The 115,343-nt window shown below is 54.4% G+C and carries 98 protein-coding genes (2 of these 98 only partly in view); 44 read left to right on the top strand and 54 right to left on the bottom strand.

The genetic code is table 11. The features are described from left to right. From ACKWMY_RS11060 to tsgA, 5 genes are all read left to right on the top strand, one after another. Positions 1–270, top strand: the final stretch of a protein-coding gene (locus ACKWMY_RS11060; protein ID WP_024527557.1) for a PTS sugar transporter subunit IIC. 1,056 nt of this gene lie to the left of the window's left edge; the window shows 270 of its 1,326 coding nt (coding positions 1,057–1,326); its start codon lies beyond the left edge, outside the window; it ends in the stop codon at positions 268–270. 25 nt (positions 271–295) lie between these two features. Further along, positions 296–634 (top strand): PTS lactose/cellobiose transporter subunit IIA, encoded by a 339-nt coding sequence (locus tag ACKWMY_RS11055; RefSeq protein ID WP_029710868.1) that lies wholly within the window; start codon positions 296–298, stop codon positions 632–634. After that, the gene (locus ACKWMY_RS11050; RefSeq protein ID WP_074030295.1) at positions 631–1,941 is read left to right on the top strand and encodes a 6-phospho-beta-glucosidase; all 1,311 of its coding nucleotides are present in this window, start codon (positions 631–633) and stop codon (positions 1,939–1,941) included. The genes ACKWMY_RS11055 and ACKWMY_RS11050 overlap by 4 nt, the downstream gene beginning before the upstream one ends. An 89-nt stretch (positions 1,942–2,030) precedes the next feature. After that, positions 2,031–3,026, top strand: coding sequence for a LacI family DNA-binding transcriptional regulator (locus tag ACKWMY_RS11045; RefSeq protein WP_211135822.1), 996 nt, complete (start codon positions 2,031–2,033; stop codon positions 3,024–3,026). Between the two features lie 217 nt (positions 3,027–3,243). Then, entirely contained in the window at positions 3,244–4,428 is a 1,185-nt protein-coding gene (gene tsgA / locus ACKWMY_RS11040; protein WP_024482728.1) for an MFS transporter TsgA, read from the top strand. 54 nt (positions 4,429–4,482) lie between these two features. Here the strand turns inward: tsgA and ACKWMY_RS11035 are convergent, their stop codons facing one another. Continuing rightward, positions 4,483–5,766: a cytosine deaminase gene (locus ACKWMY_RS11035; protein WP_409486293.1), complete on the bottom strand. Its 1,284-nt coding sequence runs from the start codon at positions 5,764–5,766 to the stop codon at positions 4,483–4,485. A 288-nt stretch (positions 5,767–6,054) separates the two neighbouring features. Here ACKWMY_RS11035 and nirB point away from each other — a divergent pair, with 288 nt between their 5' ends. The 4 genes from nirB (at position 6,055) to cysG (ending at position 11,438) form a co-directional block, all read left to right on the top strand. After that, positions 6,055–8,604 (top strand): nitrite reductase large subunit NirB, encoded by a 2,550-nt coding sequence (gene nirB / locus ACKWMY_RS11030; protein WP_409486292.1) that lies wholly within the window; start codon positions 6,055–6,057, stop codon positions 8,602–8,604. Further along, positions 8,601–8,930, top strand: coding sequence for a nitrite reductase small subunit NirD (nirD, locus tag ACKWMY_RS11025; protein WP_024482730.1), 330 nt, complete (start codon positions 8,601–8,603; stop codon positions 8,928–8,930). Before nirB ends, nirD begins: the two co-directional genes overlap by 4 nt. A gap of 250 nt (positions 8,931–9,180) precedes the next feature. Further along, complete coding sequence (gene nirC, locus ACKWMY_RS11020) at positions 9,181–9,981, top strand: nitrite transporter NirC (protein WP_024527563.1); 801 nt, start codon at positions 9,181–9,183, stop codon at positions 9,979–9,981. 53 nt (positions 9,982–10,034) lie between these two features. After that, positions 10,035–11,438: a siroheme synthase CysG gene (cysG, locus tag ACKWMY_RS11015; protein WP_409486291.1), complete on the top strand. Its 1,404-nt coding sequence runs from the start codon at positions 10,035–10,037 to the stop codon at positions 11,436–11,438. A gap of 127 nt (positions 11,439–11,565) precedes the next feature. Here cysG and trpS read toward each other — a convergent pair whose 3' ends face one another. From trpS to pilM, 12 genes are all read right to left on the bottom strand, one after another. Continuing rightward, the gene (gene trpS / locus ACKWMY_RS11010) at positions 11,566–12,570 is read right to left on the bottom strand and encodes a tryptophan--tRNA ligase (RefSeq protein ID WP_021181695.1); all 1,005 of its coding nucleotides are present in this window, start codon (positions 12,568–12,570) and stop codon (positions 11,566–11,568) included. A gap of 2 nt (positions 12,571–12,572) precedes the next feature. Further along, complete coding sequence (locus ACKWMY_RS11005; protein ID WP_024527565.1) at positions 12,573–13,271, bottom strand: phosphoglycolate phosphatase; 699 nt, start codon at positions 13,269–13,271, stop codon at positions 12,573–12,575. Next, a complete protein-coding gene (gene rpe / locus ACKWMY_RS11000; RefSeq protein ID WP_024482734.1) occupies positions 13,264–13,941 on the bottom strand; it encodes a ribulose-phosphate 3-epimerase in 678 nt (225 codons plus the stop codon). The genes ACKWMY_RS11005 and rpe overlap by 8 nt, the downstream gene beginning before the upstream one ends. A 26-nt stretch (positions 13,942–13,967) precedes the next feature. Further along, a complete protein-coding gene (gene dam, locus ACKWMY_RS10995) occupies positions 13,968–14,789 on the bottom strand; it encodes an adenine-specific DNA-methyltransferase (protein WP_024527566.1) in 822 nt (273 codons plus the stop codon). Between the two features lie 84 nt (positions 14,790–14,873). Further along, entirely contained in the window at positions 14,874–15,869 is a 996-nt protein-coding gene (locus ACKWMY_RS10990; protein WP_024527567.1) for an SPOR domain-containing protein, read from the bottom strand. Positions 15,870–16,150: 281 nt separating this feature from the next. Beyond that, positions 16,151–17,248 (bottom strand): 3-dehydroquinate synthase, encoded by a 1,098-nt coding sequence (aroB, locus tag ACKWMY_RS10985; RefSeq protein ID WP_024527568.1) that lies wholly within the window; start codon positions 17,246–17,248, stop codon positions 16,151–16,153. A 94-nt stretch (positions 17,249–17,342) separates the two neighbouring features. Beyond that, on the bottom strand, positions 17,343–17,864 hold the full coding sequence (gene aroK / locus ACKWMY_RS10980; RefSeq protein ID WP_005271698.1) for a shikimate kinase AroK: 522 nt from the start codon (positions 17,862–17,864) through the stop codon (positions 17,343–17,345). A 552-nt stretch (positions 17,865–18,416) separates the two neighbouring features. Next, positions 18,417–19,664, bottom strand: coding sequence for a DNA uptake porin HofQ (gene hofQ, locus ACKWMY_RS10975; protein ID WP_409486290.1), 1,248 nt, complete (start codon positions 19,662–19,664; stop codon positions 18,417–18,419). 9 nt (positions 19,665–19,673) lie between these two features. Beyond that, positions 19,674–20,021 (bottom strand): DNA utilization family protein, encoded by a 348-nt coding sequence (locus ACKWMY_RS10970; RefSeq protein ID WP_024527570.1) that lies wholly within the window; start codon positions 20,019–20,021, stop codon positions 19,674–19,676. Next, the gene (locus ACKWMY_RS10965) at positions 20,014–20,523 is read right to left on the bottom strand and encodes a hypothetical protein (RefSeq protein WP_308872120.1); all 510 of its coding nucleotides are present in this window, start codon (positions 20,521–20,523) and stop codon (positions 20,014–20,016) included. The genes ACKWMY_RS10970 and ACKWMY_RS10965 overlap by 8 nt, the downstream gene beginning before the upstream one ends. Continuing rightward, a complete protein-coding gene (locus tag ACKWMY_RS10960) occupies positions 20,516–21,052 on the bottom strand; it encodes a PilN domain-containing protein (RefSeq protein ID WP_211135828.1) in 537 nt (178 codons plus the stop codon). The genes ACKWMY_RS10965 and ACKWMY_RS10960 overlap by 8 nt, the downstream gene beginning before the upstream one ends. After that, positions 21,052–21,894, bottom strand: a complete 843-nt coding sequence (pilM, locus tag ACKWMY_RS10955) for a type IV pilus biogenesis protein PilM (protein ID WP_409486289.1) — start codon at positions 21,892–21,894, stop codon at positions 21,052–21,054. Before pilM ends, ACKWMY_RS10960 begins: the two co-directional genes overlap by 1 nt. A gap of 121 nt (positions 21,895–22,015) precedes the next feature. Between pilM and mrcA the strand changes: the two genes are divergently transcribed. After that, on the top strand, positions 22,016–24,574 hold the full coding sequence (gene mrcA / locus ACKWMY_RS10950; RefSeq protein ID WP_024527574.1) for a peptidoglycan glycosyltransferase/peptidoglycan DD-transpeptidase MrcA: 2,559 nt from the start codon (positions 22,016–22,018) through the stop codon (positions 24,572–24,574). Between the two features lie 105 nt (positions 24,575–24,679). Here mrcA and nudE read toward each other — a convergent pair whose 3' ends face one another. Continuing rightward, the gene (nudE, locus tag ACKWMY_RS10945) at positions 24,680–25,234 is read right to left on the bottom strand and encodes an ADP compounds hydrolase NudE (protein WP_021807462.1); all 555 of its coding nucleotides are present in this window, start codon (positions 25,232–25,234) and stop codon (positions 24,680–24,682) included. A 449-nt stretch (positions 25,235–25,683) separates the two neighbouring features. Here nudE and ACKWMY_RS10940 point away from each other — a divergent pair, with 449 nt between their 5' ends. The 5 genes from ACKWMY_RS10940 to pckA all read left to right on the top strand — a co-directional run bounded on the left by ACKWMY_RS10940 (position 25,684) and on the right by pckA (position 31,709). Beyond that, a complete protein-coding gene (locus ACKWMY_RS10940; protein ID WP_409486288.1) occupies positions 25,684–27,816 on the top strand; it encodes an intracellular growth attenuator family protein in 2,133 nt (710 codons plus the stop codon). 84 nt (positions 27,817–27,900) lie between these two features. Further along, on the top strand, positions 27,901–28,581 hold the full coding sequence (yrfG, locus tag ACKWMY_RS10935; RefSeq protein WP_024527576.1) for a GMP/IMP nucleotidase: 681 nt from the start codon (positions 27,901–27,903) through the stop codon (positions 28,579–28,581). Further along, positions 28,578–28,985: a ribosome-associated heat shock protein Hsp15 gene (gene hslR / locus ACKWMY_RS10930; RefSeq protein WP_409486287.1), complete on the top strand. Its 408-nt coding sequence runs from the start codon at positions 28,578–28,580 to the stop codon at positions 28,983–28,985. The genes yrfG and hslR overlap by 4 nt, the downstream gene beginning before the upstream one ends. A gap of 25 nt (positions 28,986–29,010) precedes the next feature. Beyond that, complete coding sequence (hslO, locus tag ACKWMY_RS10925) at positions 29,011–29,889, top strand: Hsp33 family molecular chaperone HslO (protein ID WP_409486286.1); 879 nt, start codon at positions 29,011–29,013, stop codon at positions 29,887–29,889. Between the two features lie 200 nt (positions 29,890–30,089). Then, positions 30,090–31,709, top strand: coding sequence for a phosphoenolpyruvate carboxykinase (ATP) (gene pckA, locus ACKWMY_RS10920; protein ID WP_021807458.1), 1,620 nt, complete (start codon positions 30,090–30,092; stop codon positions 31,707–31,709). A 182-nt stretch (positions 31,710–31,891) separates the two neighbouring features. On the opposite strand, the gene envZ is transcribed toward pckA, so the two are convergent. Both envZ and ompR read right to left on the bottom strand, forming a co-directional pair. Beyond that, positions 31,892–33,262, bottom strand: coding sequence for a two-component system sensor histidine kinase EnvZ (envZ, locus tag ACKWMY_RS10915; protein WP_024527579.1), 1,371 nt, complete (start codon positions 33,260–33,262; stop codon positions 31,892–31,894). Next, complete coding sequence (gene ompR, locus ACKWMY_RS10910) at positions 33,259–33,978, bottom strand: two-component system response regulator OmpR (protein ID WP_004709363.1); 720 nt, start codon at positions 33,976–33,978, stop codon at positions 33,259–33,261. The genes envZ and ompR overlap by 4 nt, the downstream gene beginning before the upstream one ends. A 377-nt stretch (positions 33,979–34,355) precedes the next feature. On the opposite strand from ompR, the gene greB reads away from it, so the two are divergent. The 6 genes from greB to ACKWMY_RS10880 all read left to right on the top strand — a co-directional run bounded on the left by greB (position 34,356) and on the right by ACKWMY_RS10880 (position 41,543). Next, positions 34,356–34,838: a transcription elongation factor GreB gene (gene greB / locus ACKWMY_RS10905; protein ID WP_024527581.1), complete on the top strand. Its 483-nt coding sequence runs from the start codon at positions 34,356–34,358 to the stop codon at positions 34,836–34,838. Between the two features lie 125 nt (positions 34,839–34,963). After that, positions 34,964–37,294: a Tex family protein gene (locus ACKWMY_RS10900; protein ID WP_024527582.1), complete on the top strand. Its 2,331-nt coding sequence runs from the start codon at positions 34,964–34,966 to the stop codon at positions 37,292–37,294. 264 nt (positions 37,295–37,558) lie between these two features. Beyond that, the gene (locus tag ACKWMY_RS10895) at positions 37,559–38,101 is read left to right on the top strand and encodes an RNA 2'-phosphotransferase (RefSeq protein ID WP_211135832.1); all 543 of its coding nucleotides are present in this window, start codon (positions 37,559–37,561) and stop codon (positions 38,099–38,101) included. Between the two features lie 590 nt (positions 38,102–38,691). Continuing rightward, positions 38,692–38,916: a ferrous iron transporter A gene (gene feoA, locus ACKWMY_RS10890; RefSeq protein WP_024527584.1), complete on the top strand. Its 225-nt coding sequence runs from the start codon at positions 38,692–38,694 to the stop codon at positions 38,914–38,916. A gap of 75 nt (positions 38,917–38,991) precedes the next feature. Further along, on the top strand, positions 38,992–41,304 hold the full coding sequence (gene feoB / locus ACKWMY_RS10885) for a Fe(2+) transporter permease subunit FeoB (protein WP_024527585.1): 2,313 nt from the start codon (positions 38,992–38,994) through the stop codon (positions 41,302–41,304). After that, positions 41,304–41,543, top strand: a complete 240-nt coding sequence (locus tag ACKWMY_RS10880; protein ID WP_024527586.1) for a FeoC-like transcriptional regulator — start codon at positions 41,304–41,306, stop codon at positions 41,541–41,543. The genes feoB and ACKWMY_RS10880 overlap by 1 nt, the downstream gene beginning before the upstream one ends. A gap of 41 nt (positions 41,544–41,584) precedes the next feature. Here the strand turns inward: ACKWMY_RS10880 and ACKWMY_RS10875 are convergent, their stop codons facing one another. After that, the gene (locus tag ACKWMY_RS10875) at positions 41,585–41,869 is read right to left on the bottom strand and encodes a YdgH/BhsA/McbA-like domain containing protein (protein ID WP_024527587.1); all 285 of its coding nucleotides are present in this window, start codon (positions 41,867–41,869) and stop codon (positions 41,585–41,587) included. Positions 41,870–42,168: 299 nt separating this feature from the next. Then, complete coding sequence (bioH, locus tag ACKWMY_RS10870) at positions 42,169–42,939, bottom strand: pimeloyl-ACP methyl ester esterase BioH (protein ID WP_409486285.1); 771 nt, start codon at positions 42,937–42,939, stop codon at positions 42,169–42,171. Between the two features lie 87 nt (positions 42,940–43,026). Here bioH and gntX point away from each other — a divergent pair, with 87 nt between their 5' ends. Together gntX and nfuA are read left to right on the top strand one after the other, a co-directional pair. Then, positions 43,027–43,710, top strand: coding sequence for a DNA utilization protein GntX (gene gntX / locus ACKWMY_RS10865; protein ID WP_074030273.1), 684 nt, complete (start codon positions 43,027–43,029; stop codon positions 43,708–43,710). A 58-nt stretch (positions 43,711–43,768) separates the two neighbouring features. After that, complete coding sequence (gene nfuA, locus ACKWMY_RS10860; protein ID WP_065684007.1) at positions 43,769–44,344, top strand: Fe-S biogenesis protein NfuA; 576 nt, start codon at positions 43,769–43,771, stop codon at positions 44,342–44,344. Positions 44,345–44,418: 74 nt separating this feature from the next. On the opposite strand, the gene malQ is transcribed toward nfuA, so the two are convergent. Both malQ and malP read right to left on the bottom strand, forming a co-directional pair. Continuing rightward, on the bottom strand, positions 44,419–46,500 hold the full coding sequence (malQ, locus tag ACKWMY_RS10855; protein ID WP_074030271.1) for a 4-alpha-glucanotransferase: 2,082 nt from the start codon (positions 46,498–46,500) through the stop codon (positions 44,419–44,421). A gap of 9 nt (positions 46,501–46,509) precedes the next feature. Then, a complete protein-coding gene (gene malP / locus ACKWMY_RS10850) occupies positions 46,510–48,915 on the bottom strand; it encodes a maltodextrin phosphorylase (protein ID WP_074030270.1) in 2,406 nt (801 codons plus the stop codon). 593 nt (positions 48,916–49,508) lie between these two features. Between malP and malT the strand changes: the two genes are divergently transcribed. After that, positions 49,509–52,223 carry an HTH-type transcriptional regulator MalT gene (malT, locus tag ACKWMY_RS10845; protein ID WP_024527593.1) on the top strand — a complete coding sequence of 905 codons (2,715 nt, stop codon included), beginning with the start codon at positions 49,509–49,511 and terminating at the stop codon, positions 52,221–52,223. 897 nt (positions 52,224–53,120) lie between these two features. Here the strand turns inward: malT and ACKWMY_RS10840 are convergent. The 4 genes from ACKWMY_RS10840 to ulaA are packed head-to-tail and all read right to left on the bottom strand — an operon-like array spanning position 53,121 to position 55,993. Continuing rightward, positions 53,121–53,777, bottom strand: coding sequence for a 3-keto-L-gulonate-6-phosphate decarboxylase UlaD (locus ACKWMY_RS10840; protein WP_029710879.1), 657 nt, complete (start codon positions 53,775–53,777; stop codon positions 53,121–53,123). A 14-nt stretch (positions 53,778–53,791) separates the two neighbouring features. Then, positions 53,792–54,265 carry a PTS ascorbate transporter subunit IIA gene (gene ulaC / locus ACKWMY_RS10835; protein ID WP_074030268.1) on the bottom strand — a complete coding sequence of 158 codons (474 nt, stop codon included), beginning with the start codon at positions 54,263–54,265 and terminating at the stop codon, positions 53,792–53,794. A gap of 10 nt (positions 54,266–54,275) precedes the next feature. Continuing rightward, a complete protein-coding gene (gene ulaB / locus ACKWMY_RS10830) occupies positions 54,276–54,581 on the bottom strand; it encodes a PTS ascorbate transporter subunit IIB (protein ID WP_024527596.1) in 306 nt (101 codons plus the stop codon). Between the two features lie 14 nt (positions 54,582–54,595). Continuing rightward, positions 54,596–55,993, bottom strand: coding sequence for a PTS ascorbate transporter subunit IIC (ulaA, locus tag ACKWMY_RS10825; protein WP_409486313.1), 1,398 nt, complete (start codon positions 55,991–55,993; stop codon positions 54,596–54,598). 410 nt (positions 55,994–56,403) lie between these two features. On the opposite strand from ulaA, the gene ulaG reads away from it, so the two are divergent. From ulaG to ACKWMY_RS10795, 6 genes are all read left to right on the top strand, one after another. Further along, a complete protein-coding gene (gene ulaG / locus ACKWMY_RS10820; protein WP_409486284.1) occupies positions 56,404–57,468 on the top strand; it encodes an L-ascorbate 6-phosphate lactonase in 1,065 nt (354 codons plus the stop codon). Positions 57,469–57,611: 143 nt separating this feature from the next. After that, positions 57,612–58,367 carry an HTH-type transcriptional regulator UlaR gene (ulaR, locus tag ACKWMY_RS10815; protein ID WP_024527599.1) on the top strand — a complete coding sequence of 252 codons (756 nt, stop codon included), beginning with the start codon at positions 57,612–57,614 and terminating at the stop codon, positions 58,365–58,367. Between the two features lie 240 nt (positions 58,368–58,607). Continuing rightward, on the top strand, positions 58,608–59,597 hold the full coding sequence (locus ACKWMY_RS10810) for an autotransporter outer membrane beta-barrel domain-containing protein (RefSeq protein WP_161629477.1): 990 nt from the start codon (positions 58,608–58,610) through the stop codon (positions 59,595–59,597). A gap of 114 nt (positions 59,598–59,711) precedes the next feature. Then, positions 59,712–60,038 (top strand): thiosulfate sulfurtransferase GlpE, encoded by a 327-nt coding sequence (gene glpE, locus ACKWMY_RS10805; protein WP_024527601.1) that lies wholly within the window; start codon positions 59,712–59,714, stop codon positions 60,036–60,038. A gap of 158 nt (positions 60,039–60,196) precedes the next feature. Further along, entirely contained in the window at positions 60,197–61,033 is an 837-nt protein-coding gene (gene glpG / locus ACKWMY_RS10800; protein ID WP_024527602.1) for a rhomboid family intramembrane serine protease GlpG, read from the top strand. A gap of 33 nt (positions 61,034–61,066) precedes the next feature. Next, a complete protein-coding gene (locus ACKWMY_RS10795; protein WP_021181740.1) occupies positions 61,067–61,825 on the top strand; it encodes a DeoR/GlpR family transcriptional regulator in 759 nt (252 codons plus the stop codon). Between the two features lie 53 nt (positions 61,826–61,878). Here ACKWMY_RS10795 and ACKWMY_RS10790 read toward each other — a convergent pair whose 3' ends face one another. Together ACKWMY_RS10790 and ACKWMY_RS10785 are read right to left on the bottom strand one after the other, a co-directional pair. Continuing rightward, positions 61,879–62,265: a tautomerase family protein gene (locus tag ACKWMY_RS10790; protein ID WP_074030263.1), complete on the bottom strand. Its 387-nt coding sequence runs from the start codon at positions 62,263–62,265 to the stop codon at positions 61,879–61,881. Continuing rightward, positions 62,265–62,573 carry a carboxymuconolactone decarboxylase family protein gene (locus tag ACKWMY_RS10785; protein WP_024527604.1) on the bottom strand — a complete coding sequence of 103 codons (309 nt, stop codon included), beginning with the start codon at positions 62,571–62,573 and terminating at the stop codon, positions 62,265–62,267. Before ACKWMY_RS10785 ends, ACKWMY_RS10790 begins: the two co-directional genes overlap by 1 nt. Before the next feature lie 88 nt (positions 62,574–62,661). Here ACKWMY_RS10785 and ACKWMY_RS10780 point away from each other — a divergent pair, with 88 nt between their 5' ends. Continuing rightward, positions 62,662–63,558, top strand: a complete 897-nt coding sequence (locus ACKWMY_RS10780; RefSeq protein ID WP_308871888.1) for a LysR substrate-binding domain-containing protein — start codon at positions 62,662–62,664, stop codon at positions 63,556–63,558. Positions 63,559–63,848: 290 nt separating this feature from the next. Beyond that, a complete protein-coding gene (glpD, locus tag ACKWMY_RS10775; RefSeq protein ID WP_024527606.1) occupies positions 63,849–65,357 on the top strand; it encodes a glycerol-3-phosphate dehydrogenase in 1,509 nt (502 codons plus the stop codon). 96 nt (positions 65,358–65,453) lie between these two features. On the opposite strand, the gene glgP is transcribed toward glpD, so the two are convergent. From glgP to asd, 6 genes are all read right to left on the bottom strand, one after another. Next, positions 65,454–67,901, bottom strand: a complete 2,448-nt coding sequence (glgP, locus tag ACKWMY_RS10770) for a glycogen phosphorylase (RefSeq protein ID WP_074030258.1) — start codon at positions 67,899–67,901, stop codon at positions 65,454–65,456. Between the two features lie 24 nt (positions 67,902–67,925). Next, on the bottom strand, positions 67,926–69,359 hold the full coding sequence (gene glgA, locus ACKWMY_RS10765) for a glycogen synthase GlgA (protein WP_024527608.1): 1,434 nt from the start codon (positions 69,357–69,359) through the stop codon (positions 67,926–67,928). A gap of 82 nt (positions 69,360–69,441) precedes the next feature. Then, positions 69,442–70,719 carry a glucose-1-phosphate adenylyltransferase gene (glgC, locus tag ACKWMY_RS10760; RefSeq protein WP_409486283.1) on the bottom strand — a complete coding sequence of 426 codons (1,278 nt, stop codon included), beginning with the start codon at positions 70,717–70,719 and terminating at the stop codon, positions 69,442–69,444. 12 nt (positions 70,720–70,731) lie between these two features. Beyond that, a complete protein-coding gene (glgX, locus tag ACKWMY_RS10755; protein WP_074030256.1) occupies positions 70,732–72,717 on the bottom strand; it encodes a glycogen debranching protein GlgX in 1,986 nt (661 codons plus the stop codon). Further along, the gene (gene glgB, locus ACKWMY_RS10750) at positions 72,717–74,900 is read right to left on the bottom strand and encodes a 1,4-alpha-glucan branching protein GlgB (RefSeq protein ID WP_409486282.1); all 2,184 of its coding nucleotides are present in this window, start codon (positions 74,898–74,900) and stop codon (positions 72,717–72,719) included. The genes glgX and glgB overlap by 1 nt, the downstream gene beginning before the upstream one ends. A gap of 438 nt (positions 74,901–75,338) precedes the next feature. Beyond that, on the bottom strand, positions 75,339–76,445 hold the full coding sequence (asd, locus tag ACKWMY_RS10745; protein WP_065683993.1) for an aspartate-semialdehyde dehydrogenase: 1,107 nt from the start codon (positions 76,443–76,445) through the stop codon (positions 75,339–75,341). 202 nt (positions 76,446–76,647) lie between these two features. Here asd and ACKWMY_RS10740 point away from each other — a divergent pair, with 202 nt between their 5' ends. Continuing rightward, positions 76,648–77,241 carry a YhgN family NAAT transporter gene (locus ACKWMY_RS10740; RefSeq protein ID WP_021181749.1) on the top strand — a complete coding sequence of 198 codons (594 nt, stop codon included), beginning with the start codon at positions 76,648–76,650 and terminating at the stop codon, positions 77,239–77,241. 43 nt (positions 77,242–77,284) lie between these two features. Here ACKWMY_RS10740 and gntT read toward each other — a convergent pair whose 3' ends face one another. Then, entirely contained in the window at positions 77,285–78,601 is a 1,317-nt protein-coding gene (gene gntT / locus ACKWMY_RS10735) for a gluconate transporter (RefSeq protein ID WP_024527613.1), read from the bottom strand. A 306-nt stretch (positions 78,602–78,907) separates the two neighbouring features. On the opposite strand from gntT, the gene ACKWMY_RS10730 reads away from it, so the two are divergent. Beyond that, complete coding sequence (locus ACKWMY_RS10730) at positions 78,908–79,414, top strand: gluconokinase (RefSeq protein WP_021807427.1); 507 nt, start codon at positions 78,908–78,910, stop codon at positions 79,412–79,414. Positions 79,415–79,450: 36 nt separating this feature from the next. On the opposite strand, the gene gntR is transcribed toward ACKWMY_RS10730, so the two are convergent. Then, positions 79,451–80,446: a gluconate operon transcriptional repressor GntR gene (gene gntR, locus ACKWMY_RS10725; RefSeq protein WP_261161039.1), complete on the bottom strand. Its 996-nt coding sequence runs from the start codon at positions 80,444–80,446 to the stop codon at positions 79,451–79,453. A gap of 134 nt (positions 80,447–80,580) precedes the next feature. After that, complete coding sequence (locus tag ACKWMY_RS10720) at positions 80,581–81,276, bottom strand: pirin family protein (RefSeq protein WP_024527615.1); 696 nt, start codon at positions 81,274–81,276, stop codon at positions 80,581–80,583. A gap of 387 nt (positions 81,277–81,663) precedes the next feature. Between ACKWMY_RS10720 and ACKWMY_RS10715 the strand changes: the two genes are divergently transcribed. Further along, positions 81,664–82,161: a GNAT family N-acetyltransferase gene (locus ACKWMY_RS10715; protein ID WP_409486281.1), complete on the top strand. Its 498-nt coding sequence runs from the start codon at positions 81,664–81,666 to the stop codon at positions 82,159–82,161. A gap of 72 nt (positions 82,162–82,233) precedes the next feature. Here ACKWMY_RS10715 and iolE read toward each other — a convergent pair whose 3' ends face one another. From iolE to iolD, 4 genes are all read right to left on the bottom strand, one after another. Next, positions 82,234–83,130: a myo-inosose-2 dehydratase gene (gene iolE / locus ACKWMY_RS10710; protein WP_024527617.1), complete on the bottom strand. Its 897-nt coding sequence runs from the start codon at positions 83,128–83,130 to the stop codon at positions 82,234–82,236. 61 nt (positions 83,131–83,191) lie between these two features. Next, on the bottom strand, positions 83,192–84,076 hold the full coding sequence (locus tag ACKWMY_RS10705) for a sugar phosphate isomerase/epimerase family protein (protein ID WP_409486280.1): 885 nt from the start codon (positions 84,074–84,076) through the stop codon (positions 83,192–83,194). 38 nt (positions 84,077–84,114) lie between these two features. Beyond that, complete coding sequence (locus ACKWMY_RS10700; RefSeq protein ID WP_024527619.1) at positions 84,115–85,128, bottom strand: Gfo/Idh/MocA family protein; 1,014 nt, start codon at positions 85,126–85,128, stop codon at positions 84,115–84,117. 113 nt (positions 85,129–85,241) lie between these two features. Next, positions 85,242–87,182 (bottom strand): 3D-(3,5/4)-trihydroxycyclohexane-1,2-dione acylhydrolase (decyclizing), encoded by a 1,941-nt coding sequence (gene iolD, locus ACKWMY_RS10695; RefSeq protein ID WP_409486279.1) that lies wholly within the window; start codon positions 87,180–87,182, stop codon positions 85,242–85,244. Positions 87,183–87,776: 594 nt separating this feature from the next. Between iolD and iolC the strand changes: the two genes are divergently transcribed. Next, positions 87,777–89,717: a 5-dehydro-2-deoxygluconokinase gene (gene iolC / locus ACKWMY_RS10690; protein ID WP_409486278.1), complete on the top strand. Its 1,941-nt coding sequence runs from the start codon at positions 87,777–87,779 to the stop codon at positions 89,715–89,717. Positions 89,718–89,925: 208 nt separating this feature from the next. Continuing rightward, positions 89,926–90,762: a MurR/RpiR family transcriptional regulator gene (locus tag ACKWMY_RS10685; protein WP_261161044.1), complete on the top strand. Its 837-nt coding sequence runs from the start codon at positions 89,926–89,928 to the stop codon at positions 90,760–90,762. A gap of 50 nt (positions 90,763–90,812) precedes the next feature. On the opposite strand, the gene iolB is transcribed toward ACKWMY_RS10685, so the two are convergent. Together iolB and ACKWMY_RS10675 are read right to left on the bottom strand one after the other, a co-directional pair. Then, positions 90,813–91,622, bottom strand: a complete 810-nt coding sequence (gene iolB / locus ACKWMY_RS10680; RefSeq protein ID WP_199062642.1) for a 5-deoxy-glucuronate isomerase — start codon at positions 91,620–91,622, stop codon at positions 90,813–90,815. Between the two features lie 110 nt (positions 91,623–91,732). Next, a complete protein-coding gene (locus ACKWMY_RS10675) occupies positions 91,733–93,238 on the bottom strand; it encodes a CoA-acylating methylmalonate-semialdehyde dehydrogenase (RefSeq protein WP_024527623.1) in 1,506 nt (501 codons plus the stop codon). Between the two features lie 561 nt (positions 93,239–93,799). Between ACKWMY_RS10675 and ACKWMY_RS10670 the strand changes: the two genes are divergently transcribed. Further along, positions 93,800–95,236 (top strand): sugar porter family MFS transporter, encoded by a 1,437-nt coding sequence (locus ACKWMY_RS10670; protein ID WP_261161046.1) that lies wholly within the window; start codon positions 93,800–93,802, stop codon positions 95,234–95,236. A gap of 34 nt (positions 95,237–95,270) precedes the next feature. Beyond that, on the top strand, positions 95,271–96,107 hold the full coding sequence (locus ACKWMY_RS10665) for a TIM barrel protein (protein WP_024527625.1): 837 nt from the start codon (positions 95,271–95,273) through the stop codon (positions 96,105–96,107). 65 nt (positions 96,108–96,172) lie between these two features. Here the strand turns inward: ACKWMY_RS10665 and fetB are convergent, their stop codons facing one another. The 5 genes from fetB to ACKWMY_RS10640 all read right to left on the bottom strand — a co-directional run bounded on the left by fetB (position 96,173) and on the right by ACKWMY_RS10640 (position 101,163). Then, a complete protein-coding gene (fetB, locus tag ACKWMY_RS10660; protein WP_024527626.1) occupies positions 96,173–96,946 on the bottom strand; it encodes an iron efflux ABC transporter permease subunit FetB in 774 nt (257 codons plus the stop codon). After that, positions 96,933–97,610, bottom strand: coding sequence for an iron efflux ABC transporter ATP-binding subunit FetA (fetA, locus tag ACKWMY_RS10655; protein ID WP_024527627.1), 678 nt, complete (start codon positions 97,608–97,610; stop codon positions 96,933–96,935). The genes fetB and fetA overlap by 14 nt, the downstream gene beginning before the upstream one ends. A gap of 497 nt (positions 97,611–98,107) precedes the next feature. Continuing rightward, positions 98,108–98,410 (bottom strand): hypothetical protein, encoded by a 303-nt coding sequence (locus ACKWMY_RS10650; RefSeq protein ID WP_021181767.1) that lies wholly within the window; start codon positions 98,408–98,410, stop codon positions 98,108–98,110. A 620-nt stretch (positions 98,411–99,030) separates the two neighbouring features. Beyond that, positions 99,031–99,771, bottom strand: a complete 741-nt coding sequence (locus ACKWMY_RS10645) for a hypothetical protein (RefSeq protein WP_074030242.1) — start codon at positions 99,769–99,771, stop codon at positions 99,031–99,033. A gap of 192 nt (positions 99,772–99,963) precedes the next feature. Next, positions 99,964–101,163, bottom strand: coding sequence for an NAD(P)/FAD-dependent oxidoreductase (locus tag ACKWMY_RS10640; RefSeq protein WP_409486277.1), 1,200 nt, complete (start codon positions 101,161–101,163; stop codon positions 99,964–99,966). Positions 101,164–101,455: 292 nt separating this feature from the next. On the opposite strand from ACKWMY_RS10640, the gene pitA reads away from it, so the two are divergent. Next, on the top strand, positions 101,456–102,961 hold the full coding sequence (gene pitA, locus ACKWMY_RS10635) for an inorganic phosphate transporter PitA (RefSeq protein ID WP_024527629.1): 1,506 nt from the start codon (positions 101,456–101,458) through the stop codon (positions 102,959–102,961). A gap of 64 nt (positions 102,962–103,025) precedes the next feature. On the opposite strand, the gene uspB is transcribed toward pitA, so the two are convergent. After that, positions 103,026–103,361 (bottom strand): universal stress protein UspB, encoded by a 336-nt coding sequence (gene uspB, locus ACKWMY_RS10630; protein ID WP_024527630.1) that lies wholly within the window; start codon positions 103,359–103,361, stop codon positions 103,026–103,028. A 553-nt stretch (positions 103,362–103,914) separates the two neighbouring features. Here uspB and uspA point away from each other — a divergent pair. Both uspA and gdhA read left to right on the top strand, forming a co-directional pair. Then, on the top strand, positions 103,915–104,349 hold the full coding sequence (gene uspA / locus ACKWMY_RS10625) for a universal stress protein UspA (RefSeq protein WP_021181773.1): 435 nt from the start codon (positions 103,915–103,917) through the stop codon (positions 104,347–104,349). A 182-nt stretch (positions 104,350–104,531) separates the two neighbouring features. Then, positions 104,532–105,875: an NADP-specific glutamate dehydrogenase gene (gene gdhA / locus ACKWMY_RS10620; RefSeq protein WP_024527631.1), complete on the top strand. Its 1,344-nt coding sequence runs from the start codon at positions 104,532–104,534 to the stop codon at positions 105,873–105,875. Positions 105,876–105,944: 69 nt separating this feature from the next. Here the strand turns inward: gdhA and ACKWMY_RS10615 are convergent, their stop codons facing one another. The 3 genes from ACKWMY_RS10615 to prlC all read right to left on the bottom strand — a co-directional run bounded on the left by ACKWMY_RS10615 (position 105,945) and on the right by prlC (position 111,035). Next, positions 105,945–107,837 carry a bifunctional metallophosphatase/5'-nucleotidase gene (locus tag ACKWMY_RS10615; protein ID WP_409486312.1) on the bottom strand — a complete coding sequence of 631 codons (1,893 nt, stop codon included), beginning with the start codon at positions 107,835–107,837 and terminating at the stop codon, positions 105,945–105,947. Positions 107,838–108,237: 400 nt separating this feature from the next. After that, entirely contained in the window at positions 108,238–108,984 is a 747-nt protein-coding gene (gene rsmJ / locus ACKWMY_RS10610) for a 16S rRNA (guanine(1516)-N(2))-methyltransferase RsmJ (RefSeq protein ID WP_024527633.1), read from the bottom strand. Positions 108,985–108,992: 8 nt separating this feature from the next. Then, the gene (gene prlC, locus ACKWMY_RS10605; RefSeq protein ID WP_024527634.1) at positions 108,993–111,035 is read right to left on the bottom strand and encodes an oligopeptidase A; all 2,043 of its coding nucleotides are present in this window, start codon (positions 111,033–111,035) and stop codon (positions 108,993–108,995) included. Positions 111,036–111,457: 422 nt separating this feature from the next. On the opposite strand from prlC, the gene ACKWMY_RS10600 reads away from it, so the two are divergent. Next, the gene (locus ACKWMY_RS10600; protein ID WP_065684042.1) at positions 111,458–111,937 is read left to right on the top strand and encodes an Hcp family type VI secretion system effector; all 480 of its coding nucleotides are present in this window, start codon (positions 111,458–111,460) and stop codon (positions 111,935–111,937) included. A 31-nt stretch (positions 111,938–111,968) separates the two neighbouring features. Here the strand turns inward: ACKWMY_RS10600 and ACKWMY_RS10595 are convergent, their stop codons facing one another. The 4 genes from ACKWMY_RS10595 to ACKWMY_RS10580 all read right to left on the bottom strand — a co-directional run bounded on the left by ACKWMY_RS10595 (position 111,969) and on the right by ACKWMY_RS10580 (position 114,458). Continuing rightward, positions 111,969–112,451, bottom strand: a complete 483-nt coding sequence (locus ACKWMY_RS10595) for a DUF1240 domain-containing protein (protein WP_186580121.1) — start codon at positions 112,449–112,451, stop codon at positions 111,969–111,971. Positions 112,452–112,599: 148 nt separating this feature from the next. Further along, the gene (locus ACKWMY_RS10590; RefSeq protein ID WP_409486276.1) at positions 112,600–113,070 is read right to left on the bottom strand and encodes a DUF1240 domain-containing protein; all 471 of its coding nucleotides are present in this window, start codon (positions 113,068–113,070) and stop codon (positions 112,600–112,602) included. Positions 113,071–113,100: 30 nt separating this feature from the next. Continuing rightward, positions 113,101–113,586: a DUF1240 domain-containing protein gene (locus ACKWMY_RS10585; protein ID WP_409486275.1), complete on the bottom strand. Its 486-nt coding sequence runs from the start codon at positions 113,584–113,586 to the stop codon at positions 113,101–113,103. Continuing rightward, a complete protein-coding gene (locus tag ACKWMY_RS10580) occupies positions 113,583–114,458 on the bottom strand; it encodes a hypothetical protein (protein WP_409486274.1) in 876 nt (291 codons plus the stop codon). The genes ACKWMY_RS10585 and ACKWMY_RS10580 overlap by 4 nt, the downstream gene beginning before the upstream one ends. A 302-nt stretch (positions 114,459–114,760) precedes the next feature. Between ACKWMY_RS10580 and ACKWMY_RS10575 the strand changes: the two genes are divergently transcribed. After that, on the top strand, positions 114,761–115,343 hold the 5' portion of the coding sequence (locus ACKWMY_RS10575; RefSeq protein WP_409486273.1) for a 23S rRNA (adenine(2030)-N(6))-methyltransferase RlmJ. 260 nt of this gene lie beyond the right edge of the window; only the first 583 of its 843 coding nucleotides appear in the window; the start codon lies at positions 114,761–114,763; its stop codon lies beyond the right edge, outside the window.

Raw genomic sequence — 115,343 nt, 5'->3', positions numbered from 1 at the left:
GTTAACGCCACTCTGGCTTATTTCGCCTTGCACTGGGACATGGTGGAGAAAATGGTGGCGATGGCCCCCTGGACCGCTCCGGCACCGCTGGGAGCGATGATCTCCGCCTCCTGGGATATCCGTGCCGCCATATTGGTGCTGGTGCTGATGGTGATAGACCTGGCGATCTGGCTGCCGTTCTTCAAGGTGTATGAAAAACAACTATTGGCGCAGGAACACGAGCAGGCCGAGGCTGAACGTGAAGCCAGCAACGCCGCCGCCGCGCAGTAACAGGAGAGATAACGTGACTGAACTGATGGCTGAAGTCAGCCAGGATTTTGAAAGCACCATTATGGAGCTGCTGGTATTTGCCGGTAGCGCCCGCAGTAGCGCGCTGATGGCTTTGCAACAGGCCCGTGCCGGTGATTTCACCGGCTCCGCCGAACATATGGCCGAATCCAAGCAGGCGGTGAAGCAGGCCCACCGTATTCAGACCCAACTGATCGGCATGGACGAAGGCTGCGGCAAACTGGCCATCACCCTGATCACCGTACACGCGCAGGATCACTTGATGAACGCCATGGTCATTCAGGATCTGGCCGATGACATGATCGAACTTTATCGCCGTCAGGCACTGCAGGAGGCCCGCTCATGAGTTCATTAAAAATCGCCATTATTGGCGGCGGCAGCAGCTACACGCCGGAGCTGGTGGAAGGCCTGATCCTGCGAATTGAAGAGTTGCCGGTGACCGAGCTGGCGTTGGTGGACGTTGAGCCTGGCCGGGAGAAGGTCGAGATCATTGCCGCATTAACCCAGCGAATGTTGGCTCGTAACGGCCTGGAGCAGGTGAAGGTCAGCGTGCATTTCGACCTGGACGAGGCCATTCGCGGTGCCAGTTTCGTCCTCACCCAGTTCCGCGTGGGTCAGTTGCCTGCCAGGGCCGCCGACGAGCGCCTGGGGCTGAAATACCAACTGATCGGCCAGGAAACTACCGGCGTTGGCGGTTTTGCCAAGGCGCTGCGCACCATCCCGGTGATGCTGAATATCGCCCGCAAGGTTGAACAACTGGCACCCGATGCCTGGATCATCAACTTTACCAACCCAGCCGGTATCGTGACCGAAGCCGTTTCGCGCTATACCAAGGCGAAAATCATCGGCCTGTGTAACGTGCCGATCAGCATGCATCACATGATCGCCAATATGCTGAAGGCCCCTTACGCCGAGGTGCAGCTGCAATTCGCCGGGTTGAACCACATGGTGTGGGTCCACCAGGTGCTACAAAACGGCGAGGACGTGACCGGCAAAGTGATCGACATGCTGTGTGACGGTGCCGCGCTGACCATGAACAACATCAAGGAAGAGCCTTGGCCGCCAGAGTTCCTGCGCGCCGTTGGGGCGATCCCCTGCCCTTATCACCGCTATTTCTACCAGACCAAAGAGATGCTGGAAGAAGAGATTGCCGCCGCAACCGAACGCGGTACCCGTGCCGAACAGGTAATGAAAGTAGAGAAGGAGTTGTTCGAGCTGTATGCAGACCCGCATCTCGACAGCAAGCCCGAGCAGCTCAGTTTCCGTGGCGGTTCCTTCTATTCCGAAGTGGCGCTGGAGCTGATCCGTGCCATTCACAACAATCTCGGTACGCAATTAGTGGTCAATACCGCAAACCGTGGCGCTATTCGCGGTTTGCCAGACGATGCTGTGATAGAAACCAACTGTATCGTCGATGCCCAGGGCGCTCATCCGCTGACGTTTGGCCAACTGCCGGATTCAATGCATGCGCTGACCCAGCAGGTTAAAGCCTATGAACGGCTGACGATAGAAGCCGCCGTGCATGGCGATCGCCGCAGTGGGCTGCTGGCACTGGTCACCAATCCCCTGGTCGCCAACGCCCAAATTGCCCAGCCGCTGCTGGAAGAAGTGCTGGAGGTGAATAAAGCCTATTTGCCGCAGTTTAACGCATAACCATCAACATTGGGTTCGGCTCGCCGGGCCCACTTATCTCCTGTAATCTGATCAAGTGGGGGGATAAGCCCGTAATCAGGAGCAGCAAAATGGTGACACTGGAAGATGTCGCAGCGATAGCGGGCGTATCCCGCGCGACTGTGTCACGCGTGGTCAACGGCGATAACAAGGTCAAAGCGCTCACCCGCGAGAAGGTCAAACGGGCGGTGGCCGAACTGGGCTATACCCCCAACCCGGCGGCCAGGGCGTTGGCGTCCAGCCAAAGCAACACCTTGGGCCTGGTCACCACCTCATACCGAGGCGGCTTCTTTGGTGCCCTGATGGATTTCGTCCAAACCGAAGCCGAGTCCAACGGTAAACAGCTGTTGGTGACCCAAGGCCGTAATAGTGCGGAAAATGAACTGCTGGCGATCCAACGCCTGTTCAGCCTGCGTTGCGACGGCGTGATCCTGCACGTGCGCTGCCTCAGCGACGATCGGCTACGCCAGTTGGCTGCCGAACAGCGCTCCTTTGTGCTGCTCGATCGCCTGGTCCCTGGCCTGGAAGATCGCTGTGTCACCTTCGATCACATTTACGCCAGCCAGCTTGCTACCCAGCAGTTGATCGATGCCGGTCATCGGCGCATTGCCTGTATCAGTGGCCCAGCCCAACGAGCCTCCAGCCAACAGCGGTTACAAGGGTTCCTCAATGCGATGCAGGCCGCCAATCTGCAACCGCTAGGCTGCCCGGAAGGGGTGTATGACCTGGAAAGCGGCTACCAGTGCGCTGACCAACTGCTGCGCAGCAAAGCGCTGCCTACGGCGATTTACTGCTGCAACGAAGAAATGGCGATTGGTGCCCTGCTGGCGATTAATGAGCGGCATTTGCGCGTACCACAGGATATCTCGCTAATCTGCTACGACAGCGGCGAGCGAGCGCCGTTTGTCCGCCCGGCGCTCACCAGCGTGCATTTCCCCATTACCGAGATGGCGCAATATGCCGCTCGTCTGCTGATAGATCCACAGACCGCACCGGTAAGCTTTGAGCCGACCATCATCCAGCGCGATTCGATCGCCACACCGGTAGCTGATCACATAAAAATCTAAAAACCTTTCATCCCTTGCATCAAAAAATCGATGCTCGTCACATAAACTCCCGTTGTCTATGCTAGGATCCGCCTCCTGGTGGCCTGATCGGGATCTTTTCCAGTTTTTACCAGGAAAAACCTGCGGCCTTATGCCAGCTTTAAACCCCAGGGATCTCAGGTTTCGGTCTGACGGCCCACGGGTATAAACCACAACAAAGATAATCAGGCCTATATACATGAATGACAGCAACCGCATCCGGCTAACCTGGATCAGCTTCTTCTCTTATGCGCTGACCGGTGCATTAGTGATCGTCACAGGGATGGTGATGGGAAACATCGCAGAGTATTTCAATCTGCCGGTTTCCAGCATGAGCAATACCTTTACCTTCCTTAACGCGGGTATTTTGATTTCAATCTTCCTCAATGCCTGGCTGATGGAAATCATTCCGCTGAAACGTCAGCTGATCTTTGGCTTTATCCTGATGCTGCTGGCCATCGCCGGGCTGATGGTAGGCAAAAGCCTGACCCTGTTCTCGCTGTGCATGTTTGTGCTCGGCGTGGTCAGCGGTATCACCATGTCGATCGGCACCTTCCTGATCACCCATATGTATGCTGGCCGCCAACGCGGTTCACGCCTGCTGTTTACCGACTCCTTCTTCAGCATGGCCGGGATGATCTTCCCGATCATCGCCGCAATGCTGCTGGCGCGTAGCATTGGCTGGTACTGGGTTTACGCCTGCATTGGGGTGCTGTACCTGGCCATCTTCGTGCTGACGCTGTGTTCCGAGTTCCCGGTTCTGGGTGACAAAGGGGAGAAAAGCAGCGAGCCGGTGGTGAAAGAGAAATGGGGTGTCGGCGTGCTGTTCCTGGCTATCGCCGCGCTGTGCTACATTCTTGGCCAGTTGGGCTTTATCCAATGGGTACCGGAATACGCCACCAAAACCTTCGGCATGAATATCGACCAGGCAGGCAAGGTGGTCAGCAATTTCTGGACTTCTTACATGATCGGTATGTGGGTGTTCAGCTTCGTGCTGCGCTTCTTTGACCTGCAACGCATCGTCACCGTGCTGGCTGCGCTGGCAACGGGTGCCATGTACCTGTTTATCAGCACCGATAATCCTGAGTACCTGAGCTACTACATCATGGCTCTGGGCTTCGTCTCCAGCGCGATCTACACCACGCTGATCACGCTCGGTTCGCAGCAAACCAAGGTTTCCTCACCGAAACTGGTCAACTTTATCCTGACCTGCGGCACCATCGGCACCATGCTGACCTTCGTAGTTACCGGCCCAATCGTTGCCAGCAGCGGAGTCCATGCCGCGCTGACTACGGCCAACGGCCTGTATCTGGCCGTGTTTGTGATGTGTCTGCTGCTCGGTTTTGTGACCAAGCACCGCAACCATGGGCATACCACGCACTAACTGCTGCTAGTTTTCCCCATGAGGGTTCTGCCAACGCAGAACCCTTTTTTATGTCTAACGCCTGAAGTCGACCTGCTCTTCCTGCTCCAGATACAGCGTGGTTTGCGCAGGCTGGGTGGCCGCGATGACCGCACCAGCACGGATCGAATAGCGTACCGGCGTCTGGCGGCGTACTGCGTCAAAACCGCTGTCTGCGGGTAAGATCACCAAATCGGCACTATTGCCTGCACGCAAACCGTAATCCGTCAGATTCAGGGTTCGTGCGCTGTGGGTGGTGATCAGATCCAATCCGTCATCGATCTGGCCATAGCCCATCAGTTGGCAGACGTGGAGCCCCATATGCAGCACCTGCAACATATTGGCGGTGCCCAGCGGATACCAGGGGTCAAACACGTCGTCATGACCAAAGCAGACGTTGATGCCCGCCTCCAACATCTCCTTCACCCGGGTGATGCCACGCCGTTTAGGATAGGTATCGAAACGTCCTTGCAGGTGAATGTTCACCAACGGGTTGGCCACGAAGTTGATACCGGACATTTTCAGCAGCCGGAACAGCCTTGAGGTATAGGCACCATTGTAGGAATGCATCGCGGTGGTGTGGCTGGCGGTGACCTTGCCGCCCATCTCCAGCTTCAATGCCAGCGCGGCCACGGTCTCCACAAAGCGGGACTGCTCGTCGTCAATCTCGTCGCAGTGCACGTCCACCAGCCGATCATATTTCTGTGCCAAGGCAAAAGCCTTGTGCAGCGACTCTACGCCGTATTCGCGGGTGAATTCAAAATGCGGGATAGCCCCAACCACATCCGCTCCGAGCCGTAATGCCTCCTCCAGCAAGGCTTCCCCATTGGGATATGACATGATCCCTTCCTGAGGAAAGGCAACGATCTGCAGAGTGATCCAAGGAGAGACCTCCTGCTTGACCTCCAGTATGGCGCGCAGCGCGGTCAGTGTAGGATCGGATACATCAACATGAGTGCGCACATGCTGCACGCCGTTGGCGATTTGCCATTTCAGCGTCTGCCAGGCGCGCTGCTTCACGTCTTCATGGGTGAGCAGTGCTTTGCGCTCTGCCCAGCGTTCAATGCCTTCAAACAGCGTGCCGGACTGGTTCCATGCGGGCTGCCCGGCGGTTTGCGTAGTATCCAGGTGGATATGCGGCTCGATAAACGGCGGCAGCGCCAGCCCGCCTTCGGCATCCAACACGTCGCTGCGCCACTCCAGCCCCTCAGGCTGTGGAATGATATGCGCGATCCGCCCCTGCTCAATGGCCAACTGCCATAGCCCCTCATGCCCACTCAGGCGCAGGTTATCGATAAACTTGACCGGATTGTTCGCCATTTTTTTACCTCTGCTCGGCTCACCATTTCTTTCATCATACTGGGCAATGACGAGCTGACAAAATCGCCGCTTGGCACCTCCTCCCTTTAGCTACTCCCCAAGGAGTACTTTCCCCATTAACTGGCTCGATTCAGCTAAAGTTGAGTAAAAACCACAACTTATCAAATATCGATAAAAATCATAGATATACCACCTTAGAGGTATATAAAGGCTAACTTGACCTGCATCAATAAATTGCCTTCTGGGAGGAATAAGGTACATCCAGGAAATCAGAATTTTGAGGCAATAATGAGCAGAGTCCAACTCGCGGTCATCGGCAACGGCATGGTCGGCCACCGCTTTATCGAAGATCTGCTGGAAAAGGCAGACAAAGACCAGTTCGACATCACCATCTTTTGTGAAGAGCCGCGCATCGCCTACGACCGCGTGCATCTCTCCTCCTATTTCTCCCACCACACTGCCGAAGAACTTTCGCTGGTCCGCGAAGGCTTCTACGAAAAACAGGGCGTCAAAGTGCTGGTGGGCGAGCGCGCGATCACCATTAACCGCGCAGAGAAAGTGATCCACTCCAATACCGGCCGCACGGTGTATTACGACAAGCTGATCATGGCGACCGGCTCCTATCCGTGGATCCCGCCGATCAAAGGTTCAGAGACGCAGGACTGCTTCGTTTACCGCACAATTGAAGATCTTAACGCTATCGAATCCTGCGCCCGCCGCAGTAAACGTGGCGCAGTGGTGGGCGGTGGTCTGCTCGGCCTGGAAGCGGCTGGCGCACTGAAAAGCCTGGGCGTGGAAACCCATGTGATCGAGTTCGCGCCGATGTTGATGGCAGAACAGCTCGATCCGATGGGCGGCGACCAGCTGCGCCGCAAGATCGAGCGCATGGGTGTCAAAGTCCACACCGGCAAGAACACCACCGAAATCATCAACGGCGGCAAAAGCGCACGCAAAACCATGCACTTTGCCGACAGCAGCGAGCTGGAGGTCGACTTTATCGTCTTCTCCACCGGCATCCGTCCGCAGGACAAACTGGCTCACCAGTGCGGGCTGGCTACCGCCCCACGCGGTGGCATTGCGATTAACGATAACTGCCAGACCTCCGATCCGGACGTTTACGCCATTGGTGAATGCGCCTCCTGGCAGCAGCGCACCTTCGGCTTGGTAGCGCCGGGCTACAAGATGGCTCAGGTCGCCGCCGACCATCTGCTGAGCCGTGAAAACAGCTTCCAGGGTGCCGATATGAGCGCCAAGCTGAAGCTGCTGGGGGTCGATGTTGGGGGTATTGGTGATGCGCACGCACGTACCGAAGGCGCCCGCAGCTACGTCTATCTGGATGAAAGCAAAGAGGTATATAAGCGCCTGGTCGTCAGCGCGGACAACAAAACGTTGCTTGGTGCGGTGCTGGTCGGCGATACCAGCGACTACGGTAACCTGCTGCAGCTGGCACTCAACAACATCGAACTGCCGGAAAATCCGGACAGCCTGATCCTGCCAGCCCATGCCGGCAGCAAGCCTGCCATCGGCGTAGATTCGCTGCCAGAAACCGCACAGATCTGTTCCTGCTTTGACGTCAGCAAGGGCGATATCATCAAAGCGGTGAATATGGGCTGCCATACCGTGGCGGCGATCAAGTCCGAGACCAAGGCCGGTACTGGCTGCGGCGGCTGTATTCCACTGATCACCCAGGTGCTGAATGCCGAACTGAGCAAACAGGGCATCGAGGTTAACCATCACCTGTGCGAACACTTTGCCTATTCCCGCCAGGAGCTATATCACCTGATCCGGGTTGAAGGCATCAAGACCTTCGACGAGCTGTTGGCGAAATATGGTAAGGGTTACGGCTGCGAAGTCTGTAAACCGACCGTTGGTTCGCTGCTGGCCTCCTGCTGGAACGAGTATGTGCTCAAGCCGCAGCACACGCCGCTGCAAGACACCAACGACAACTTCCTGGGCAACATCCAGAAAGACGGCACCTACTCGGTGATCCCACGCTCTGCCGGTGGTGAAATCACGCCGGAAGGTCTGATCGCCGTCGGCCAGATTGCCAAAGAATACAACCTGTACACCAAGATGACCGGCTCGATGCGTATCGGCATGTTCGGTGCGCAGAAAGACGATCTGCCCGCCATCTGGAGCAAGCTGATCGCCGCCGGCTTCGAAACCGGCCACGCCTACGCCAAGGCGCTGCGGATGGCGAAGACCTGCGTCGGCAGTACCTGGTGCCGCTATGGCGTGGGTGACAGCGTTGGCTTTGGCGTACAGCTTGAACACCGCTACAAAGGCATCCGTACTCCGCACAAGATGAAGTTTGGCGTTTCCGGCTGTACCCGCGAGTGTGCCGAGGCGCAGGGGAAAGACGTTGGCATTATTGCCACCGAGAACGGCTGGAACCTGTATGTCTGCGGCAACGGCGGGATGAAACCGCGCCATGCCGACCTGCTGGCAGCCGATCTCGACAACGAAACGCTGATGCGTTACCTCGACCGTTTCATGATGTTCTACATCCGCACCGGCGATAAGTTGCAGCGTACCTCGGTCTGGCTGGAAAGCCTGGAAGGCGGCATCGATTATCTGCGCAAGGTGATTATCGACGACAAGCTGGGCATCAACGCACAGCTGGAAACCGAAATTGCCCGCCTGCGTGAAGCGGTGATCTGCGAATGGAAAGCAACTGTCGAAAATCCTGCATCGCAGGTGCGTTTCGCTCACTTTATTAACAACAGCCAGCGCGATCCTAACGTTCAGGTCGTGGCCGAGCGCGAGCAACATCGCCCAGCACGCCCGGATGAACGCATTCCCGTCACCTTGCTGGAAACCGAGGAGAACAACGCATGAGCCAGTGGATCACCGTTTGCCCCATCGCCGATATTCTGCCCGCGACCGGCGTCTGTGCGCTGATCGGCACCCAGCAGGTGGCGATATTCCGCCCCTATGCCGACGAGCGGCTGTTTGCCATCAGCAATATCGACCCGTTTGCCCAGGCCAGCGTGCTTTCTCGCGGCCTGATTGCCGAGCATCAGGGTGAATTGTGGGTCGCCAGCCCGCTGAAAAAACAGCATTTCCGCCTGCATGACGGTTTCTGTCTGGAAGATGAGAGCCGCTCCGTGGCCAGCTTCGCCAGCCGGGTAGTCGACGGCCTGGTTCAGGTGGCGGCTAAGTAATCCTTCGCCCCTCACCGCAACCCTCTCCCAAAGGGAGAGGGTGCTGCACAGGGCAAGCGGTTAGCCCATGCAGCTACGGAAAGTAGGGAGTAAGAACAACAAAGGCAAGGTAAAACGCTAAGCAATCAACTAGCTCGATCGGTCCCCTCTTCCTGTGGGAGAGAGTTAGGGTGAGAGCGTCTCTTTTTGCCTAACTGACCGGCATTACCCTTACAAACACACTTTTTATTATTTATTTCCAGGGAAATCTATGTTCACCGACACCATCAATAAATGCGCTGCCAACGCGGCACGCATCGTCAAACTGGCCAAAGAGAGTCCGCTTGGCTTTTGGATCAGTTCCGCTATGGCCGGGGCCTATGTCGGCCTTGGTATTATCCTGATCTTTACCCTCGGCAACCTGGTGGATCCGTCCATCCGTCCGTTGGTCATGGGTGCCACCTTCGGTATTGCACTGACGCTGGTGATCATCGCCGGTTCAGAGCTGTTCACTGGCCACACCATGTTTCTGATGCTGGGCGTCAAGGCCGGTACCATCAAGCACCGCCAGATGTGGGCCGTACTGCCACAAACCTGGCTAGGAAATCTGCTCGGTTCGGTGCTGGTCGCGCTGATGTATTACTACGGCGGTGGTAGCCTGCTGCCGATTGATACCAGCCTGGTGCATACCGTAGCGCTGGCCAAAACCACCGCCCCTGCAGAAGTGCTGTTCTTCAAAGGCGTACTGTGTAACTGGCTGGTTTGCCTGGCGATCTGGATGGCGTTGCGTGTTGAAGGCGCGGCCAAGTTCATCGCCATCTGGTGGTGTTTGCTGGCGTTTATCGCTTCCGGTTACGAACACTCGGTGGCTAACATGACGCTGTTTGCCTTGTCCTGGTTCGGCCACCACAGCGAAGCCTATACCCTTAGCGGTATCGGTCATAACCTGCTGTGGGTGACTCTGGGCAACATGTTCTCTGGTGCCGTGTTTATGGGCCTCGGTTACTGGTATGCCACGCCACGTGCCCAGCGTCCACAGGCTGAGATTTCAGCTGCTCGCCAAACCGCATAATGCTTTTGGGGGTGAACGATCGCCCCCGTTTACCACTTCCCCGAGGATTGCCGATGGATTACTTACCCATTTTCTGCCAACTGCAACACAAAGCCTGCCTGCTGGTCGGCGGCGGGGAAGTCGCTGAACGTAAGGCTCGCCTGCTGCTGGAGGCCGGTGCGCAGTTAACCGTCAACTCGCTTGAGTTCAGTGAACAATTCCATATCTGGGCCGAACAGGGCCAGGTGACGCTGGTAGAAGGTGAGTTTTCTGCCGACTTGCTGGCAGAGAAATGGTTAGTGATTGCCGCAACCGATCGGGTGGAAGTCAACGCCCTGGTCTATCAGTGCGCCAACCAACGGCAGGTATTCTGCAACGTGGTGGACGACCCCAAACGCGCCAGCTTTATCATGCCTTCGATTATCGATCGTTCGCCGATTATGGTGGCCGTTTCTTCCGGGGGCAAAGCCCCGGTGCTGGCACGTCTGCTACGGGAAAAACTGGAAGCCATTCTGCCGCAGCACCTGGGCCAACTGGCTCAGTTGGCGGGTTCATTGCGCCAGCGGGTGAAGCAGGAGTTTGGCAGCATTGGCGCTCGTCGCCGATTCTGGGAAAGGTTGTTCGTACACGACAGGCTGGCGCAGTCCCTGGCCAACGGCGATACCCCGCAGGCCAACCAGCAGGTTGAAAAGCTGTTCGCCGATCGTCCTGAAGAACAGGGCGAAGTGGTGCTGGTAGGTGCAGGTCCCGGTGATGCTGGCCTGCTGACGCTGAAAGGTCTGCAACAAATCCAACAGGCTGACGTGGTCGTTTATGACCGCCTGGTCTCTGAAGAAATTATGGCCCTGGTGCGCCGCGATGCCGAGCGTATCTTTGTGGGCAAGCGTGCCGGATACCATTGCGTACCCCAGGAACACATCAATCAGATCCTGGTGGAACAGGCCAGGCGAGGCCTGCGTGTCGTCAGGCTGAAAGGGGGCGATCCCTTTATCTTTGGCCGTGGTGGCGAAGAACTGGAAACGCTGGCCGAAGCGGATATTCCCTTCTCGGTAGTACCAGGGATCACTGCGGCTTCGGGGTGTTCGGCCTACAGCGGCATTCCCCTCACCCACCGCGATCACGCACAAAGCGTGCGTTTGGTGACGGGCCATGCCAAAGCCGACGGCGGATTGGACTGGGCACAGCTTGCCGCCAAGCAGCAAACGCTGGTGTTCTATATGGGGTTAACTCAGGCGGCAGAAATCCAGCAGCAGCTGATCGCTCACGGTATGGCTTCCTCGATGTCCGTGGCGCTGGTCGAAAACGGCACCTCAACTCGCCAACGAGTGATCGAAGGCCAGTTGGCACAACTGGGTGAGCTAGCAAAACAAGCTGAGAGCCCAAGCCTGATTATCGTTGGCAGCGTCGTCAGCCTGCGCAGCAAGCTGAACTGGTTTGCCAGCCAGGAAACACCGGCAGACCTGAGCAAAATAGCATAAAAAAAGCGACCCTTTGGCCGCTTCAGATTGGGAGCAATGTTGCTAAGTTTGTAGTTTCGCACCTAGGCTAGGGCGCCGCATGCTGCGCCCTAGCCTGGCGAACGGATTGAGACTGTGTCTGCATCCATTAAGGGTGCGGTACAAAACCTACGGCTTCATACACCTTCGCCAAGGTTTCCTGCGCACGAGCTCGGGCTTTCGCCGCGCCATCACGCATCACCTGCTGTAACAGAGCCTCATCGTTGCGGAAACGGTGATAGCGCTCTTGCAGCTCGACCAACATACCAGACACGGCCTCTGCTACAGCGCCCTTCAGGTGACCATACATCTGGCCCTCAAACTCGGCCTCCAACTGGGCAATGCTCTTGCCGGTCACACCGGAAAGGATATCCAGCAGGTTGGACACCCCCGCTTTATTGGCAACGTCGTAACGAATGACTGGCGGATCTTGGGAATCGGTCATCGCACGTTTGATCTTCTTGGTCACCGCCTTCGGATCTTCCAGCAGGCCGATCACGTTGTTACGGTTATCGTCCGACTTGGACATCTTCTTGGTCGGCTCTTGCAGCGACATCACGCGCGCGCCAGATTTCGGAATAAACGGCTCCGGCACCTTGAACACGTCGCCATACAGCGCGTTGAAGCGCTGGCCAACGTCACGGCTCAGTTCCAGATGCTGCTTCTGGTCTTCACCGACCGGCACCTGATTGGTCTGGTACAGCAGAATGTCTGCCGCCATCAGTACCGGATAGCTGAACAGACCGGCGTTGATGTTTTCCGCATAGCGCGACGACTTGTCTTTGAACTGGGTCATGCGGCTCAGTTCACCGAAATAGGTGTAGCAGTTCAGCACCCAGCTCAGTTGCGTATGTTCCGGCACATGAGACTGCACGAAGATGGTACTTTTCTCTGGATCGATACCACAGGCCAGGTACAGCGCCAGCGTATCCAGGGTGGCTTTACGCAGCTGTTGTGCATCCTGACGCACGGTAATGGCATGCAGATCGACGATGCAGTAGATGCAATCAAACTCGTCCTGCAGCTGCACCCACTGGCGCAGCGCCCCCATGTAGTTGCCGATAGTCAGTTCACCGGACGGCTGCGCGCCGCTGAAAACGATGGGCTTACTCATAGTTAAATTTCCCGATCTTCTAAAGATGACAGCCCAAGTGCGGGCAACAAATCGGCGAAGCGCTCCAACACGCGGTCGGGGTGGCTCAGGGCGATCGCTTCACCGTAGTTATATCCGTAAGTCAGACCGACGCTCGGGCAACCTGCCGCCTGCGCCGCCTGAATATCATTGCGCGAATCCCCGACGAACAGCACTTCACCGGCCCGCAGGCCAAGCTTGCCGAACACCAGATATAGCGGGGCAGGATGTGGCTTTTTCTCCACCACGTCGTCACCGCCGATGATCAGCGAGAAAAAGTCGATAATGCCGAGCGACGTCAGCAAAGGGGCCACAAAGGGTGTCGGTTTGTTGGTGACCAGCGCCAGCGGGTAGCCAAGCTTGGCCAACTGAGCCAGCGTATCTATTACCTGTGGGAACAGGCGGCTGCCGCTTTCTACGGTTTGCCCATAGAAATGGTCGAAACGTTGACGCATTTGTAGGCACAGTTCCGGCGTGGCTTCCACCTCTGCCCAGCGCAGCGCACGCTGGACCAACACATCGGCACCGTTACCAATCCAGGTGCCAACACGGGCCTCACCGGCCTGCGGCAGACCCATTTCCGCCAACGCCATATCAATGGCCGCCGCCAATCCCGGCGCACTGTCTACCAGCGTACCGTCGAGATCGAAGGCCAGACCACGGATGGCGCTAAAATCAGCCATGACTCACCTTTGCCAGCTCACTGCGCATCTGATCGATCACCGCACGGTAATCCGGTTTGCCAAAGATGGCGGAGCCTGCCACGAACATGTCCGCCCCCGCTGCTGCAATCTCTGCAATGTTGTCGACCTTCACGCCGCCGTCCACTTCCAGGCGAATATCGCGGCCGCTTTCGTCGATCAGTTTGCGAACCTGACGCAGCTTGTCTAACGTGCCATGGATAAAGGATTGACCGCCAAAACCGGGGTTGACCGACATCAGCAGGATCACGTCGATCTTGTCCATCACGTAATCGAGATAGCTCAACGGCGTCGCTGGGTTAAACACCAGACCCGCCTTGCAGCCGTTCTCTTTGATCAGTTGGATGGTACGGTCGACGTGTTCGGAAGCTTCGGGATGGAAAGAGATGTAGGTTGCCCCAGCCTTGGCAAAGTCCGGCACGATGCGATCGACCGGTTTTACCATCAGATGGACGTCAATCGGTGCGGTAATGCCGTAATTGCGCAAGGCTTCGCACACCATTGGCCCGATCGTCAGATTAGGCACGTAGTGGTTATCCATCACGTCAAAATGCACCACGTCAGCGCCGGCGGCCAACACTTTGGCAGTATCTTCACCCAGGCGGGCAAAATCTGCAGACAGAATGGACGGGGCAATCAAAAACTTTTTCATCCGCTTCTCCAAACGTAGGGGTCGAGTTATTCAGCTTTTTTATACAGCGCCAGAAGTTCGTTCACTTTACTGCGGCCTAAAATATTGCGGCTGATGGTGCGGCGAGCCTTCACCACATGCAGCGAAGCATGCTGATACCAGTCACGCGTCAGCTCGGTGTCATGGTTGGAAATCAACACCGGCACCTGGCTTTCAACCGACAGTTGATGCGCAATGCGCGCCAGCCCTTGCTGATCGGCCAGGCTAAAGCTGTTGGTGTGATAAGCGGTAAAATTCGCCGTTGCCGACAGAGGAGCATATGGCGGATCGCAATAGACCACCGCACCTTGGGTCGCCTTCACCATGGTATCGTGATAGTGCTCGCAGACAAAAGTGGCATTGCGTGATTTTTCAGCAAACCAATACAGCTCTTCTTCCGGGAAGTAGGGTTTCTTGTAACGCCCGAACGGCACATTGAACTCACCACGCAGGTTATAGCGGCACAGGCCGTTATAGCAGTGGCGGTTCAGATACAGGAACAGTAGTGCGCGCCGATACTCATCGGCGGTGGTGTTGAACTCTTCGCGCAGCAGGTAGAACTGCTCAGAGTTATTGAATTCGTCGGTGAAAAGCAAGCGGGCATCGCGCACGAAATCATTCGTGCGCAGCTTAACGATGTTATACAGGCTGATAAGGTCGCTGTTGATATCGGCGAGAATATAAGCCTCATACTCTGTGTTCAGGAAGACTGAACCCGCGCCCACGAAGGGCTCGATTAAGCAGTTACCCTCTGGTAAATGACGACGGATCTCGTCTATCAGCGGGTATTTTCCACCAGCCCATTTTAAAAAAGCGCGGTTTTTCTTCATGCCGTCAGTTAGCTACTTATTACAATTCAGAGCGGCGGATATGTACTCTGCTTCAGACAGCACATCAGCGCACAAAATTAATGATTATTTTTTCAGGTCTTGCTGTACTTGCTGTACAGGACGGACCCATGGTTTTTTCGCCTGAACTTCCGCCGGCAGCGTGGCGATGGCACGCTTGGCCTCCGCCGAAGAAGCGTAGTTGCCGCTCACTAACACATACCAGGGTTTACCATCACGCTTGGTCTCGTACACCATAAAGTGTGGCAAATTCTGTTGCTTGGCAAAGGCATTCAACGTATCGGAGCGTGAGGCACTGCTCAACTGCAGCGTGTAATGGCTACCCGGTGCGGTTTTCAGTGAGCTTCCGCTGCCGCTCACCACACCACTCTTGCCTTTGGCCGGTGGGGTGTAAACCGTGGTGGTGGTCGCAGAAGGTTTGACCGATGCTGTCGGCTTGGTTGCTGCTGGTTTGGTGGCAGGCGTTTTATGCGGCTGCGTCGCAGCGGTTGCATTGCCATTCGCCGCCGGGCGCGCGGCAGCACCGTTCATCACGGTCGCCGGAGCGGTTGGTAAAGTGGAAACCGGGGCATTGATACTTTGCGCGGCAGCGGCATCAACCTGACCTTGTTGTGAAGATAAGGCATCGGCCATGTTGCCTGGCAGATCGACACGCTCACCAGCACCGCCCTGTGGCGCTACAGCTTGTGCTTCGGTCGGCGTGCTGGAGATAGGTGGGACGCTAACAGTCTGAGGCTGAGAGGTGCTGACACCGTTGTTATCGTTGGTATCCGTAGTGCCGCCCGCAACGCCATTGTTGCTGGTGGTCAGCGACGATGAGCCCGACAGATTGATGTCACGGGTTGCCCCTTGCTGTTGCGCTGCCTCGTGTTTAGTAGGTGCCTTCAGCGCCGAACCGATACCGATGATCAGCAACAACAGCACCAAAATGCCTATCCCAATCATCATATGCTGGCGTGAAACGGCAAAACGAGGCCCAGTTGCGGCTGGCCGACGTGAACGCGAAGGACGGCGATCGCTGGTATCAGGCCTGAGATCGTCTTCTGGTTTAAATTCATCCATCTGAAACCCTCCAACTAGAGGCAAAATCTCGCCACCCAGGTGGTTCGAGACTATTAACCCGATGATGGCAAAGCGACATCTGTCTCGCCCTGCGCACAATTTTTATAGAGTCTAACAGCAGCCAAGCTACTGTTATAGCCCGCAAGCTCAAGCGCTGTCGACCTGCGTCAAATTACGCCATCCATGGAATTGCCCGGTGGGCAAGGTACAGCCCGGATAGCAGCAGAGAAACGGCTGCATATCGACCTGGCGAAACGTTAACGCTATTGAGTGTAACCGACTTACGCGCGCTGTGTTGGTAAACAGTCGGCGATGGATGCCAGCACCAGCTCATGGGCGACACCGCCACGAACTTCTGCTTCACCAATGCCCTTCGGCAATACCAAACGCAACGCCCCCGCCAACACTTTTTTATCACGCAGCATGTGTGGCAGATAGGCCTCAGGCGTCATTTCCTGCGGCCCGCAAACCGGCAACCCGGCACGCAGCAGCAGCGCCTTGATCCGTTCGATATCGTCAGCCGAGAACTGACCCAGGCGGCGTGCTGTTTCAGCAGCCATCACCATGCCTGCCGCCACCGCCTCACCGTGCAACCAGACACCGTAGCCCATTTCGGCTTCGATGGCATGGCCGTAGGTATGGCCCAGATTGAGCAACGCCCGCAGACCGTTCTCACGTTCATCGGCGGCCACCACTTCGGCCTTCAATTCGCAACAGCGGCGGATGCAGTACGCTAACGCGTCCATATCCAGCGCAACCAGCGCATCAATATTATTTTCCAGCCAGACAAAAAAATCACCATCGAGAATAATCCCGTACTTGATCACTTCCGCCAGACCAGAGGAGAGTTCACGCGCCGGTAAAGTACGCAGGCAGTCCAGATCTACCACCACCGAAGCCGGTTGGTAGAAGGCGCCGATCATATTTTTACCGAGCGGATGATTGACGGCGGTTTTGCCGCCAACGGAGGAGTCCACCTGCGAGAGCAGCGTGGTAGGAACCTGGATAAAACGCACACCGCGTTGATAGCACGCTGCGGCAAAGCCGGTCAGATCGCCAATCACGCCGCCGCCGAGGGCAATTAGCGTGGTATCGCGACCGTGGGGCTTTTCCAGCAGCGCCGAGAACACCTGCTCGAGTACGGCCAGAGATTTATACTGTTCGCCATCAGGTAGAATCACCTGATCCACCACTACGCCGCCCTGTTCCAGCACCGACCGGATACGCTCCAGATACAAGGGTGCCAAAGTCTGGTTGGTGACCAGCATGACCTGTTCACCCGCCTTTAGCGGCATAAAAGAAGCCGGATCGTCAAACAATCCGGCGGCTATGGTAATCGGGTAGCTACGCTCCCCAAGCGTTACGGTAATTCTCTCCATGTCGCGCTCAGTTCTCGGTGTGGTTTATCCCCGCCAACGCGGGGAACACAATCAGAATTTCCGCATTTGCCCGCGGCCAACACGGAACCCGCTATCAGTTACTTTCCAGCATGTTGATAATCTGGTTGGCAACCACTTTAGCGCTTTGATCGTCGGTGCGGATAGTGACATCTGCAATTTCTTCGTACAACGGATTGCGCTCTCTAGCCAGCGCTTCCAGCACCTCACGCGGAGGAGAGTCTACCTGCAGCAGCGGACGCTTCTTGTCGCGCTGAGTACGGGCCAACTGCTTCTCGATAGTGGTTTCCAAATAGACCACGACACCACGCGCCGACAGGCGGTTACGCGTTTCACGCGACTTAACCGAGCCCCCGCCGGTAGCCAGCACAATCCCTTGCTTTTCCGTCAGTTCATTAATGACTTTTTCTTCACGATCGCGGAAACCTTCTTCCCCTTCCACGTCGAATACCCAGCCCACGTCAGCTCCGGTACGTCGCTCAATTTCTTGATCGGAGTCGAAAAACTCCATATTGAGTTGCTGAGCTAACTGACGGCCAATAGTGCTTTTGCCGGCACCCATAGGCCCAACCAGAAAGATATTGCGTTTCTCTGCCATGTTTTTCGGTATTACTAAGACAATTCGTTAATGATAACCCGCCCCGCCAATCAAATTAGCGGCGGGACCTAAACTGAAACCTCATGAGCGATAGTGCGAGATCAGACGAAAAATTATCTCAACACTCTTGGTAGTTTGGCAACCGAATAAATCACTATCCACGCCGCAGGAGGGAAACCATACGTTTTTAACGGCGTCTTATACCCTATGGATCCCAGGTTTCAGCCTGGAAGACGACGGGTACAGCATTAACAAAAAAACCTCGGTGCTCAATTCGGTAACCCTTGTAAGCTAAATCGGCCGCAGCGTCAAACTCAGATGCCTCTAAGGCACGAAAAAAAGTGCATTTGCTTGCCAACTTTTAAGCGTTTTCAACGGCTAGGATTTTGGACTAAGACCTCATGAACCGAGCATTGCAGCGAGATCTCCGCTTGGAGTTTATCTGAAAAAGTAACGGGATGTCGCGATTTGGCAGATTAACGCTAACTTTCGTCGGTTTCCCTCATTTGGCCTTGGCGTCATCACTGCACCAAACATCACCATCGAGACAATTTAGACTTTAACCAGTGTGGGCGTGATGAAAATCACCAACTCGCGCCTTTTATGCTGTTGATTGCTGTGTTTGAACAGCGATCCCAGCAACGGGATATCGCCCACGCCAGGGACTTTATCGGTCGCCTGGTTACGCTGACGCTGAAAAATGCCCCCTAAGACAATGGTTTCACCATCTTTCACCGTCACCTGGGTTTTAATCTCCTGCTTGTCGATCGCCAGCGCCTCTCCTTCGCCCTGTTTGATCGAACGCCCGGGCATATTCTGGCTGATCTGTAACGCCAGGGTGATGCGGCCATTGGGTAAAATCTTGGGCGTGACCTCCATGCCCAGCACCGCGTCCTTGAACTCGATTGAGGTGGCACCGCTGGAGCCGCTCGACACCTCGTAGGGGATTTCCGTGCCCTGTTTAATACTGGCGGTTTGCAGATGTGCGGTGAGCAGGCGCGGGCTGGCGATAATCTCCACCTGATTTTCCTGCTCCAGCGCCGACAGCTCCAGATCCAGGATGCGCCCGCTGATGCGTGCCAGGTGGAAACCGGCCGTTATGGCGCTGTTTTCTACCGGCAGGCCAACGCTGAAATTGTCTATCCGCAACGTTTTGGCTGGCCTTTCTTCTGCTGCCAACCCCCACCTTACGCCAAGCTCCCGCAAATTCTCGCTGCTGATGGTGACAATATGGGCAGCCAGCTGCACCTGTTCCAGCGGGGTATCCATCTCTGCCACCCAGGTTTTCAACTGGGCCAGCGCCTGAGCGGTGTCACGCAGCAACAACGCGTTGCTGCGTTTATCCACCACGACGCTGCCACGCTCGGTCAATAATTTGCCGCGTTGGCTATCCAGGCTCTGCGCTATCTCACTGGCCTCCGCGTTTTGCAGCGTGATCGTCAGGTTGTGCAGCGGCTCCTGCTGCGCCAACGCCCGCTGCCGACGAAGCAGCTCCTGCTCATCCGGCTGTGGGAAAACCATCATCACATTGCCCTCCAGCGTCATCGTCAGCTTGCCCATGCGTAACACCACTGCCAACGCCTGCTGCCAGGGAACATTGTCCAAACGCAGTGTCAGATTGGTATCGACACCCTCGGCTGCGACCAGGTTCAAGTCTTGATACTCCGCCAGCGCCTGTAAAATCAGGCTGACCGGGGTATCATGGAATGCCAGCGACACCGGCTTTTCCTGCTGCACGCCTGCCATCACCGCCAAAGGGAGAGCCAGCCATCCCACCAAAAGCCACTGATATCCTTTCATCGCTTTTCCTTACGTTTTCTTTCCCAACGTGAGCACCACACTGCCCGTGTGTGGCCGACAGGCTTCCGCCCTATCCTGCGCGACGAGTTCAAGCTGCCGGGGCTGGATCTGCATCACTTGCCAATCCCCATCCAGCACCCGCTGCCGGGGCAATAACCCCAACCACTGCCCCTGCGAGGTGACCACCCAGCCATAGCGCAAATCCGGCGTGCCAATAACCCCTTTCAGCCGCCAGCCCTCCGGGGAAATGGCAGGATCGGCGCAGGCCGCCGTTAGCGGTGGCTGGAACGGATCGCGATACTGCTCAGCCCACAGCGGGGCCGAGAACAACAGCCAAAACCACCACGCCTTATTCATCCACCGCCTCTTCTAAGCTAATCAGAGTCAGTTGAGTGGTTAACCCTTCGGGCTGCCTCTCGACCTTCATTTGCCCAATCCTGCGGGTGGATGGCAGCGCCTCCAACAAGCGCAGCAAGCCCCCGAAATCTAGCTGTAACCATAGCTTTTGCTGAGCTGGTTTCCCCTGCTGCTGGAAACGTAGCAGCCGCCCCCCAAGCTGATAGAGCTGAGTCCCCAAGTCCCCCGGCTCATCAGGCACGATCAACACCTGCTGCCCCAACCGCTGTTCAAGCTCTGCTAGCGGCGGTAGCCGGCTAAGTTGCTGCTGACGCTCTGCAATCTGGTGTTCCAACTGCTGACGCTGCTCATCCAGCCTTTCCCACCGCTGCCATTCCCCCGAGATCGGCCCACTGCCGGCCAACAGCCCAGCCCCGGCTAATACCAGCCATTGAGCCGCCAGCAGTTGCCAACCAGGCCGGGCGAGCCAGGGGAGCAGCCAGTCTGGCAGGGGCTTATCCATCTTGCCCCCAGCGTGCCGTTAGAGTGAACGCCAACCCTCCCTCCTTGCGTTGCGTGACTTCAACCAGACGACAGCCCTGCAACAAAGGTAGCCCGGCCAACCGCCGCTCAAAGGTGACAATCTCCTCATACGCCCCACCTTGCCCCCGCAGCAAGATCCCCTTGGCGTTCTCTTCAAAATCCGTGAGCCACAGGGTTTCAGGCAGCGTTACCGAGAGCTGCTGCAATAACGACAGGTAACGCAGGTTCTGCGCACGATTGTGCTGGTAACGGGCACTTTCTGCGGCCAAACGGGTCAATTCGGCCATCTTTTGCTGCGTCTGCTGAATACGCCCTGTCAGCTCAGTGTGTTGCTGCGTTAAGCCCTGTAATATCGAATGTTGCCTGGCCTGTTGGTAGAACAGCAAAAAGTAGACCGCCGTGAGCATAGCCAGCATCAACAGCAATTGAGCAACGAAGCAGCGTAACCAGAAGGTGTAGCGTTGCCGCTGCCATCTGAGGCGCCAGGGCAACAGATTGACCTGATACATCAGGTATCCTCGCGGCGCAGAGCCAACCCGCCAGCCAGAGCAAACGCCATCGGCTGAGCAGGTAGCGGCGGGTATAAGCGGCTGAAAGCCGTGAACGGTGACCAGGGCATGGTGCCTTCTGGCGCGGCCTCGTCCAGCACGCTGCTGTAATACACCTCTTTAGCCCCCATGGCTGGGCAAGCTGAACGCAGTGCTGCCAACGCCTGCTTGACGCCGACGGCTTCCCCCGCAGGCAAGACGCCATAAGCAAAGGGCATCGCTTGCGGTGCTACCCATAGCCATTCCGACTCCAGGCGATGCAGCAGCCCGGCATCAGGAGCCAAGCCAGCAAATGCGGCCATCATGCTTAGCGCATTCGGTGCGATATCGATCACCTGGGGATGCAGATCCGCCAGTTGCAGGCATTGCAGCCATTGTCGCAGCTCCTGCTGGCGGGCCGCGGTGAGCAGCAACTGATGGGTATTGGGCTGCGCCTGGCGGTAATCCATTACCAACGTCTGGCTGTCTAACGGGAACTGTTTCAGGCCCTGGGTGGTGATGTAGTCATGGCGAACCGGCTCCTGTAAGCGCAGGTCTGGCAGGGGCAACGTCTGCTGTAAAACCCGCTGTGCGGGTAAAGCAATGCGTAAGGAAATATGTCTTGGTAACCGGCTACGCCACTGCTTGAGTACCGTCACCAACATTGCAGAACTCTCTAAATGCCCCGCCCGCAGCGCCGGGTAGGGCAATGCCTGTTGCCACCAATGGCGCAATTGCCAACCGTTACGCCGACGCTGCGCAGCCAGCGCTCTGATGCAGTGATCCTGGATATCCAACCCCACTTGCCACGTTTGAGAAAACATATTTCACCCCACCTCCGTACCCTCAGATAACAAAAGAACATATCCATGTTGCAGGCTTGCCTTTATACTACCGCGCGGTTGTTTATAAACTGCCCAATTGACATGAAATGGGAAATCTCAGGTGAAGTTCGTAAAGTATCTTTTAATCCTTGCAGTGTTTTGCATCGTGCTGGGAGCAGCCTCGATTTTTGGCTTGTACAAATATGTCGAGCCACAGCTGCCCGATGTCGCAACGCTGAAAGACGTGCGGCTACAAATCCCGATGCAGGTTTACAGCGCGGAGGGCGAACTGATCGCCCAATATGGTGAAAAACGCCGTATACCCCTCAAGCTGGACCAAATTCCACCAGTGATGGTGCATGCCTTCATCGCCACGGAGGACAGCCGTTTCTATGATCATCACGGGGTCGATCCCGTTGGTATCTTCCGTGCTGCATCGGTCGCGCTGGTTTCCGGCCACGCTTCGCAGGGGGCCAGTACCATCACCCAGCAGTTGGCCAGAAACTTCTTCCTGAGCCCGGAACGCACCTTGATGCGCAAAATCAAGGAAGCCTTCCTGGCGATCCGCATTGAACAGATGCTGACCAAGGATGAAATTCTTGAGCTGTATCTGAACAAAATCTATCTGGGTTACCGCGCTTATGGCGTGGGTGCTGCCGCGCACGTCTATTTTGGTAAGGATGTCAGCCAACTGACGCTGAGCGAAATGGCTACCATTGCCGGGTTGCCCAAAGCACCTTCCACCTTTAACCCGCTATATTCCCACGATCGCTCCGTAGCGCGTCGTAACGTGGTGCTATCGCGGATGCTGGATGAGCGCTACATCACGCAGGCGCAGTACGATCAGGCCCGCAGTGAACCTTTGGTAGCCAATTACCATGCGCCGGAAATCAGCTTCTCCGCCCCTTATCTTTCAGAGCTGGTGCGTCAGGAGATGATCAAGCGTTACGGTGAAAACGCCTATACCGACGGTTACAAGGTGTACACCACCATCACCAAGCGGCTGCAACAAGGTGCGCAGGAGGCGGTGCGTAACAACATCCTCAACTACGACATGCGCCACGGCTATCGCGGCCCGTCAAACGTGCTGTGGAAAGTGGGTGAACCGGCCTGGGATCAGAAACAGATTGTCGATTCCCTCAAGAACCTGCCGAACTACGGCCCGCTGTCTCCTGCAGTGATCCTGCAGGCGGATGCCGAACAGGCTACCGCCATGCTGGCCGATGGCAGCCGCATTGCGCTCCCGATGTCTGGCATGCGCTGGGCACGTGCGTTCAAGAGCGACACGGTGCAAGGTCCTACGCCGAAGCGCGTCACCGACGTGGTGCAGCCGGGCCAACAGATCTGGGTGCGTAAAGTTAACGACAACTGGTGGCTGTCACAGGTGCCGGACGTGAACTCGGCACTGGTGTCGCTCGATCCTAATACTGGCGCTATCAAGGCGTTGGTCGGCGGCTTCGATTTCAACCAGAGCAAGTTCAACCGTGCGACCCAGGCGCTGCGCCAGGTGGGTTCCAACATCAAGCCGTTCCTGTATACCGCGGCAATGGATAAGGGCCTGACGCTGGCCACCATCCTCAACGATCTGCCGATCACCCGTTGGGATGCCGGTGCCGGTACCGACTGGCGGCCGAAAAACTCGCCACCTACTTACGACGGTCCTATCCGACTACGCCAAGGCCTGGGCCAATCGAAGAACGTGGTGATGGTGCGGGCAATGCGCGCCATGGGCGTGGACTATGCCGCTGAATATCTGCAACGCTTTGGTTTCCCGGCGCAAAACATCGTACATTCGGAATCGCTGGCGCTCGGTTCAGCTTCGTTCACCCCGCTACAGGTGGCACGCGGCTATGCCGTATTGGCCAACGGTGGCTATCTGGTTGACCCGTACTTCATCACCAAGATCGAAGACGATACGGGTAAAGCGATATTCGAGGCCAAACCGAAAGTGGTTTGCGATAGCTGCAACCTGCCGGTGATCTACGGCGATACGCATCGTTCAGCCATGCTTTCCGACGATAACGTCGAGAACGTGGCGGTATCGCAGGAAGGCAACAATGCCAACGTCCCGATGCCACAGCTTGAGCAGGTAACCCCGGCACAGATGCAGCAGGATAACGACCAGCAGTATGCACCACACGTGATCAGCACCCCGCTGTCGTTCCTGATCCGTGATGCGTTGAACACCAATATCTTCGGTGAGCCGGGCTGGATGGGCACCGGCTGGCGCGCAGGCCGCGATCTTAAACGCCATGATATCGGCGGCAAAACCGGTACCACCAACAGTTCGAAAGATGCCTGGTTCTCCGGCTACGGCCCAGAAACAGTGACATCGGTGTGGATCGGTTTCGACGATCACCGCCGCAATCTTGGCCGTGCCTCCGCTTCGGGTGCCATCCCGGATCAGATTTCCGGTGGTGAAGGTGGGGCGAAAAGTGCTCAACCGGCTTGGGATGATTTTATGAAGGTGGCGCTGGAAGGCCTGCCAGAGCAGAAAGTCACGCCACCACCGGGGATTGTCAGCGTAACCATCGACAAGAGCACCGGCAAGCTGTCCAACGGGGGTGGAGGTAGCCGTTCCGAGTACTTTATCGAAGGCACTCAACCCACGGAGTTCTCGGTACATGATGCCGGAACCACCTTGACAGACCCTGGTGGCGAAAGCCACGAGCTGTTCTAAAAACGACAATGGCCAGAGCAATCTGGCCATTTTTTTATCTTGACCGGCGGGCACGGCATGTTCTGAGTCCGATGAGGGTTTGTCAGCGGTGGAATCGATGGGGGGTTAGCGCGAACCGCGCAGGAATGCCTCTGCCAGGAACAATGCGCTGACATTGCGCGCCTCACGAAAGTCCGGTTCCGCCAGCAGTGCCATCATGTTGGCTATCGGCCAACGCACCTGGGGTAACGGCTCTGGCTCATCCCCCTCCAGGCTTTGCGCATAAAGGTCGTGTGCCAGCACGATATTCATCTGGCTGGAAAAATAGGAAGGTGCCATCGTCAGTTTGCTGAGGAAATCAAAGCGCCCGGCCCCAAAGCCGACTTCTTCCATCAGTTCGCGGTTAGCGGCTTCCAACACCCCTTCACCAGGATCGATCAGCCCTTTGGGGAAGCCCAGCTCATAGGATTCGGTGCCCACCGCATATTCACGGATCAGCAGCAAATCATCCCCTATCACCGGCACAATCATCACCGCTTCGCGTTCCGAAGGGCGCATACGCTCATAGACCCGCCGCACACCGTTACTGAACTCCAGATCGACCGACTCAACGTTAAATAAACGCGAGCGCGCGACCGTTTCTACTTTCAGAATTTTAGGTTTTTGCAGCTGTTTATCCATGATGGCCTCAAATAGGTTAACCGCCTAATACACTGAATACTCAGTACTCTCAGGCAGGTAACCAGGATAATAATATGCGCGTTGTGGCAGACAGCAAAAAGGGTCAACCACTGGCTAAATTCGATCTTGATCACATTGTGCGTTAATGGGAACCATTTTCGCAACGAGCTTAGCCTGTAATTTACTTTTTTTTAACAAACCTGACCAGCAGCTATCCTGGTGGATAAAAAAACAGGTAGGCAAATAGGATAATCCTGATATCCGCACACCATGAGGATTGCTATGCTCGTGCAGGTTAAAAAATCGTACGGTAAATGCCTAACGATAGCCATGAATGAGAGCCGGATAACAACTAAACGGTGGGTCATTCTATCTCTGGGCGGTTAACTCCGTATAATGTCTGGCTTTGCGTAAGATTGGCGGTTTCATGGGTGTGGGACGAGAATAGCATGAGCACAATAGCGTTGATATTGGCCTTAGCGCTAGCCTGCCTGATCGCTGCTGGCCTTTACTTGTGGTTTAAATTCCGCCCCCAGCCAGCCTTGGCAGGTATCCTGCCGTTCGTCAAACCTACCCGCCGCAAACTGACCGCACCAGAGCGGGCAGCTATCGAGTATTACCTCAATCAACAGAACCGCCTGGGCAACAAACTGCTGTCAGGTTCCGCTTCCCTGCCTTCTGCCAGGCTGGCGTTGACCGCACAGAGCGATAACGTTTACCCGATCACCCATGCCATCACCCGCTATGGTCTGGCCAGCGATGAACCCAACAACTGGCGCTACTATCTCGACTCGGAAGAAATCCATCTGCCTCCGTTCTGGGAGCAGTACATCAGCGCCGATAACCATGTCGAAGTGATCAAGACCCAGACGCTGCCGCTGGTGATCTCTCTCAACGGCCATTCGCTGCTGGATCATATTTACGACAGCCCACCTTCGCCAGTAGTGACTGCAGCCCCGACAAGGAACGCCTCCATCCGCAAAGAAGAGAGCGAACATATTGAGCTGGTTAACATTCGCAAGGAAACCCGCGAGGAACATGAGCTTAACCGGCCGAACGGCATCAAGGAAGCTGCCCTCATCTCTGCTGCCCTACTGCTGCTATTCCTCAGCCTGATCAGTCCAGTGGTAGTGATCCCCTGGATCATTCTGGTGGCGGTGCTAATGATCGTCTGGGGCTGCTGGCATCTGTTGCGCCGCCCGAGCGAAAAAGAGCTGAAAGAGGTGCACTGTCTGCGCGGCACGCCAAAGCGCTGGGGGTTATTCGGTGAGTCCAATCAGGGGCAAATCAGTAATATCTCTTTTGGCATTATCGATTTGATCTATCCCCCGCACTGGCTGCCTTACCTGAATGCGGACCTGGGTAAAACCACCAATGTGGATATCTACCTCAACCGGCAGGTGGTGCGCCAGGGGCACTATCTTTCCCTGCATGACGAAGTGAAGAACTTCCCCTTGCAGCAGTGGGGCAAGAACGCCGTATTAGCGGCCAGTTCGCTCGTGGTGCTGTTGTTACTGTTAATCTACATTCCACTCAGCCTGCCCGCTAAATTGAGCACCGCGTGGTTACAGGGCACGCAGAAAACGGAAGTCACCAGCGTTCAGGCACTGGAGGCCATTCCACTGCATATCGGCGATAGGCTGAAAATTCAGGGCAACGGCATGTGCTACGTTCCTTCGGGCAACAACAGCGCCACTGCGCCGAGCTTTATGCCTTTCGATTGTTCGGGGATCTACTGGAATACGGCTACCCCGCTGCCACAGCCCGAATCGGAAGTGATCGATAAAGCGGCTGCGCTGATGGCCACCATCAACCGGCAACTGCACCCAAGCGGTGCCGAGCAGAAAGTGAACCCGCAGTTGGCCAGTGCCATTGAAAAGTCAGGCATGATCCTGCTGGATGACTTTGCAGATATCGTATTGAAAACGCAGGATCTGTGCGGCACGGAGGCCGACTGTGTGCGTTTGAAGAACGCATTGGTCAATCTGGGTAACGTCAAGAACTGGGCCAATCTGGTGAAACGGGCCAAGTCCGGGGCGCTGGAAGGCGTCAACGTTCTGCTGCGGCCGGTCAGTGCTGAATCGCTGGAGAACCTGAGCAACGCGGCTACCTCTGCCTTTGTGGTGCGGGAAACCCGTCAGGCCGCTGCGGCCCTCAACAGTCCACCGCCGGGCGGCTTTTTGATCACCAGTGACGAAGGCAAGCAGTTGGTGGATTACCCCTTGCCCACGCAGCCGCTGAACGAATACAACTCACTCGACCAATGGAATGAACTACAGCGTCTTAGCAGCATGCTGCTACATACGCCGTTCCGGGCAAACGGGGTGATCACCAATATCTTTGTCGATGCCAACGGCACTCGGCATATCGCTCTGCATAGTGAACCGGATATCGTGACCCTGTGGCGCTATCTTGGCACCAGCCTGCTGTTGCTGGTGTTGGTCGTCGTGCTGGGTTACAACTCCTGGCGGCTGGTACAACGCTGGCGCAAAAACCAACATCGCCTCGCCGATATCCAGCGCTATTACGACAACTGCTTCAACCCGCAGCTCACCCCGATATCCATACGCCCGATGGCGTAGCCTCCGCCCTGCCATCCGCCTATACTAGGCTGTATGTTTTTTATCATCCGCGGGATACCGCTATCCCGCCTATGGAGTTGGTACATGGTTCCTGAGTTTGACTGGCACGATATTGATACCGTACTGCTGGATATGGACGGCACCCTGCTGGATCTTGAATTCGACAGCCATTTTTGGCTAACGCTGGTACCGCAGGCGTTGAGTGAGCAACGGGCCATTCCCTTCGACGACGCCAGCAACATCATTCATCAGGAATACCTGGCCGTGCAACACACCATGAACTGGTATTGCTTTGATTACTGGAGCGAACGCCTTGGGCTGGATATCTACCAAATGACCAGCGAAGTCGGTAACCGCGCTCGGCTGCGTGAAGATACCCAGCCGTTTTTGCAGGCGTTACGCGATGCCGGGCAACGCACTATCCTGCTCACCAACGCGCATCCACACAGTCTGGCGGTGAAGGTTGAGCACACCGGTTTGGATCGACACCTTGATTTATTACTTTCCACCCACACATTTGGTTATCCGAAGGAAGATCAGCGTCTGTGGCAGGCCGTTCAGCAGCAAACCGGCTTTGACCCGCAGCGCACGCTGTTCGTGGATGATGGTGAACCGATCCTGGATGCCGCCCGCAAGTTTGGTATCCGCTACTGTCTTGGTGTGCAAAACCCGGATTCCAGTATGGCGAGCAAAACTTTCCAGCGTTATCCGTCGATGAGCGACTACCGCCAGTTGATACCGGCGTTGGAAAGGAGGGAGCAATGAAAGCCAAAGCAACACCGGAGGAGGCCGTCCGCCTGGATAAATGGCTGTGGGCCGCCCGATTTTACAAAACCCGCGCACTCGCCCGCGACATGATCGACGGCGGCAAGGTGCACTACAACGGGCAGCGCGGCAAGCCGAGTAAAGCCGTTGAAATCAAAGCCGAAATCAAGCTGCGTCAGGGCAATGACGAACGCACTGTCATCGTGCTGGCCATCAATAGCCAACGGCGTGGAGCCGATGAGGCGCAGCTGATGTATCAGGAAACCGAGGCCAGCATTGCCAATCGCGAAAAAGTGGCGCTGGCACGCAAGATGAATGCGCTGACCATGCCGCATCCGGATCGTCGTCCGGACAAGAAAGAGCGGCGCGATTTGATTAAATTTAAATTTGGCGAGCAGGAATAATCCCTCGCCTCACTGAGAGAAAACTATGTCCAACCATGACCAATTGCACCGTTACCTGTTCGAAAACTACGCGGTGCGCGGTGAGCTGGTTACCGTCAGCGAAACCTATCAGCACATCCTGACCAACCATGATTATCCGGCACCGGTACAAAAACTGCTGGGCGAGTTGCTGGTAGCCACCAGTCTGCTGACCGCCACGCTGAAGTTCGACGGTGACATTACCGTTCAGGTGCAAGGTGACGGCCCGCTGAAACTGGCGGTGATCAACGGCAACAATCGCCAAGAAATGCGTGGTGTAGCCCGCTTCGAAGGCGAGATTGTGACCGACAGCACCCTGCACCAGATGCTGGGTAACGGCATTATGGTGATCACCATCAGCCCGTCTGAAGGTGAACGCTATCAGGGCGTGGTGGGTCTGGAAGGCGAAACGCTGGCCCAGTGTCTGGAAGGATATTTCCGCCAGTCCGAACAGTTGCCAACGCGCCTGTTTATCCGCACCGGCGAAGCCGAAGGTAAACCAGCGGCCGCTGGCATGCTGTTGCAGGTGCTGCCAGCGCAGGATGGCAATGCCGATGATTTCGACCATCTGGTACAGCTGACCGCCACCATCAAGGATCACGAGCTGTTCACCCTGCCAGCTAACGAAGTGCTGTATCGCCTCTATCATCAGGAAGAGGTCACACTGTACGAACCCCAGGACGTGATCTTCCGCTGCACCTGTTCACGCCAGCGCTGTGCCGATGCCTTGATCACGCTGCCAACGGAAGAAGTGGCCGACATGCTGGAACAGGACGGCAACATCGATATGCACTGTGATTACTGTGGTAATCATTATGTATTCGATGCGTTAGACATCGCAGCCCTTCACAACGGCAATGCCGACAGCAGCACCCAACTGCATTAAGCAAAACCGCGGTGTGACGTGCGTCGAGTTGTGACGCACGTCAGCCCCCGCCGTTTGCACGCTTGCTTTATTCCGTGGTCTACATCTCATAACGTAACTAAAAAACGTTTAATACGTTAAATATTTGATACCTATCGCGGTTACATCTCCATGGATCCCTACAATTGTCGCCAGAAATTCTGTGATCAAGGAGTAGTGACATGCGTGTTAATGGTATAACCCACCAGGATCTTGCCGCTTATGGAATTCATAACGTTGGTGAAATCGTTCACAATCCGAGTTATGAATTACTGTTTAAGGAAGAAACAGACCCTTCACTGCAAGGGTTTGAACGTGGTGTAGTAACCAATCTGGGTGCCGTTGCCGTCGATACCGGCATCTTCACCGGCCGTTCGCCAAAAGATAAGTACATCGTTCGTGACGATATCACCCGGGACACCGTCTGGTGGGCCGATCAAGGTAAAGGCAAGAACGATAACAAACCCCTCAGCCCTGAAGTCTGGGCAGATCTGAAAAAACTGGTCACCGAGCAGCTTTCCGGCAAGCGCCTGTTCGTGGTCGATACCTTCTGCGGTGCTAACGCAGACTCCCGCCTGAAAGTCCGCTTTATCACAGAAGTGGCCTGGCAAGCGCATTTCGTCAAAAACATGTTTATCCGCCCGAGCGACGAAGAACTACAGGGCTTTGAGCCTGATTTCGTGGTGATGAACGGCGCCAAGTGCACCAACCCGAACTGGCAGCAGCAGGGAATGAACTCGGAAAACTTCGTGGCATTCAACCTGACCGAGCGTATGCAGCTGATCGGCGGCACCTGGTACGGCGGCGAAATGAAAAAGGGTATGTTCTCCATCATGAACTACCTGCTGCCGCTTAAAGGCATTGCCTCCATGCACTGCTCGGCCAACGTGGGCGAGAAAGGCGACGTGGCGGTATTCTTCGGCCTGTCCGGCACCGGTAAAACCACCCTGTCCACCGATCCGAAACGCCAATTGATTGGCGATGACGAACACGGCTGGGATGACGATGGCGTCTTCAACTTCGAAGGCGGCTGCTACGCCAAGACCATCAAGCTATCGGAAGAAGCCGAGCCAGATATCTATCACGCCATCAAGCGTGATGCGCTGCTGGAAAACGTCACCGTATTGGCCGACGGTACCGTGGACTTCAACGACGGATCGAAAACCGAGAATACCCGTGTTTCCTATCCGATCTATCACATCCACAACATCGTCAAGCCGGTATCCAAAGCGGGCCACGCTACCAAGGTGATCTTCCTGACTGCGGACGCCTTCGGCGTACTGCCGCCGGTATCACGCCTGACGGCCAACCAGACCCAGTACCACTTCCTGTCCGGTTTCACCGCCAAGCTGGCCGGTACCGAGCGTGGCGTTACCGAGCCAACGCCAACCTTCTCTGCCTGCTTTGGCGCGGCATTCCTGTCACTGCACCCAACCCAGTATGCCGAAGTGCTGGTCAAGCGCATGCAGGCAGCCGGAGCCCAGGCTTACCTGGTGAATACCGGCTGGAACGGCACCGGTAAGCGTATTTCGATCAAAGACACCCGCGGCATTATCGACGCCATCCTCAACGGTGAAATCGATAAGGCAGAAACCATCACGCTGCCAATCTTCGATCTGTCGATGCCAACCGCCCTACCAGGCGTTGATCCCGCCATCCTCGACCCACGTGCCACCTATGCCAACATAGAACAGTGGGAAGAGAAGGCGCACGATCTGGCGAACCGCTTTATCACCAACTTCGACAAATACACCGATACCCCGGCAGGTGCTGCACTGGTCAGCTCGGGTCCGAAACTGTAATAGCGTTGATTAACCACCTAAGCCAAGGCGCGGAATTCCGCGCCTTTTCTATTTGTGGCTGATTTGCACTTGAGGTGGGTTTGCCTTCATGGCTGACTTGCACTTGTGGACGATGTTTAGGGGCGCAGCATGCAGCGCCCGTTAACAAACAGGCCACAGTGCTGTGGCCTCAAGTCAGGATATCAGGCGTTCTCTTTGGCTGGAGGAGTCCCGCTGGCAGTTTCTTTCTTCTCGATCGGTAATGGGAGGTAAGCTCGGATACGCAGCCCACCGCGCTCGCTGGTGCCGATATCCAGCACGCCAGCATGAGCGTCAATGATGCGCTGCACGATCGCCAGCCCCAACCCGGTGCCGCTGGTGCTACGCGCACTGTCGCCACGTACAAAAGGTTGGAACAGGTGCTTCAGCTCTTCCGGCTTGATACCGGGGCCATCATCCTCCACCTGGAACCAGCCGCGCTGCAGTTCGCGCCCGCTGCTGACCTTGATCCAGCCGTTGCCATAGCGCGCCGCATTCACCACCATGTTCACCACCGCACGTTTGATCGATAGCGGATGCACGTCCACCATCAGCTCACCCGGCAGAATATCGGTTTCAATCACCCGCTCGTAGCCGCTTTCGGTGGCCACCACTTCGCCCAGAATGGAGTTCAAATCGCAAATTTCGGTTTGCATCTCCTGGCCGGTACGCAGGTAATCAATAAATTGCTCGATGATGGCGTTACATTCTTCGATATCTTTATTGATCGACTCCGCCAGATAACCGTCTTGCTCGCTCATCATTTCCGTCGCCAGACGGATGCGCGTCAACGGTGTGCGCAAGTCGTGACTGACTCCCGCCATCAGCAGCGTGCGATCGTCGGCCAGCAACTTCACCCCAGAGGCCATCTGGTTGAAGGCCCGGGTTACCGAGCGCACCTCAGAGGCACCATACTCACGTAGCGGCGGCGGAATAATACCTTTGCCTACCTGCAAGGCAGCATGCTCAAGCTCCACCAGAGGGCGGTTCTGAATGCGAATAAACAGCCAGGCGCCGCCTATCGCCAGCAACATAATCGCCAAGGTGTAGCGGAACAGCGGCGAGAAATCGCCTTGATGGATTTCGGTGAGCGGAACGCGTACCCAGATATCCGGCTGCAACCAGGTTTTCAGCCAGACCACCGGGGAGTTTTTGTTCACCTCGACGCGGACGTCGGTCGGGCCACCCAGTTGCTGCGCCATCTGCTGGCTAAGGAATTGGTAGTGTTGCGCCCAGCGCAGGCCGCTCTCTTCTGCAGCCGCGTTGGTATAAAGCGAAATGCCCAGCTCGCGATAGATCTCGCGGCGGAACGCTGGCGGCACCTCCAGCAAGGTACCGTCCTCCAATTGCAGCCGATCGGTCATCAGCATACGAACTTCGTACGCCAATACCTTATTGAACTGCTGCAGACTGGGCAGGATGGCGAAGTTAAGCACCACCAGATAGGTCGTCACCAGGCTGACGAACAGCAAGGTGACGATCAACAGCAAAGTTCGGGCAAACGAGCTACGCGGTGAAAAGCGTAATCGCCTCATGCCTTACTGCCGTCCGGAACGAAGACGTAGCCAAGACCCCAAACGGTCTGGATATAACGTGGATGTGCCGGATCTTCCTCAACCATGCGGCGCAGGCGCGAGATTTGCACGTCGATGGAACGCTCCATCGCACTGTATTCGCGGCCACGGGCCAGGTTCATCAGCTTATCGCGCGACAATGGTTCACGTGGGTGGCTGACCAGGGCTTTCAGCACGGCGAACTCACCGCTGGTTAATGGCATAGGTTCATCTTCACGGAACATCTCGCGCGTGCCGAGGTTCAGTTTGAATTTACCAAAGGCGATCACCGCCTCTTCCTGAGAAGGCGCACCCGGCAGTTCGTTGGCCTGGCGGCGCAGCACGGCACGGATACGAGCCAGCAGTTCACGCGGGTTGAACGGCTTAGGGATATAGTCATCGGCACCGATTTCCAGCCCGACAATACGGTCCACTTCTTCACCCTTGGCGGTCACCATAATGATCGGCATCGGGTTGCTTTGGCTGCGCAGGCGACGGCAAATGGACAGCCCGTCTTCACCTGGCAACATCAGGTCTAATACCATCAGATGGAAAGACTCACGCGTCAGCAAACGATCCATTTGCTCAGCGTTGGCAACGCTGCGAACCTGGAAGCCCTGTTCGGTTAAGTAACGCTCTAAAAGCGCACGCAGGCGCATGTCATCATCGACGACCAGAATCTTGTGATTCTCTTGCATTGTCTGACTCCCAAAGGCTGTATTGCCTGATTCTAGACTGTGGCCCGCACTTATGCATTGGCACCGCTGGCGGCTATTTGGCAACAGCCTCGTATTGTTCAAAAACTCCATCATTACTGACAGCGTTTAATGGTATATATTCTAGACGAAATTGTTACAAAGATTATTCTTTTGCCCAAATATCAACAATTTTCACTTAAACCGGGGCCGCTGATCGGTAAAAACTTCCCGCTGCGTATGATGTACACTCTTGGCAGAAAACCGCAAGACTGGCGAATTGGCAGTGTACCTCAGGTTTATAAAAAAAACGCCAACGGATATGGTGGCTGCTTTATGCGAGAATGCCCACTGCTCCTGTGATTCGATGATGGATGACAATGAAAACATTGCTGATCACCCGTGAGGGTTACAACAAGCTCAAAAAAGAACTGGATTTTCTGTGGCGTGAAGACCGCCCGGAAGTGACCAAGAAAGTCACCTGGGCCGCCAGCCTGGGCGACCGAAGTGAAAACGCCGATTACCAATACAATAAAAAGCGGCTGCGTGAGATCGATCGCCGGGTGCGCTATCTCACCAAGTGCCTCGAGCAGCTGAAAATTGTCGATTATTCGCCACAGCAGGCGGGCAAAGTGTTCTTTGGGGCCTGGGTAGAGATCGAGAATGACGATGGCGATACCAAACGCTTTCGCATCGTGGGTTACGACGAAATCTTTGGCCGTAAAGACTACATCTCCATCGACTCACCAATGGCCCGCGCCTTGCTGAAAAAAGAGGTGGGGGATACGGCCACGGTTGAGACCCCGGCGGGGATTGCCTACTGGACGGTCAACGAGATCGAATATATCAAAGACGTAGAATAGTTGAGACCGTAGGGGCGCTGCATGCTGCGCCCGTCAAAACCTCGGCCCTCTGGACTGGCATTTTCCCCCTGCAAAACGTATAACTATCCCCCTATCGATTATCGCTGCCAACAGATACCTGACTTATGACTGATCCACTGAGCCGCATTATTGCAACCGAACTGCAGGCCCGCCCGGAGCAAGTTGACTCCGCCATCCGTCTGCTGGATGAAGGTAATACCGTGCCGTTTATCGCACGCTATCGTAAGGAAGTCACCGGGGGCCTGGATGATACCCAACTGCGTCAGTTGGAGACTCGTCTGGGCTATCTGCGTGAACTGGAAGATCGCCGCCAAACCATCCTCAAGTCCATTGAAGATCAGGGTAAACTGACCGAACAGCTGGCGGGGGCAATCAACGCCACGCAAAGCAAAACCGAACTCGAAGACCTTTACCTGCCCTACAAACCGAAACGCCGCACCCGTGGGCAGATCGCTATTGAAGCCGGTCTGGAGCCGCTGGCAGACTCCCTGTGGCAAGATCCGCAACAGCAGCCAGAACAGCTGGCAGAAGGGTTTGTCGATGCCGAGAAGGGCGTGGCAGACGTCAAAGCGGCGCTGGACGGCGCACGCTACATCCTGATGGAACGCTTTGCCGAAGACGCGACCCTGCTGGCCAAGGTGCGTGACTACCTGTGGAAAAACGCCCATCTGGTGTCCAAGGTTGTCGAAGGTAAAGAAGAGGAAGGCGCGAAATTCCGCGACTACTTCGATCATCACGAACCGATTGCACAAGTGCCTTCGCACCGTGCACTGGCAATGTTCCGTGGCCGCAATGAAGGCGTGCTGCAACTGGCGCTGAACGCCGATCCGCAATTTGAAGAAACCCCGCGTGAAAGCCAGGGCGAGCTGATTATCACCAACCATCTCAACCTGCGCCTGAACAATGCGCCGGCAGATGCCTGGCGTAAATCCGTGGTTAACTGGACGTGGCGCATCAAGGTGTTGCTGCATCTGGAAACCGAGCTGATGAGCACCCTGCGTGAGCGCGCGGAAGACGAAGCGATCAACGTTTTCGCCCGCAACATGCACGATCTGCTGATGGCCGCCCCGGCTGGTATGCGCGCTACCATGGGCCTGGATCCTGGCCTGCGCACCGGCGTTAAAGTGGCGGTGGTGGATGCCACCGGCAAGCTGGTTGCCACCGATACCGTCTATCCGCACACCGGGCAGGCAGCCAAAGCCGCTGCGGTCGTTGCCGCGCTATGTATCAAACACAAGGTTGAGCTGGTTGCCATCGGTAACGGTACCGCGTCCCGCGAGACCGAGCGTTTCTTTGCCGAGCTGCAACAGCAGTTCCCAGAAGTAAAAGCCCAGAAAGTGATCGTCAGCGAGGCCGGAGCTTCGGTGTATTCCGCTTCCGAGCTGGCCGCGTTGGAGTTCCCAAACCTCGACGTTTCGCTGCGCGGTGCGGTTTCTATCGCCCGCCGTCTGCAGGATCCGCTGGCCGAGCTGGTGAAGATCGATCCGAAATCTATCGGCGTGGGCCAATACCAGCACGACGTCAGCCAAAGCCAGTTAGCCAAGAAGCTGGACTCGGTGGTGGAAGACTGTGTGAACGCCGTTGGCGTTGACCTGAACACCGCCTCCGTACCGCTCTTGACCCGTGTCGCTGGCCTGACGCGTATGATGGCGCAGAATATCGTCACCTGGCGTGATGAGAATGGCCGCTTCAGCAACCGTGAACAGTTGCTGAAAGTAAGCCGTTTGGGGCCAAAAGCCTTCGAGCAGTGTGCGGGCTTCCTGCGCATCAACCACGGCGATAATCCGCTGGATGCGTCAACCGTTCACCCGGAAACCTATCCGGTGGTAGAACGCATTCTGGCCGCAACCCGCCAGGCTCTGCAAGATTTGATGGGCAACCCGAGCGCGGTACGCAGCTTGAAAGCCAGCGACTTTACCGATGAGAAATTCGGCGTACCAACGGTCACCGACATCCTGAAAGAGCTGGAAAAGCCGGGCCGCGACCCACGCCCGGAATTCAAAACGGCTACCTTCGCCGAAGGGGTGGAAACCCTCAACGACCTGCAGGTGGGCATGATCCTGGAAGGCTCGGTCACCAACGTCACCAACTTTGGTGCCTTTGTTGATATTGGCGTCCATCAGGACGGCCTGGTGCACATCTCGTCATTGGCAGACAAGTTCGTTGAAGATCCGCATACCGTGGTGAAAGCCGGCGATATCGTCAAGGTGAAGGTGATGGAGGTGGATCTGCAGCGTAAGCGTATCGCGCTTAGCATGCGCCTTGATGAGCAACCGGGTGAAGGTTCACCACGCCGTGGCGGGGGCAATAATAGCGCTCCAGCTCGCGATAAAAACTCACGCCCTGCAGCTAATAAGCCTAAACCACGCAACAGCACTCCGGCAGGTAATAGCGCTATGGGTGACGCGCTGGCCGCTGCATTTGGCAAGAAATAATGAGCTGAGGGGATAAACCCTTATCCCCTCCTTCGGCTGTCTCTTGATCGGTTCTGCGATCAAGAGACAGCGCGGATTTATTACGGTCGATGAGATACATGTATTCAACTATGGACTTCTGGGATTCGTAGGTAAGTTAGTCATCAATCCACTAGCTCGGGGATGACATCCCACCTTACATAGCACCAGCAAAATTGCTCTCTTCATTTACACCAGCCATAGATTACCCAGTAATATACGGATACTAACGACAAGGAATGTGAAATGAGTTATCAAAATCAAGACGTAAGCAAGTTTTTAAGCTATGTATTACGCCACCAACCAGAATCTATCGGTTTAACGCTAAACAGTGAAGGATGGGCGAATCTAGACTCGCTTATCGCCTGTGCAGCTAAAAAGGGTAGGATACTTGATCGGCCTCTAATCAGATCGGTTGTAGAGAACAGTGACAAGAAGCGCTTCTCTATTTCTGATGATGGTGGTTATATCCGCGCTGTACAAGGGCACTCCTCAAAACAGGTTGATATCCGCTATGAGGAACAGACCCCGCCACAGTACCTTTACCATGGCACGGCAACACGTTTTATCGCTTCAATTCATCAAGACGGATTGCTCGCTGGCTCCCGTCAGTATGTGCATCTATCCGCTGATATCACTACAGCGACCGCCGTTGGCCAACGGCATGGCAAGCCTGTTGTGTTAACCATTGATGCCCTGGCAATGTACCAAAATGGCTTTAAATTTTATCAGGCTGATAATGGGGTCTGGTTGACGACGGCTGTGCCAGTGACGTTTATTGGTGAGTGATGGCAGAAATGAAGGCATTTTTGCCAGTTGTCCTTCTAGCGCCACCCCGACAATTTTGACCTGCCGCAATAAAATGGCGATTTTTTTGTCGTCCTGTTTCGCGTCATCGCCTTCATCTCCCACTCCGGTAAAAATACTCCGCTGTTAACACCCTCATTAACACCGCCGTTTCAGACCGTCGATTGTGCCGTAAACACAAATACTTACCCCTCTCATTTACAGCAAGCGATGTTGCCAGATCTGCCCCATGAAACTTTCAGCCGCACCAAAAGGGCTACAACTGTTTCATTACCGCAAGAAAATGCACAAATTTGCAACTTAATTAACCTTTTGCGCTCATTTGCAGTACGTTGGGCTTAGTGCTAAAACTAGGGCTGGCAAGGCGTACATTGCAGATATGACAGCATTTACAATTGCCCATACATTCCGTATTGAATACGATAATTGTTATCACTATGATTCTGTGTATTCAGTGCTCTGTTTTTGGCTCGGCGCTCCTGGCCCCATACACCTTTTCACAGGTAGTCTGGGCAGCAAATGTTCTGAAGGTGGCATTCCCGTAGGAATTCCCAACTCATTGAGAAGGCGATATGCAGCTGCTTCCTAAACATACCTATAAAATCACCGGCTTCTCCAACGAGATCAGCCCGGCCTACCGCCAAAAATTACTGTCGCTTGGCATGCTGCCCGGCTCGCAGTTTGACGTGGTACGCGTGGCACCGTTTGGCGATCCAATAGAAATAAAGACTCGCCGCGTTAGCCTGGTACTGCGGAAAAAAGATTTAGACCTGATCCTGCTAGATAGCCAAGCGTAACGCGCTGTCCCCGCCTCAGGCAGTTGCCGTGTGCAAACACGGCCGATACTTAATTCACTGATATCACGTTGGTTTATGAAAAAAATCACTATTGGCTTAATCGGTAACCCGAACTCGGGCAAGACGACGCTGTTCAACCAGCTCACCGGAGCACGCCAGCGGGTCGGTAACTGGGCTGGGGTGACGGTTGAACGTAAAGAGGGCCAGTTTACGACGCCGCAGTCGCAGGTCACGCTGGTGGATTTACCAGGCACCTACTCGCTCACCACCATCTCCGAACAAACCTCGCTGGATGAGCAGATCGCCTGTCACTACATCCTGGGCGGCGATGCGGATATGCTGATCAACGTGGTCGATGCCTCCAACCTGGAGCGCAACCTCTACCTGACGCTGCAACTGCTGGAGCTGGGTATTCCGTGCATCGTGGCGTTGAACATGCAGGATATTGCCAAAAGCCAGAATATTGAGATCGATGTCGTCGCCTTGGCCGAGCGCCTTGGCTGCCCGGTGGTATCCATGGTTTCTACCAAGGCCGACGGCATTGGGCTGCTGAAACAGACCATCGACAATCACCGTTTCAACCAGTTAAAAGCGCTGGTGACCTATCCGCCGTTGCTGCTGGACGAAATCGCTACGCTGACAGAGGCCATGCCTCAACAGTTGCCCACCGAACAGCGGCGCTGGTTGGCCCTGCAAATGCTGGAGGGCGACATCTATAGCCATCAGTTAGCCGGGAAAGCCACCGAGCTGCTGGCACATTCCAGGTTAGCGTTGCAACAACAGCAGCAGGAAGATCCCGCGCTGGTAATTGCTGATGCCCGCTACCAGTCGATCGCCACTATCTGCGATGCGGCCAGTAACTCCAAGCTGGCGTTGCCAAACCGCCTGACGGAAGTGCTGGATCGGGTGATCCTCAACCGCTGGCTGGGGGTGCCCATCTTCCTGCTGGTGATGTACATCATGTTCGTATTGGCGATCAACATCGGCGGCGCACTGCAACCGATCTTCGATCTCGGTTCGGCGGCCATCTTTATTCAGGGCATCCAGTGGGTCGGTTATACCCTGCATTTCCCGCAGTGGCTGACCGTTTTTCTGGCGCAGGGCGTGGGCGGCGGTATCAATACCGTGCTGCCGCTGGTTCCCCAGATCGGCATGATGTATCTGTTTCTGTCATTCCTGGAAGACTCCGGCTATATGGCACGAGCGGCTTTTGTGATGGACCGCCTGATGCAGGCGCTCGGCTTGCCGGGTAAATCCTTTGTGCCGCTGATCGTCGGCTTTGGCTGTAATGTGCCGTCCATTATGGGCGCACGCACCTTGGATGCCCCACGCGAACGCCTGATCACCATCATGATGGCCCCTTTTATGTCCTGCGGCGCACGTTTGGCAATTTTTGCCGTATTCGCCGCGGCCTTCTTCGGCAAGGATGGCGCGGGCGTGGTGTTCTCACTGTATATGCTAGGCATCGTGGTGGCTATCCTCACCGGCCTGGTGCTGAAATACACCATTATGCGCGGCGAAGCATCGCCGTTCGTGATGGAGCTGCCGGTTTATCACGTGCCACATCTGAAAAGCCTGCTACTGCAAACCTGGCAGCGCCTGAAAGGCTTCGTGCTGCGCGCCGGGAAAGTGATCGTCATTGCCAGCATCTTTATTGGCGGCTTGAACAGCTTCTCGTTCAGCGGCCAGCCGGTAGACAGCATCAATGATTCAGCGCTGGCCTCAGTCTCCAAGGTGCTGACTCCGCTGTTGCAACCCATGGGCGTACACAGTGATAACTGGCAGGCGACCGTCGGGCTGGTGACAGGGGCGATGGCCAAAGAAGTGGTGGTCGGGACGCTCAACACGCTGTACACCGCAGAGAACATCACCAATGAGCACTTTGATGCCGCCAACTTCAATCTGCTTGATGAACTCGGTGCCGCCGTCAATGAAACCTGGCAGGGTCTGAAGCACACCTTCAGCCTGAGCGTACTCTCCAACCCTATCGAAGCCAGCAAGGGCGATGGTGAGATGGGCGTGGGCTCAATGGGCGTCATGAGTAGCAAATTTGGCACCTCAATCTCTGCCTACAGCTATCTGATTTTCGTGTTGCTGTACGTTCCCTGCGTCTCAGTGATGGGAGCCATTGCACGTGAATCCAGCCGGGGTTGGATGACCTTCTCCATCCTGTGGGGGCTGAACGTGGCCTATTCGCTGGCAACGCTGTTCTATCAGGCAGCGACCTTCAGCCAACATCCACAATACAGCGCGACGGCGATCCTGATCGTGCTACTGTTCAATGCCCTGGTGCTCTTGGGCTTGCGCAAGGCACGTAGCCGCGTAACGATCCGTTTGCGTAGCGCCACCTCGGCGTCCTGTTGTCAAAGTTCGGGTGACTGCCACTGATGGCCAGCCTGCTGCAAATCCGTGATGCGCTTGCCCTACGGGGCAGCGCTCAGGCGCAACAGCTGAGTCAGCAACTGGCAACGCCCTTGCCATTGGTTGAGGCAATGCTGCAACGTTTGACCGCAATGGGGAAAGTTGAACGTATTGAACTCGATAGCAGCGAATGCCTGAGTGGCGGCTGCAAAAGTTGTCCGGAAGGGTTGGCTTGTCAAACGGTGATTTATCGTTTGAAGGAGTGAATACAGGGGCGCGATAGTTACCTGCGCCCCTCGTTTGAGGATTATTTCTTGTCTTTATACACTTCAGCTACTGCGCTGAACTTACCGTGTTCGCGAGCCGCCAGCACGACATAGTATTGGCCCCCTTTCTCATCGGCCAGCTTGGACAGCTCTTCTTTCAAGTCCATTGGGTCTGTCGCCTGAGCGGTCGACGTCACAGTACCAATTTTCTCGTACTTGCTCGGATCCTTAGCCAGGTCTTCCTTGGTCAGCAAAGTTGCAGCCATCGAACCGAAAGACACTGAACCTACAATCAACGCCGCAACGATCATCTTCAATGATTTCATGATAATACCTCTCAATGGATAAACTAGTTTTTATGAAAGCGACTAACAAGAAATGCGTCATCGAGCTTGGCTACTGCGACGTCTAACAGCTTCGTTGCTTTCCCTGACGAAGCTCTCTCTGCCCAGAAACAAATCGCCAAGGTGAAAATTGATAAGCCCATATTCACCTTGTAGCCACGCATTTACCCCTTCAAGTATCGAACAGGTTTAGTTTTTATCCACTTATTGGTTAATAATTTACCGCCGCTTTGTGCTTTTATAATCTGTAATCAATGAGATATCGCCGCCAGACCGCGCCATTACTCGGTTACAACAAATTGATTAATAATGTTAGCGAATGCTTCTGGGTGAGAGATAAACGGCGCATGGGACGCTTTGGCGATCACCTCCGAGGTGGAATTCGGCCACAATTCGTCCAGCAGGCTAGCCACTTTGCGTGGCACCAGCCCGTCAAGGTAGCCATAAATACGCAGTACCGGCATCGTCAGTGCCGCCATTGATTGGCGTTGATCCACGGTACGTAGCATCTCCAGGCCCCCGTTAAGCACCTCAACGCCCGGCATCGGCTGGTTGAGCACCACGGTTTTCAACTGGCGCGCATCTTGGCGAGCGCTTTCCGTGCCCAACGTTTGCAACGCCAGGAAGCGCTCCACGGTGCGCTGGAAATCATGGCTGAGCTGCTGCTGAAAGCCACTGAGCACCTCTGGACGGATCCCAGGCCACGGATCGTGTGCCGTAAAGCAAGGCGAAGAAGCCACGGTGATCAGTCCGGTTACCCGCTCAGGCTGCATAAGGGCAATTTGCCCGGCTACCAGCCCGCCAAGTGACCACCCCAGCCAATAAGCCTGCTTGGGCGCGGCGGCCAGCAGTATCTCCGCCATCTCCGTTAACGAGACGGCCCCATAGCCCTGGCTGCGGCCATAGCCAGGCAAGTCCACCAGGTGTAGGCGAAAATACGGAGCCAATCGCTCCAACGTGCAACCCCAGACTTCGGCATTCAGTCCCCATCCGTGCAGCAACACAAGATCGCGATCGCCTTCACCCAAGGTTTGCCAATACAGCTCTGTCATCAGTTATTGTCCTTGCTCATCGCCTTTCAAGCGGTTGCGTTTTACACAACTCGAAATTCATTGAGTATTAAAAAGGGGGAGGTGACTATGCTACCAATCCACAGCCGCTGTTGGCTATGCCGGCAACCATTACAGCTGATGCAACAGGGCATCTGCAGCTACTGCCTGCGTACGTTGCCCACCAAACCTTGTTGCTGCCCAGTTTGCGGCTTGCCCAGTGGCGATCCCCATCAGCCTTGCGGGCGATGTCTGCAAAAGGCGCCCCCTTGGCAAGCCTTGGTCTTTGTTTCGGATTATCGCCCGCCCATCAGCACCCTGGTGAAAAATTTCAAATTCCAGCAGACACCCGCACTGGCTCCCACTCTGGCTCGTTTGATCCTGCTGCATTGGCTGCAAGCGCACCGAGAGCAACATCTGAACAGACCGGAGGTGATTTTAGCGGTACCCTTGCAGGATAAACGCTGTTGGCGGCGTGGCTATAACCAAAGCGATCTGCTAGCCCAGCCACTAGCCCGCTGGTTGGGCTGCGAATATCGCCCTGCAGCATTGCGCCGCATCAGGGCAACCGCGCCACAACAGCAATTGATAGCGCGCCTGCGGCGGCGTAATCTGCGTGGTGCTTTCCGTTGTGATGATAACCTGGCAGGGATGCATGTGGCACTGCTGGATGATGTGGTTACTACTGGCAGCACCATGGCAGAAATCGCTACACTATTACAGAAGCAAGGCGTCGCATCGTTGCAGATTTGGTGCGTTTGCCGCACGTTGTAGTACCACGGCAATGGGCGTATTATAACCTACTATAGAAGTCAACTATTGAGCTAATGCTATGATCCGTATAACAGATGCTGCACAGGAACACTTTGCCAAGCTGTTGGCAAGCCAAGAAGAAGGCACCCAAATCCGCGTATTCGTGATCAATCCGGGTACGCCGACGGCCGAATGCGGTGTCTCTTATTGCCCGCCAGACGCGGTGGAAGCGACAGATACCGAACTCAAGTTCGAGAAGCTGTCCGCTTACGTCGATGAGCTGAGCGCGCCTTATCTGGACGACGCCGAAATCGACTTCGTCACCGATCAGCTCGGCTCACAGCTGACGCTGAAAGCGCCGAACGCTAAAATGCGCAAAGTGGACGACGATGCGCCACTGATGGAGCGCGTAGAATACGTGCTGCAATCGCAGATCAACCCGCAGCTGGCTGGCCACGGTGGCCGCGTGACGCTGATGGAAATCACCGACGACGCGCTGGCCATCTTGCAGTTCGGCGGCGGTTGCAACGGTTGTTCAATGGTCGACGTCACTCTGAAAGAAGGGATCGAGAAAGAGCTGCTGCAAAAGTTCCCGGAACTGAAAGGCGTGCGCGATCTCACCGAGCACCAGCGCGGCGAACACTCCTACTACTGATAAATATCAGGGCGCAATTCCGTTCTGCGCCCTGCCTATCGCCATCGGGGTCGGTTAATCCGCCCCCGATGCATTTAGCCTACCGAAACCTTTCTGCGTCGCTTATCCAAATCCTTCAATAAACGGTTGACCTCAACATCGTCAAACATCGCTTCCAGGGTATGGCTCAGCTTACGCCGCCAGTTCGGGTACTGATCGCTGGTGCCTGGAATATTCACCGGTTCCGCCATATCCAACCAGTCTTCCGGTTGCAGACCCAGTAACGCGCTGGCACTGTCTGCCACATAGCGTTGCAGACCCCGGTTCAGCAACGGACTCATGCTCAACAATGACGCTTTCTTGCCGACCTTTTGCGGTACGCAGCCGTAGCGATGCAGCCCGTCCAGTAGCCCCTGTTTGGCCCGTTCACGATCGGCAAACAGCTCCTTGAGCACTTCCGCATCCGGGTATAACCCCAGTCGCTTGCCGAGCGTCAGGTCTCCGCTTTGCCAATAGCCACGCAGCGTTGGCAGATCGTGGGTGGTAATAGTCGCCATTGCCTGCACCGGATAAGACTGCGGCGCACGGAACTGCTTCTCCGCATCGTGCTCGAAGTACAGTACCTTGTAGGAATAGACGCCGCTATCACGCAGTTTGCCGACGATCTCCACCGGCACGGTCCCTAAATCCTCCCCAATCACCATGCAACGATGGCGCTGACTCTCCAAGGCCAACAGCGCCAGCAGATCGTCAACCGGGTATTTCACATAGGCGCCGTGATCGGCCGTTTCACCATAAGGGATCCACCATAAACGCAGCATCGCCATCACGTGATCGATACGCAAGGCGCCACAGCTGGTCATGTTGGCGCGTAGCAAATCGATAAACGGCTGATAACCCCGCGCGACCATCACATGTGGATCCATCGGCGGCAGGCCCCAGTTTTGCCCCAGCGGACCAAGAATATCCGGCGGAGCACCCACCGAGGCTTGCATGCAATACAGCTCGCGTTCACACCAGGTTTCCGCCCCACCCTCTGCCACCCCGACCGCCAGATCGCGGTACAGGCCAATCGGCATCTGGCACTGCTGGCTTTGGCCGAAGCACTCGGCAAACTGGCTGGCCGCCAACCATTGCAGCCACAGGTAGAAGGTAACCTCATCCTCATACTGCTTACAGAAGGTTTCCACTGCCGGGCTGTTGCCCTGCCGATACTCCTCCGGCCAGGCTGGCCATCCCCACATAGTGCTGTCTTTGGCACTGAGATGGGCATGTAACGCGTCAAACGTTGCCTGTTGATACAGGCTACTGCCCCCTTCACCGACAAAGCGTTCAAATTCCTGCTTCAGCGCATCCTGCGGCTTACGGGCTTGGAAGTGCGGGAAAGCCAGCTTCAACGCCGCCAGCTTCAACTGCGTTACCGTGCTGTAGTCCACCAGCTCACTACTACGCGCTTTGGCCAACAGCTTCTGCGTCGCAGCCTTCTGCCACCATTTTTGCGCGGCCTGGCTGAGCTGGAAATCCTCCACCACGTTGACGTCGATATACACCACGTTCAACCAGCGGCGAGAAGACGGGCTATAAGGGCTGGCGCTTTCCGGGCTGGCCGGATAGAGCGCGTGGATCGGGTTGAGCCCAATAAAGGCGCCACCGCGTTCAGCCACCTCACCGACCATTGCCCGTAAATCGCCAAAGTCGCCAATACCCCAGTTACGCTCGGAACGCAGCGTGTAGAGCTGTACGCAGGCTCCCCACAGCTTCTTGCCGGTCAACAATGCATCCGGCTCGTAGCAACGCTTGGGGGCGACAATCAGCCGACAGGCCCATTGCTGCTCCCCCTGTGACACAGTGAGCTGGTGATAACCCAGCGGTAACTTGCCCGGCAGGGTTAGGGTTTTATGCGCACTGGCGCGGCCCTCTTGCTGGCTACCGTCCTCACGCAACAATACCCACTGAAACTCGCCCTCCCCCCCCAGCGGCAGCGCCACCGGGTTGCCATGATAAAAGACTTTAACCAACGGCAAGGGAGCCGTTGACGGCTGCAACGACGCGGGGTTCATCGCCGCCAACAGCTTGCGTTTGGTTTCCGGCGAAATTGCCTGTCGTTGGCCATGGGCATTGATGTAATCGGCAGCTATCCCAGCCTGGGCTGCTACCTGATCGATACCTTTACTCATTCGCACTCCTTAACGCTTGGCTTGCCAAATGCGTTGCTGATAGTCACGGATCGAACGATCCGAGCTGAACATGCCTACGCGCGCGGTGTTAAGGATAGTGCGGCGCGTCCATTCGTCGCGGTCACGGTACAGTTTGTCGACCTGCCGTTGAGCTTCGCAGTAGGAAGCAAAGTCCGCCAGCACCAGATACGGATCGCCGCCTTCCAACAGGCTGTGCAGCATCATATCGAAAGCGTGCTTGTCACCATGACTGAATGCGCCGCTGGCCAGTTCGTCCAGGATTGCTTTCAGGTGCTTGTCTTTCTTGCGATAGCTCAGCGGATCATAACCCTTGGCCAACAGCGCTTTAACCTGCTCCACGGTGTTACCGAAAATAAAGATGTTGTCCTCGCCGACCTGCTCGGCGATCTCGACGTTAGCTCCGTCCAGCGTGCCCACGGTCAGTGCGCCGTTCAGCGCCAGCTTCATATTCCCGGTACCCGACGCTTCTTTACCGGCGGTGGAGATCTGCTCGGAAATGTCCGCCGCCGGGATCATCAGTTCAGCGACAGAAACGCGGTAATCAGGAATGAAGGCCACTTTCAGGCGATCTTTGACGATCGGATCGTTATTGATCTTCTCTGCGGCCTGGTTGATCGCATAGATGATGTTCTTCGCCAGGTAGTAACCTGGCGCAGCTTTGGCACCAAACAGGAATACGCGTGGCACGATGTCCAGATCCGGGTTATCCCGCAACTGGCGATACAGCGAAAGAATGTGCAGCAGGTTCAGATGCTGGCGCTTGTACTCGTGCAGGCGTTTGATCTGCACGTCGAAGATCGCATCTGGATTGAGCGTCAATCCCATTACGCTGTGCACGTAGTTGGCCAGGATCACCTTGTTATCACGCTTGATCTGCTGATACTTCTCGCGGAAAGCGGCATCTTCGGCGTATTTTTCCAACCCCTTCAGCGCATCAAGATCGTTGGCCCACTCCACTTTCAGGGTGGTATCGATCAGGCCTGACAATGCCGGGTTACACTGCTTGAGCCAGCGGCGCGGCGTAATGCCGTTGGTGACGTTGTGGAATTTGTTCGGCCACAGCTGGTGATATTCCGGGAACAGATCTTTGACTACCAGATCCGAGTGCAACTGAGCCACACCGTTCACCGCAAAACCGCTGACCACGCACAGGTTGGCCATGCGCACCTGCTTGTTGTGGTGCACTGCCAGCTTGGCCCACACCGCCTCATCGCCCGGCCAGTGTTGGTCTACCAACCGCTTAAAGTTGGCGTTGATCTGCTTGATGATAGAGAAGTGGCGCGGCAGCAGGCTGCGTACCAGTTTCTCATCCCAGCACTCCAAGGCTTCCGGCATCAGGGTGTGGTTGGTATAGGCAAAGGTCTTGCTGGTGATCGCCCAGGCTGCATCCCAATCCAGTTGATGCTCATCGAGCAGAATACGCAGCAGCTCTGGAATGGCGATGGTTGGGTGGGTGTCGTTGAGTTGGATCACTTCGTACTTCGGCAATTCTTCAATCTTGCGCCCGGCCAGATGGTGTTTACGCAGAATATCGGCCACCGAGCAGGCACATTGGAAATACTGCTGCATCAGGCGCAGGCGTTTGCCAGCCTGATGGTTGTCATTCGGATAGAGCACCTTGGTCAGTTTGGCGGCTTCTACGCCCTGCTTTTCCGCCTGCAGGAATTTGCCGTCGTTGAAATCCCCCAGATCGAATGGATGAGTATGCGTTGCCTGCCACAGACGCAGCGGCTGGGTGACCCCGTTACGGAAGCCCAACACCGGCAGATCCCAAGCTTCCCCACGCAGGGTAAACTGCGGGTGCCACAGCTCGCGGCCATCGGCCAGTTTCTCTATCTTGCCACCAATCCCGACATCCACCGCCAACGCAGCATTATGGCGGAACCACGGGTAGCTCTCGCGCTGCCAGTTATCCGGTGCCTCTTGCTGATGGCCCTCTTTGAACGACTGACGGAACAGCCCGTATTGATAGTTCAGCCCATAGCCGGTAGCCGGTTGCTCCACCGTGGCCATCGAGTCCAGGAAGCAAGCGGCTAAACGCCCCAGCCCACCGTTACCCAAAGCCGGATCGGTTTCCTGCTCCAACAAATCTGCCAACTTGACGTCTTGCTCTGCCAACGCCGCCTTAACGGTGTCATACCAGCCGAGGTTGATCAGGTTGTTGGCAGTCAGGCGGCCAATCAGGAATTCCATCGAGATGTAGTTTACATGGCGCAACGACTTGCTGCTTTTACGCGGCGCAGGCTGCGCGGCCAGCTGTTCGGCGAGAGCGGCACTTACGGCCTCCCACCATTGATGCTGAGTCATCTGCTGTGCGGAGCTGAGGCCAAAACGCTGCCACTGACGAGTCAGTGCAGCCAGAAAAACGTCCTTTTTGAGCATAGGCTGTGACATAGGTAAAACTCTCTATCCGGTGTACCCGTCGTCTTTCAAGCGGCAACTTGAGTTCCATTGGGTAGTAAATGGGCCAATTTTTTCACTATCGTGCCGGGGAGAACCCGCAATGGCATCATCCCGCCTGGGGATTAGCTGGGGAGGAGGATTGGGGCGTAGCTGAAACTGTGATCTCAGGCACTTTTTAAGCCCCCTTGCGTGCGGTAAGAAAGCCCATCGATATCACCGGTGAGCATAAAATCGACGGCAAACCTCAGGACGTTAGCACAGTTATGATAGCTGATGAAGTTTTGTACTTGTCCACTAACAACCGAAAAACAGGGTAATTTCTGAGAGTAATCAGGCGCGATGTAAAGCGCAGTTAGAGCGGAACCGGGGGCAAACATAAAAAAGTGTGATCAATAGCAATTTAACTTCAAGCCAAAGCGCAAGCTTGTTGCATTACCGTTGACGATGTTCGAAGTTAAAGAGGGGGATTAATTACGAGCTACAAAATAATTAACTCAACCCGGTCCCGAGACAGGAACACGGTAAAATAAATTCCTTCGGGCAGTCCTTCGGCGGCGGGAACCGCACTTTACACCTGGAATATTATGCTGATCCCATCAAAACTGAGCCGTCCGGTACGGCTGCAAAATACCGTGGTACGCGATCGTCTGCTGGCGAAGCTGGCCGGTGCGGCGAACTATCGCCTGACATTGGTCAATTGCCCGGCAGGCTACGGTAAGACCACGCTGGTGGCACAATGGGCTGCGGGCAAATCGGATCTGGGATGGTACTCCCTGGACGAGAGCGACAACCAGCCGGAGCGCTTCGCCAGCTATCTGATCGCTGCGCTGCAACAGGCCACCGCTGGCCACTGCGTGAAAAGCGAGGCATTAAGCCAAAAACACCAATACGCTAATCTTTCGGCGCTGTTTGCTCAGCTGTTTATCGAGCTGTCTGACTGGCACCTGCCGCTGTACCTGGTGATCGACGATTACCACCTGATCACCAATGACCAGATCCATGAGGCGATGCGCTTCTTCCTACGCCACCAGCCCGAAAATCTGACGCTGCTGATCCTTTCCCGCACCCTGCCTCCCCTGGGGATTGCCAATCTTCGCGTACGCGACCAGCTGTTAGAGCTGAGCACGCGCCAGTTGGCTTTTAATCACCAGGAGGCGAAACAGTTCTTTGACTGCCGCCTTACCTCCCCACTGGAGCACAATGACAGCAGCCGTCTGTGTGACGAAGTGGAAGGCTGGGCAACCGCCTTGCAGCTGATCGCACTCTCCGCCCGTCAGTCCACCTCTTCCGCTCAGCAATCTGCCAAACGTCTGGCCGGGCTGAACGCCAGCCACCTGTCCGATTATCTGGTGGATGAGGTGCTGGATCGCGTCGATGCCGATGCCCGCGCATTTCTGTTACGTTGCTCGGTGCTGCGTTCGATGAACGACGCGTTGATCGTTCGCCTGACCGGGGAAGACAACGGCCAGCAGCGCCTGGAAGAGCTTGAACGCCAAGGCCTGTTTATTCACCGCATGGACGATACCGGCGAATGGTTCTGTTTCCATCCGCTATTTGCCTCGTTCCTGCGCCAGCGTTGCCAGTGGGAATTGGCGCTGGAACTGCCAGGCCTGCACCATGCGGCAGCGGAAGGTTGGTTGGCGCTCGGTTACCCGGCGGAAGCCATTCACCATGCGTTGGCGGCCAGCGATGTCAGCATGCTGCGCGATATCCTGTTGCAACATGCCTGGTCGTTGTTCCATCACAGCGAACTGGCCTTGCTGGAAGAGTGTCTGAATGCTCTGCCGTACGAACGGCTGATCCAGAACCCGAAACTGGCCCTGCTGCAAGCCTGGCTGGCACAAAGCCAGCACCGTTACAGCGAAGTGAACACCCAGTTGGAACGCGCCGAACAGGCCATGCTCCAGCAAAAGATCGTCATTGACCAGACTCTGCATGCTGAATTTGACGCGCTGCGTGCTCAGGTGGCGATCAACGCCGGTAAACCGGAAGAGGCCGAACGCCTGGCCACCGAGGCGCTGAAATTCCTGCCGCTATCCAGCTATTACAGCCGCATCGTGGCCACCTCCGTCACCGGTGAGGTTCACCACTGCAAAGGAGAGCTGGCACGGGCTCTGCCCATGATGCAGCAGACCGAACAGATGGCTCGTCGCCATCAGGCTTACCACTATGCGCTGTGGGCACTGTTACAGCAGAGCGAAATTCTGATCGCGCAAGGGTTCCTGCAAGCCGCCTATGAAACGCAGGATAAGGCCTTCGAACTGGTGCGTGAACAGCATCTGGAGCAGTTACCGATGCACGAATTCCTGCTGCGCATCCGCTCACAGGTGCTCTGGTCATGGTCACGGTTGGACGAAGCCGAAGAAGCCGCACGTGAAGGGCTGAAGGTGTTGGCTAACTACCAGCCGCAGCAGCAGTTGCAATGCCTGGCGATGTTGGCGAAATGCTCGCTGGCGCGTGGCGATCTGGATAATGCCAATGCTCATCTGCTGCGCAGCGAAGTCCTGCTGCATGGCTCACAGTATCACCGGGACTGGCTGACCAATGCCGATAAACCAAGGGTGATCCACTGGCAGATGACCGGTGATACCACCGCAGCGGCCAATTGGCTGCGCCATACCGAAAAACCGGGGATGGCCAACAACCACTTTATGCAGGGGCAATGGCGTAATATCGCCCGCGTGCAGATCCTGCTTGGGCAGTACGAAGAAGCTGAAGTGGTGTTAGACGAGCTGAACGAAAATGCCCGCCGCCTGCGGTTGGTGAGCGATCTCAATCGTAACCTACTGCTCAGCAACCAACTCTACTGGCAGATGGACCGCAAAGCGGATGCCCAGCGCGCGCTGATAGAATCACTTTCGCTGGCCAACCGTACCGGGTTTATCAGCCACTTTGTGATCGAGGGAGAGGCCATGGCGCAGCAACTGCGTCAACTGATCCAGCTCAACACGCTGCCGGAAATGGAACAGCATCGCGCCCAGCGCATTCTGCGCGATATCAACCAGCACCACCGGCACAAGTTCGCCCATTTTGACGAGAACTTCGTCGATAAGCTGCTAACTCACCCACAAGTGCCAGAATTGATCCGCACCAGCCCGCTGACACAGCGTGAATGGCAGGTGCTGGGCCTGATTTACTCCGGTTACAGCAACGATCAGATCGCCGGGGAACTGGCCGTGGCGGCCACCACCATCAAAACCCATATCCGTAATCTGTACCAGAAACTGGGGGTCGCACATCGGCAGGAAGCGGTGCAGCAGGCGCAGCAGTTGCTGAAAATGATGGGTTATGGTGCGTAGTTTTAGAGCAGATCAATAGGTTAAGCCAAGTGTAGCGCCCCTCACCCTAACCCTCTCCCACAGGGAGAGGGGACCGAACGCGCCACATTTTAACAACTGCGCTCAACCATAAATTCGCAAGGCGTCGTACTTGCCACAAATTGACTACTTTACCCTGCCTATTCCATGCAACAGAATGACTCTTGTACCTAAACGCAGCTCCGTACCAGCTCCCTCTCCCTATGGAAGAGGGGGACCGAACGCGCCACATCTTAACAACTGCGCTCAACCATAAATTCGCAAGGCGTCGTACTTGCCACAAATTGACTACTTTACCCTGCCTATACCATGCAACAGAATGACTCTTGTACCTAAACGCAGCTCCGTACCAGCTCCCTCTCCCTATGGAAGAGGGGACCGAACGCGCCACATTTTAACAACTGCGCTCAACCATAAATTCGCAAGGCGTCGTACTTGCCACAAATTGACTACTTTATCCTGCCTATTCCATGCAACAGAATGACTCTTGTACCTAAACGCAGCTCCGTACCAGCTCCCTCTCCTTGTGGGAGAGGGGACCGAACGCGCCACATTTTAACAACTGCGCTCAACCATAAATTCGCAAGGCGTCGTACTTGCCACAAATTGACTACTTTATCCTGCCTATACCATGCAACAGAATGACTCTTGTACCTAAACGCAGCTCCGTACCAGCTCCCTCTCCCTATGGAAGAGGGGGACCGAACGCGCCACATTTTAACAACTGCGTGCAGCCATAAATTCGCAAGGCGTCGTACTTGCCACAAATTGACTACTTTACCCTGCCTATACCATGCAACAGAATGACTCTTGTACCTAAACGCAGCTCCGTACCAGCTCCCTCTCCCTGTGGGAGAGGGTTGGGGTGAGGGGCAAGCATCATCCCCACAGTTGGGCGATAGTACGTTTGAACTCGCGGGCAGCGGCCACGGGATCCGCGGCATCGCGAATGCTGCGGCCAGCAATAAACACGTGAATAGGAATGCCCTTGAACAGCGGCAGATCTTCCAAGGCCAAACCGCCGGTCACGGTCACCTTGAAGCCCATGCTGGTAAGACGTTTGATAGCGGTGATATCCGCATCGCTCCATGCCACTCCGGCGGCCTGCGCATCGCGGCTGCGATGGTAAACCACTTGCTGGATCCCTGCGTCACGCCACTCCTGTGCCTGCTCCCAGGTCCAGAAACCGGTCAACTCGATCTGCACATCACCGTTAAACTCTTTGGCTACCGCCAGCGCCCCTTTGGTGGTGTTGATATCAGCGCAGCAGATCACCGTGACCCAGTCCGCATTAGCCTCAAAGCACATGCGCGAGAGGATTTTACCAGCGTCGGCGATTTTGGCATCCGCCAGCACGATTCGGTCTGGGTAAAGCGCTTTCAGATCGCGCACCGCACGTACCCCTTCGGCCACGCACAGAATGGTGCCAACCTCAATAATATCAACCTCATTGGCGATCAGACGCGTGGTGCGATAAGCGTCATCCATTGACTGGTTATCCAGCGCAACCTGCAACATTGGTAAAGTATTTGCCATCTTGCTTGCTCTCCTTAGTGGGCTGCCGCAGCGGCAGAAGTCAGGTTTATCAGATCCAGTACCTGCTGTGGTGTACGGCAGGCTCGCAAGCGATCGAAGTTGGCCTCATCTTCGAACAGGTTAACCACCTGCAGGATGCCGACCTCCTGATGCGTTTTGGCATCCACCGCCGCCATGGTGATCAGGATATCGATCGGGTCGTTGTCCTCATCGCCAAAACGAACCGGCGTTTTCAGCGTGACCAGCGCAAAACCGGTTTTTAACACTCCCTCCTCCGGCCTGCCGTGGGGCATTGCCAGCCCCGGGGCCAAGACAAAGTACGGGCCAAACTGCTTAACACCGGCCAGAATGGCATTGAAATAGCGAGGTTCTACCACACCGGCCTCCACCAACAGATCGACGCCGATTTTCACCGCCTGCTGCCAGTCTTGTGCCTCGGCCTGCAACAAAATCGACTTGTTGTGCGCCAGCGAATCACTCAGCTTCATTGCCGTTGCCTCACTTGATGTCTTTGGGAAAATGAGTGCCGATCACGTCCATCAGCTTGGGGCCGAAATCGGCGGCAGACAGCATATTGCGCACCCCCACCACATACTTGTTGCCACTGACGATGATTTCGTCAGCCACGTGGGTGGAGGCAATAATGATGTCGGCGCCGCTCAGTTCGGATTTGTATTCCCCCACCGCGCAGCTGTTGACCGTGTGGTCTACGCCTTGTTGGGTGAGGAACTGGTCGACTTTCATTTTCATGATCATGGAACTACCCTGCCCACAACCGCATACCGCCAGAATTCGTACCGTCATGTTGTGCTCTCCAGTTAGTTTGAAGCCGATTCAGTAAGTTGTTTTTCCGCATCCTCTTCCGCGCGCAACGTGCGCCCGGCGAAGAACATGTACAACAGCGCGATAACTACCACCACGCCCATAAACCACAGGCCGAAGCTCAGGCCCTGCATCAGCGGCGGTGCCAGGATTGACCAGTCCGCCATCCCCATCCAGGCGCTTAGCCCGGTCAGTTTGATGGCCCATACGCAGCCAAAGATTTCGATCATCCCCATCACCAGGCAAATCTTCATCGCCGCACGCCAGCCGCCAAAATGGTTGGCAAACACGCCGATGGTGGCGTTGGAGAAAAACATCGGGATAAAACCAGGGATGATCATGATGGAGGAACCAAGCGCCAGCAGTACGCCCACCGCGATCAGTTGCCCTACGGTACCCCACATAAAGCCCCACACCACCGCATTGGGCGCAAAGCTGTAAATGGCGGCGCAATCGATGGCTAGCACCGCCCCAGGGATCAGGCGTTGGGAGATGCCGTTGAAGGCTTCGGTCAGTTCGGCAACGAACATCCGCACGCCCTGCACGATGATGAAGATAGCGACGGCAAACATCAGGCCGGTTTGCAGGATGTAGATCGTCCAATGGGTTTTACCCGCCATCTGCTGCAGAGTATTGAGCCCGAAGGAACAGAGAATGATGCCAAAGAACACCGTCATCACGATGGCGGTGGAAACGATATTGTCATGGAAGATATTCAGCCAGCCGGGCAGCTTGAGGTCTTCCACGCTGTCCTCTTTTTTACCGAGGTAAGGCGCCACCTTATAGGCTACCCAGGAGGCAAACTGCTGTTGGTGGCCAATGGAAAAACAGCTGTTTTCCGTCACCGATTGGGTGGGCTTGAACATCATGTTGGAGGTGATCCCCCAATACAGCGAGGCGATCAGGGCGCTACACAGTATGGTGGTCCACATGTCGTAACCGGAGATGTAGAAGAACACCGCGATCAGCCCCACCTGCTGAAACATGATATGGCCCGTCAGCATGATGGTGCGGATGCCGGTGATGCGCCGCAGCAAGACATAGACAATATTCAGCGCCAGTGCCAGCAACACCGCATAACCCACCCAGCTATAGGCATCCCCCATCCGTTCAATGGTCGCCATCATCGAGGCGTAGGTGTCTGAGATGGCACCGTTGATGCCATAAACCTCGGAAAGCTTGGCCACCACCGGTTTGAAGGTACCGGTCAGGATGCCGGAACCGGCCTGCAACAGCATAAAGCCGATGATGGTTTTGATGGTGCCTTTGATGATCACCGCCGCGCTTTTGCGCAATAGCAGATAGCCCAGCAGCGTGACCAGCCCCAGTAACAACGGAGCATTGGTCATTACCTGATTAAAAAACACGGTGAAGATGGTGTAGAGGGTTTCCATACGGCTCTCCATGTAGCGTTTATGCGCCGTAGGGAACGCCGCTGGTCGCCAGGCCAACGCGTCACTATAACGCAGGGATAGGCTAACCATAGCAATCACAGCGAATCACCAAAAGATCATAAATGATTATTTGTGAACAACCTCGCAAGTTATAGGGTAAAAATTTGTACATTCAATGAGCTGGGTTGACGTAAATTCCATTACCCATTGAATTAAATACAAGTTAATGAATGACCTGTTGTGCATAAAGCCGAATCACCGAGGTAAAACGCCAGATTTAAACCGGCTAAACAGCGGTTGTCAGGATAAATAAACGGTGCTAGATTCAGCAAAACAAATCAAATTGAATCACAATATGATAATTTGTGATTCAATTTGATGTAAAATGCCCTGATGATGAGGAACGAATCATGAGTAAAGTCACTACCATCACCCGCGAGTCCTGGATCCTGAATACCTTTCCGGAATGGGGCTCCTGGCTAAATGAAGAAATTGAGCAAGAGCAGGTTGCCCCCGGCACCTTCGCCATGTGGTGGCTGGGATGCACTGGTATCTGGTTGAAATCAGAGGAAAATGCTAATCTTTGCGTCGATTTCTGGTGTGGTACCGGCAAGCAGAGCCACGCTAATCCGCTGATGAAAACCGGCCACCAGATGCAACGCATGGCCGGGGTGAAGAAGCTGCAGCCCAATCTGCGCACCACGCCGTTCGTCCTCGATCCCTTTGCCATCAGGCAGATTGATGCCGTACTGGCCACTCACGATCATAACGACCATATCGACGTCAACGTCGCCGCCGCGGTGATGCAAAACTGTGCCGCCAACGTGCCCTTTATCGGGCCGCAGAGCTGCGTGGATATCTGGCTTGGCTGGGGCGTACCGGCGGAGCGCTGCATCGTAGTGAAGCCTGGCGATGTCATCAAAATCAAAGACGTGGAGATCTGCGCGTTGGATGCCTTCGATCGTACGGCGCTGATCACCTTGCCGGTGGAGCAAAAAGCGGCGGGCATGCTGCCAGATGGCATGGATCAGCGGGCGGTCAACTACCTGTTCAAGACTCCTGGGGGCAATCTTTACCACAGTGGGGACTCCCACTACTCCAACTATTACGCCAAGCACGGCAACGATCACCAGATCGACGTGGCGCTTGGCTCCTATGGCGAAAACCCACGCGGCATAACCGATAAAATGACCAGCGCCGACATTCTGCGCATGGCGGAATCGCTGAACGCCAAGGTAGTGATCCCGTTCCATCATGATATCTGGTCGAACTTTCAGGCCGATCCGCAGGAAATCCGCGTACTGTGGGAAATGAAAAAGGACCGGCTGAAATATGGCTTTAAGCCGTTTATCTGGCAGGTGGGGGGCAAATTCACCTGGCCGCTGGACAAAGACAACATTGAATACCACTATCCACGCGGCTTTGATGATTGCTTTACCCTTGAACCGGATTTGCCATTTAAATCCTTCCTGTAACGGTCAAGCGTGAGAACGTGACGCCGCTGCAGCTTTATGCGCACTTCTGCACACGGATGATTCAAATCATCAGCAGGTGCGCATATAATCACGGCATATCCCCTGAAGACGGGGGAACGTTCTCATTTCCAGACGGAGCCCGAATGACCGAATCCCAGCGCCATAATGCCATTCTCGATCTCTTACAGCGTAAGGGGCAAATTTCCGTGGCCGATGTGATTAGCGCCTTCGAGATCTCACCGGCAACCGCGCGCCGCGACATCAATAAACTCAATGAGACCGGTAAGCTGCGTAAGGTGCGTAACGGTGCCGAAGCCACCAGCACCCCTCGCCCCACCTGGACACCGCTCAATATCCATCAAACTCAGCATCTGGATGAGAAGATGCGTATCGCCAAAGCGGCCGCTCAGCTTTGCCAGGCAGGTGAGAGTGTAGTCATCAACTGCGGTTCCACCGCCTTTCTGCTGGGGCGTGAGATGTGCGGTAAAGAGGTGCAGGTGATCACCAACTACCTGCCGCTGGCCAACTACCTGATCGAACGTGAGCACGAAAGCGTGGTGATCATGGGTGGTCAGTACAATAAAAGTCAGTCGATCACCCTGGCTCCCCAGGACGGCGATGCCACCCTGTATGCCGGGCACTGGATGTTCACCAGCGGGATCGGCCTCACCAGCGACGGGCTATATAAAACCGACATGCTCACCGCCATGGCAGAGCAGAAGATGCTCAACTACGTCGGTAAGCTGGTGGTGTTGGTGGACAGCAGTAAGGTCGGCCAACGGGCCGGTATGCTGTTCAGCCGCACCGAGCAGATCGATATCGTGATTACCGGGCGCGATGCCGATCCGGCGATAGTCGAGCAACTGCGCCTGCAAGGGGTGGATGTCCAGTTGGTTTAACCTTTAGGCCGCTGCCTTGCTATCTATTTTTGTCATCCTGGGTGATTTCCCAGGATGAACATTCATTCTCCTTTTATTAGGCAACCTAAAGTTTAGGTAATATATAGAGCCCGATACATCCACCAAATAAATAGGTCGAGCGATATCACTCACGATCACTCTAAAGCCCGCCTGTTTTCTCATGACATTATCGTTTCATCTGGGTACTATTGCGGCAAATTTCCATAGGGAGTTGGGATTGTGGCAATAAACAGGAAAACACTTATTGTGGTCGGGATTTATCTCACCACCTCTCCGGCCATAGCGAGCACGGATACCCTCATCGATTATAGTTCTCGGCCCGATGCCGGGGTTTATCTGGGTAATCAGGTTGCCGCATCAACGTTATTTTCTCATACCCTACACCAAAGAAAGACCGCGCCAGGAGACAGTCAATTCTGGATGCGCGCTTCGGGTTATCACAGCAAGGATCTGAGCGCGGGCGATAATGGTTTGCCCGTCGATATGGATCGTCAGGTCTTTATGCTTGGCGGGGATTTGCTGGCCTTGGATAACAACAAAGAAGAGTGGACGGCAGGCCTGATGACCGGCTACGGCCACGCCAAGAGCAGTGCTAACAGCGCCACACTCTCATCCGAAGGTAAAGTCGACGGCTATTCTATCGGCGCTTACAGCACCTGGTATCAGGATAAGAAAAAGCATTCTGGGGCGTATGTGGATTCCTGGCTGCAATATGCCTGGTTTAACAACAGCGTGACCTATGCGCAGGGCAAACAGAATTATGACAGCACCGGCTTTAGCGCTTCGCTGGAAACTGGCTATGCCCTACAGCCTTTTTCGGCACTCGAGTTGATTATCGAGCCACAGCTGCAGATTATTTATAACCGCTTCGATGCCGATAATTATCAGGATCCGGCAGGCGTCTATATTCATCAGGCCGATGCGCCAAACTTTACTTCACGCGTCGGTATTCGCTGGTACAGCGATCAAGACGATTATACTACCGCCTATCTCGCCACCAACTGGTGGCATAATAGTGGCAAAAGCGCGGTCAACTTTAATGATACGCGGGTAGAGACCAACGCTCTGGATGATCTTTTTGAGGTCAAGTTAGGCCTGCATTCGCCTAGCACTTACAACATGCAGCTGTGGTTCGAAGGCGGGATCACCATGGGAGCCAACAGCTACCAGGATTACGGTGGCACCTTGGGTGTGAGCTATCGCTGGTAACAACGCTACGGCTGCAAGGCGGCGGGGATAAAGTCCCTGCTGTTGCTCTGGTCTAATACCTGCAAAAGTTGGATACAATAAAGACATTATCCCATTACCCGGTATTTTGCAGTTATGGAACAGTTTGAAACGATCGACGTTGTGCAAGCACACCAACGCCTGAAAGACGGTAGCACCGCACTGGTTGATATCCGCGATCCACAAAGCTTTGAGGCTGGGCATACGCCAGGCGCTTTTCATCTGACCAATGCCACCCTGTCCGCATTTATGCAGCAGAACGAGTTCGATCGCCCGGTGATGGTCATGTGCTATCACGGCAACAGCAGCCGTAGCGCCGCGCAGTACCTGCTGCATCAGGGGTTTGACGCGGTTTACAGTATCGACGGCGGCTTTGAGGCCTGGGCCCGCCAGTTCCCGCAGGACGTTGAGACCTCCGCCTAACCCCCTTTGGGCCGCCTTTCTGGGCGGCCAATCGCTGAATTCTGCACTGTTTTTGTCAGATCCCTTCCCTGCGCTCAGGATTTCAACGGTATAATCAGCCGCCAATGCCATCGGCGGTTTTGCCCGTGGCCAAAGTCATCTACTTAGACGGAAAATCTATGGTTCGAGTGATCGCCGTATCCAACCCTCGCCTGGCGCAGGCCTTTGTCGATTACATGGCAACGCAAGGGGTTGTACTTGAAGTCCGCGCTACGGGCGATGCAGCCGAAATCTGGCTGGCGGACGAGGCCCATCTGGAGCAGGTGCAACACGAACTGCAACAGTTCCTGCTCGATCCGTTCAACCGCCGCTATCAGGCCGCCAGTTGGCAGGCAGGCAGCACCGATGCCGGTCTACAGTATCAACAGTTTTCTTACCTGCAAATCATCCGCAGCAAAGCAGGGCCGCTGACGCTAACGGTGATGAGCCTGTGCATTCTGGTCTATATCCTGATGCAGGTGCTGGGTGATGATACCGTCATGTTCTGGCTCTCCTGGCCGCAAAACAGCTCGCAATATGGCCAGCTGTGGCGCTGGGTCAGCCATGCGTTTTTGCACTTCTCGCTGCTGCACATTACCTTTAACCTGATGTGGTGGTGGTATCTTGGTGGTCCGCTGGAAAAACTCCTCGGCACCGGCAAGCTGTTTGTGATCGCCGTAGTATCAGCCTTCTTTAGCGGCTGGGCACAGTCGCTGTTCAGCGGTGCGCTGTTCGGCGGGCTTTCCGGGGTAGTTTACGCGCTGATGGGCTACGTCTGGCTGAGCGGTGAACGCGCACCGGAACGCGGTTTGAACCTGCCACGGGGCTTGATGGTCTTTTCCGCGCTCTGGCTGGTGGCCGGTTATTTCGATATTTTAGGAATGTCGATCGCCAATGCGGCACACGTTGCCGGTTTAGTGATAGGGTTATTAATGGCATTCTGGGATACGCGGCATCGCGCGCACAACGAACAATAACAACCAGGCACATCGGTGTATTAGGGGAATATCGTGAAGCAAACACAGCGTCATGACGCAATTATCGAATTAGTGCGCCTACAGGGATATGTCAGTACGGAAGAGCTGGTGGAGCACTTTGCCGTCAGCCCGCAAACCATTCGCCGTGATTTGAATGACCTGGCCGATCAGAACAAAATACAGCGTCATCACGGTGGAGCTGCGTTACCTTCCAGTTCGGTAAACACCGCTTATCACGATCGCAAGGTGATGTGGTCGGAAGAGAAAGCCCGCATCGCCCAGCGCGTAGCCAGCCAGATACCGGACGGCGCCACGCTGTTTATCGATATTGGTACCACGCCGGAAGCGGTAGCCCACGCCTTGATGGGCCATAAAAATCTGCGGGTCGTGACCAACAACCTGAACGTGGCCACCCTGCTCACTGCCAAAGAAGATTTCCGCCTGATCCTGGCCGGTGGTGAGGTACGTACCCGTGATGGCGGCATCATGGGCGAAGCCACGCTGGACTTTATCTCCCAGTTCCGCCTGGATTTCGGCATTCTCGGCATTAGCGGCATCGATATGGATGGCTCGCTGCTCGAATTCGACTATCACGAAGTGCGAACCAAACGCGCGATTATCGAAAACTCCCGCTGCGTGATGTTGGTTACCGACCATTCCAAGTTTGGCCGTAACGCGATGGTGAACCTGGGGAACATGAACCTGATCGACTATCTGTTTACCGATCAGGCTCCGCCACCCAGCGTGATGAAGATTATCGAGCAGTACGACGTACAGCTGGAACTCTGCTGATCGCCCCGCCCCCTCACTAAATGGAGAGGGGGCCTAACGTGCCACGAATTAGCTCATCCCCCAGGGCAATACATGCGACCATTGCTGAAGCTCCAGTCAGCGGCGTTGTTGTACTGAATAATCACCATGACATCATCGGGATGAATATTCAGCCCCCTGTTCAGGCGCTCACTCAGCACATGGTAAAAACTCTGCTTCTGCCCGGCGGTACGCGGCTTTCCTGCGATGATCTGAAACAGGACAAAGTTGTCGCTGCGTTCATTGCTCTGATAATGCCGGTCAAAAATGCGCTGGCTGGCAGGTAGCGTTTCAATGACCTGAAAACGGTCGTCTGGCGGAACGTCAAACTCCTCCGTCAGGCTCTGGTGCAAAATGTCAGAAATTTTCTGAAGTTGTGTCTCACTGTAGCCTTGGCGAAGTGTAATTCGGCTGAAGGGCATCAGATACTCTCCTCATCAATACAGCCGATTGCAGATACTGCGGCCGGCCAGCCTGCATAAAAAGCCAAATGGGTGAACGCTTCAATAATCTCCTGCTGGCTCAGACCATTTTTCCGAGCAAAATCGAGGTGCCACGGTAGCTGTTGCACCCGCCCCAGCGCAGCCAGAGCAGACAATGTTATCAGGCTGCGATCACGCGGGGAGAGTTCACCGCGCTGCCATATATCATCAAAAAGAACCTCCTTGCTCAATTCAGCCAGTTTGGGGGCCAGTCGGGCAAGCATGTCTCGGTCGGTGGATTGGGTCATGGCATTCTCTCCGTATTGACAGTCAACCCATTCTGGCGTGATAGTAAAATCCTGAAAATCGAATTAATCAGGACCAACCATCCTGAATATAAGGATGATAATGCAGAAGCTTTTACCCGCGCTGGATCTGGATGCACTACGCAGCTTTGTTACCGGCATTGAATGTGGCAGCTTTGCGCTGGCGGCAACACGCCTGTCCCGCTCCACTTCTGCCGTCAGCGCCCAGTTAAAAAAGCTGGAAATGCAGTGCAACGCGACATTGGTGATGAAAAAAGGGCGCCATCTGGAACTGACCCCTCAGGGTGAAATGCTGATGGGTTATGCGCGGCGCATGCTTGAGCTAAACGATGAAACACAGCGTGCTCTGAAAGGAGAATTGTTAAAGGGGGAGATCAGCATTGGTATGCAGGAGGATTTTGGTGAATCACTGATGCCTGGGATCCTCGGCCAGTTCAGACGCCATCATCCAGAGCTGAAGATCATCGCCAGGGTTGACCGTCAACGTGCGCTGCAAACCGCATTAGTCGATAAAACGGTCGATATGGCACTCATGTGGCAGCCAGATGCACAGATACGCGAAGGCCGACGGTTAGGCGAACGCCAGCTAGAGTGGATTTACCATCCGGACCTGGATCTCCCTGCTTTGCTGGCAAAGGGTGAGCCGCTACCACTGGTGATGTTTGAAAACCCGTGCCTAATGCGCTCGCGTGCTACTACCAGCCTGGATCATGCAGGGATCCCCTGGCGGGTAATGTTTGTCAGCCACAGCCTGAGCGGTATCTGGGCTGCGGTAAAGGCCGGGTTTGGCCTGACCGTGCGCACGCACCTAGGCATGCCAGGAGATCTGCGCATAGCGGGCAACCTCCTGCCAACACTCGGAAATCTGGGGATCACACTTGAGCAGACCAAGACCGACGGTGAGAATCTCACTGCGCGGGCAATGCTTGGCCAGTTAATGGAGGAGGCGTTGTCAGGATTGAAATAATGCCCATATTTATGTTCGCCCCCCTACCCATCCCAGTCGCTTCGTCACCTAACTCAAAAACTTCCTTATATCCACGCCCGCAATGGGCATGGGTTTGCGGCGGATGCAGCTAAGCGAAACGGCGTCAAATATCCCTTCAATTTGTATACCTACTATCACCAAACTGTTATCTCTATCACGCAAGAATGTTTTTGTTTGGTTAACTCTTGGCTTGCTTGTTGGTTTCCGATTACAATAATGAGCGAAAACGAACATAAAAGAGCTATTTCGAACACCAGGAGGAAGTTAACGTGGAAACCAAAGACTTGATCGTTATCGGTGGTGGTATCAACGGAGCCGGCATCGCAGCCGATGCAGCCGGGCGTGGGCTGTCCGTACTGCTACTGGAAGCGCAAGACTTGGCCTGTGCTACGTCTTCCGCCAGTTCAAAACTGATCCACGGTGGCCTGCGCTACCTGGAACACTACGAGTTTCGTCTGGTCAGCGAAGCGCTGGCCGAACGTGAAGTGCTGCTGAAACTGGCACCGCATATCGCCTTCCCAATGCGTTTCCGCCTGCCGCACCAGCCTCATCTGCGCCCGGCCTGGATGATCCGTATCGGCCTGTTCCTGTACGATCATTTGGGCAAACGCACCAGCCTGCCAGGCAGTAAAGGTTTGCGCTTTGGACCAGAGTCCGTCCTGAAGCCAGACTTAAAGCGCGGTTTCGAATATTCTGATTGTTGGGTAGACGATGCGCGCCTGGTCGTACTGAATGCCCAAGCCGTGGCCGAACGCGGTGGCGAAGTGCGCACCCGCACCAAAGTGACCCGCGCCTGGCGCGAAAATGGCCTGTGGATGGTAGAAGCCACCGATGTCGACAGCGGCAAAACCTTTACCTGGCGCGCCAAAGGCCTGGTGAACGCCACCGGCCCATGGGTAAAACATTTCTTCGACGATGGCCTGAAGCTCAAGTCTCCTTACGGTATCCGCCTGATCAAAGGCAGCCATATCGTGGTACCTCGGGCACATAACCAGCCACAGTCTTATATCTTGCAGAACGAAGACCACCGTATCGTGTTTGTCATTCCGTGGCTGGACGAGTTCTCCATCATTGGCACCACCGACGTGGAATACCACGGCGATCCGAAAGACGTGAAGATCGACGATAACGAAATTGACTACCTGCTGAAGGTATATAACGACCACTTCAAAAAACAGCTGGGCCGTGACGATATCGTCTGGACCTACTCTGGCGTGCGCCCGCTGTGTGATGATGAGTCTGACTCACCGCAGGCCGTAACTCGCGACTATACGCTGGATGTACATGACGAGCAGGGCAAAGCCCCACTGCTTTCCGTATTCGGTGGCAAACTCACCACCTACCGCAAGCTGGCCGAGCACGCGATGGAGAAGTTGGCTCACTACTATCCTGGCTGTGGCCCGGCGTGGACCAAAAACGGTTCCCTGCCGGGGGGCAATATTGACGGCGATCGCGATAGCTATGCTGCTAAACTGCGCCGTCAGCACGGTTGGATGACAGAGTCATTGGCTCGTCGTTACGCCCGTACTTATGGTAGCCACAGCGAAATAATCCTGGCCAATGCCAATAGCCTGAGCGATTTGGGTGAAGACTTCGGCCATGACCTGTACGAAGCTGAACTGCGCTATCTGGTTGAGAAAGAGTGGGTTGTCGAGCTGGATGATGCCCTGTGGCGTCGTACCAAACTGGGGATGTGGCTCAGCGAAGAACAGCAGGCGCGGGTGAAAACCTGGCTGGCAGAAAATGCCAAACCAAAAGCGTTGTCATTGGCGTCTTGATTGAGGTGTGAGTAGGCGGGCGCAGCATGCAGCGCCCCTACGGCATACGGGACGCAACAAGTTAAATTCAAGGGCCGGTGATCCGGCCCTTGGCTATTACAGCTTTATCGGTTTGATATTCCAGATCTCGTCCGCGTACTCCTGGATCGTGCGGTCGGAAGAGAAGTAGCCCATGTTGGCGATATTGAGTATCGCGCGCCTGGTCCAGTCGTCCTGATTGAGATACACCTCATCCACCTTATCCTGCGTATCCACATAGCTGCGATAATCGGCCAACAGCTGATAGTGGTCGCCAAGATTGACCAGTGAATCGAACAGGCTGCTGTAGCGCTTGGGCTCTTCAGGGCTGAACACACCGGTAGCGATCTGCGTCAACGCCAGATGCAACTCTTCATCCTGCTCGTAATACTGCCGTGGGTTATACCCATCGCGGCGCAGCGCTTCCACCTGATCGGCGGTATTGCCAAAGATAAAGATGTTCTCTTCACCCACATGTTCCAGCATTTCGACGTTGGCCCCGTCCAGCGTACCAATGGTCAAGGCACCGTTGAGAGCAAACTTCATATTACTGGTGCCCGAAGCCTCTGTCCCCGCCAGCGAGATCTGCTCGGAAAGATCGGCCGCCGGAATGATCATCTGGGCCAGGCTTACCCCGTAGTTAGGGATAAACACCACCTTCAAATCATCATGCACTCGCGGATCGTTGTTGATCACCTTCGCTACGTCATTGATCAAACGGATGATCTGTTTGGCGGCATAGTAGGCCGAAGCCGCTTTACCCGCGAAGATCACCACGCGCGGTACGCGTTTGGCATCAGGATCCTGCAACAGACGGTTATAACGCGTGATCACATGTAATACGTTCAGCAATTGCCGCTTATATTCGTGGATCCGTTTGATTTGCACGTCGAACAACGCGTCGGGGTTCACCACCACGTTGAGCTTTTTCGCGATATACCCCGCTAGCCGCTCTTTATTCTGCCGTTTGGCAGCCTGTACGGCCTGCAAGAAGCTCGGGTAATCCGCATTCGCTTTGATTTCGCCAAGCTGGCTGAGGTCGGTACGCCAGTGATGACCAATACTGTCATCCAGCACTTTGGATAATGGCCGGTTAGCCAACCCCAGCCAGCGACGCGGCGTGACCCCGTTGGTCTTATTGCAGAAGCGATCGGGGAATACGCGAGCAAAATCGGCAAACAGGGACTGTACCATCAGTTCGGAGTGCAGTGCCGAGACGCCATTCACCTTATGGCTGGCGACCACAGCTAACCACGCCATACGCACTCTGCGCCCGTTGGTTTCATCAATGATGGAGACCCGTGCCAGCAATTGATCATCGCCCGGTACCACTTGCTGTACCTGCTTGAGGAAATGGTCGTTGATTTCGAAGATCAGTTGCAGGTGGCGTGGCAGTATTTTGCCCAGCATATCAACCGGCCAGGTTTCCAGCGCTTCGCTCATCAAGGTGTGGTTGGTATAGGAGAACACTTTTTCCACCACTTCCCAGGCATCCAGCCAGCTGAATTTATGCTCATCAATCAGCAGGTGCATCAGCTCAGGGATCGACAACACCGGGTGGGTATCATTGAGGTGGATGGCAATCTTGTCGGCCAGATTGTCGAAGGTTTTGTGCATCGTCCAATGGCGGTTGAGGATGTCCTGGGTAGTGGCTGAAACCAGGAAATACTCCTGCCGCAGGCGCAGTTCACGCCCGGAATAGGTGGAGTCATCGGGATAGAGCACGCGCGAAACGTTCTCGGAGTGGTTTTTATCTTCCACTGCGGCAAAATAATCCCCCTGGTTGAACTTACCCAGGTTGATTTCATTACTGGCCTGAGCGCTCCACAAACGCAGCGTGTTGGTGGCATCGGTATCAAAGCCCGGGATCACCTGATCGTAGGCGATAGCGATAATCTCTTCGGTTTCCACCCAGCGGGCCTTCGCCCCTTCCTGCTGAACGCGGCCACCAAAACGCACTTTATAGCGGGTATTATGGCGCGGGAATTCCCACGGGTTGCCGTATTCCAGCCAATAATCCGGCGACTCCATCTGTTGGCCATCGACGATGTTCTGCTTGAACATGCCATATTCATAGCGAATACCGTAGCCCCGGCCAGGCAGCGCCAGCGTGGCCAAGGAATCCAGGAAGCAGGCAGCCAAACGCCCCAGGCCGCCATTGCCCAAGCCAGGATCGTTCTCTTCCTCAAGCAGCTCACTCAGGTTCAGACCCATCTCATCGAGTGCGTCCTCAATATCCTGGTAAATCCCCATCGATAACAGCGCATTCGACAGCGTACGGCCAAGCAGAAACTCCATCGACAGGTAATACACCTGCCGGACATCTTGTGAAAGCTGGGCGCGATTGGATCGCAACCAACGTTCCACCATCCTGTCGCGCACCGCAAACAGCACGGCATTAAGCCAGTCGTGCTGGGTGGCGATAGCCGGATCCTTACCGACAATAAACATCAGTTTATAGGCGATGGAATGTTTCAGCGCTTCGACACTGACCGTGGGTGAGGTGTAACTAAACGGTGAAGTCATAGTAATTCAATCCCAAGTACGTGATTACAACAAGCGTTGATAAAGCGACAGATATTCCTTTGCCGCGACTTGCCAGCCAAAATCCAGACTCATGGCATGGCGTTGTACGTGATGCCAATGTCTCGGCCGGCTCCACAGCACCAGAGCACGCCGAATGGCATTGCCCAGGGCAACGGCATCACAATCATCAAATACAAACCCGCTGGCAGTGCCGTCGGCCAGGTTCTCCAGCGCACAGTCCACCACCGTATCTGCCAACCCGCCGGTGCGGCGCACCAGCGGCAACGTGCCATATTTCAGGCCATAAAGCTGTGTTAACCCGCAAGGCTCAAAGCGGCTGGGCACCAGGATCACGTCCGCCCCGCCGATAATGCGGTGGGAGAAGGCATCGTGGTAGCCAATCTGCACGCCGACCTGTTCCGGATAATCGGCCGCCGCGGCCAGGAAAGCCTGCTGCAATACCGCGTCCCCCGCTCCCAGCAGCACCAACTGCCCCCCTTGTTCCAGCAACGCTGGCAGAGCCTCCAGCACCAGATCCAACCCTTTCTGGTTGGTCAAACGACTGACCACTGCAAACAGTGGCAACGATTCATCCACCTGCAGCCCCATGGCTTTTTGCAGATGAACCTTGTTCTTGGCCTTGTTTTTCAAGCTGTCGGCGTCATAGCGTGCCGCGAGGCGCGCATCGTGTGACGGGTCCCAAATCTTGTCATCAACACCGTTGAGAATGCCGCTCAATCTCCCCTGCCGCTGCCGCTCCTGGAGCAACCCTTCCATCCCGTAACCAAACTCCGGCTGGGTAATTTCACGTGCATAGGTCGGGCTGACGGCGGTGATATGGTCGGCGTAGTACAGGCCTGCTTTCAGGAAAGACATCTGGCCGTAAAACTCCAGGCCATAGATATTCAAGAATGACGATGGCAACCACAGCTCCGCCATATGGTGGGCGGAGAATAGCCCCTGATAGGCCAGATTGTGTACGGTGAAGATCGAGCGTGCCGGGTGGCCATTCGCCGCCAGATAAGCGCAGGCCAAGCCGGCATGCCAGTCGTGAGCATGGACCAGTTTTGGCCGCCAGTAATGATCCAGCCCCTTCGCCAGCTCGCAGGCCATCCAGCCCAGCAAGGCAAAACGGCGGTGGTTGTCCGGATAGGCATACATCGACTGATCGTGGTACGGGCTGCCCGGCCGGTCGTACAGCCAGGGGGCATCGATCAGGTAAACGCCTACGCCATGATAGGTACCATAACGCAGGCCTACGCGCCCGGCAAAAGAGTCGATCTCGGCAACCAGTACCGTGTCCGGGATACCGTTGCGCACGTCAGGAAAAGCCGGTAATAGCACCCGAACATCAGCTCCTGCGGCAATCTGCGCCGTCGGTAATGCGCCAACCACGTCTGCAAGCCCGCCGGTTTTAAGCAGAGGGAACATCTCGGAACATACGTGTAAAACCTGCATTATTACTCCTGAAATTCGGTAAAAACGTCTTTACGGAGATAAGGGGCGCGGCTTGCCACGCCCAAGGTTCCGGCCGGAATGGCTACAGTTTTGCCAACATTTCGCGCGTCACCAGCACGATGCCCTCTTCCGAACGGTAAAAACGCTTGCTGTCTTCCTCGGCGTTTTCACCAATCACCATGCCTTCGGGAATATGGCAGGCGCGATCGATAATGCAGCGGCGCAGGCGGCAGGAGCGGCCAACGTTGACATCGGGCAGTAATACAGAAGAGTCGATAGTGCAGAAGGAGTTCACCCGCACCTTCGAGAACAGCACCGAATGCACCACCACCGAACCGGAGACAATGCACCCACCGGCCACCAGCGAGTTCATGGTCATACCATGGCTGCCGGAACGGTCTTGCACAAATTTGGCCGGTGGCAGTGGCTCCATATAGGTGCGGATCGGCCAGGAACGGTCGTACATATCCAGCTCAGGCGTTACCGAAGCCAGATCGAGGTTGGCGCGCCAGTAGGCTTCCAAGGTCCCGACATCACGCCAATACGGCGGTAGATTCGGACCACATCCCACACAGGAAAGAGTAAACGGATGCGCCCAGGCAGCACCCTGCGCGGTAATTTTGGGGATCAGATCCTTACCGAAATCGTGGGTGGAACCAGGGGTCGACATATCCTCTTCCAGCAGTTGGAAGAGGTAGCTGGCGTTGAAAATATAGATGCCCATGCTGGCCAGTGACATCTCCGGGTTGCCAGGCATGACTGGCGGATTGGCTGGCTTCTCCAGGAATTCGAGGATCAGGTCATTATCGTCCACCTTCATCACGCCAAACTCGCTGGCTTCCTTGCGCGGTACCGGAATACAGGCCACCGTGCACTGCGCCCCTTTCTCGACGTGGTCGATCAGCATGCGCGAGTAGTCCATTTTATAAATATGGTCGCCCGCCAGGATCACCACGTATTCCGCTTCATAGCGGCGAATGATGTCCAGGTTCTGGTAGACCGCATCCGCGGTGCCTTTGTACCAGTGTTCGGTGCTAAGACGCTGCTGGGCAGGCAGCAGATCGACAAACTCGTTCATCTCTTCGTTGAGGAACGACCAGCCCCGCTGAATATGCTGCACCAGCGTATGGGAATGATACTGAGTGATCACCCCCATACGGCGGATCCCTGAGTTCAGGCAGTTGGACATGGCAAAATCGATGATGCGGTACTTGCCACCGAAGTGAACGGCTGGCTTGGCGCGGGTAGAGGTTAAATCTTTCAAACGCGAGCCACGGCCGCCTGCCAATATCAGGGCAACGGATTTATTCGGCAACTGGCGCGCCAACATCAGAGGGTCTTTATTTTCGTGCTTAACCATAACTGACTCCTTTTAATTTTTCTCTACCAGCACGCAAAGCGAATGCGCAACCTGGCACCAGGCGGGTAAAACCGCCCGCGAATCTTCCTGAGTGAAGGGGGCGACAACCTGCCAATCACCCTCGGGTAACGTCATCTCAACGGTCTGCTGGGTGGCGTTGATCACCATCAGCCAACGTTGTGACAGGCGGATCTGCAAGCAGCGATCGCCCTGTTCCCACTGTTGCGCACTGAGCGGCTGCCCCTGCGCGTTTAACCACTGCACGCTGCCGTCTCCCTCCTGCCACCAGCGGTCTGCCTGCAAAGCAGGAATTTGCTGGCGCAAGCGGATCAGCGCGGCGGTGTATGCGGTCAGTGACTCATCCGCATTGGCCCAATCGAGCCAGGTGGTTGCGTTATCCTGACAGTAAGCATTGTTGTTGCCTTGCTGGCTATTTCCGTGCTCATCACCGGCCAGCAGCATCGGTGTCCCCTGTGCCAGAAGCAGCGTGGCAAGCAGTGCTCGCTGGCTGGCCTGGCGGCGTTGCAAAACGGTTTCGTCGGCAATCAGGCCTTCAACTCCGTGGTTACAGCTAAAGTTTTGGTCGCTGCCATCACGGTTTCCCTCTCCGTTAGGCTGGTTATGTTTCTCCTTGAAACTCACTACGTCCTGCAAGGTAAAGCCGTCGTGGGCCGTCAGCATATTGATGCTGACATAAGGCGCACGCCCACGTTGGTTGAATACCTCGCTGGAGGCAGCAAAACGCTGGGCAAACTGACCCAGTGACAGATCCCCCCACAGCCAGAAACGGCGGATATCGTCACGGAAATGGTCATTCCACTCAGCAAAACGGCCTGGAAACGCGCCAACCTGATAGCCCCCCGGACCAATGTCCCAGGGCTCGGCGATCAGTTTGCAGCGCCCCAGCGTATCGTCCGCCAGCATCGCCTGAAACAGCGGTGCATCGCGGTCAAACGCCGGTGTACGGCCTAACACGGTGCCAAGATCGAAGCGGAAACCGTCGACATGGCACTCCCGAACCCAAAAGCGCAGGCAATCCATCACCCACGCCACGCCCGCTGGCTGATCCAACCGCAGCGTATTGCCACAGCCGGTGAGGTTATCGTAGCCACCATCAGGGGTTAGCCAGTAGTAACCGGGGTTATCAATACCACGCAGCGACAACGTTGGCCCATCCACATCCAGCTCTGCACTGTGGTTGAACACCACGTCCAGGATCACTTCGATCCCCGCCCGGTGCAGTGCTTTCACCGCATCACGGAGCTCACGAAGCGGCGTCGTCCCGGTGCTCAAACTGCTGTAACGGTTGTCTGGCGCGAAAGGAGCCAGCACGTTGTATCCCCAGTAATTGATCAGCCCCAGGCGCTGCAAACGCGGCTCCGTGGTGTGCTGCTGCACCGGCAAAAGCTCGAGCGCAGTGATCCCCAACCGCTTGAAGTAGGCAATCATCGCCGGGTGGCCAAGAGCGGCAAAGCTGCCACGCAATACGGCCGGGATCTCCGGGTGCGTTAACGTCAACCCCCGGACGTGGGCTTCGTAGATCACCGTTTTGCCCCAAGGGGTGGCTGGCGGGCGATCGTCTTGCCAATCGTAGCTTTCGTCGATCACTACGCATTTGGGCATCAGTTGGGCGCTGTCTTGCTGGTCCGGTTGATCGTATCCCCCGTGCAAATTCACATGGTCGGCAACCGGCCCTTCGACTGCCCGCGCCGCAGGATCGAGCAACAGCTTGTTAGCGTTAAAACGCAACCCAAGATGAGGCTCAAACGGGCCATGCACCCGATAACCATAACGTTGCCCCAACTCGCCCCCTGGCAGATATCCATGCCAGATATCACCGCTGCGGGCAGGCAACGGCAGGCGTGTTTCACGATATTGCGCATCGAACAGGCATAGCTCAACCTGCGTGGCATGCGCAGAAAACAGGGTAAAGTTGATGCCATTACCGTCGTAATAAGCCCCTAAAGGCGCGGCAAGACCCGGCGTCAGCTCTACCATCAAGCCTCCCGCCGTAGATAAACGGTGGCCAGCGGTGGCACCATCACGCTGATCGAATGTTCACGACCGTGGCTGCCGATCGGCTGCGAAATCACCCGCCCCTGATTACCCGCGTTGCTGCCGTGATAATGGTGTGAATCGGTATTGAGGATTTCCTGATATTCGCCAGCGCGCGCAATGCCGATGCGGTAATGGGGGCGCGGCACCGGGGTAAAGTTGCTGATGGCTATCAGCTCATTGCCCTGAGAGTCATAGCGTGCGAAAGCAAATACCGAGTTGTCGTGATCGTCGACCACCAGCCACTCAAAGCCGTCTGGGCGATAATCGCGCTCATACAGCGGCGCATTCTCCTGATAGCAGTGGTTGAGATCGCGTACCAGCCGATGCACGCCGTGGTGCCAACCGTCCAGTCCATCCAGCAGATGCCAGTCCAGGCTGGTATCGAAATTCCACTCACGCCCTTGAGCAAATTCGCTGCCCATAAACAGCAGTTTTTTGCCCGGGTGCGCCCACATAAAGCCATAATAGGCCCGCAGGTTGGCGAATTTCTGCCAGGCATCCCCCGGCATCCGATCCAGCACGGAGCCTTTGCCATGCACCACTTCGTCGTGCGAGATCGGCAGCACGAAGTTTTCGGTATAGGCGTAGAGCATGCCGAAGGTCATCAGGTTGTGATGGTATTTACGGTGCACCGGATCGCACTTCATATAATCCAGCGTGTCATGCATCCAGCCAAGATCCCACTTGTAGTGGAAACCTAAGCCGTTGGCATCCGGCGGCAGCGTAACCCCCGGATAGTCGGTGGATTCTTCCGCCAGCGTCACCGCGCCTGGCCGCTCTTTACACAGCGTCTGGTTGGTGTAACGCAGGAAGGAGATCGCTTCCAGGTTCTCATTGCCGCCATAGTAGTTCGGCACCCACTCACCGTCGGCACGGCTGTAATCACGGTAAATCATCGACGCCACCGCATCGACGCGCAAGGCGTCGATACCAAACCGCTCCAGCCAGTAAAACGCATTGCCCGCCAGGTAGTTACGCACCTCGTGGCGGCCATAGTTGTAGATCAGCGTGTTCCAGTCCTGATGGAAGCCTTCGCGAGGATCGGCATATTCATACAGCGCGGTGCCGTCGAAGTTGGCCAGACCATGGGCATCGCTGGGGAAATGCCCCGGCACCCAATCCAGGATCACGTTGATCCCGGCATCATGAGCCGCAGCGACAAAAGCCTTGAACTCCGCTGGCGTACCAAAACGACGGGTTGGCGCATACATTCCCAACGGCTGATAGCCCCAACTACCGTCGAACGGATGTTCGTTGATCGGCAACAGTTCAATATGGGTGAAGCCCATATATTTAACGTAGGGGATCAGTTGCTCGGCCAGCTCTTGGTAGCTGAGCCAGAAATTATTGTCGGTATGGCGACGCCAGGAACCCAGATGAACTTCATAGATGGAAATCGGACGGTCAAAGTCATTGGCCCGCTGCCTTTCCGGTGTGTTTTCCACCACCGCAGGCAGCGGTGTGATTAACGAAGCCGTTTCGGGCCGCATCTGCGCTTCAAAAGCATAAGGATCGGCTTTCAGCTGCACGTTGCCGTAACAATCGATAATCTCGTATTTATACAGCTGCCCGGCCTTCACACCCGGTAAAAACAGCTCCCAAATCCCGTTCTCTCTACGCAGGCGCATGGGATGACGCCGTCCATCCCAAAAGTTGAACTCCCCCACGACCGACACGCGCTGGGCATTCGGCGCCCAAACGGCAAAGCTGACCCCATCCACATTACCCAACGAGCCAGGATGCGCCCCCAGCCGCTCATAAGGCCGCAGATGGGTGCCCTCGGCCAGCAGCCAGCTGTCAATATCCTGCAGCAGGGTGCCAAAACGGTATGGGTCTTCAAGCAGTTGTTGATGGTCGCGCCAGCTGACTTCAAGCTGATAGCGGAAAGGGGTTTTACGACGCGGTACGAGAGCGCTGAAAAAACCACGAGCGTCATCGCAATTGAGCTGAACCAGACGGTTACCGGTTTTACTCTCTACCAGCCACACGGTGCCCGCATCCGGCAACAGCGCACAAATCTGTAGGCCGTTTTCGGTTGCATGCATGCCGAGCAAGGAAAAGGGATCGGCATAGTGACCGGAGATGAGCTGATTGATCACGTCACGTTCGGGAAGTACAGGCATAGCATTCTTCCTTTGATTAAGAGCATGACTTTTAAAAGGCTACGCTGAACAAAAAGCAGCCGTTGCACCTATCATGCAATTCATTTGCTACCTAAAGCGTGATTTCAGTCGGTTATTGATTAATCGATCGCCTTCATGCTCGCAGTTTCGCTCTTTATGCTTATTTTTCAGGCGAATTTTCACCATTGATGGAAAACTTTTCATCCACCTAATAAGCATAGCCATGTCTGCTAAAAACACGGTGACATTACCAAGGAAAATTTTTAGCCGGAAAACCGGCGGAGCGGGCAACCTTCGCTGGCTGCGTCTGATATACGACAGGCATGACGTCACCTTGCCTACATCGCCTTTACTGCTACAGCAATCGAGACCAGAAACGTGGAAAACAGGGCATTGGAGGGCTGAAAGAGATCAGCCCTCAGGAAGTTCAGTTCAGGGTTACAGCAGGATACGCAGCATGCGACGCAGCGGTTCGGCCGCGCCCCACAACAGCTGATCGCCAACGGTGAAGGCGGAGAGGTATTCCGGCCCCATATTCAGCTTGCGCAGACGGCCAACCGGCGTGTTCAAAGTACCGGTTACGGCAGCAGGCGTCAGCTCACGCATGGTCAGTTCGCGGTCATTAGGGATCACCCGTACCCAGTCGTTATGCGTGGCCAACAGTTGCTCGATTTCCGGCAGCGGGATGTCTTTCTTCAGCTTCAGGGTAAATGCCTGGCTGTGGCAGCGCAGAGCGCCGACGCGCACACACAAACCATCAACCGGGATGATGCTTGACGTGCTGAGGATCTTGTTGGTTTCCGCCTGGCCTTTCCACTCTTCGCGGCTTTGGCCGTTATCCAATTGCTTGTCGATCCAAGGGATCAGGCTGCCCGCCAGAGGAACGCCAAAGTTATCGGTTGGCAGCTTACCGGAACGGGTGGCCTCCGTGACTTTACGCTCGATGTCCAGGATCGCCGAGGCCGGGTCCTGCAACTCCTTCGCCACATCCGCATGCAGCATGCCCATCTGAGTCAACAGCTCACGCATATGGCGCGCACCGCCGCCAGAGGCAGCCTGATAGGTGGCAACAGAGGCCCACTCCACCAAGTCGTTGGCAAACAGACCGCCCAGCGACATCAGCATCAGGCTGACGGTGCAGTTACCGCCAACAAAGGTCTTGATGCCTTTGTTCAACCCTTCCTGGATCACCGCATGGTTGACCGGGTCGAGGATGATAATCGCATCGTCTTTCATACGCAGAGAAGAGGCCGCATCGATCCAATAGCCCTGCCAGCCGGTAGCCCGCAGCTTTGGATAGATTTCATTGGTGTAATCGCCGCCCTGGCAGGTAATAATAATATCGAGAGCGCTTAATGCTTCGACATCATACGCATCTTGCAGCGTGCCTTGCTGCTGACCACCGAAAGCCGGGGCGGCAGCACCGAGCTGTGAAGTGGAGAAAAAGACCGGGCGAATGGCGTCAAAATCGCGCTCTTCAGTCATGCGCTGCATGAGAACCGAGCCGACCATACCACGCCAACCAATGAAACCAACGTTTTTCATATTTACTGTCCTGCCTTGGAGGATGACTATGCTCTATACCCTTTCAGGAAGGATATGAGATAGAGTTAAGTTATATGTTGTGTGCAATATCTACCCACCTTACAAAAAGTCGGCGCGAGCGCAAAGTGAATTTATTCGATGAACAAACAATTCTCAGCAATGCCGCTTATACCCGTCGTTTTTTCTGATTTTGAGGCCTTAAATGACAGAAATGATTGCGGCAACGGTGTTGCTGTTTTTAATTATGGATCCGCTGGGTAACCTGCCGATTTTCATGTCAGTGTTGAAACACCTGGAACCGCGCCGTCGCCGAGCGGTGGTGATCCGCGAGTTACTGATAGCTTTGGTATTGATGCTGATCTTCCTGTTCGCGGGCGAGCATATTTTGGCGTTCCTTAACCTGCGCACCGAAACCGTGTCGATCTCCGGCGGGATTATCCTGTTCCTGATCGCCATCAAGATGATTTTCCCTTCTCAGGAGGGCAGCGGTAGCGATCTTTCCGCCGGAGAGGAGCCTTTCCTGGTGCCGCTCGCCATTCCGTTAGTCGCCGGGCCGTCGATTCTGGCAACCTTGATGTTGCTTTCACACCAGTACCCCAACCAGATTTCACATCTGGTCGTGGCCTTGCTGATTGCCTGGGGATTGTCGGCGGCGATCCTGCTGATGTCGAACGTGTTCCTGCGGTTACTGGGGAGCAAAGGGGTGAGTGCACTGGAACGGCTGATGGGGTTGATTCTGGTGATGCTATCCACCCAGATGTTCCTGGACGGCGTTCGGGCCTATCTGAACCTTTAGCAGTCAGGGCGCAGCAGAGACTGCTGCGCCCCATCGTTAGGACTTAAACCACCATCGCCAACAGCAGGCAGCCAATCAGGCCACACACTGAAATGATGGTTTCCAACGCCGACCAGGACTTGATGGTTTCCATAATGGTCAGGTTGAAATACTCCTTGAACAACCAGAAGCCCGGATCGTTAACGTGAGAGAAAATCACGCTGCCTGAACCGACGGCGATAACCATCAGCTCCGGGCTAGCCCCGGTGGTGGCAATCAGCGGAGCCACAATGCCCCCGGCGGTGATCGCCGCTACGGTCGCGGAACCCAGTGCAATACGCAGCACTGCGGCAATTGACCAGGCCATCAGGATCGGTGACACGTTGCTGCCATGCATGATGCCAGCAATGTATTGCTCAATGCCGCTGTCTACCAGCACCTGTTTGAACGCCCCGCCACCGCCGATGATTAACAACATCATGGCGATGATTTTGATGGAGTCGCTGACGGTGCCCATCACTTCGTCCATGGTGCGGCCACGGTTCAGGCCGAAGGTAAAGATGGCAATCAGCACTGCGATCAGCGTTGCCATTACCGGGTCACCAAAGAACTCGGCGTAAGACAGGAACGGATGGCCTTTAGGCAACACCATTTCCGCCACGGCACGCAACGCCATCAGGATCACCGGCACCAGTGCAGTCGCTACGCTAACGCCAAACCCTGGCATCTCTTCTTCGGTAAAGGTTTTTGGGTTATATAAACCAACCGGAACCGGCTTATCGATACCTTTCAGGAAGCGGGCATACACCGGGCCTGCCAGGATCACGGTTGGGATTGCCAGCAAGGTGCCATACAGCAGGGTTTTCCCCATGTCCGCATGGAAAATGGTAGCAATGGCCGTTGGGCCAGGGTGTGGCGGCAGGAAACCGTGGGTAACGGACAGCGCCGCAGCCATAGGTACACCGACATACAGCAACGGGATACGTGCAGAGGCTGCAATGGTAAACACCAAAGGCAGTAACAGCACGAAGCCCACTTCGTAGAACAGAGCAAAACCGACGGTAAAACCGGTCAGCACGATGGCCCATTGGATATGCTGTTTGCCGAACTTGTCGATCAGCGTGGTAGCAATCCGCTGTGCACCGCCACAGTCCGCCAGCAGCTTACCGAGCATGGCACCAAAGCCCATGATCAGCGCCAGACCACCCAACGTTCCGCCCACGCCGGCCTTGATGGAACCAATCACTTTGTCTACCGGCATTCCCTGCATGATACCAACCGCCAGAGCGACCAGAATCAACGAGATAAAGCCGTTCAGCTTAAAGCGGATCATCAGCAGCAGCAGCATCGCTACGCCGATGGCAACAATCACTAGTGGCATAATTTTCTCCAACCCTTTTATCACTTGGCCTCTTTACGCAATGGCAGCGAAAGAAGGTGCTTTGTTTTATTGTACGACCCTATCCTGGTGGTCTAAGTAGGCAGCTGAGTACAGTGGTATAGCCAATGGATGCAGATTGCAGCCCGCCACGTGGCGACATGAAAACGACAAGCATGTTCCCTGTTCTATGCTGTGTGATGACAATCACATCTCCATTTGTTACCCGTATCATGATACCGGTAACATGGTAAGATCCGAAACCAGGTAACCCAGCAAAATTCGCATTCTGAGATAGAGATCAAACTTATGGCGGGAAAAAGCATCATCCTGATGGGCGTCTCCGGCAGCGGCAAATCCACGATTGGCGCGGCGGTAGCACGGGAAATCAAGGCTAAATTCATTGATGGCGACGATCTGCATCCACGCGCCAATATCCAGAAGATGGCCAGCGGCCAACCGTTGAATGACGAGGATCGCGCCCCCTGGCTTCAGCGCCTCAACGACGCTGCGTACAGCCTTAATCACAAGAACGAAAGCGGGATTATTGTCTGCTCGGCGCTAAAGCGCCGCTACCGCGATCTGCTTCGCAAAGATAATGACAATATGGTGTTTATCTACCTGAAAGGCAGCTTTGAGACGATCCTGGCCCGTCTGCAAGCCCGTTCCGGGCACTTTATGCCCACCGAGCTGCTAAAAAGTCAGTTTGAAGCATTAGAAGAGCCTGGGGCCGACGAAAAAGATGTGATCTGCGTGGATATTGATACCGACGTTGAAGGCGTAGTTGGCCGCTGTGTCGCAGCGCTGAAGCAATAAGCCAACCGTGCTGGGCGCTGGCTGTCGCGCCCAGGTTCAGATGCTGCCACCGGGTGCCACGGTGAAACCCACGTCTACCATACGTGGGGAAACAACTTCTCCACGCAGCCGTGCCAACAGGCGCTCAGCGGCGATCTGGCCCATATGCTCACGCGGTGTCAATACGCTCGCCAGTTTTGGCACCATCACCTGCCCGATATCGTGGCCGTGGAAACCGGCAATCGCCATATCCTGCGGGATAGATAACCCCTGGCGCTGACACTCGAATGCCGCGCCGATCGCCAGGTCATCGTTGGTACAAAAGATACTGTCAACCAGCGGATAATCGCGCTGTGCCTCGCGCAACATTTCACCACCGGCCGAATAGGAAGAAGAACGTGCGGTCATGATGCTGTAGGCTTCAAGACCAGACTCACGCATGGCCTGTTCGTAGCCCTGCTGTTTGATAATGGTGCGTTCATCCTGACGCGCGCCAAAGTACACCACATGACGATGACCGCGAGCGATGATCTGCTGGGTCATTTGGCGGGCCGCTTCAAAGTTGTTGAACCCGACCGCCAGATCGATACAGGGTGAGACACAGTCCATCAATTCCACCACCGGAATGCCTGCAACTTCAATCATCTTCAGGGTACGTGCGGTATGGTGTCGTTCGGACAGGATCAGCCCATCGATGTTATAAGAAAACAGCGATGTCAGACGCTCTTCTTCACGCTCCGGCAGATAGCCGTAGTGCGCCAGCATGGTTTGATAGTTGTGTGCATCGGTAACGCTTTCGATACCTCGCAACACTTCGGCAAATACCTGGTTGGTCAGCGACGGCAGCAACACGCCGATTGCCCGGCTGGTCGCATTGGAAAGGATATCCGGGGCGCGATTGGGAATGTAGCCAAGTTCGTCCAGCGCTACCGCAATTTTTTGCTGTAAAGCGGCAGAAACCTGATCGGGATTGCGCAAATAGCGGCTCACCGTCATTTTGGTGACGCCAACCTGATCTGCAACATCTTGAAGCACCGGCCGTTTTTTCTTCATTATCACTGAACTGGCTAACCGTGAATGGGCGGCCATTTTAGCAAATAAAACGCCTTTCCGATATTGTTGGTTATCCGGCCAGCAGATGCAAAAAAGGCCCGGTATAGCACCGAGCCCTCGCTATTACTCTGTCATCACACCGGCGGCAAATCGAACAGTAAAATCTCGCTGTCTTCATCGGCATGGATAGATAGCGCTGTCTCATCCCAGATGGCAAAAGCATCGCTAACACCCGCTTTGTGGCCATTGATAGAGACATTGCCATGCACCACCTGGATCCAAACGCGGCGTTCAGCCTGGATTGGATAAACCGATTGCTCGTCTTTCTTCAGCGCCCAGCGAGACAAAGTCATATCCTGGAACACCTTCAGCGAGCCTTCACGGGCGTCTGGCGACAGCACCAACTGGCGGCCCTGAGGCGCATCAAACATCCGTTGCTCATAACGTGGCTCCAGCCCAACCTGATCCGGAATAATCCAGATCTGGTAGAGATGCAATGGCCGATCGCTATTGGCATTGTACTCGGAGTGACGCACACCGGTCCCTGCACTCATAATCTGGAACTCACCAGCATTGATCTGTTCTTTGTTGCCCATGCTGTCCTGATGCTCCACCGTACCACTCAGCACGTAGGTCAGGATTTCCATGTCTTTATGGGGATGGGTACCAAACCCCTGGCCTGCATCAATCACATCTTCGTTGATCACCCGCAGCGCCGAGAACCCCATAAAGTCGGGATCGTAATAGTCAGCAAATGAGAAAGTATGCCAGCTGTCGAGCCAACCATGATTGGCATGACCGCGATCTTGTGCCTTACGTAAATAAATCATATTCAACTCTCCTCAACGTTTTCTACAGTCTAGACCTGACGGAGGAATATGAAAGCGCAAAAATCTCACCCCTCTGTTCAAAAAATTAGGTGGAGTTTGGCAGCCAGTAGCAAAGGGTTTGTGGGATGGGTTAGCCGCTGAATTTGGGCAAAAAAAAAGCCAGCACCCGAGCTGGCTAAGTAAACACTGGAAGCAATGTGAGCAATGTCGTGCCTTCAGCAAACAGTATCAAAGGTTGATACTCTCTCTGAACGCATGACAATAATAATCATTATCATTCGCACCTGTAAAGCGTTTTTTTGACCAATGGGAAATTATATTGACTCAGGGGAGTAAACGGATAATTTGGGAGGTTATTCAAACGGTAAACGCGAAAGAGAGGAAAGAATGAACGAGATTGTAGTTCGTCACGTGGAAAGTAACGATGCTGAAGCCTTACACCAGCTATATTCCCACCCGGCCGTTTACCGTGACACGCTACAACTACCGCTACCGTCAAAAGCCATGTGGCAGCAGCGGATTGCTAACGTGCAGCCCGGAACCTACAACATGGTGGCCTGCATTGACGATCGCGTGGTGGGGCAGCTGTTCGTGGAACTCAACCAGCGGGTACGCCGCCGCCATGTGGCCACTATTGGCATTAGCGTGGATGCCGGATATCACGGCAAAGGCGTTGGCAGCGCGCTGATGAAGGCGATGATCGATATCTGCGACAACTGGGCCGGTATTGAGCGCATTGAGCTCACGGTGTACACCGACAATCAGGGTGCCATAGCGCTGTATCGTAAGTTCGGTTTTGAAATTGAAGGCACCAGCCGCCGCTTTGCCATGCGCGATGGCGAGTTAGTGGATGCCTACCATATGGCCCGGTTTAAAACCTCGTAATCAGAACTGCTTTGTCGGTGGGGCGCTCATACCAACGCCCCACCCGTTAGACTCAGCAAACCAATAACTGACTTAAAGCCCGGCCGTTTCGCGAATATAACGGCGTGCTTTCACTGCGTATTCAAAAGGGTTGGCCAACGCCGGATCCTGCTCTGCTTCCACCACCATCCATCCCTTATAGCCACGCTCATCCAGCAGCTTGAATACCGGCCGGAAATCGATCACGCCATCCCCCGGCACGGTAAAGGTGCCTTTTTTCACCCCGTCCAGGAAGCTCAGGTGCTTGGCCTTAACCTCTGCCACCACCTCGTCACGCACGTCTTTCAGGTGCACATGGTTGATGCGCGGCAGGTATTTCTCCAGGATTGCCAACATTGCCTGTTGGCTGCCTTCGGAGTAATAGGCATGCCCGGTATCAAACAGCAGGTAAACATCGTCGTTCACCATGCTCATATAGCGGTCTATCTCTTCGGTGGTCTGGATACCCGTGCCCATATGATGATGCAGGCAGACCTGCATCCCCTTTCCGGCGGCAATTTTCGCCAGCTCGTTATATCCCTGCGCCACCCGCTGCCACTCTTCATCGCTAAAATAGGGCTTCTCTTCAAATACCGCCTTGGTGGTGCCCTGAATGCTCTTACTCTGCTCGGAGCAGCCAATCACTTTGGCCCCCATCGCATGCAGGAAATTCATGTGGTTAACAAACTCATCGATGGTCTTTTCCTTCAGCCCATCGGCAAAGAACGTGCTGAACCAGGCATTACAGATCTGGATCCCGCGGATGTCCAGCATCGGTTTCAGCACCTTGGGATCGCGCGGGTATTTACTGCCTACTTCGCTGCCAGTGAACCCGGCCAGCGCCATTTCGCTGACGCACTGCTGGAACGTGTTCTCGTCCCCTAACTCAGGCATGTCGTCATTCGTCCAACCAATCGGGGCGATTGCCAGCTTTACGTGGTCTTTGTTCATTTTCAGCCTCAGTCATGTAGGCACTTACCGGCTATCTTTCCCACCGGCGTGGCCAGGAAAGTTATTTACTCAAAAGCTCTTTTTCGATGCGTTCTCTGGTGGCTACCGCCTGAGCAGGCATTCTCTCCGGGTAGCCGAACAGCGAGGTACAGATGATGGACTCCCCACCGACCTTGAAGGTACGGCTGGCAAATTCCATATCGCGCAGGGTTTGGAACAGGGCCGCGAAGTCCACTTCCCCCTCGCCAATTGCCATATGTTGATGCACCGCCGCATCAACGCCCGGCGGATTGACGATATACCGGCAGGGGCGGGTGTGATTCATGGTATCGGCAATCAACACGTGGGAAAGATCGCTCCCGGCATAGCGCAGCATATTTCCAATATCACCGCACCCTTGGTCGTAATAGAAGGTATGGGGAACGCTGTAAAGATAGGTCACATTGTCGCTGCGCAACGATTTCACCATGTCGGCGGTTTCGTTGCTAAGCTCGCAAAAGTCCCACGGATGGGACTGAATTTCCATGCGAATGCCTTCACGTTCGATAATCGGCAGCAGCTCCTCCATCGATTGATACCACAGCTCTTCGCAAATCTCCGGCTCGTTCGGGTTACCCGCCAGTTCGGTGTTGATCACCTGAACCCCCATCTCCACCGCAATTTCGATCATCCGCCGCCAGTTCTTGACCGCCGCCCGACGGCGGTCTTCTCCTGGGCCCGACCAGCGATACACCACAATAAAGGAGGAAATCTCTACCCCGGTGGCCTTTAGCGCCCGTTGATATTCCGCCAGAACGTCACGACCGGCTTTTGGATGTTTGTAGAATGGGTTGATCTGCGGGTGCGGTGACTGCTCAATGTATTTATAGCCCCAGTCAGCCACCTGCTCCACCATCTTGGTAATGCCCAAACCTTTAATCACATCGACATCAAAAGCGATTTTCATGGTCGCCTCCTTAGAGCATGAATGCGGTATCTACGGGCTTATTTGCCATAGAAGCCAGGGCGAGCGGGCAAGGTCACTGGCACCACTTCACCGCTGTTCTGCGCGGCGATACAGGCATCTGCCGCCACCGCAGCCGCAAAGCCATCCCAAGCAGAAGGCCCGGTGAGCTTGCCGGCCTGGACGTCATTGATAAAGGCCTGCAGCTCAACGTCATAAGCACCGATAAAGCGGTCTTTCCAGTCGACCAGGATCTCGGTGGACAGTTTGGCACCGCTGCGCATTTGCACCGCAGAAGGTTCTGGCAGCTTGGCGATGCCGGTTTCCCCCACCACCTCACACTGAATGTCGTAGCCGTACTGGCAGTTAACAAAGATTTCGACGTCAATACGGGCGCCCTTGGCCGTTTCCATCAGCACAATTTGCGGGTCTCTCAAATGTGGCAAGGCTTTGCTGCTCTTGCGTGGGAACACCACCTGTACCGAAACGTAATCATCGTCCAGCAGCCAACGCAGGACGTCTAACTCGTGAATGAGCGTATCGGTTATGGCCATATCCGTGGTGTAGGCTTCACCGACCCTTGGGTTGCGGTGGGCACAGTGCAGCATCAGCGGCTCGCCGATCTGACCGCTGGTCAGCACCTGTTTCAGCGCCCGGTAGCCCTGATCGTAAGGACGCATAAAGCCCACCTGTACCAGGCGTTTGCCGTGCTTGGCTTCGGCATCCACGATGTTCTTGCAGCCCTGTGCCGTAACCGCCAGCGGTTTCTCGCAAAATACCGGTTTGCCTGCGGCAATGGCGGCCAGCACAAACTCTTCATGGCTCGGCCCCCATGACGTGACCAGCACCGCCTGTACGTCTGAAGAGTTGATCAGATCGTGGGCATTGTCATAAACCTTGGCGTCCAGTTTCAGTTCACTGACCACCTTGGCCGCACTGTCTCGATTGATGTCATTCACCGCAACCACGCGGCTACCCTGCAACACCTGGCTACAACGGCGAATATGATCCCTACCGATAGCGCCGGTACCAATAACCCCAATGTTCAATGTCATTTTCGTTATCCTCATGGACTGTAAACGGCAGACGCAAGGTCTGAGGTAGATCCGATTGTTTATGTGAGCGCGGCGTTCTCCGCCGCACCTACGATTGCCAAGGCATTGCGTTATCAGTAGTCGCGGGCCTTATCGATGTTCTCTTGCAGCTTGCGGGCGACGGCGATAATTTTTTCACTTTCGGCCACCTGGGCACCGCCCACGCGCCACCAACTGAGATATTTGTGCACCATGGTTTTTGGCAGCACTTTGATATCCAGCAGGGTAGAAACCTGTTGCTTGCGGGCATCTACCAGCGCTTCGATCAGTTGTTGTTCGGTAGTTATGCTGTAGGTTTTGCAACCATAGGCCGCTGCCAACATCGCAAAGTTGACCGGAACGAGCTTGCCATCCAATTTGCCGCCTTGCGGATTACGGAAGCGGAACTCGGTGGTATAGCTCCCCATGCCGTGCTCTATCTGCAGGTTGTTGATACAGCCGTTGGTCATGTTATCGAACAGCACCACGTTGATCTTGCAACCTTCCTGGAGCGAGGTGACCAGCTCAGAATGCAGCATCATGAACGCCCCATCCCCTACCATGGCGTAAACTTCGCGTTGTGGCTCCGCAAGCTTGACGCCTAACGCGGCGTTAACCTCATAACCCATACAGGAGTAGCCGTATTCGACGTGATAGCCGTGCTCACCCCGGTTTTGCCAGACACGCTGCAGATCGCCTGGCAAACTGCCAGCAGCGGCAACGATGACGCTGTCCTGCGGTAAATGCTCATTCAGCACCCCCAGCACTCGGCTTTGGGTTAATACGGAGTCGGTTTTTTCGATAAACTCGGCAAACACCTGTTCACGATCGAGGCTATCGTCGATTTCCGGCACAAAGCCTTCGTCGGTATAGGTCACTTGATAGACACGCTCGGTCTCTTTTTGCTGTTCGCCCAGCGCCTTGCTGATAGCGTCTTGCCAATCGGCACGATAATCCGCCTGAGCCAACAACGGGCTGAGAGAGGCTAGCGCGGTACGGGCATCCGCCAAGAGTTGCAGGCCGTCCAGCTTGCCGGCATCAAACGCGCTGACGTTGATGTTAAGGAATTCCACATCCGGATTTTGGAATAGCCATTTGGACGAGGTGGTAAAATCGCTGTAACGGGTACCGATGCCGATCACCAGATCTGCCTGCTTCGCCAGCGTGTTGGCCGCCAGACAGCCGGTTTCACCAATGCCACCCACGTTATACGGATGGGCAGAAAGCACCGTACCTTTACCTGCCTGAGTTTCTGCAAACGGAATATGGAAGCGTTCAGCAAACTGCTGCAACGCCTGCCCAGCCTGCGAATACTTCACCCCGCCACCGCAGATTATCAACGGCTTGCGTTTACCCACCAACAACGCCAAAGCATCTGCCAGCGATTCTTGGCTGGCCGGACGGCGCTCAAGGCGATGCAGCCGTTTGTGGAAGAAATAGTCTGGATAATCGTAGGCTTCGCCCTGTACGTCCTGCGGGAGGCATAGCGTGACGGCACCGGTTTCTGCCGGATCGGTCAGCACGCGCATGGCATTAATACAGGCGCTCATCAGCTGTTCCGGGCGCACAATGCGATCCCAATATTTACTGACGGCGCGAAATGCGTCGTTGGTGCTGATGCTTAAATCGTAGGATTGTTCGATCTGCTGCAATACCGGATCGGGCTGGCGAGAGGCGTACACATCGCCCGGCAGCAGCAGTAGAGGAATGCGGTTAGCCGTGGCAGTGGCCGCAGCGGTGATCATATTAGCCGCGCCGGGGCCGATGGAAGAAGTACAGGCATAGATCTGCTGGCGCAACTTCTGCTTGGCAAACCCGGTAGCAGCATGCGCCATTCCCTGTTCATTGCGCCCCTGATGCACCACCAGATCGCCACAGTCTTGCTCCAGAGCCTGCCCCAGGCCGAGTACGTTACCGTGGCCGAAAATGGCGAAGATACCCTTTACGAATTTGGTTTCGACACCGTCTACCAGCAGGTACTGGTTGTCGAGAAATCTGACCAATGCCTGTGCCATGGTCAACTTGATCTTACCCATTTTACTCACCCTTTCTTTTGGCGTTATCCCAAGCCTGCTGCAGGTGGTGGTTTGCGAGCAGGCAAGCGTATACGGTGGCGTAGCGCTGACTTTCGTTACATAAAAGCAGTGATAATCTTGTCTGGGTTGTTACACACTGCTCATGCAATAGGCAGTTTGAAACGTACATTGATTATAAACAAATATATTTTTCATAAAATATCAATACAGAAAAAACATTTCATTTTGCGATAAAGATCGCATAATACCGAACCACCAAGGTTTAAGTTATCTATATAATTCAATCAATTAATTAAAAAGTATTCATGGCTATCTTTCGTTCTATGCGGCCACTCGACAATCGAACCAGCAGCCATCAAGGCCGCACTCAGTTGCGTAGCCAACTTCAGCAAGGGATTGTTCTATCAATAATAATGTGTCACGTCGGCAGACTACCCGATGTAGGTTGCTTTTAAATGCATCACATTTTCGGGGTGTAAGTTTCATTTCATATTGAAATTGAAATTTTTATTCCTCATACTTCGAACTATGCTTCCTACTTAGCTCCTTTACCGGGTCGCAATCGGTTTTGCTTAATGACAGAAGGAAACGGGTATGGCCACACAACAAAAGCAGCTTGATGTCATTTGCCTCGGGCGCATCGCTGTCGATTTCTATGCTCAACAAATCGGTGCACGTCTGGAAGATGCCAGCTCATTCTCCAAATATCTTGGCGGCTCCTCCGGCAACGTGGCCTATGGCACCGCGATCCAAGGGCTAAAATCCGGCATGCTGGCTCGCGTAGGGGATGAGCACATGGGCCGCTTTCTGCGTGAAGAACTCCAGCGCGTCGGCGCGGACACACAGAGCCTGATCACCGATAAACAGCGCCTGACCGGCCTGGTGATCCTGGGCATCAAGGATCAGGAAACCTTCCCGCTGATTTTCTACCGTGAAAACTGTGCCGACATGGCGCTGACCCCCGAAGATATCGATGAAAACTACATCGCTTCATCACGGGCTTTAGCAATCACCGGCACCCACCTCTCCCACCCCAAAACGCGCGCAGCGGTGCTCAAAGCATTGGAGTACGCCCACCGACACGGGCTGCGTACCGCATTGGATATCGATTATCGGCCAGTGCTGTGGGGGTTGACCTCGTTAGGCGATGGCGAGACCCGCTTTATCGAATCGGAAAAGGTGACCCGCGAGTTGCAGGAAGTTCTGCACCATTTCAATCTCATCGTGGGGACTGAAGAAGAGTTCCATATTGCTGGCGGCAGTACCGATACGCTGGTCGCGCTGCAAAACGTCCGTAAGGTCACCCAGGCCACGTTGGTGTGCAAGCGAGGGGCGCAGGGGTGCTCGGTATTTGAAGGGGATATCCCCACAGATTGGCAGCAAGTCAAACTGCATTCTGGCGTGCGTGTTGACGTTTTGAACGTGCTCGGTGCGGGTGATGCCTTTATGTCTGGCCTGCTACGCGGATATCTTAATGATGAGGGTTGGGACCAGGCCTGTCGTTACGCCAATGCCTGCGGCGCGTTGGTGGTGTCACGCCACGGCTGCGCCCCCGCAATGCCGACCAAGCTGGAGCTGGACGATTACCTGCAACACGAACAAGAGGTGAAACGCCCTGATCTGGATGCCCGGCTGAACCATCTGCACCGCGTTACCACGCGCAAACAGCAATGGCCTGAACTGTGCGTATTTGCTTTTGATCACCGCAAACAGCTGGCAGAGATGGCGCGTGAGGCGGGAGTGAGTACAGAGCGGCTCCCACAGTTAAAAACGTTGTTGTTGGCCGCCGCACAGGCTGCAGCTGCCGAAGCGGGGTTACACGGCAACAGCGGCATTTTGGCAGATACTACCTACGGCCAAGCGGCGTTGAATGCCATTACTGGCCAGGGCTGGTGGATTGGCCGCCCGGTGGAGTTGCCAAGCTCCCGCCCCTTGCGGTTGGAGCACGGCAACATTGGCTCACAGCTGATCGATTGGCCCCAAGAACACGTGGTCAAATGCCTGGTATTTTATCATCCACAGGACGCCGAAGCGCTGCGCCGTGAGCAGGATGAGCAGATCGTTGACGTATATCGTGGCTGCTGCAAATCGGGCCATGAGCTGTTGCTGGAAGTCATTTTGCCTGAAGGTCATGCCGACAAAGACGAGTGCAACTATCTGCAGGTGATGGAACATTTCTACCGCTTGGGCGTTCTGCCAGACTGGTGGAAACTGCCGCCGCTTAGTGCCGCCAACTGGCAAAAAGTGGGGGAATTGATTGAAACTCACGACCCATTCTGCCGCGGGGTGCTAATCCTCGGGCTAGACTCCCCACAGGAAACGCTGAAAGCCGGGTTCGCCGCAGCCGCAGATGCCCACTGGGTAAAAGGCTTCGCGGTTGGCCGCACCATTTTTGGCGCTTCTTCACGCCTATGGCTACAAGGTGAGATCGATGACGCCGGGCTGGTCGAACAGGTGAAACAGAAATACCTGACGCTGATCGGTTTCTGGCGGCAATATCGCCCGCAGCCTGCGAGTAAAACCAGCCGTAGTTAAGCTGGCGTTGTTAACGAACCTACCCCTTAAAGTGATTTTCGCTGCTTTAAGGGGATTTTTTTGCCCATTTTCTGTGAAGTAACGCAACTGGCGACGAAATAAATCGCTTTTTGTAGAAATGAAATGTCCACTCCATCTGTTAGAATAACCGGACAATATTTTCAGCGTATAAACCAATACGCCTCAGCCAATACTGCGAGCCGAATGGATGACTAACCCAACTCAACTTTCGCTGTTACAGGACGAGATCCGCCGCCGTTATGAAACGCTGAGCAAGCGCTTAAAACAGGTAGCACGCTACATCCTGGATAACAGTAACAGCATTGCCTTTGATACCGTTGCTTCCATCGCTGCCCAGGCCAGCGTGCCACCATCGACCCTGATCCGTTTCGCTAACGCCTTTGGCTTCAGCGGCTTCAACGAAATGAAGCAGGTCTTCCGCCAGCATCTGATGGAAGAAACGGTGAACTATACCGAGCGCGCACGCCTGTTTCGCCAAACCTCTACCGACGACAGCGTTGCCCCGGAAAAGCCGGCAGAAATCCTTAACGTGTTTACAATGGTCAACTCGCAGGCGCTGCAACAGTTGGCAATGCAAACCAGTGCCGAGCAGTTGGAGCGGGCGGTAGAGTTGCTCAATAACGCGGAAAATATCTACGTGATTGGCCTGCGCCGCTCATTCAGCGTGGCTTCTTATCTCACCTATGCCCTGCGCCACCTGGAAAGGCGCGCCTTCCTGATCGACGGGTTAGGCGGGATGTTTACCGAACAGCTCAGCATGGTGAAGCCCAAGGACGTGGTGATCGCCATCAGCTATTCGCCTTATGCCAAAGAAGCGGTAGAACTGGTGGAGTTGGGGGCCAAACAGGGAGCACAGCTAATCGCCATTACCGACAGCCAGGTCAGCCCGCTGGCTGCCTTCAGTGATGTCTGTTTTGTGGTGCGCGAAGCGCAGGTAGATGGGTTCCGCTCGCAGGTGGCCTCCATGTGTCTGGCGCAAACGCTGGCGGTATCATTGGCACTGAATAACGCCAAAGAGCTATAACTTTCGGTTAAAGGGGCGCAGCGTTGCGGAGCGCCCCCACCTAGTCAGTATCAATAGCTTTCGCTGTTGATCCAGGCGTGATCTTTTTCCCAGGTGAACTTCCACAGGCGTACCGGCCCCGCCATCACGTTGAGATAATAACTGTCATATCCGGCCAGGGTTGCCACCGGGTGGTAACCGCGCGGCACTTTCACCACGTCGCGGTTATAGACCGGCATACACTCATCCAGCGAACGATCGTCGGTGTAGACGCGTTGCAGGCAGAACCCTTGTTCAGGATTAAGACGGTGGTAATAAGTCTCTTCCAGGTAGGTTTCGTCCGGCGCGTTTTCCTGGTCGTGCTTATGGCTTGGGTAGGAGCTGGTATTGCCTTCGTCGGTATAGACCTCAACCACCAGCAGGCTATCGGCCGGTTGGCTATCCGGCAGAATATTGTGAACCAGCCGTTGGTTACGGCCTTTACCCCGCCGCTCCACGCCGACGTCTGCCGGGGTGATCAAGCGTGAAGGCAGGTGCCCGTTACCCGGCGCGCTGCATACCGCCAGTTCAAGATCGGTCTCTGCCCGAACTTCAACATGGTCGTGGTGCGGAACATAAACGGAATAAGGTGGCGTGCGCTCAAACGGGCTCATCCGCTTACCAATATGTGGATACTCCGCTCGTTGCGTTGCCACAGAGGCAATACCTGCCACCAGCACCAGGCAAAGCTCCTTGTCGCCACTCTCCAACCGCAACGACTGCCCGGCCGCTAACCGATAGACCTCAAACCCGACAAAACGCCAACCGGCATTTTCCGGGGTGACGGACTGAATACGCCCCTGCGCATCCGGTTGCTGACATTTCGCAAGTAATGATGACATGACAATGCTCCTTAAATCCCGTGCTTGTGAGTGTGGCTGCAATGCATTGATACCAGCGACAGCGGCCGCTATCCCGGTGGAATAACGGCCTCGGCATGCCTGGCTGCGGTTTAGCCCAGCGTTGGCATACTGTATTCGGATACCGTTTGCTGGCCCGTTGGCCAACGTGCGGTGGCCGTCTTCATGCGGGTATAGAATCGCACGCCGTCCGTGCCATGTACGTTAAGTGCACCGAATACTGAACGTTTCCAGCCGCCAAAGCTGTGGAAAGCCATCGGCACCGGTACCGGCACGTTAACCCCCACCATCCCTGCCTGCACCTCATGCACAAACTGGCGAGCATAGTGACCATTATTGGTAAAAATGGCGCTGCCGTTACCAAACTCGTGGCTGTTCACCGTATCGATGGCCGTTTGGTAATCGGCCACACGCACAATGCCCAATACCGGCCCGAAGATCTCCTCGCGGTAGATACGCATATCCGGCTGTACGTTATCGAACAGGGTGCCACCCACGTAGTAACCCTCCGGATAACCCGTCACCTGATAATCGCGGCCATCGACCACCAGCGTTGCGCCCTCTTTAACGCCAATATCAATGTATCCCAGCACTTTTTTCTGATGGGCGGATGAGACCAACGGCCCCATTTCATTTTCCTCGCCGCCTTGCTGCATGCCGGGGCCAACCCGCAGTTGGGCGATCAGCGGTTTGAGTTTGGCAATCAGTTTATCTGCGGTGCTATCACCAACCACAACGGCCACCGGCAACGCCATGCAACGTTCACCGGCCGAGCCAAATGCCCCTCCCATCAGCGCATTGACCGTGGCATCCAGATCCGCATCCGGCATAACGATAGCCTGATTTTTGGCGGCCCCAAAGGCCTGTACACGTTTACCGTGCGCGCTGGCGGTGGTGTAAATATGTTCTGCAACGGTGGAGGAGCCAACGAAACTCACCGCCTGAATGCGTGGATCGGTGCACAGCTGCGAGGCTTCTTCATTGCCGCAATGCACGACGTTGAATACCCCATCTGGCAGGCCCGCCTCTTTCAGTAGTTCTGCCAGACGCACGGAGGCAGACGGCACCAACGCCGGAGGCTTCAGGACGAAGGTATTGCCGCAGGCCAGCGCGATAGGGAACATCCACATCGGCACCATGGCCGGGAAGTTAAACGGTGTGATCCCGGCCACTACGCCCAGCGGCTGCATCAGCGAAAAACTGTCCACGCCGGTGCCTACGTCCGGTGAGAATTCGCCTTTGATCAAGTGTGGAATGCCACAGGCAAACTCCACCACTTCCATGCCACGGGTCAATTCACCCAGCGCATCGGAATAGACTTTGCCATGCTCACTGACAATCAGTTGCGCCAACTCTTCGCGATGCTGCTCTAGCAGTGCTTTGAAATTAAACATGATACGCGCCCGGCGTAGCGGTGTAGTACGCGCCCAGTCGGTAAATGCCTGATGGGCGACATCAATAGCCTGTTTCACCTCGGCGGCGGTGCTCTGCGTCACACGGCGTTCAACCTGACCGCTGGCCGGATTGTGCACGTCGACGGTTTGGTTACTGCTGCTCAGGCAAACCTGCCCACCAATAAAGTTACCCACGGTTTTCATGTTTCACCCTCTTTTAAGTCCGCTATCGCCACGGCTTGCAGCATTGCCGCATACCGTGACGTTCATCGTGCCACCTGCAAGAGTACGGCCCACAGGCAGATTAAATCCTGACCAGATGAATCAAACTCTATTCCATTGAAAAAAAAGTTTCAAATAAAAGTTTTTAGAAAATTTGTTTTTAGTGCCGCCGATCGCAAATTTGCCGTGACCATAGGCAGAGTGGGCGGTGGCGAATGACTCGATCCTCGATCCGCAAGCTGCGTAGCTTTACTCAGTAATTCCTAGTTTTTATACAGATACGCTTTCTCACCCTGGCGAGTCATTTTTCCAATCCGCCATGCAAATCGGGAAGAACATTTGCCCTATTTATGCTCAATTTTTTGAACTGGATCTAAAAATCAATATTTCATTATTCACTAAATATGAAATAAATGTTCTTGTTTGCCAAAGGACACCCTGAAAAACACCGCCTTGATGACAGGCACGGTTCACCCTTCTGCCTCCCTACCCCCTACAAGTCAGTTAAGTAGGCAGAAGCCAGGATAAAAATCGGAGCAACATATGTCACATCAGCGTAAACACAATACTGGGTATATTCTGCGTATCTGCGGGATTGCTGCACTCGGCGGCATTCTGTTTGGTTATGACACCGCCGTGATTTCTGGCGCGATAGAAGCACTTAAAGCCTACTTTGACCTCAGCCCGGCAGAAACCGGCTGGGCCGTGTCCAACGTGGTGATCGGCTGCGTGGTCGGTGCCTTCGGTGCAGGGCCACTGGCCGGGCGCTATGGACGTAAAAAGGCCCTGGTGGTCGCCGCCCTCCTGTTTACCGTCTCTGCAGTCGGTGCTGCTTTGGCCACCACCTTCACCTGGTTTGTTATCTATCGCATCATTGGGGGTCTGGCCGTCGGACTGGCCGCAACGGTATCCCCTATGTACATGTCAGAAGTCTCACCGAAGGATATGCGGGGCCGGGCGCTGAGCATGCAACAGTTCGCCATCGTGTTCGGTCAGATCGTGATTTTTTACGTTAACTTCAAGATTGCCAGCTATGCCAGCGAAGCCTGGCTGATTGAGATGGGTTGGCGCTGGATGATTGGCTCAGAGGTTATCCCTTGCCTGCTATTCACCGCACTGGTCTTTGTCATCCCCGAATCGCCACGCTGGAGCGTAATGGTGGGCCGCGACGATCAGGCATTAGCCATGCTGACCCGCGTCTCAAATGCCGCGCATGCTAAAAGCGTTTTAAACGAAATAAAGGAGTCGCTTCGCCAGGACGAGCAGCACCGTAAACAAAAGCTGAATTATGGCGACGTACGCGTACGCTTCATCCTGTTTGTCGGCTGTATGATCGCCATGCTGCAACAGGTGACGGGGGTTAACGTCATGATGTATTACGCCCCGGTAGTGCTGAAAACCGTGACCGAAAACGCGCAAGAAGCCCTGTTCCAGACCATCTGGATCGGCGTATTACAGCTGGTCGGCTCGGTGATCGGCGCCATGCTGATGGATCGCATAGGCCGTATCCCACTGATGCGCTGGGGTACCCTCGGCACCATCGTTGGCCTGCTAATCACCTCTTATGCCTTGTATACCCAGGCAACCGGCTACTTCGCGCTGTTCGGCATGCTGTTCTTTATGGTGTTCTACGCCATGTCATGGGGCGTAGGTGCCTGGGTGCTGGTCTCCGAAATCTTCCCCAACCGCATGCGTTCACAGGGGATGAGTATTGCCGTTGGCTGTATGTGGCTGGCCAACTTCGTCGTGGCCCAGAGCTTCCCGATGATCAATGACCAACCTTATCTGTTCTCCACCTTCCACGGGGCGTTCCCAATGTGGGTTTTTGCCGCCTGCTGCCTGTTCAGTTATTGGTTTATTGCCCGCTTTATTCCAGAAACCAAGGGCGTTTCACTGGAAAGAATGGAAGACGTCGTGATGGCAAAGCGCTATCGCCAACCGCTATCTGAAATCATCACGGTAGAAGATGGTAAAGCCTAAAATCTACCGCCAACAAATCCAGGAGTGATGCATCATGGCCATTGCGTTAGCACGTTTTTGTATAAACCGTAAGATTGCCCCCAACCTTACGCTGGAGAACTTCTTCCGCCTGGTGAAAAGATGTGGGCTAAGCAAGGTCGAACTGCGCAACGATATGTCGGGTGGCAAAGTGACCGACAACCTGAGCAACGAGCAGTTAAACGCGCTGGCCGAAGAGTTAGGCATTGAGATCGTCACCATCAATGCGCTGGGCATGTTCAATCTGCTAGAGGATCGAGCCGCGTTGCTGAAAAACGCCGAAACACTACTGGCTCAAGCGAAAGCCATCCATAGCAAGGCGGTGGTGATGTGCCCACATTGCAACGCGAGCGACCAACGTAGTGAATCACAAAAGAGGGAAGATACGCTCGCTGCACTGCGGCTGCTCGCTCCATTGTTCAAACAGTACGGCGTTGAGGGCTACGTAGAACCATTGGGTTTTGGCATAAGTTCACTACGCTCTTCCTTGCTGGCACAGGCAATCATTCGTGATTCTGGCGCACCTTATAAGATAGTGCTGGATACCTTCCACCACTATCTTAGCGACGTTGCACAGCCAGAGTTTGATGCTCAGATTCGAGTTGAGCAGATTGGTTTGGTACATCTCTCTGGCGTTGAGGATCCGCTCATCAAAGCCGCATTGAGCGATGAAGAGCGTATTATGCTGAGCAATAAAGATCGGTTGGCAAGCGTAGCCCAGGTACAGAACCTGGAACGTTTGGGCTACCGGGGGATCTATGCCTTCGAGCCGTTCTCTTCACAGCTAACAACCTGGACAGAGGGCGATATCGAACGCGAGATCCGCCACAGTATTGCATTACTGCAAGGATAAGTGCACAAGCTGCCAGTAGGCACAGGGAGTCTCGCTTTACACATACTGCGTAGGGCGAAAAGTGCCTATTTGAGCGTGCGAACCACCAGTTGCTCACGCTGGTTGTAAAACTTCCGGTAAGCCAGATAGCAGGCGATGATGGTTGACAGGCTGGCGGTAGAAAGCAGCATAAATGTCACCATGATCTGATACTTGATGGCTTTTACCGGATCGATACCGGCGAAGATCAAACCGGACATCATTCCTGGCAGGCTTACCAGCCCAACGGTTTTAGCGGAGTCTATCGTCGGGATCAGCGATGCACGAATACTGTCACGGATCAGAGCCGCAGAAGCGAATTTGGGGGAAGCTCCCAGACTAAGCATCTCCTGGATCTTCTGCTGTTGGTCTTTAAAACGTTGCCCAAGGTTGTTGTAGCACAGACCCACCGCCACCATCGCATTGCCAGCAATCATGCCGGAAATGGGGATCACCTGCATTGGCGTGAAGGCAATCGAACCGCTCAGTACCAGCACTACCAGCGTCAACGTCGCTCCTGCAGTAATGGCAATAAACGAAATAGTAAACGCGTTATCGATATATTTACTGCGCTTTTTCGCGTTATATGCTGCATTGAAGCAGATAAACAGCACCATCAACACCGTTAATATTCCATTATCCAAATCAAAGATATATTTCAATACGTAGCCGACGATAACCAACTGTACCACCGCACGGCAAATGCTCCAGATAATGTCTTTTTCCAGCGCCAGTTTCTCTTTGTGACTGATCAGAATGGCGATAATCACCAGGAGCATTGACAGGCCTAATGACTCGTTGGTGATATTATGCTGGTTCATGAGCTTTCTCCTGGCTATTGACGCGGTTCACCGGCAGGGTGATCACCTCGTCCGCATGCGCGATTTCATCCTTATCGTGTGTAACCCATAGTACCCCCAGGCCTTGCTCGGCCACCAGGTGGTGGATCAACTCGTTGACGTTACGTTTGTTGTCTTCATCCAGAGCACTGGTGACCTCATCAAGCAGCAGTACCTTTGGCATAAATTGCAGATTCCGGATCAGAGAAATACGTTGTTTCTCACCGCCGGAGAGCTCGTTGATTCCTTTTTTCAACATGCTATCAGGCAAGGCCAACTGTGCCAGATCCTGACACATTTTCTTCTCATCGGGTTTCAGTTTGCGAATTTGATAGGGTAATGCGAGGTTATCGTAGACGGTGTCACCAAACAGAGCTGGCGTTTGGAAGCAGTAAGAAACCTGTTTGCGGTACTCTTCTGGAGCAACGTCATCAATATTTTTACCGTTGAAGGTGATGTTGCCACGAGTTGGGCTAAGCAATGAGGAAACGATCTTCAACAAAGTACTCTTGCCACATCCCGAAGGCCCAGTGATCAACTTAAATTCGCCCGGTTTCAGGGTGAAAGAAACGGCATCCAGAATAACCTGCTCGTCAATTTGATAATGGATGCCTTCCAATACCAGTAACTCATTACTGCCCTTCATGCTCACTCCGGCCTGTTACGCGACTCTCCTCTTTCAGCGGCTAACTGCTGGCAGCCAGCTGAAATCCATGAGGGTATTTTCTGCCAGTAAAAACATTCAGGCAAGCTGTTAATCGGTCTGTGAACTGGCCAGCTCGACACATGTTAAGAACGGTTGATGCAGTATAGAACCAAGCTGAACAAAATGTTGCAGAGCCGAAAGGAGTCGAGGTCACTGTTGGCACATTATTAATAATGTAGTATTAGTTTACCCCGCCCCAACAGCACGACAATAGGTATATGTGTAGAAGCAATTAATAAAACTTCCGGCGAAAATAGAATTATATCGATAAAACACCCGGGCGTTCCACCCTATATTGGCCCGCCCCCCTTATCCAACACGTCAATGACTGCATAAGTTCAAAATACGGTGAAATAAATAGCTCGTTAATAATGAGCCGGTACCGTACGCACCAAAAAGCAACCCCTCGCTAAAATAGAGGGGTACTGATGGAACTGTCAGGGTTCGATTTGCGCACGTAAATACGCCAGTGCACTTTGACTGTAGCTCTCCCCTTGAGTCAATTTCTTGATCAGGCCTTGGGCCTCCAGCACCATACCAAGACGATGTAATTCCTGATGCTGCGGCAGTACATCCGCAAACGCATTAAGCAGGATAATCGACGGCATGATTTTTTCTGCGCAAGTACCTACTGCGCCAGGTTCATCCCCCCTGGCCGGACAGGGCAGGCTGTCCGAATGGCGATGTTGGCATGCCTGTAACAAGGTAATTGCCTGTTGAATTTCATGACTCCATGGCATAACCACTTTCCTCTAAGACTGATTGCCTTGCCTAGATATGATTAATAATCAGCACGTTAACATGTATTAACGACTCACAACAAACCACAAGCGCCCCTAACCAAGCTGGCCCTATACAAGATAGGTTTTTCCAGCCATGGTTTATTGATATAGGTCACATTGCGTAAAGATCGCCAAATTTTTATATCCCACCAATGACTAGGATAATTCGCACAATTTCTATGAAACCACCTTTTTTACTTAAAAAAAGATAAAATTCCTACTGTGGTCTCTATCTATCTCTAACCTAAATTGGGTAAAAAAAACCAGATTTTGCTGTAAGTTATCCGTTAAAAACAATAGAAAAACGCGATCGCAAAAAGCAGAAGGATATTCTGAAAAAACACGATAGTTGTAAACGTAAAGTTATTACCAACCAGATTATTCTCACACACCATTTATTATCTCGAAAATGGCCAAGAGCAAGGTCTTGCTGGCCGAAAAGTAAACGCTCACCCTGCGATGAGACGATAGCAGTTGCTGGGGTCAGGAGATGCCGGGGTGTCTAGGGTGTCTGAGGAAGCTGGAAACAGGCCCGAAGCCTGAACATGGCCTCAGATTTTGAGGCCATGTGCACGCAATTACGGTTTCTTGCAGGGAGCAGGGGCGTATTTAGCATCCCCAGGAAACGCCTGCGGTTGGCAATCAGGCAGGCCCGGCATCGCCATTTCATAAACCGCCACGCCAATCACGCCGGTATTCTCTTTTTCGCCCGCCAGTGAACTCGCAGCGTAGGAGTCATCCGGTTTTGCAAAACGGAATGCGGCAACGGACGAGTCACTTTTACGGAAGCCCTCAATCACCAGAGTTCCTTTTGGTGAAACCAGATAGCCAGAATTGCGCAGTGAGCCACTGCGGCCAGAAATCACGTCCAGGCCGTCAACAGCGGTTACCACCTCATAGGTTTTGTTTGGGCTGGTGTTATAGAAGAACAGTTGGTAGCGCTCGCCATCATTGGCAGAGAATGAAAACTCGCCATTTTTATAGCGATTGAGCGCGAAATCCCGATTATTTTCGGTCTGCACCCGCATTCTGACGGAAGACAACACGATCTCATTGGTGTACTGCCCATTACTGGACGCTGCCGCGCTGTAAAACACTTTGGCGACACTGTCTGGAGAGGAATGCATACGCTTCGCGTCAACGGTGGTCACTTTAGAGTAAACATCCTCACCCCATGCCGTTCCCAGTTTATTTTCCTGAGCTACAGGAGCCGGAGCTGAGGCGGATTCAGCCACCGCACGTGAAGAGGAAATCTTTTGGCTACAGCCGGAAACCAACACCAGAGAAGCCAGTAATGCTAAACCGCATTTGATTTTCATCAGCAGAACTTTCCTTGTTATTATTTGAATAAGAGTGCGCTTGTCTCAACGCACGAGCCGAGCCCATTATTCTGAATTACATCCGATGTTCCTATCTCTAAAGTTCTTAAATTAGACGATTGATTATCTGAATTGGCGCAGAATACCGCGCCTCTTCATGGCGAGCCGTTTTCAGAAATGCCTGCCATCTCTTTAAGATTTCTGCGCAGCCAAAGCCTGTGCACAAGCCCACGCCGAACTCCAGGCCCACTGGAAGTTATACCCCCCCAGCCAGCCTGTCACGTCCACCACCTCACCGATAAAGTACAGGCCCGGTACCTTACTCGCCTCCATGGTTTTGGAAGAAAGCTCTTTGGTGTCCACACCGCCCAGGGTCACTTCCGCCGTACGGTAACCCTCGGTGCCATTGGGTTGTACGCGCCAGTCTTGCAAACTATCAACCAACGCTGCCTGCTGCGTTGGAGTGAGTTGCTTCAACGTGGCCTCCGGCAGTTGCCCCAACTCTTGCAGCAATTCCACCAGGCGCTTCGGCAAGTGCAAAGCCAGGGTATTTTTCAGGCTCTGGTTAGGATGTGCCTGGCGCTGTTCGTTAAGAAAGCCCACCAGGTCTAGCGTAGGGAGTAAGTTAATGCTCACAAACTCACCAGACTGCCAGTAGCTGGAGATCTGCAGGATAGCCGGACCAGAAAGCCCCCGATGCGTAAACAGGATGCTTTCACGAAAGCTGGTGCCATCTTCCGCCGTGACCACTGCGGGAACCGAAACGCCAGACAGCGCCTGGGATTGCTCCAACAGCGGCTTATGCAGCGTAAAGGGCACCAAACCGGCCCGGGTCGGTAACACTTTCAGACCAAACTTTTCCGCCAGCTTATAGCCAAAGGGAGTGGCGCCTAAGCCCGGCATGGAAAGCCCGCCGCTCGCCACCACAAGTGAGCGAGCACTCACACACTCTCCATTAAGCGTCAATTCGAAGCCCTGGTCGGTTTTTTCAACGCTCAGAACCTCGCTGCGCAGGCGCGTTACCACCTGACCCAGTTCGCACTCTTGCACCAACAGATCGACGACCTGTTGCGCAGAGTCATCACAAAACAGCTGCCCCAAGGTTTTTTCGTGATAGGCGATGCCGTAGCGGTTAATCAGATCGATAAAATCCCATTGGGTATAGCGTGCCAATGCAGATTTGCAGAAATGGGGATTATTCGAGAGGTAGGCCGCCGGTTCAACGGACATGTTGGTGAAGTTACAGCGCCCGCCGCCAGACATCAGGATCTTGCGGCCCGGTTTTTTGCCATTGTCGAGTAATAGCACCCGGCAACCCAGTTGCCCTGCCTGCGCAGCACAAAACATCCCTGCGGCACCCGCACCAATAACGACAACATCAAACTGTTCCACCCAGACCTCTCTTTGCAATCACGGCAACAAGAGCATATTTTACGCCATTTCACTGCCTGTATGCCGCTAAATCCGCGGTGAGGGATTGTAAAGACATCGGTGGGGAACGCCAACGTAAGAAAATGTTAACGTGCGTAAACGGCAGTAACATGCTGAAATTGCATCAATTCAGCCGTGATGCAACGCCCGCGGCAACAGGTAAATTCAAAAAACGTCATATTTTCCTTTTCCCCGACACCGGTTGTCGCCGATAATGCGCGGCGTTCATGTCCACAAACCTGGCGTAACGCTTATGCTGCATTTGTTCACTGGCCTGGATTTCCATACCGGCCTGATGTTAGTCCTCGCATTGTTGTTCGTGCTGTTCTATGAGGCCATTAACGGCTTCCATGATACGGCCAATGCGGTCGCTACTGTAATTTACACCCGTGCTATGCGCTCGCAGATTGCGGTCGTTATGGCTGGCCTGTTCAACTTTCTTGGCGTGATGCTCGGCGGTTTGAGTGTTGCCTACGCCATTGTGCACCTGCTACCAACCGATCTGTTGTTGAACGTCAGTTCAGCACACGGGTTAGCCATGGTCTTTTCCATGCTGTTGGCGGCAATTATCTGGAACCTCGGTACTTGGTATTTCGGGCTACCGGCCTCCAGCTCCCATACCCTGATTGGTGCCATTATCGGCGTCGGCTTGACCAATGCGTTGGTGACCAACACCTCGGTGGTCGACGCGTTGAACGTGCCAAAAATGATCAGCATCTTCCTGTCACTCATCTTCTCCCCGCTGGTCGGGATGATGATTGCCGGGCTGATGGTGTTTGTGCTGCGCCGTTACTGGAGCAATACCAAAAAACGTCAGCGCATTCATATGACTCCGGCGGAACGTGAGAAGGTCGATGGCAAACGTAAGCCACCGTTCTGGACGCGTATCGCTCTGATCTTGTCAGCTATCGGCGTGAGCTTCTCACACGGCGCGAACGACGGTCAGAAAGGTATCGGTCTGATTATGCTGGTGCTGATCGGTGTTGCCCCTGCGGGCTTCGTGCTCAATATGAGTGCGACCGGTTACGACATTACCCGTACTCGTGATGCCGTAAGCCACCTGCAGCAATTCTACCAACAGCATGGCGACTCTCTGGCTCATGTGGCCACGCAGACGCCGCTGGTTCCTGCGCCTCAAGACGTGGTTCCAAAGCCTGATCAACCGGTTGAGTTCCACTGCGACAGTTCACGTGCCCTGATCGCCGTAGATCGCTCTCTGGGCCTGCTGAACAACCTGCAAAGTTACGATCAACTGACGGTTGACCAGCGCAGCCAACTGCGCCGCCTGCTGATGTGCGTAACGGAAACCGCAGACAAGGTTGCCAAGCTGCCGGAAACCTCAGTGGACGATCAACGCTTCCTGAAGAACCTGCGCTCCGATCTGTTGGAAACCGTTGAATATGCACCAACCTGGATTATCGTCGCGGTAGCCTTGGCACTGTCCCTCGGTACCATGGTAGGTTGGCGACGCGTTGCTACCACTATCGGTGAGAAAATCGGTAAGAAAGGCATGACCTACGCTCAGGGGGTATCTGCACAGATGACCGCCGCCCTGTCGATTGGCGTGGCCAGCTATACCGGTATGCCGGTTTCCACTACTCACGTACTCTCTTCGGCGGTCGCCGGGACGATGATCGTGGACGGTGGTGGCGTGCAGAGCAAAACCGTCAAGAACATCCTGTTGGCCTGGGTACTGACCCTGCCAGTCTCGATTCTGCTTTCCGGTGGCCTATACTGGCTGGCGCTGAAAGTGATCTGACGATTGCCCATCACAACAATGGCGGCCAAAGTGGCCGCCATTTTTTTGCCTTGCTATCGCCCGCCTAATACCAGATCGCCATCGCCACCAGGCTGATCACCACGAGCCCACATAACGAAGACGTCAGTACAAACTGGCTGCGGACACGCTGACAGCGGCGAATGAATTCCGGGTCGTGGTGCTCCATATAGCGTTGCGTAAAGATATAGCGCACCAGCCGTATCTGCTTGCTCGGCTGGCCGTGCGAAGTAAAGAACCCCCCGCCATCGACGTATTGGTAAAGTAACGGGTCGCAGCCGCGTAAAACAAATAGCAGCGCACGCAGAGAAGAAAAATACCGGGCCATGTTAATCACACAGACCACACACAATGCCCAAAACAGCGCGACGGTACTAATCATGATAGCCCCCTCAAGGCGTTGTTATCCCGGACACCCGCCGGGCCAACGTCCCTACTTCATACCTTATGCTGCCGGAGCCTTGGCTCCCATCCCCCTAGCACCCTACGGACCCGAAGATACCCACAACCTCTGACCGCTTGATAAACCAGCCTTGCAACGATCAGAGGAAATAAGTGGGGCCCACATTCACTAGTGTAGAATAATGAAACGCAAACAGATCCCGGTGGCGTATAAAATTTACAGTCAGGGCCAAATTCTTCATCTACCCGCTCTCCGCTCGGATAACCGTCATAAGCTATACTTTGAGCAACAATGCTTATAATTCAATCGGTCAAACGGCGGATAGCCGTATAAGCCATAGGATTTTTTGCCCCGGCGGTGTAAAACGGGTGGGGTAAACGTATAAACAAGGGTGATTGATGCGGTGCAGTGTGATCGCCCCAACATATCATTGTGTTATCTGGATGGTACTATGCAGGTAAGGCGAAAGCGCCAAGCTGGAACACTGAATGCCTGCCCCCTTTAATCGGCATTATATGGAAGGAGTATTCTCATGGCTTACAAACACATACTGATTGCGGTTGACCTATCACCGGAAAGTAAAATCCTGGTCGAGAAAGCGGTATCAATGGCGCGGCCGTACAATGCCAAAGTCTCTCTGATCCACGTTGATGTAAACTATTCCGATCTGTATACCGGCCTGATCGACGTTAATCTTGGCGATATGCAAAAGCGTATTTCTGAAGAAACCCACCATGCGTTAACCGAGCTGTCGCAAAATGCGGGCTATCCCATCACCGAAACCCTGAGCGGCAGCGGCGATCTGGCGCAGGTGCTGGTTGATGCGATTAAAAAATACGATATGGATCTGGTGTTGTGTGGACATCACCAGGATTTCTGGAGCAAATTGATGTCCTCTGCGCGCCAGTTAATCAATACGGTACACATTGATATGCTGATTGTGCCGCTGCGCGACGAAGAAAAGTAAGTATTCGCTAACCTGTTTGACCAACGCCCGCCCTGCGCGGGCGTTTTTCATGGTTTCCTGTTATTTATTGCTTGTTAATCAGCCACCCCACAGTGATATAGTCGAGGTAGACACAACATCCTCCCCAACTGTGAGACACATCATAAAAACAGGGGAACCAATATGCTAAACAGGAGCTATCCATGGAACAGGCTGTATCGCTAGAATCCTTTCTAAAATCCTTACAACGTCATAACTCGCATCAACCGGAATATCTGCAGGCAGTGCGTGAAGTCTTTACCTCTCTGTGGCCATTCATCGAGCGTAACCCCCATTATCGTGACCACGCCCTGTTAGAGCGCCTGGTAGAGCCTGAGCGTATCATTCAGTTTCGCGTCAGTTGGATCGACGATCAGGGCAAAGTTCAGGTAAACCGCGCCTACCGCATCCAGTTCAACTCCGCCATTGGGCCATACAAAGGGGGGATGCGTTTCCATCCTTCGGTTAACACCTCCATTCTGAAGTTCCTCGGTTTTGAACAGACCTTCAAGAATGCCCTGACCACGCTGCCTATGGGCGGCGGCAAGGGGGGTTCAGACTTTGATCCCAAAGGCAAAAGCCAGGGCGAAATCATGCGCTTCTGCCAATCGCTGATGACCGAGCTTTATCGTCACCTAGGCCCAGATACCGACGTACCAGCCGGGGATATCGGCGTAGGTGGCCGCGAAGTGGGCTTTATGGCCGGCATGATGAAAAAACTGTCCAACAACACCAGTTGCGTATTCACCGGCAAAGGCCTGTCGTTCGGCGGCAGCCTGATCCGCCCGGAAGCTACCGGTTACGGCCTGGTGTACTTCACCGATTCAATGCTGCAGCGCCATGGCTTGGGCTTTGAAGGGATGCGTGTCGCAGTTTCCGGCTCCGGTAACGTGGCGCAATACACTATTGAGAAAGCGTTGGAGCTGGATGCACGGGTGATCACCGTTTCCGATTCCGGCGGTACCGTAGTGGATGAAGCGGGCTTCACCACTGAAAAACTGGCACATCTGGCCGAAATCAAAAACCAGCGCTATGGCCGGGTTGCCGATTACGCCCGCGAGCGTGGCCTGACCTATCTGGCCGGTGAAAGCCCGTGGAACGTGCCGGTGGATATCGCCCTGCCTTGTGCCACCCAGAACGAGCTGGATCTGGAAGCCGCACAGGTGCTGATCCGCAACGGGGTCAAAGCCGTGGCAGAAGGCGCTAATATGCCAACCACCATCCAGGCTACCGATGCCTTCCTGGAAGCGGGCGTACTGTTCGCACCGGGCAAAGCCGCCAACGCCGGTGGTGTTGCCACTTCCGGGCTGGAGATGGCGCAAAACGCCGCGCGCCTTAACTGGCGGGCAGAGAAGGTCGATATCCGTTTACGTCACATCATGGCGGATATCCATCAGTCCTGCGTCGAGTACGGCGGCGAAGGCAAGCAAACGCATTATGTTCACGGCGCCAACATTGCCGGGTTCGTTAAGATTGCCGATGCGATGCTGGCTCAAGGCGTGCTCTAACCTTACCCTTGAATGAGAAATGCCGGCGAATATGCCGGCATTTTTTATCGGATTGGCAGTGGCTTAGCCTCAATTAATGGCTTCGATAATCACCAACCGATCGTTCAAGCGCTGTTTGATGACTGGATCGGTCGCCTCTTGCGCCTGTTTTTGCAGCGCCGCAACCTGTTGCTTCATCATTTGCGGATCGCTAAATAGCAGTTCTTTGACGTTGATGGAGGCCACGTTGGTATAGCGCCCATCATCGGTAGTTGGCACGCTGATTTTGCCGTCATTGAGCAACTTGTCCACAATCTTGCGCTCACGTTCATACCCTTCCAGCCCCACCAGCTTCCAGCGGTGCATCGCTTTGCCCTGGTATTCGCCCTTCTTCACCTCGGTCAGATAGCGAATAGTGAGATTACGGATAGTCCCTGCCTCCTCGCCGAACTCCGCTTTGGTATCTGACAGCACCGGGAACTGCATACCCTCCAGTACGCCACCTTTCTGCGTCAGGTGACCCATGCGATAGCTGTTCATCCCCAACTGGATCGGCGTGCTGTCGGTCACTGGAGTGCCGTCGTTCAATTTCAACTCGGTGATGCGCTGCCCAACGGGTTTACGCAGATCGATGGTATAGGTCACGCCATCAAAGAAGTCATTGGTTGAGTATTTGGACGATCGGCGCTGTGGGTTAAAGCTGTAGGTGACATCGCCATCATGCTGCTGGTTGAAGTAGTCCGCTGACCACTCCATGTACTTTTTCAGCTCTTTACCGGTCAGTTGGTAGACGGTGATTTCGCCACCGGCATATTGATAGTTGAAGGCGATATCCTTGGCGGTAATGGTGCCCACGTTCAGCTTCGGCCTGTCGTTATCAATCTGCAACGCGATCACCTGCGCCTTAGGTGCGTAGTGTCGGGCCGCTTCCTGATACAGGGCGCTGATGCCGGTATCCTGAATATGTACCTGCGGGATGCCTTTCACCGCATCTGGTGGCACCAGATCCTGGCCAGTCAGCTGCGCAATCGGCCGGTTGGCGTTGGCACGCAGGATGGTGTGGAACGGCTGGTAGATCTCTTCGAGCTTTTTGTCGGAACTGATGCCTTTAATCGGGTAGGTGTAGCTGTCTTTATTGATCAGCACGTATTTGCCGTTTTGCTGCTCAAATTGCAGATCGATGCGCGACAGCGCACGACCGTATTTGTCCGGCTCGGTGACGATCACACCGTTGATCACCTCTTTATCCACCTTGACGTGCATATGCCCGGCAACGATCGCCGCCAACTCTGGGTTGGCCCGCGCGATATCGCCCACGCCGGTGCCCGGCCGCTGGTTCTCATTATCGATCCCCATATGGGCCACCAGCACGATGGCGTCCACCTGGCCGTGGATCTGCTGGATCACCTTTTTCACCGCCTGCACCGGATTGGTAAACGTCAGGCCGTCGATGCGATCGGTGCCCTTGGCAAATTCGGCGGTCATCGGCGTATCCATACCGATAATGCCAATCTTCACCCCCTGGCGCTCAACGATCTTATAGGCGGGCAGGTAAGGCTTGCCGCTGTCCCAGAGAATATTCCCCGCCAGCGCGGTGCCTTTGAACTGGCTGAGTGGGGTTGCCAGCGCCTTCAGGCCAAAATCGAACTCGTGGTTACCCATCACCCATACGTCGTAGTCCAACGCGTTAAAGCCGAGGATCATCGGGCTGGTTTTGTCATTCTTGAAGGTTTCAACAAAGTTGCCCTGAATGGTATCCCCGGCGTCTACCAGGATCACGTTCGGCTGCTGGGCACGGACTTTATGCACCTGGGTGGCAATCTGGCTGAGGCTGCCCGCCAGGTTCTCGGTGTCGGTAGAGTAATCCCAAGGCACGAAGGTGCCATGCAGATCGGAGGTGCCCAGAATGGTGATATTTACCGGTTCAGCGGCCATGGCAGAGGTACTCAAGCAAAGCAGCAGGGAAAGCAGCGTCTTTTTCATCATGTTGTTTCATTATAGTTGATTGTAATTAAACAGGATTATGCGACGCACATCTCAGCGTTACCAGTGACATTGCAGAATGAGCATGGGAAATGTGAGGAGGGTCTATGAATTCCCCCTCACCCCAACCCTCTCCCGCAGGGAGAGGGAGCTGTTAGCCCCTGCTTTTTTGGAAGTAAAGAGGTCATCTCATCAAACTCGATCGTCCCCTTATCCAAAGTGCGTCACCGGATTTTCAGACACACTCGATCGGTTCCCAACAGGGAGAGGGAGCTGCAACAGTGATGGGAATGAGTTAAGCAATGACAGTTGCAAAGGTCGAACGAACAAGCCAAGCTGTGGCACATTCGGTCCCCTCTCCTTTTGGGAGAGGGTTAGGGTGAGGGTGAAAACGTTTATCTTACAAAGGCATATAAATATCGAAACGGTGATTCTTGGTGGTCGTGGCTGCATGAGCAGGAACGTCGGCCAGCGGAGGGGCATAATCCGGTCGTTTCACCACGACCCTTTTGGTAGCCAGCCTGCGGGCTGGCTCCAGCAAGCCATCGGCATCATCATCACTGCCCACCAGCGACTGAAATACCCGCATCTCTTTTTTCACCAACGCGCTCTTCTGCTTATGCGGATACATTGGGTCGAGATACACCACTTCCGGGCGTGGATCGAGATCGCTCAGCGCCGTCAGGCTGGAGGCATGAAGCAACGTCATGCGTTCACGTAGCCAAGGGCCGATCTCCGCGTCCTGATAGCCCCGTTGCAGGCCGTCTTCCAGCAACGCAGCTACGACTGGATCACGCTCCAACATGCGAACCTGGCAACCCAGCGATGCCAAAACAAACGCGTCACGCCCTAACCCGGCAGTGGCATCCACCACGCTAGGCACATAGCTGCCTTTGATACCTACCGCTTTGGCCACAGCTTCGCCACGGCCGCCGCCGAAACGCCGCCGATGGGCCATCGGGCCAGCGATAAAATCGACGTAGATAGCGCCAAGCTTTGGCTCGTCGCGCTTGCGCAGCTCCAACCGTTCTGGCGTCAGCACCAGCGCCATCGTCGCATCTTCGTCGCTGGTTAGCTGCCAACGATCGGCCAAAATAGACAAGGCGCCGGGATCGGCGCCTGCTTCACACAATAAAAACACGCTCACTTGGCGGGTTACCCTTTAATACCGTAATGGCGCAGCATAGCATCCAGCTTCGGTTCACGGCCACGGAAGCGTTTGAACAATTCCATCGGCTCTTCGGAACCCCCGCGTGACAGGATGTTATCGAGGAAGGATTGACCGGTTTCAGCGTTGAAAATCCCTTCGTCTTCAAAGCGCGAGTAGGCATCTGCCGACAACACTTCCGCCCACAGGTAGCTGTAGTAACCCGCCGCATAGCCACCAGCAAAGATATGGCTGAATGCGTGTGGGAAACGGCCCCAGCTTGGTGAAGGCACCACCGCCACCATTTTCTTCACTTCGGCCAGGGTTGGCAGGATCTGCGCCCCTTTTTCCGGGCTGTATTCGGCGTGCATACGGAAATCGAACAGGCCAAACTCCAGCTGACGCAGGATAAACAGCGCTGCCTGATAGTTTTTCGCTTCCAGCATTTTGTCCAGCAGGGCTTTCGGCAGTGGTTCGCCAGTCTGGAAGTGACCAGAGATAAATGCCAACGCCTCCGGCTCCCAGCACCAGTTTTCCATAAACTGGCTTGGCAGCTCTACCGCATCCCAAGGCACACCGTTGATACCAGAAACCCCGGCGGTATCGATCTGCGTCAGCATATGGTGCAGACCGTGGCCAAACTCATGGAACAGCGTGGTGACTTCGTTATGAGTAAACAGCGCCGGCTGGTCGCCCAGCGGGCGGTTAAAGTTACAGGTCAGATAAGCCACCGGCTTTTGCAATTCGCCATTGGCTTTGCGCAGGCTGCCGACGCAATCATCCATCCATGCACCACCGCGCTTGTTCTCGCGGGCATACAAGTCCAGATAGAAGCTGCCACGCAGTTCACCTTTGGCATCGAACAGATCGAAGAAACGCACCTCCGGATGCCAGGTATCGACACCCTGACGCTCTTTGGCGGTGATGCCGTAAATACGGTTAACCACTTCGAACAGCCCTTCCAGCACGCGCTGTTCCGGGAAGTATGGGCGCAGTTGCTCATCACTGATGGAGAACAGATGTTGCTTCTGTTTTTCTCCGTAATAACTGATATCCCAAGCCTCTAGCTCATCCACACCATAGTGCTGCTTGGCAAAGGCACGTAGCTGTGCCAGTTCCTGTTCTGCCTGAGGACGAGCACGCTTGGCCAGATCGCTCAGGAAACCGAGCACCTGCTCCGGGCTTTCTGCCATCTTGGTCGCCAGTGATTTATCCGCATAGCTGGCAAAACCCAGCAGCTGTGCCAGTTCGTGGCGCAGAGCTAGCGTTTCCGCCATCACTTCGCTGTTATCCCACTTACCGGCATTTGGCCCCTGATCGGAGGCGCGGGTGGTGAAGGCACGATACATCTCTTCACGCAGCGCCTGGTTATCGGCATAGGTCATCACCGGCAAATAGCTCGGCATGTCCAGCGTCAGCAACCAGCCTTCCTGCTCCTTAGCCTGTGCCATCGCCTGGGCTTGGGCCAGTGCGCTTTCCGGCAGGCCGCTCAGCTCATTCACATCGGTGATCAATTTGCTCCAACCCATGGTGGCATCGAGCACATTGTTGCTGTAGGTCGAGCCCAGTTCGGACAGACGCGCCACGATCTCGCCGTAACGCTTTTGTTTTTCCTTTGGCAGGCCAATGCCCGACAGCTCAAAATCACGCAGCGCGTTTTCTACCGACTTGCGCTGTGGCGCAGTCAGTTTGGCAAAACCTTCGCCCTCTTTCAGATTACGATAGGCCTGGTACAGCCCTTCATGCTGACCCACCCAAGTACCGTATTCGGAAAGCAGCGGCAGCGCCTGTTCGTAAGCTTCGCGCAGTTCCGGGCTGTTTTTTACCGAGTTTAGGTGACCAATAGGTGACCAGATGCGTGACAGGCGATCGTCAGATTCGGCCAGCGGCTGACATAGATTTTCCCAGGTAAACGGCCCCGGTTGTGCCACGACGCGCTCAACCGCAGCACGGCAGTCGGCCAGTGCGGATGTCACCGCGGGGACGATATCTTCAGGGCGAATGGCAGAAAACGGCGGTAAGGCAAACGGTGTCAGCAACGCATTGGTCATAGAGGAAGTCCTGATTAGGGTGGTGGACCCGATGCGCACATCAGGCCAGACAAAGATAAACTTCTATCTAACATGGTGCCAACTGACGGGAAAATCAATGGTCAAGCGTGTGATTGCATCCGTTTCTTCACTAACGCGGATCGTTTAGTGAAGAAGATAAGCCACGATTGCATTAAGTAGGAAGGCGACCCCGCTAAGGACATATAAAACACTCTCATTTTCATTAATATCCATTTCGAGACACGTGCATATGCATACAATGCACTTGATAAATCATTTTTATTTATTGATAAAGCTTATATTCTGAGTTAAAAAATCAAGTCTATGCGCTAAAAACCATGTTAATTAAGCTTAATTTGATACAGAATGGTTTGGCGTTCTTTTTAACCGATCTCAGTCAATTACATTACAAGGAGTTTATGATGGCAAATAATATTTACGTGGCGATTAACGGAAAACAGCAAGGGTTGATATCGGCAGGGTGTTCTACAGCGGATTCAATCGGCAACAAGCACCAGTTAGGCCACGAAAACCAGATACTGGTTCTTAAGCTCGCGCATAACATCAGCCGGGGCGAAAATGTGATGCATAACCCAGTGATTTTTGTTAAGCCTCAGGATAAATCATCCCCTTTGTTTTTGCTGGCTATTTCTAATAACGAGTTGCTTAACCTTAAGTTTGATTTTTACCGCACATCGCAAAATGGTGCTCAAGAGTTGTACTACACGATCGAACTCAGAGAGGCGACCATCGTAGATTTCAACATAAACTATCCCCACTGCTTAACGCATTCTAGTGCACAACCCGAAGAAATTATCTCTGTACGTTATAAAGATATTATTTGCCAGCACCATATCGCTGGCACATCAGGTTATAGCGTATGGGACGACAGAGTTTATTAACGACTAGCTGGGTCTCTTTTACCAAGAGGCCCTAACGTCTATAAACTGCTCTGGGTCTTTTAAGCACTTGGGTTCCTCTTTTTTTACATTCGCTGACATCTTTGATATAGAGTGTCTCCCCATATATACTTTTTTTCCAACAGATACCATAACCATGTTGATCCAATGCGGTGGTAAAATGCCAATTAAATAGAGTCGCAACAATCATACCAAGCATGGTGATTCGACAAGACCATATCGTTATCATTTTAAATCTAATGAAATCCTTATCACCAGTAAAAAAAGAATACCCTCCTATAATGATAAGCAAGACACTGACTGGCCACGCAGAGATAATATAAGTGCCGAGTCTATTGAACGACACGACTGAGGGAAAACTAAAGCTAACCATGTAGTTACCTACCAGCGGGAAAATCAATAGAATACCCATAACACCGATGAACAAAACTAATAATGCACTTAGTCTTTCTTGCATTGTGGCCTTTATCGTATTTTTCCTTTGTGATTTTTTCATATTTTATTATAAATCAATTGATTATTGATTGCTTCCTCACCACATTTATTACATCACCCACTATATTCGCAGTAGACAAAAGAGACAAAAAATCTATTTTATTCCTATGATCAAGACCCTACTACCACCTGCACAATTTGCATATTTTTTAGTAAGCTGATCTTGGTTTTCTAAGTACCTCTGACCCTCTTTTTTTACATTCCTCGGCATCTTTGATATAGAGTGTCTCTGAGTAAAAACTTCTTTTCCAACAAGTGCCATAGCCTTTTTTATATAGCGAGGTAGTGAAGTAAAAATTAAAAATAGTCACAATGGCAAACAAGAATGCCGTTAGATATATACATAACATGATAAATTTCTTTATTTTTTTAAAATCTTTCCTTCTTGTAACCAAGACATACCCTGACATCACCATCATCATTAAGAATCCAAAAAAACCTGCCACTACATAATTCGCCATTAGATAAAATGACACAACATCTGGGTATGATAAGTAAGGTAATAGTTCTTTTTTTAAAATATATGGTGTAAATAAAACCCCAAGCAACCCAAAAATAAAGGTAAAGAGAAAGCTAAGTATCTCAGTAAAGGTTGTTTCTAAATCAATTTTATTTTTCATACTTCACTATCATCATATTAACCGGTGATTCTATTTTTGGTAAGCTGGTCTTGGTTTTCTAAGTACCTCTGACCCTCTTTTTTTACATTCCTCGGCATCTTTAATATAGACCGTCTCCGAATACAAGCTTCTTTTCCAACAGGTGCCATAGCCATGCTGATCCAACACTGTGGTAAAATGCCAATTAAAAATAAAGGCGACAACAAGCAAAAAAGCGGTAAGGCGCAAAGAGTATATAAGTATAGGCTTGAATTTAGCCAGATAATTTTTGCCGGTAATAGACAAATGGAAGAACATAAGGAAATATACGGCACTTGCAGGAATGATTGCTAAAATGAAAGTTTCTAACCTGTTAAATGAAATAACATCAGGATAGGTAAAGCTGATGATATAGTTGCTAATAATACTTGGTGCAAAAATGCAACCTAAAGAAAAAATCCCGGCGACAAGCAAAGAACTTAAACGCTCTTTTATTGTAACTGTCTCGCCCACGTTGGCTATTAATTTATTCTTCATGGTTTATTGTATAAAATTTGGCTATTTGTTCCTAACACACTTGAAACTCTTGGTGTCTGCACTTCCATTTCCTTTATTTTTTCTATAATTTTATTAGTGATTCCATATTCCCGGTCTAAATACTCTAGACCCATCGTAATAAAAAATGCCACAATGGCGACACCAATAATAGCACCACCTAAGGAAACAGCCGCTCCTATTAACAACGCGGACGATGTTGCTCTCATGATAACAGTAACGACAACCGCTTTGACAATATCACTAGTTACATTTCCTAAAAAACTAGCCGCAGTGCTTTCATCCTTTAGTATAAACTCCAAGCTACGGTAGGCCAAAGAGACATATATACTCCATTTCATACCCTGTATAGCAGTATGATTAAGCCCTTTTACCCCGACCCCAATCTGCACAATTTGCATATTATTTAACGAATAACGCGTTCCATTTAAGATCCGTCTAATACCTGGGTAGCCGGTGATCTTGATTAGCTTCTCACCGTTTCTTCCGACATAAATGATAGCGGCTATCCCAAAGCCCCCCAACTTCCTGACCAGATCCGCCGCAGAATAAAAATCCTTCGCGTTGCCGCTATAGGTGGCAGCATATCCCAGATAGTCCAGGCCTTCATCACGGGTGATATTGAGAAAGCCCTCATCAAGCTGCCGATCGCCTCGGCCAAACTCTCCAAAGCACTCCAGAACATCATAGGCTTCTTCTTTGGTAAGCAGCATGATGTGACGCTGTTCGGCTTTCATGCAAGCTTGGAATTTTTCTTCCGCAATTCGTCGGGCATAGGCACCATGATCGGGTGGTGTGGGGAAAAGAGTGGAATTATTTCCCGTGAGATAGTTGGGGTATATTCTATCTTTCATGGCGGCCTCCGGTTGCCTTATAAAAAAGTATCTCCATTTACTCATCCACTAATATAATTGAAATTCAGCATTGTATAAAGAACAATCAAAATAATTCCCTTATAGCTATCACCCATTCTTGCCTATACCAGCGTAGCTCCCCCCAGGCTGCAACGCTTTTCGCTTTTTACCAGCAAGGCGGTTTATACTTGGTAGCTTAAATTCGTTGATCTACGAGTTTGCAGTAAACACGCAGAACTCTTTTGCATTTAATGAGTTGATTTTATTGAAAATAACTCGAAAATCAGGAAACACAAAACGCCATGTTAAGTTACCGCCACAGTTTTCACGCCGGCAACCACGCCGACGTGCTCAAGCACACCGTTCAGAGCCTGATCATTGAGGCGCTGAAAGAAAAAGATAAGCCGCTGCTGTACCTGGATACCCACTCCGGTGCCGGGCGCTATCAGCTGAGCGGTGAGCATGCCGAGCGCACCGGGGAATACCTGGAAGGCATCGGCCTACTGTGGCAACGTGACGATCTGCCAGAAGAGCTGGCGGCCTACATGAGCGTAGTGCACAACTTCAACCGCTCCGGCACCCTGCGTTACTACCCAGGCTCACCGCTGATCGCCCGCCAGCTGCTGCGCCCGCAGGATAAAATCCATCTGACAGAGCTGCACCCAAGCGATTTCCCGCTGCTGCGTAACGAATTCCAGAAAGACGAGCGCGCCAAAGTGCAACGTGCCGATGGTTACCAGCAGTTAAAATCCCAATTACCACCTCCGTCACGCCGTGGCCTGATCCTGATGGACCCGCCGTATGAGATGAAAACCGATTATCAAGACGTGGTGAAAGGCATTCAGGAAGGCTACAAGCGTTTTGCCACCGGCACCTATGCTCTGT

This window comes from Serratia sp. J2 (genome assembly GCF_046269175.1).
Lineage (GTDB): Bacteria > Pseudomonadota > Gammaproteobacteria > Enterobacterales > Enterobacteriaceae > Chania > Chania fonticola_C.
This window is presented reverse-complemented; position numbering and strand designations above follow the sequence as displayed.

Coding starts and splice junctions, on each gene's coding strand:
- ACKWMY_RS11055 (WP_029710868.1), top strand. CDS start 296: ATGGCTGAAGTCAGCCAGGATTTTGAAAGCACCATTATGGAGCTGCTG.
- ACKWMY_RS11050 (WP_074030295.1), top strand. CDS start 631: ATGAGTTCATTAAAAATCGCCATTATTGGCGGCGGCAGCAGCTACACG.
- ACKWMY_RS11045 (WP_211135822.1), top strand. CDS start 2,031: ATGGTGACACTGGAAGATGTCGCAGCGATAGCGGGCGTATCCCGCGCG.
- tsgA (WP_024482728.1), top strand. CDS start 3,244: ATGAATGACAGCAACCGCATCCGGCTAACCTGGATCAGCTTCTTCTCT.
- ACKWMY_RS11035 (WP_409486293.1), bottom strand. CDS start 5,766: ATGGCGAACAATCCGGTCAAGTTTATCGATAACCTGCGCCTGAGTGGG.
- nirB (WP_409486292.1), top strand. CDS start 6,055: ATGAGCAGAGTCCAACTCGCGGTCATCGGCAACGGCATGGTCGGCCAC.
- nirD (WP_024482730.1), top strand. CDS start 8,601: ATGAGCCAGTGGATCACCGTTTGCCCCATCGCCGATATTCTGCCCGCG.
- nirC (WP_024527563.1), top strand. CDS start 9,181: ATGTTCACCGACACCATCAATAAATGCGCTGCCAACGCGGCACGCATC.
- cysG (WP_409486291.1), top strand. CDS start 10,035: ATGGATTACTTACCCATTTTCTGCCAACTGCAACACAAAGCCTGCCTG.
- trpS (WP_021181695.1), bottom strand. CDS start 12,570: ATGAGTAAGCCCATCGTTTTCAGCGGCGCGCAGCCGTCCGGTGAACTG.
- ACKWMY_RS11005 (WP_024527565.1), bottom strand. CDS start 13,271: ATGGCTGATTTTAGCGCCATCCGTGGTCTGGCCTTCGATCTCGACGGT.
- rpe (WP_024482734.1), bottom strand. CDS start 13,941: ATGAAAAAGTTTTTGATTGCCCCGTCCATTCTGTCTGCAGATTTTGCC.
- dam (WP_024527566.1), bottom strand. CDS start 14,789: ATGAAGAAAAACCGCGCTTTTTTAAAATGGGCTGGTGGAAAATACCCG.
- ACKWMY_RS10990 (WP_024527567.1), bottom strand. CDS start 15,869: ATGGATGAATTTAAACCAGAAGACGATCTCAGGCCTGATACCAGCGAT.
- aroB (WP_024527568.1), bottom strand. CDS start 17,248: ATGGAGAGAATTACCGTAACGCTTGGGGAGCGTAGCTACCCGATTACC.
- aroK (WP_005271698.1), bottom strand. CDS start 17,864: ATGGCAGAGAAACGCAATATCTTTCTGGTTGGGCCTATGGGTGCCGGC.
- hofQ (WP_409486290.1), bottom strand. CDS start 19,664: ATGAAAGGATATCAGTGGCTTTTGGTGGGATGGCTGGCTCTCCCTTTG.
- ACKWMY_RS10970 (WP_024527570.1), bottom strand. CDS start 20,021: ATGAATAAGGCGTGGTGGTTTTGGCTGTTGTTCTCGGCCCCGCTGTGG.
- ACKWMY_RS10965 (WP_308872120.1), bottom strand. CDS start 20,523: ATGGATAAGCCCCTGCCAGACTGGCTGCTCCCCTGGCTCGCCCGGCCT.
- ACKWMY_RS10960 (WP_211135828.1), bottom strand. CDS start 21,052: ATGTATCAGGTCAATCTGTTGCCCTGGCGCCTCAGATGGCAGCGGCAA.
- pilM (WP_409486289.1), bottom strand. CDS start 21,894: ATGTTTTCTCAAACGTGGCAAGTGGGGTTGGATATCCAGGATCACTGC.
- nudE (WP_021807462.1), bottom strand. CDS start 25,234: ATGGATAAACAGCTGCAAAAACCTAAAATTCTGAAAGTAGAAACGGTC.
- ACKWMY_RS10940 (WP_409486288.1), top strand. CDS start 25,684: ATGAGCACAATAGCGTTGATATTGGCCTTAGCGCTAGCCTGCCTGATC.
- yrfG (WP_024527576.1), top strand. CDS start 27,901: ATGGTTCCTGAGTTTGACTGGCACGATATTGATACCGTACTGCTGGAT.
- hslR (WP_409486287.1), top strand. CDS start 28,578: ATGAAAGCCAAAGCAACACCGGAGGAGGCCGTCCGCCTGGATAAATGG.
- hslO (WP_409486286.1), top strand. CDS start 29,011: ATGTCCAACCATGACCAATTGCACCGTTACCTGTTCGAAAACTACGCG.
- pckA (WP_021807458.1), top strand. CDS start 30,090: ATGCGTGTTAATGGTATAACCCACCAGGATCTTGCCGCTTATGGAATT.
- envZ (WP_024527579.1), bottom strand. CDS start 33,262: ATGAGGCGATTACGCTTTTCACCGCGTAGCTCGTTTGCCCGAACTTTG.
- ompR (WP_004709363.1), bottom strand. CDS start 33,978: ATGCAAGAGAATCACAAGATTCTGGTCGTCGATGATGACATGCGCCTG.
- greB (WP_024527581.1), top strand. CDS start 34,356: ATGAAAACATTGCTGATCACCCGTGAGGGTTACAACAAGCTCAAAAAA.
- ACKWMY_RS10900 (WP_024527582.1), top strand. CDS start 34,964: ATGACTGATCCACTGAGCCGCATTATTGCAACCGAACTGCAGGCCCGC.
- ACKWMY_RS10895 (WP_211135832.1), top strand. CDS start 37,559: ATGAGTTATCAAAATCAAGACGTAAGCAAGTTTTTAAGCTATGTATTA.
- feoA (WP_024527584.1), top strand. CDS start 38,692: ATGCAGCTGCTTCCTAAACATACCTATAAAATCACCGGCTTCTCCAAC.
- feoB (WP_024527585.1), top strand. CDS start 38,992: ATGAAAAAAATCACTATTGGCTTAATCGGTAACCCGAACTCGGGCAAG.
- ACKWMY_RS10880 (WP_024527586.1), top strand. CDS start 41,304: ATGGCCAGCCTGCTGCAAATCCGTGATGCGCTTGCCCTACGGGGCAGC.
- ACKWMY_RS10875 (WP_024527587.1), bottom strand. CDS start 41,869: ATGAAATCATTGAAGATGATCGTTGCGGCGTTGATTGTAGGTTCAGTG.
- bioH (WP_409486285.1), bottom strand. CDS start 42,939: ATGACAGAGCTGTATTGGCAAACCTTGGGTGAAGGCGATCGCGATCTT.
- gntX (WP_074030273.1), top strand. CDS start 43,027: ATGCTACCAATCCACAGCCGCTGTTGGCTATGCCGGCAACCATTACAG.
- nfuA (WP_065684007.1), top strand. CDS start 43,769: ATGATCCGTATAACAGATGCTGCACAGGAACACTTTGCCAAGCTGTTG.
- malQ (WP_074030271.1), bottom strand. CDS start 46,500: ATGAGTAAAGGTATCGATCAGGTAGCAGCCCAGGCTGGGATAGCTGCC.
- malP (WP_074030270.1), bottom strand. CDS start 48,915: ATGTCACAGCCTATGCTCAAAAAGGACGTTTTTCTGGCTGCACTGACT.
- malT (WP_024527593.1), top strand. CDS start 49,509: ATGCTGATCCCATCAAAACTGAGCCGTCCGGTACGGCTGCAAAATACC.
- ACKWMY_RS10840 (WP_029710879.1), bottom strand. CDS start 53,777: ATGGCAAATACTTTACCAATGTTGCAGGTTGCGCTGGATAACCAGTCA.
- ulaC (WP_074030268.1), bottom strand. CDS start 54,265: ATGAAGCTGAGTGATTCGCTGGCGCACAACAAGTCGATTTTGTTGCAG.
- ulaB (WP_024527596.1), bottom strand. CDS start 54,581: ATGACGGTACGAATTCTGGCGGTATGCGGTTGTGGGCAGGGTAGTTCC.
- ulaA (WP_409486313.1), bottom strand. CDS start 55,993: ATGGAAACCCTCTACACCATCTTCACCGTGTTTTTTAATCAGGTAATG.
- ulaG (WP_409486284.1), top strand. CDS start 56,404: ATGAGTAAAGTCACTACCATCACCCGCGAGTCCTGGATCCTGAATACC.
- ulaR (WP_024527599.1), top strand. CDS start 57,612: ATGACCGAATCCCAGCGCCATAATGCCATTCTCGATCTCTTACAGCGT.
- glpE (WP_024527601.1), top strand. CDS start 59,712: ATGGAACAGTTTGAAACGATCGACGTTGTGCAAGCACACCAACGCCTG.
- glpG (WP_024527602.1), top strand. CDS start 60,197: ATGGTTCGAGTGATCGCCGTATCCAACCCTCGCCTGGCGCAGGCCTTT.
- ACKWMY_RS10790 (WP_074030263.1), bottom strand. CDS start 62,265: ATGCCCTTCAGCCGAATTACACTTCGCCAAGGCTACAGTGAGACACAA.
- ACKWMY_RS10785 (WP_024527604.1), bottom strand. CDS start 62,573: ATGACCCAATCCACCGACCGAGACATGCTTGCCCGACTGGCCCCCAAA.
- glgP (WP_074030258.1), bottom strand. CDS start 67,901: ATGACTTCACCGTTTAGTTACACCTCACCCACGGTCAGTGTCGAAGCG.
- glgA (WP_024527608.1), bottom strand. CDS start 69,359: ATGCAGGTTTTACACGTATGTTCCGAGATGTTCCCTCTGCTTAAAACC.
- glgC (WP_409486283.1), bottom strand. CDS start 70,719: ATGGTTAAGCACGAAAATAAAGACCCTCTGATGTTGGCGCGCCAGTTG.
- glgX (WP_074030256.1), bottom strand. CDS start 72,717: ATGGTAGAGCTGACGCCGGGTCTTGCCGCGCCTTTAGGGGCTTATTAC.
- glgB (WP_409486282.1), bottom strand. CDS start 74,900: ATGCCTGTACTTCCCGAACGTGACGTGATCAATCAGCTCATCTCCGGT.
- asd (WP_065683993.1), bottom strand. CDS start 76,445: ATGAAAAACGTTGGTTTCATTGGTTGGCGTGGTATGGTCGGCTCGGTT.
- ACKWMY_RS10740 (WP_021181749.1), top strand. CDS start 76,648: ATGACAGAAATGATTGCGGCAACGGTGTTGCTGTTTTTAATTATGGAT.
- gntT (WP_024527613.1), bottom strand. CDS start 78,601: ATGCCACTAGTGATTGTTGCCATCGGCGTAGCGATGCTGCTGCTGCTG.
- ACKWMY_RS10730 (WP_021807427.1), top strand. CDS start 78,908: ATGGCGGGAAAAAGCATCATCCTGATGGGCGTCTCCGGCAGCGGCAAA.
- gntR (WP_261161039.1), bottom strand. CDS start 80,446: ATGAAGAAAAAACGGCCGGTGCTTCAAGATGTTGCAGATCAGGTTGGC.
- ACKWMY_RS10720 (WP_024527615.1), bottom strand. CDS start 81,276: ATGATTTATTTACGTAAGGCACAAGATCGCGGTCATGCCAATCATGGT.
- ACKWMY_RS10715 (WP_409486281.1), top strand. CDS start 81,664: ATGAACGAGATTGTAGTTCGTCACGTGGAAAGTAACGATGCTGAAGCC.
- iolE (WP_024527617.1), bottom strand. CDS start 83,130: ATGAACAAAGACCACGTAAAGCTGGCAATCGCCCCGATTGGTTGGACG.
- ACKWMY_RS10705 (WP_409486280.1), bottom strand. CDS start 84,076: ATGAAAATCGCTTTTGATGTCGATGTGATTAAAGGTTTGGGCATTACC.
- ACKWMY_RS10700 (WP_024527619.1), bottom strand. CDS start 85,128: ATGACATTGAACATTGGGGTTATTGGTACCGGCGCTATCGGTAGGGAT.
- iolD (WP_409486279.1), bottom strand. CDS start 87,182: ATGGGTAAGATCAAGTTGACCATGGCACAGGCATTGGTCAGATTTCTC.
- iolC (WP_409486278.1), top strand. CDS start 87,777: ATGGCCACACAACAAAAGCAGCTTGATGTCATTTGCCTCGGGCGCATC.
- ACKWMY_RS10685 (WP_261161044.1), top strand. CDS start 89,926: ATGACTAACCCAACTCAACTTTCGCTGTTACAGGACGAGATCCGCCGC.
- iolB (WP_199062642.1), bottom strand. CDS start 91,622: ATGTCATCATTACTTGCGAAATGTCAGCAACCGGATGCGCAGGGGCGT.
- ACKWMY_RS10675 (WP_024527623.1), bottom strand. CDS start 93,238: ATGAAAACCGTGGGTAACTTTATTGGTGGGCAGGTTTGCCTGAGCAGC.
- ACKWMY_RS10670 (WP_261161046.1), top strand. CDS start 93,800: ATGTCACATCAGCGTAAACACAATACTGGGTATATTCTGCGTATCTGC.
- ACKWMY_RS10665 (WP_024527625.1), top strand. CDS start 95,271: ATGGCCATTGCGTTAGCACGTTTTTGTATAAACCGTAAGATTGCCCCC.
- fetB (WP_024527626.1), bottom strand. CDS start 96,946: ATGAACCAGCATAATATCACCAACGAGTCATTAGGCCTGTCAATGCTC.
- fetA (WP_024527627.1), bottom strand. CDS start 97,610: ATGAAGGGCAGTAATGAGTTACTGGTATTGGAAGGCATCCATTATCAA.
- ACKWMY_RS10650 (WP_021181767.1), bottom strand. CDS start 98,410: ATGCCATGGAGTCATGAAATTCAACAGGCAATTACCTTGTTACAGGCA.
- ACKWMY_RS10645 (WP_074030242.1), bottom strand. CDS start 99,771: ATGAAAATCAAATGCGGTTTAGCATTACTGGCTTCTCTGGTGTTGGTT.
- pitA (WP_024527629.1), top strand. CDS start 101,456: ATGCTGCATTTGTTCACTGGCCTGGATTTCCATACCGGCCTGATGTTA.
- uspB (WP_024527630.1), bottom strand. CDS start 103,361: ATGATTAGTACCGTCGCGCTGTTTTGGGCATTGTGTGTGGTCTGTGTG.
- uspA (WP_021181773.1), top strand. CDS start 103,915: ATGGCTTACAAACACATACTGATTGCGGTTGACCTATCACCGGAAAGT.
- gdhA (WP_024527631.1), top strand. CDS start 104,532: ATGGAACAGGCTGTATCGCTAGAATCCTTTCTAAAATCCTTACAACGT.
- ACKWMY_RS10615 (WP_409486312.1), bottom strand. CDS start 107,837: ATGAAAAAGACGCTGCTTTCCCTGCTGCTTTGCTTGAGTACCTCTGCC.
- prlC (WP_024527634.1), bottom strand. CDS start 111,035: ATGACCAATGCGTTGCTGACACCGTTTGCCTTACCGCCGTTTTCTGCC.
- ACKWMY_RS10600 (WP_065684042.1), top strand. CDS start 111,458: ATGGCAAATAATATTTACGTGGCGATTAACGGAAAACAGCAAGGGTTG.
- ACKWMY_RS10595 (WP_186580121.1), bottom strand. CDS start 112,451: ATGAAAAAATCACAAAGGAAAAATACGATAAAGGCCACAATGCAAGAA.
- ACKWMY_RS10590 (WP_409486276.1), bottom strand. CDS start 113,070: ATGAAAAATAAAATTGATTTAGAAACAACCTTTACTGAGATACTTAGC.
- ACKWMY_RS10585 (WP_409486275.1), bottom strand. CDS start 113,586: ATGAAGAATAAATTAATAGCCAACGTGGGCGAGACAGTTACAATAAAA.
- ACKWMY_RS10580 (WP_409486274.1), bottom strand. CDS start 114,458: ATGAAAGATAGAATATACCCCAACTATCTCACGGGAAATAATTCCACT.